96 protein-coding genes, 1 pseudogene, 2 riboswitches and 1 other annotated feature are annotated in these 115343 nt (G+C 32.8%); of the genes and pseudogenes, 7 read left to right on the forward strand and 90 right to left on the reverse strand.

The window, feature by feature from the left end; all coding sequences use genetic code 11:
* Window positions 1-173: 173 nt before the first annotated feature.
* The 15 genes and pseudogenes from N4A68_09630 to rlmD form a co-directional block, all read right to left on the reverse strand.
* Window positions 174-932 (reverse strand): ATP-binding cassette domain-containing protein, encoded by a 759-nt coding sequence (locus N4A68_09630; protein ID MCT4564550.1) that lies wholly within the window; start codon window positions 930-932, stop codon window positions 174-176.
* Complete coding sequence (locus N4A68_09635; protein ID MCT4564551.1) at window positions 898-1743, reverse strand: ABC transporter ATP-binding protein; 846 nt, start codon at window positions 1741-1743, stop codon at window positions 898-900. Before N4A68_09635 ends, N4A68_09630 begins: the two co-directional genes overlap by 35 nt.
* Window positions 1743-2558, reverse strand: a complete 816-nt coding sequence (locus N4A68_09640) for an ABC transporter permease (GenBank protein ID MCT4564552.1) — start codon at window positions 2556-2558, stop codon at window positions 1743-1745. The genes N4A68_09635 and N4A68_09640 overlap by 1 nt, the downstream gene beginning before the upstream one ends.
* Complete coding sequence (locus N4A68_09645) at window positions 2555-3487, reverse strand: ABC transporter permease (GenBank protein ID MCT4564553.1); 933 nt, start codon at window positions 3485-3487, stop codon at window positions 2555-2557. The genes N4A68_09640 and N4A68_09645 overlap by 4 nt, the downstream gene beginning before the upstream one ends.
* Before the next feature lie 4 nt (window positions 3488-3491).
* On the reverse strand, window positions 3492-5033 hold the full coding sequence (locus N4A68_09650; protein ID MCT4564554.1) for an ABC transporter substrate-binding protein: 1542 nt from the start codon (window positions 5031-5033) through the stop codon (window positions 3492-3494).
* 97 nt (window positions 5034-5130) lie between these two features.
* The gene (locus N4A68_09655; GenBank protein MCT4564555.1) at window positions 5131-6063 is read right to left on the reverse strand and encodes an AraC family transcriptional regulator; all 933 of its coding nucleotides are present in this window, start codon (window positions 6061-6063) and stop codon (window positions 5131-5133) included.
* A 127-nt stretch (window positions 6064-6190) separates the two neighbouring features.
* On the reverse strand, window positions 6191-8434 hold the full coding sequence (locus N4A68_09660) for a U32 family peptidase (protein ID MCT4564556.1): 2244 nt from the start codon (window positions 8432-8434) through the stop codon (window positions 6191-6193).
* A gap of 404 nt (window positions 8435-8838) precedes the next feature.
* Window positions 8839-10044: a glycosyltransferase family 4 protein gene (locus N4A68_09665; GenBank protein MCT4564557.1), complete on the reverse strand. Its 1206-nt coding sequence runs from the start codon at window positions 10042-10044 to the stop codon at window positions 8839-8841.
* Window positions 10045-10782: 738 nt separating this feature from the next.
* Window positions 10783-11058: pseudogene (locus tag N4A68_09670) on the reverse strand (DUF6075 family protein).
* 764 nt (window positions 11059-11822) lie between these two features.
* A complete protein-coding gene (locus N4A68_09675; protein MCT4564558.1) occupies window positions 11823-13247 on the reverse strand; it encodes a putative DNA binding domain-containing protein in 1425 nt (474 codons plus the stop codon).
* 17 nt (window positions 13248-13264) lie between these two features.
* Window positions 13265-15331: an AAA family ATPase gene (locus tag N4A68_09680; GenBank protein ID MCT4564559.1), complete on the reverse strand. Its 2067-nt coding sequence runs from the start codon at window positions 15329-15331 to the stop codon at window positions 13265-13267.
* Window positions 15316-17322: an ATP-dependent endonuclease gene (locus N4A68_09685; GenBank protein ID MCT4564560.1), complete on the reverse strand. Its 2007-nt coding sequence runs from the start codon at window positions 17320-17322 to the stop codon at window positions 15316-15318. The genes N4A68_09680 and N4A68_09685 overlap by 16 nt, the downstream gene beginning before the upstream one ends.
* 284 nt (window positions 17323-17606) lie before the next feature.
* Window positions 17607-17975 carry a TnpV protein gene (locus N4A68_09690; protein MCT4564561.1) on the reverse strand — a complete coding sequence of 123 codons (369 nt, stop codon included), beginning with the start codon at window positions 17973-17975 and terminating at the stop codon, window positions 17607-17609.
* Window positions 17962-18237, reverse strand: coding sequence for a hypothetical protein (locus N4A68_09695; GenBank protein MCT4564562.1), 276 nt, complete (start codon window positions 18235-18237; stop codon window positions 17962-17964). The genes N4A68_09690 and N4A68_09695 overlap by 14 nt, the downstream gene beginning before the upstream one ends.
* Before the next feature lie 225 nt (window positions 18238-18462).
* On the reverse strand, window positions 18463-19836 hold the full coding sequence (rlmD, locus tag N4A68_09700) for a 23S rRNA (uracil(1939)-C(5))-methyltransferase RlmD (GenBank protein MCT4564563.1): 1374 nt from the start codon (window positions 19834-19836) through the stop codon (window positions 18463-18465).
* Window positions 19837-20010: 174 nt separating this feature from the next.
* On the opposite strand from rlmD, the gene N4A68_09705 reads away from it, so the two are divergent.
* Complete coding sequence (locus N4A68_09705; protein MCT4564564.1) at window positions 20011-21372, forward strand: GerMN domain-containing protein; 1362 nt, start codon at window positions 20011-20013, stop codon at window positions 21370-21372.
* Between the two features lie 280 nt (window positions 21373-21652).
* On the opposite strand, the gene N4A68_09710 is transcribed toward N4A68_09705, so the two are convergent.
* The 4 genes from N4A68_09710 to N4A68_09725 form a co-directional block, all read right to left on the reverse strand.
* Window positions 21653-22069 (reverse strand): acyl-CoA thioesterase, encoded by a 417-nt coding sequence (locus N4A68_09710; protein MCT4564565.1) that lies wholly within the window; start codon window positions 22067-22069, stop codon window positions 21653-21655.
* A 23-nt stretch (window positions 22070-22092) separates the two neighbouring features.
* Window positions 22093-23850 carry a pyruvate kinase gene (gene pyk, locus N4A68_09715; protein MCT4564566.1) on the reverse strand — a complete coding sequence of 586 codons (1758 nt, stop codon included), beginning with the start codon at window positions 23848-23850 and terminating at the stop codon, window positions 22093-22095.
* A gap of 30 nt (window positions 23851-23880) precedes the next feature.
* Window positions 23881-24840, reverse strand: a complete 960-nt coding sequence (pfkA, locus tag N4A68_09720) for a 6-phosphofructokinase (protein ID MCT4564567.1) — start codon at window positions 24838-24840, stop codon at window positions 23881-23883.
* 245 nt (window positions 24841-25085) lie between these two features.
* Window positions 25086-25271: a hypothetical protein gene (locus N4A68_09725; GenBank protein ID MCT4564568.1), complete on the reverse strand. Its 186-nt coding sequence runs from the start codon at window positions 25269-25271 to the stop codon at window positions 25086-25088.
* A gap of 408 nt (window positions 25272-25679) precedes the next feature.
* Between N4A68_09725 and N4A68_09730 the strand changes: the two genes are divergently transcribed.
* The gene (locus N4A68_09730; protein MCT4564569.1) at window positions 25680-26144 is read left to right on the forward strand and encodes a phosphatidylglycerophosphatase A; all 465 of its coding nucleotides are present in this window, start codon (window positions 25680-25682) and stop codon (window positions 26142-26144) included.
* Window positions 26145-26162: 18 nt separating this feature from the next.
* On the opposite strand, the gene N4A68_09735 is transcribed toward N4A68_09730, so the two are convergent.
* From N4A68_09735 to whiA, 4 genes are all read right to left on the reverse strand, one after another.
* Complete coding sequence (locus N4A68_09735; protein MCT4564570.1) at window positions 26163-29672, reverse strand: DNA polymerase III subunit alpha; 3510 nt, start codon at window positions 29670-29672, stop codon at window positions 26163-26165.
* Window positions 29673-30058: 386 nt separating this feature from the next.
* A complete protein-coding gene (locus tag N4A68_09740; protein MCT4564571.1) occupies window positions 30059-31201 on the reverse strand; it encodes an HD-GYP domain-containing protein in 1143 nt (380 codons plus the stop codon).
* A gap of 169 nt (window positions 31202-31370) precedes the next feature.
* Window positions 31371-31637: an HPr family phosphocarrier protein gene (locus N4A68_09745; GenBank protein MCT4564572.1), complete on the reverse strand. Its 267-nt coding sequence runs from the start codon at window positions 31635-31637 to the stop codon at window positions 31371-31373.
* A complete protein-coding gene (gene whiA / locus N4A68_09750) occupies window positions 31630-32586 on the reverse strand; it encodes a DNA-binding protein WhiA (GenBank protein MCT4564573.1) in 957 nt (318 codons plus the stop codon). Before whiA ends, N4A68_09745 begins: the two co-directional genes overlap by 8 nt.
* A 650-nt stretch (window positions 32587-33236) precedes the next feature.
* Here whiA and N4A68_09755 point away from each other — a divergent pair.
* Window positions 33237-33416 carry a DUF1540 domain-containing protein gene (locus tag N4A68_09755; GenBank protein MCT4564574.1) on the forward strand — a complete coding sequence of 60 codons (180 nt, stop codon included), beginning with the start codon at window positions 33237-33239 and terminating at the stop codon, window positions 33414-33416.
* Window positions 33417-33428: 12 nt separating this feature from the next.
* On the opposite strand, the gene N4A68_09760 is transcribed toward N4A68_09755, so the two are convergent.
* The 12 genes from N4A68_09760 to N4A68_09815 form a co-directional block, all read right to left on the reverse strand.
* Window positions 33429-33857, reverse strand: a complete 429-nt coding sequence (locus N4A68_09760; GenBank protein ID MCT4564575.1) for an NUDIX hydrolase — start codon at window positions 33855-33857, stop codon at window positions 33429-33431.
* A gap of 449 nt (window positions 33858-34306) precedes the next feature.
* Entirely contained in the window at window positions 34307-35641 is a 1335-nt protein-coding gene (locus N4A68_09765) for a YvcK family protein (protein ID MCT4564576.1), read from the reverse strand.
* 68 nt (window positions 35642-35709) lie between these two features.
* Entirely contained in the window at window positions 35710-36564 is an 855-nt protein-coding gene (gene rapZ, locus N4A68_09770) for an RNase adapter RapZ (GenBank protein MCT4564577.1), read from the reverse strand.
* A gap of 101 nt (window positions 36565-36665) precedes the next feature.
* Entirely contained in the window at window positions 36666-37424 is a 759-nt protein-coding gene (locus N4A68_09775) for a PHP domain-containing protein (GenBank protein ID MCT4564578.1), read from the reverse strand.
* Window positions 37411-38325, reverse strand: coding sequence for a UDP-N-acetylmuramate dehydrogenase (gene murB, locus N4A68_09780; GenBank protein MCT4564579.1), 915 nt, complete (start codon window positions 38323-38325; stop codon window positions 37411-37413). The genes N4A68_09775 and murB overlap by 14 nt, the downstream gene beginning before the upstream one ends.
* A 90-nt stretch (window positions 38326-38415) precedes the next feature.
* Entirely contained in the window at window positions 38416-39768 is a 1353-nt protein-coding gene (locus tag N4A68_09785; protein MCT4564580.1) for an extracellular solute-binding protein, read from the reverse strand.
* A 66-nt stretch (window positions 39769-39834) separates the two neighbouring features.
* The gene (locus tag N4A68_09790) at window positions 39835-40515 is read right to left on the reverse strand and encodes a HesA/MoeB/ThiF family protein (GenBank protein ID MCT4564581.1); all 681 of its coding nucleotides are present in this window, start codon (window positions 40513-40515) and stop codon (window positions 39835-39837) included.
* Entirely contained in the window at window positions 40512-40958 is a 447-nt protein-coding gene (locus N4A68_09795) for an MOSC domain-containing protein (protein ID MCT4564582.1), read from the reverse strand. Before N4A68_09795 ends, N4A68_09790 begins: the two co-directional genes overlap by 4 nt.
* Window positions 40959-41441 carry a cyclic pyranopterin monophosphate synthase MoaC gene (gene moaC, locus N4A68_09800; protein MCT4564583.1) on the reverse strand — a complete coding sequence of 161 codons (483 nt, stop codon included), beginning with the start codon at window positions 41439-41441 and terminating at the stop codon, window positions 40959-40961.
* Between the two features lies 1 nt (window position 41442).
* The gene (gene moaA / locus N4A68_09805; GenBank protein MCT4564584.1) at window positions 41443-42405 is read right to left on the reverse strand and encodes a GTP 3',8-cyclase MoaA; all 963 of its coding nucleotides are present in this window, start codon (window positions 42403-42405) and stop codon (window positions 41443-41445) included.
* A 25-nt stretch (window positions 42406-42430) separates the two neighbouring features.
* Complete coding sequence (locus N4A68_09810) at window positions 42431-44350, reverse strand: molybdopterin biosynthesis protein (GenBank protein ID MCT4564585.1); 1920 nt, start codon at window positions 44348-44350, stop codon at window positions 42431-42433.
* 17 nt (window positions 44351-44367) lie between these two features.
* Complete coding sequence (locus tag N4A68_09815; protein ID MCT4564586.1) at window positions 44368-45597, reverse strand: molybdopterin molybdotransferase MoeA; 1230 nt, start codon at window positions 45595-45597, stop codon at window positions 44368-44370.
* Window positions 45598-45714: 117 nt separating this feature from the next.
* A riboswitch (molybdenum cofactor riboswitch) is annotated at window positions 45715-45833 on the reverse strand.
* Between the two features lie 163 nt (window positions 45834-45996).
* Between N4A68_09815 and N4A68_09820 the strand changes: the two genes are divergently transcribed.
* A complete protein-coding gene (locus N4A68_09820; GenBank protein ID MCT4564587.1) occupies window positions 45997-46488 on the forward strand; it encodes a MogA/MoaB family molybdenum cofactor biosynthesis protein in 492 nt (163 codons plus the stop codon).
* 117 nt (window positions 46489-46605) lie between these two features.
* Here N4A68_09820 and N4A68_09825 read toward each other — a convergent pair whose 3' ends face one another.
* From N4A68_09825 to uvrC, 11 genes are all read right to left on the reverse strand, one after another.
* Entirely contained in the window at window positions 46606-47319 is a 714-nt protein-coding gene (locus N4A68_09825; GenBank protein MCT4564588.1) for a hypothetical protein, read from the reverse strand.
* A 170-nt stretch (window positions 47320-47489) separates the two neighbouring features.
* Window positions 47490-48716, reverse strand: a complete 1227-nt coding sequence (hydF, locus tag N4A68_09830) for a [FeFe] hydrogenase H-cluster maturation GTPase HydF (GenBank protein MCT4564589.1) — start codon at window positions 48714-48716, stop codon at window positions 47490-47492.
* Window positions 48716-50026 (reverse strand): [FeFe] hydrogenase H-cluster radical SAM maturase HydE, encoded by a 1311-nt coding sequence (gene hydE / locus N4A68_09835; GenBank protein MCT4564590.1) that lies wholly within the window; start codon window positions 50024-50026, stop codon window positions 48716-48718. The genes hydF and hydE overlap by 1 nt, the downstream gene beginning before the upstream one ends.
* Window positions 50027-50084: 58 nt before the next feature.
* A complete protein-coding gene (gene hydG / locus N4A68_09840; GenBank protein MCT4564591.1) occupies window positions 50085-51458 on the reverse strand; it encodes a [FeFe] hydrogenase H-cluster radical SAM maturase HydG in 1374 nt (457 codons plus the stop codon).
* 43 nt (window positions 51459-51501) lie between these two features.
* The gene (locus N4A68_09845) at window positions 51502-51747 is read right to left on the reverse strand and encodes an iron-only hydrogenase system regulator (protein MCT4564592.1); all 246 of its coding nucleotides are present in this window, start codon (window positions 51745-51747) and stop codon (window positions 51502-51504) included.
* A 632-nt stretch (window positions 51748-52379) separates the two neighbouring features.
* Window positions 52380-54182 (reverse strand): NADH-dependent [FeFe] hydrogenase, group A6, encoded by a 1803-nt coding sequence (locus N4A68_09850; GenBank protein MCT4564593.1) that lies wholly within the window; start codon window positions 54180-54182, stop codon window positions 52380-52382.
* Window positions 54183-54218: 36 nt separating this feature from the next.
* Window positions 54219-56009 carry an NADH-quinone oxidoreductase subunit NuoF gene (nuoF, locus tag N4A68_09855; GenBank protein MCT4564594.1) on the reverse strand — a complete coding sequence of 597 codons (1791 nt, stop codon included), beginning with the start codon at window positions 56007-56009 and terminating at the stop codon, window positions 54219-54221.
* 114 nt (window positions 56010-56123) lie between these two features.
* Window positions 56124-56492, reverse strand: a complete 369-nt coding sequence (locus N4A68_09860; protein ID MCT4564595.1) for a (2Fe-2S) ferredoxin domain-containing protein — start codon at window positions 56490-56492, stop codon at window positions 56124-56126.
* A 136-nt stretch (window positions 56493-56628) separates the two neighbouring features.
* Window positions 56629-57102: an NAD(P)H-dependent oxidoreductase subunit E gene (locus N4A68_09865; GenBank protein ID MCT4564596.1), complete on the reverse strand. Its 474-nt coding sequence runs from the start codon at window positions 57100-57102 to the stop codon at window positions 56629-56631.
* Between the two features lie 258 nt (window positions 57103-57360).
* Entirely contained in the window at window positions 57361-58278 is a 918-nt protein-coding gene (gene hprK, locus N4A68_09870) for an HPr(Ser) kinase/phosphatase (GenBank protein MCT4564597.1), read from the reverse strand.
* Between the two features lie 147 nt (window positions 58279-58425).
* Complete coding sequence (gene uvrC / locus N4A68_09875) at window positions 58426-60300, reverse strand: excinuclease ABC subunit UvrC (GenBank protein ID MCT4564598.1); 1875 nt, start codon at window positions 60298-60300, stop codon at window positions 58426-58428.
* Window positions 60301-60455: 155 nt separating this feature from the next.
* On the opposite strand from uvrC, the gene N4A68_09880 reads away from it, so the two are divergent.
* Together N4A68_09880 and N4A68_09885 are read left to right on the forward strand one after the other, a co-directional pair.
* Window positions 60456-61136 carry a hypothetical protein gene (locus tag N4A68_09880; GenBank protein MCT4564599.1) on the forward strand — a complete coding sequence of 227 codons (681 nt, stop codon included), beginning with the start codon at window positions 60456-60458 and terminating at the stop codon, window positions 61134-61136.
* Window positions 61137-61700: 564 nt separating this feature from the next.
* Entirely contained in the window at window positions 61701-62249 is a 549-nt protein-coding gene (locus tag N4A68_09885) for a copper amine oxidase N-terminal domain-containing protein (GenBank protein ID MCT4564600.1), read from the forward strand.
* 27 nt (window positions 62250-62276) lie between these two features.
* Here N4A68_09885 and N4A68_09890 read toward each other — a convergent pair whose 3' ends face one another.
* From N4A68_09890 to uvrB, 11 genes are all read right to left on the reverse strand, one after another.
* Window positions 62277-63728 carry an ABC transporter substrate-binding protein gene (locus tag N4A68_09890; protein ID MCT4564601.1) on the reverse strand — a complete coding sequence of 484 codons (1452 nt, stop codon included), beginning with the start codon at window positions 63726-63728 and terminating at the stop codon, window positions 62277-62279.
* Window positions 63729-63889: 161 nt separating this feature from the next.
* Window positions 63890-64822: a sirohydrochlorin cobaltochelatase gene (locus N4A68_09895; protein MCT4564602.1), complete on the reverse strand. Its 933-nt coding sequence runs from the start codon at window positions 64820-64822 to the stop codon at window positions 63890-63892.
* A gap of 26 nt (window positions 64823-64848) precedes the next feature.
* Window positions 64849-65604, reverse strand: coding sequence for an ABC transporter ATP-binding protein (locus tag N4A68_09900; GenBank protein MCT4564603.1), 756 nt, complete (start codon window positions 65602-65604; stop codon window positions 64849-64851).
* 24 nt (window positions 65605-65628) lie between these two features.
* Complete coding sequence (locus N4A68_09905) at window positions 65629-66696, reverse strand: iron ABC transporter permease (protein ID MCT4564604.1); 1068 nt, start codon at window positions 66694-66696, stop codon at window positions 65629-65631.
* Between the two features lie 182 nt (window positions 66697-66878).
* Window positions 66879-67055, reverse strand: a riboswitch (cobalamin riboswitch).
* Between the two features lie 164 nt (window positions 67056-67219).
* Window positions 67220-68179: a 6-phosphofructokinase gene (pfkA, locus tag N4A68_09910; GenBank protein MCT4564605.1), complete on the reverse strand. Its 960-nt coding sequence runs from the start codon at window positions 68177-68179 to the stop codon at window positions 67220-67222.
* 52 nt (window positions 68180-68231) lie between these two features.
* Window positions 68232-69944, reverse strand: coding sequence for a phosphoenolpyruvate--protein phosphotransferase (gene ptsP, locus N4A68_09915; protein ID MCT4564606.1), 1713 nt, complete (start codon window positions 69942-69944; stop codon window positions 68232-68234).
* A gap of 13 nt (window positions 69945-69957) precedes the next feature.
* Entirely contained in the window at window positions 69958-70221 is a 264-nt protein-coding gene (locus tag N4A68_09920; protein MCT4564607.1) for an HPr family phosphocarrier protein, read from the reverse strand.
* A gap of 18 nt (window positions 70222-70239) precedes the next feature.
* The gene (locus tag N4A68_09925) at window positions 70240-71046 is read right to left on the reverse strand and encodes a glucose PTS transporter subunit IIA (protein MCT4564608.1); all 807 of its coding nucleotides are present in this window, start codon (window positions 71044-71046) and stop codon (window positions 70240-70242) included.
* 378 nt (window positions 71047-71424) lie between these two features.
* The gene (locus N4A68_09930) at window positions 71425-72258 is read right to left on the reverse strand and encodes a PRD domain-containing protein (protein MCT4564609.1); all 834 of its coding nucleotides are present in this window, start codon (window positions 72256-72258) and stop codon (window positions 71425-71427) included.
* Window positions 72259-72619: 361 nt separating this feature from the next.
* A complete protein-coding gene (gene uvrA / locus N4A68_09935) occupies window positions 72620-75439 on the reverse strand; it encodes an excinuclease ABC subunit UvrA (protein ID MCT4564610.1) in 2820 nt (939 codons plus the stop codon).
* A gap of 186 nt (window positions 75440-75625) precedes the next feature.
* On the reverse strand, window positions 75626-77605 hold the full coding sequence (gene uvrB / locus N4A68_09940; protein MCT4564611.1) for an excinuclease ABC subunit UvrB: 1980 nt from the start codon (window positions 77603-77605) through the stop codon (window positions 75626-75628).
* 230 nt (window positions 77606-77835) lie between these two features.
* Here uvrB and N4A68_09945 point away from each other — a divergent pair, with 230 nt between their 5' ends.
* Complete coding sequence (locus tag N4A68_09945; protein ID MCT4564612.1) at window positions 77836-79203, forward strand: aminotransferase class V-fold PLP-dependent enzyme; 1368 nt, start codon at window positions 77836-77838, stop codon at window positions 79201-79203.
* Window positions 79204-79404: 201 nt separating this feature from the next.
* Here N4A68_09945 and N4A68_09950 read toward each other — a convergent pair whose 3' ends face one another.
* The 33 genes from N4A68_09950 to N4A68_10110 form a co-directional block, all read right to left on the reverse strand.
* The gene (locus N4A68_09950) at window positions 79405-80511 is read right to left on the reverse strand and encodes an AI-2E family transporter (GenBank protein ID MCT4564613.1); all 1107 of its coding nucleotides are present in this window, start codon (window positions 80509-80511) and stop codon (window positions 79405-79407) included.
* Between the two features lie 276 nt (window positions 80512-80787).
* Complete coding sequence (locus tag N4A68_09955; protein ID MCT4564614.1) at window positions 80788-82017, reverse strand: hypothetical protein; 1230 nt, start codon at window positions 82015-82017, stop codon at window positions 80788-80790.
* Between the two features lie 60 nt (window positions 82018-82077).
* Entirely contained in the window at window positions 82078-83292 is a 1215-nt protein-coding gene (locus N4A68_09960; protein ID MCT4564615.1) for a S41 family peptidase, read from the reverse strand.
* Window positions 83293-83808: 516 nt separating this feature from the next.
* Window positions 83809-84942, reverse strand: a complete 1134-nt coding sequence (locus N4A68_09965; protein MCT4564616.1) for a peptidoglycan DD-metalloendopeptidase family protein — start codon at window positions 84940-84942, stop codon at window positions 83809-83811.
* 31 nt (window positions 84943-84973) lie between these two features.
* Window positions 84974-85870: a permease-like cell division protein FtsX gene (gene ftsX, locus N4A68_09970; GenBank protein MCT4564617.1), complete on the reverse strand. Its 897-nt coding sequence runs from the start codon at window positions 85868-85870 to the stop codon at window positions 84974-84976.
* Entirely contained in the window at window positions 85860-86546 is a 687-nt protein-coding gene (gene ftsE, locus N4A68_09975) for a cell division ATP-binding protein FtsE (GenBank protein ID MCT4564618.1), read from the reverse strand. The genes ftsX and ftsE overlap by 11 nt, the downstream gene beginning before the upstream one ends.
* 218 nt (window positions 86547-86764) lie before the next feature.
* Entirely contained in the window at window positions 86765-89182 is a 2418-nt protein-coding gene (locus tag N4A68_09980) for an AAA family ATPase (protein MCT4564619.1), read from the reverse strand.
* A 579-nt stretch (window positions 89183-89761) separates the two neighbouring features.
* A complete protein-coding gene (gene phoU / locus N4A68_09985; protein MCT4564620.1) occupies window positions 89762-90415 on the reverse strand; it encodes a phosphate signaling complex protein PhoU in 654 nt (217 codons plus the stop codon).
* A gap of 63 nt (window positions 90416-90478) precedes the next feature.
* Window positions 90479-91261: a phosphate ABC transporter ATP-binding protein PstB gene (pstB, locus tag N4A68_09990; GenBank protein ID MCT4564621.1), complete on the reverse strand. Its 783-nt coding sequence runs from the start codon at window positions 91259-91261 to the stop codon at window positions 90479-90481.
* 21 nt (window positions 91262-91282) lie between these two features.
* The gene (pstA, locus tag N4A68_09995; GenBank protein ID MCT4564622.1) at window positions 91283-92131 is read right to left on the reverse strand and encodes a phosphate ABC transporter permease PstA; all 849 of its coding nucleotides are present in this window, start codon (window positions 92129-92131) and stop codon (window positions 91283-91285) included.
* 104 nt (window positions 92132-92235) lie between these two features.
* A complete protein-coding gene (gene pstC, locus N4A68_10000) occupies window positions 92236-93159 on the reverse strand; it encodes a phosphate ABC transporter permease subunit PstC (GenBank protein ID MCT4564623.1) in 924 nt (307 codons plus the stop codon).
* Window positions 93160-93281: 122 nt separating this feature from the next.
* The gene (locus N4A68_10005; protein MCT4564624.1) at window positions 93282-94301 is read right to left on the reverse strand and encodes a PstS family phosphate ABC transporter substrate-binding protein; all 1020 of its coding nucleotides are present in this window, start codon (window positions 94299-94301) and stop codon (window positions 93282-93284) included.
* A gap of 539 nt (window positions 94302-94840) precedes the next feature.
* On the reverse strand, window positions 94841-96502 hold the full coding sequence (ilvB, locus tag N4A68_10010) for a biosynthetic-type acetolactate synthase large subunit (protein MCT4564625.1): 1662 nt from the start codon (window positions 96500-96502) through the stop codon (window positions 94841-94843).
* Between the two features lie 74 nt (window positions 96503-96576).
* On the reverse strand, window positions 96577-97569 hold the full coding sequence (ilvC, locus tag N4A68_10015) for a ketol-acid reductoisomerase (GenBank protein ID MCT4564626.1): 993 nt from the start codon (window positions 97567-97569) through the stop codon (window positions 96577-96579).
* A 17-nt stretch (window positions 97570-97586) separates the two neighbouring features.
* A complete protein-coding gene (locus N4A68_10020; protein MCT4564627.1) occupies window positions 97587-97823 on the reverse strand; it encodes an ACT domain-containing protein in 237 nt (78 codons plus the stop codon).
* A gap of 145 nt (window positions 97824-97968) precedes the next feature.
* Window positions 97969-98226: a binding site (T-box leader), on the reverse strand.
* 212 nt (window positions 98227-98438) lie between these two features.
* Window positions 98439-99614: a LysM peptidoglycan-binding domain-containing protein gene (locus tag N4A68_10025; GenBank protein MCT4564628.1), complete on the reverse strand. Its 1176-nt coding sequence runs from the start codon at window positions 99612-99614 to the stop codon at window positions 98439-98441.
* A gap of 200 nt (window positions 99615-99814) precedes the next feature.
* The gene (locus N4A68_10030) at window positions 99815-100303 is read right to left on the reverse strand and encodes a protease complex subunit PrcB family protein (GenBank protein MCT4564629.1); all 489 of its coding nucleotides are present in this window, start codon (window positions 100301-100303) and stop codon (window positions 99815-99817) included.
* Window positions 100304-100657: 354 nt separating this feature from the next.
* Window positions 100658-101596: a transketolase family protein gene (locus N4A68_10035; protein ID MCT4564630.1), complete on the reverse strand. Its 939-nt coding sequence runs from the start codon at window positions 101594-101596 to the stop codon at window positions 100658-100660.
* Window positions 101596-102420, reverse strand: a complete 825-nt coding sequence (locus N4A68_10040; protein ID MCT4564631.1) for a transketolase — start codon at window positions 102418-102420, stop codon at window positions 101596-101598. The genes N4A68_10035 and N4A68_10040 overlap by 1 nt, the downstream gene beginning before the upstream one ends.
* 248 nt (window positions 102421-102668) lie before the next feature.
* Window positions 102669-103535, reverse strand: a complete 867-nt coding sequence (locus tag N4A68_10045; GenBank protein ID MCT4564632.1) for a YitT family protein — start codon at window positions 103533-103535, stop codon at window positions 102669-102671.
* 230 nt (window positions 103536-103765) lie between these two features.
* Entirely contained in the window at window positions 103766-104500 is a 735-nt protein-coding gene (locus N4A68_10050) for a WecB/TagA/CpsF family glycosyltransferase (GenBank protein ID MCT4564633.1), read from the reverse strand.
* A gap of 13 nt (window positions 104501-104513) precedes the next feature.
* Window positions 104514-105596: a polysaccharide pyruvyl transferase CsaB gene (csaB, locus tag N4A68_10055; GenBank protein ID MCT4564634.1), complete on the reverse strand. Its 1083-nt coding sequence runs from the start codon at window positions 105594-105596 to the stop codon at window positions 104514-104516.
* Between the two features lie 162 nt (window positions 105597-105758).
* Window positions 105759-106256: a DUF4330 domain-containing protein gene (locus N4A68_10060; GenBank protein MCT4564635.1), complete on the reverse strand. Its 498-nt coding sequence runs from the start codon at window positions 106254-106256 to the stop codon at window positions 105759-105761.
* A gap of 4 nt (window positions 106257-106260) precedes the next feature.
* Window positions 106261-107385, reverse strand: a complete 1125-nt coding sequence (locus tag N4A68_10065) for a glycosyltransferase (GenBank protein ID MCT4564636.1) — start codon at window positions 107383-107385, stop codon at window positions 106261-106263.
* Window positions 107386-107610: 225 nt separating this feature from the next.
* Complete coding sequence (locus tag N4A68_10070; GenBank protein ID MCT4564637.1) at window positions 107611-108936, reverse strand: O-antigen ligase family protein; 1326 nt, start codon at window positions 108934-108936, stop codon at window positions 107611-107613.
* 80 nt (window positions 108937-109016) lie between these two features.
* The gene (locus N4A68_10075; protein MCT4564638.1) at window positions 109017-109544 is read right to left on the reverse strand and encodes a hypothetical protein; all 528 of its coding nucleotides are present in this window, start codon (window positions 109542-109544) and stop codon (window positions 109017-109019) included.
* 51 nt (window positions 109545-109595) lie between these two features.
* Window positions 109596-110078 (reverse strand): DUF4330 domain-containing protein, encoded by a 483-nt coding sequence (locus N4A68_10080; GenBank protein ID MCT4564639.1) that lies wholly within the window; start codon window positions 110076-110078, stop codon window positions 109596-109598.
* 54 nt (window positions 110079-110132) lie between these two features.
* Window positions 110133-110678 carry a hypothetical protein gene (locus N4A68_10085; GenBank protein MCT4564640.1) on the reverse strand — a complete coding sequence of 182 codons (546 nt, stop codon included), beginning with the start codon at window positions 110676-110678 and terminating at the stop codon, window positions 110133-110135.
* Window positions 110679-110864: 186 nt separating this feature from the next.
* Complete coding sequence (locus N4A68_10090) at window positions 110865-111215, reverse strand: type II toxin-antitoxin system PemK/MazF family toxin (protein MCT4564641.1); 351 nt, start codon at window positions 111213-111215, stop codon at window positions 110865-110867.
* A 1-nt stretch (window position 111216) separates the two neighbouring features.
* Complete coding sequence (locus N4A68_10095; protein ID MCT4564642.1) at window positions 111217-111495, reverse strand: ribbon-helix-helix domain-containing protein; 279 nt, start codon at window positions 111493-111495, stop codon at window positions 111217-111219.
* Window positions 111496-111689: 194 nt separating this feature from the next.
* On the reverse strand, window positions 111690-112865 hold the full coding sequence (gene alr, locus N4A68_10100) for an alanine racemase (GenBank protein MCT4564643.1): 1176 nt from the start codon (window positions 112863-112865) through the stop codon (window positions 111690-111692).
* A gap of 25 nt (window positions 112866-112890) precedes the next feature.
* Entirely contained in the window at window positions 112891-113508 is a 618-nt protein-coding gene (locus N4A68_10105; protein ID MCT4564644.1) for a hypothetical protein, read from the reverse strand.
* A gap of 231 nt (window positions 113509-113739) precedes the next feature.
* Window positions 113740-115308 carry an NAD(P)H-hydrate dehydratase gene (locus N4A68_10110; GenBank protein MCT4564645.1) on the reverse strand — a complete coding sequence of 523 codons (1569 nt, stop codon included), beginning with the start codon at window positions 115306-115308 and terminating at the stop codon, window positions 113740-113742.
* Between the last annotated feature and the right edge of the window lie 35 nt (window positions 115309-115343).

Genomic DNA, 115343 nt, shown 5'->3' on the forward strand with positions numbered 1-115343 from the left:
ATATTGAATTTTGGTATCTGTGAGTACAATAATAACCTTAAATAGCATAAAATAAATAAGAGTACCAAAAATGGAGCCAATTACACTAAGTACAATGCTCCCAATTAGCAATCTTTTTTTATCTCCCGCCAATTTAAGTAAAAAGAAAATATTACTTAATTTATCCGTCATTTTTAAACCTCCATCATAATGTTATCTCTTAGCTCCTTTATATACGGATTATTAGAAGAACGAAGTAGATTAATTGGTCCATAATCCACCTGCCTTCCAGAAGAAAGAATTAATATCTTATCTACAAGTCTTGGTAGAACTCTAATATCATGGGTAATATAAATATAACCAAAAGAATACTTCTCTCTTAAATTGTTTAAGGTATTAAATAACTGTATTTTAGTAATAGTATCAAGCATAGATTCTACTTCATCTAATATAATAATTTCTGGGCTTATAAGCAGAGCCCTAGCAATACTTAGTCTTTGTAATTCTCCACCACTAAAGCATTGAGGTCTTTTATCTAAATCTATATTACCAAGTCCAACGTCTTTTAATATGGGATAAAGCAACGTATTTATTGGATTCCCAGATTTTATCATCCTATGAATCTTGAGTACTTCTAAAAAGCTTTTTAAAACTGTAATGTCATAATCAAAACTATTTTCTGGATTCTGTGTAACTAACTGTACTTTTTTGGCACGCTCCATATTGTTAAAATCAGATAGCAACTTCCCATCTATCAAGATGTCTCCTGACGTGTGTTTTGTAAGCCCTAAAACAGCATTGCCAATGGTTGTTTTTCCGCTACCGCTTTTTCCTATAATGCCTAATGCTTCTTTATCCCCTAGGGTAAAACTGATATCCTCAATAATTATTTTTTTCTTTTTTTTTAATAATCCGTTACTAACATGAACGGTAACATTTTTTAATTCCAGCATAAATACCTCCGTTGATTCCATAAAAAAAGTCCGACATCATTGTCTCGGCATTTATTAAGTCCGCTAATGTCTTATCCCTTGTAGTTTTAAATAGCTTTTTTGTTTTTCCATGTGTAGTAACCCTACCTTTATTCATAACGTAACAATAATCAGAAATCCTATATGCTAATTCTAGGTCATGGGTAATTAGTAAAATACTCACATTCGTTTCTTTATGTAACTCATAAATCATTTTTGCCATCTGATTTCTTAAAATAACATCCATTCCCTTTGTAGGTTCATCCATTATTAGTAATTCCGGTGATCCGCTAATACCTATAGCAGTTAACAAACGTTGCTTCATCCCACCACTTAACTGGTATGGATATTGCTCCATAACTAAGTTAGGTTTTTCTAGCTTAACGAGGTGTAAGAGTGTCTCTGCTTTTTTTCTTATGTTTTCATGTTTTGAAACATGCTGTCTAAGTACTAAAGACAATTGTTTACCGTTTTTCATAAGAGGATTCAATGAACCAGAACAGTTTTGCATAACAATCCCAATATCCTTCCCTCTTACTTTATTTAATTGTTTTTCAGACAATAAAAGAAGGTTATTATTTTTATAGAGTATCTCTCCATCTATATATAGATTATCTGCCAATACTCCAACAATTGAAGATGCAAGCAAACTTTTCCCACTACCACTTTTCCCTACTAAAGAACAAATTGTATTTTCCTTCACACTTAAATCTACACCATTAATAAGCAAGGCTTCTTTACATGTTTTGGTTGATACTTTTAATCCATTGATTTCTAATATATTACGTCTCATTAGCTTACCTCACGATCTAATAATAATGTCTTATAATTCTCCGACAGCTTCAGTAATAAAAGAATAGAAAAGAATTGGAATAATCCTGGAAAAATCATTAATTCTGGAGAACGATTAATGAAACGCAAGGATTCCTTTAGCATATTTCCTATTTCTGGCTGGGGTGGTTGAACACCAAATCCAATAAATGAATAGGAAGAAATCGCAATAATTACATGTCCTATAAATAAAGCAAAGGTGGGTAGCAGCATCCTCAAACATTTTCTCACTAAATGATTTTTAATTATCACAAAATCACTTGCTCCAAGCACACGTAGAACTTTAATATAATCTTCATTTTTTATAATTTTCATCTCGCTTCTAACTATTTTGGAGTTAGAAACTACTGTATATACAATCATTAGAGAAATAAGACATCTCATATTTGCCCCCGTTAGTGAAGACATTAAGATAGCAAGAATAATCATAGGAAAGCTTAATAGTAAATTTGAAATTTGGTAGAATATTTCATCGATAATTCCACCGTAATAACCCAAAATAATTCCAAGAATAATACCTATAGCAAAGGATATTATCTGTACGAATAGAGCGATAGTAAATGTATATCTGAATCCAATCACAGTCCTTATAAAGACATCTCTTCCAAATTGATCTGTTCCAAACAAATGCTGTAAGGAAGGAGATGCAAAGGAATCTTTTGAGTTAACTAAATTAGCTTCAGGGAATATAATCCATGAAGTGAATATAAATAAAAAGAATATAGTAATCAAAGTAGTGGATATTATTATTTTTCTCTTTTTATATTTCAATTTCACCCTGTTCCCCTCCTATCAAGGTAGCTATATAATATATCTGCAATCATATTTGCAACAGATACCAGTAAACCAAGTACTAAAGTTGCACTAGCAACGACCATATAATCCTTAAGATTTACTGCCTTCATAAGAAGTGTTCCGAAACCCGAAATTGAAAAAATACTTTCCATAAGAACACTTGAACCTAGAAAACTTGAAAAAGCAAGGGTAGAAGCTGCAACAATTGGGGCTAATACGTTTTTGAGTACATGGTGAAGCAAAATCCTATTTTGCTTCACCCCTAGGGCCCGTGTACTCAATACATATTGTTCCTCTAAAACAAGTAACGTTTTATGTTTTACTATGGTGATCAAATTACCGGTGTAAATAACACCCATTAGAACTCCAGGTAATATTAAACAACTATTACTTCTTTTCCCCACGATTTTAAGAATTCCAAACCTTACACTTAATAGCCAAACAATAAATAAGCTTATCCAAAATACTGGAATTGACATTGACAATACAGACCACCACCTAGCCAATTTATCCAGTATTCCATTCTTATAAATAGCAGAAAGTATCCCCATACTAGTACCTAATAAAAAATATACTACTAAAGAAACGAGTACCATTATTAGTGTCTTCTTAATAGGCTCAGAGATTTTATTGTTTATACTTTGCCCATCTAAATATGATTTTCCTAGATCTCCTTTTATAACATTGCTTAACCAATCTAGGTACATTTCAACAAAATTCCTATTCAATCCTTTACTTTCAATAAACTCTTGCGTATACTCATCAGATATAACCATAGTATGACTTTTCTCTCTTAAAATACGAGTAGCAGTATCGCCAGGCGCATAATAAAGAAATGCAAAGGACAACAGCGAAATGAGAATAATGGTTGGGATTATAAAAACAATACGTTTAATAATATTTCTCATCATAGTTTCATTGTGCCCTAACTTCTGAAAGATCTATTTTAAAATAGTTGTAATCAAAATCAAATCCTGTAAATTTCCCATTATGAATTGCATACTTATATCCAGTATAAATTGGTATGGATGAACACGCTTCATAACTAGATTTCCATAGTCTATCTATTGCTTCTTTGAACTCCTTGTCGCTAGTTGCACTGATTACTTTTTGTCCAGCAGTTTTTACATCTTCGTTAATAGCTAATCCCAGTCCAAACATAGAATAATTGTCCTCCAAGCCATAAAAAGATATAGTAGCTAACGTGGGTTCAAACCAAGGAGTAGCAATTGTTAAGTCATATTCTCCATTTTTAATTTGTTGATAAGCTTGTTCAGCCTCTAAAGCAACAATATTCACAGCAATTCCGATCTTTTTAAATTCAGATTGAACAAATACAGCAATATCTTTATCTTCAGGTAATGAATTACATACATAATCTAATTCAATTGCCTTACCATCTTTTTTAAGTATTTCTTTGTCATATTCATATCCAGATTCTATAAGTATTTTCTTAGCTAAATCAATATTATATTCAAATTCTTTTTCCTTTGTAGAACCATCAAAAAACTTAGGATTCATTATGTGACCACAAGGATTAGGGATTCCGAAAAACACAGTCTCCATTAATTGTTCTTTATCAATTACATGCTCTAAAGCTCTCCGTAAATTAATATCAGTTAGGGGTCCTTTTTTCCAATTCATTCCTATTGCTTTAACGGAAGTATAATTATCTTTATCTTCCATTACACAATGATACTTATCATTGCTTTTTAATGAATCAATACTTGAATAAGGTATTGAAGAATGATGCTCTGTGTATCCAATCAAATCAACTTGATTACTTTCCAAAGCCATTACTCTGGCATCAGGATCGGGGATTACAATCCACTTCACTTTTTCTAAGGATACCTTTTTATTTTTATTCCAATAATCTTCATTTTTCACTAAAATGGCTTCAACATCCTTATTATATTCCTTAAGCTTAAAAGGCCCTGTTCCATTAAAATTAATAATATTACCATCACTATCCACAGAATCAATAGGAAGAGCTACAATCTTCATTAACTCCTTTGTAAAGCCTAGATTTGAAGATTTAAATTTGACTTTTAATATGTAATCATCAACTATTTCTGCACTATCCATTGTATTCACATAGTAGCACATAAATTGTTTGCCTAATGTTTCTAAATCATATTTACATGCTCTTGCATCAAATAAAGAACCATCATGAAACTTAATATTTTTCTGAAGGTGCAATACATACTCCGTTGCATCCTCATTAACATCCCACTTCTTTATCAAACCAGGAATTGCATTAAACTTTTCATCCATTTCTATAAAAGAATCACTAATCAATGTGAGTCCTTCTCTTGATGACTTAAAATCTTCTATGGCGCCCACCTTCAACATTGTTTCTTTGACAGGTTCTTTTGTATTAACTGTATTTTTCGAACCACAACCAGTTACCCCAACTAGAACTAAAATAATTAAAAGTATAGCTGTATATTTTTTCATACTTTTCCTCCTAAATGTAAAATATGGGTAGTCAGCCAAGGCTAACCACCCATATTGTAATTGATTATCATTATCACTTTCTACCCCATTTCTATTTTCAATGCTCCATTCCGTTTTTTTGTTTTCGGAATGTACTAGGTAATACCCCAAAAATAGATTTAAAAGCATTAGAAAATTTGCTGGGATTGTTGTACCCTACAGATACAGCTATCTCTAGTATACTAGATTTTGTTTCATGGAGCATATTAGCAGCCAAATTTATTCGTAATTTCTTTAAATATTGATAGGGAGATTGTCCATAAATATTTTTGAATATTGTATTAAATGAAGAATAACCTATTCCATTTTCACGAACAATTTTTTCAATAGATATTGTCTTATTATAGTTTTTAGTTATTATCCCATGTAAAGATTTTACCTTATTGACTTGCTCCCTAGAAAAATATTTACTATCCTTATTAGTTAGAATGTCATTAAATTTATTTTTAGAAATACATATTAGTATCTCTAAAATCCTCAGCCAAATTATATCTGGATTAGATACTATATGGGCATTATAAATATCGTTAAAAAGATCTATAAGTTGGGTTGACCCAACATATTTGTACCATCTCTTATTTAAATTAATAATTGAAATCAATTCTATAATACTAATATTAAATTTATCTAGAAAAAAATTATCCTCATCACTTAATTTATCCAGTTCTATTATGATTGCACAACCAATATATACACCAACAGGATAATTAGACTCTAGTATCCATTCTTCACTCTCTAGAGTGGACATAACTGTAATTTCATTTTCTCCTCTGTAGGAAAAAGTGTGATCAGAAAATTCACATTCAAATCGTCCAACTTTAGTAAAATCAATGCGAAATATATTTATTCCTTTATGTTTTCCACCTACACCATCTTCTGAGTGCAGATTATATAATTCAAAGGAAAGTGCTGGAGTAAAAGTATATTTTTCAAAATTACAAATGTTATTATTATAGCAAACAGAAAATGTTTGACTTTTCTTCTCTTCCATATACTTCACCAAACCCCTTCAGTACCTACAAGCATAATGAATGGTATTCCCAATCAAGAAAAGAGTCCCTCCGTTACTGATGCAGAAACTGCTCCTCCAGATAAGCTTCTCTTGTTCATAACCGTCACTACAAAATTTCTTTATTAAAATGTCCTCTTGTATCTGTTTCCTGATTAAAGACAGATTTATTCATTGATCCATTTAATTTGCTTAAGGCTTGATCAATGGTTTTCACAACCTGCTCTTTTGATTCAACTGTAAAGTTTAATCTGAATGCCTCGATTCCTTTTATGCTTTGTATCTCATCTAGAAGATTAAGCGTCTTCCCATTAAGGATAGTAGTTGTACAATCATCATGGGAAATGATAGGGAAGGTTCCATGCTCATCTTTTAACTCATAGCTCCTTGTTTTGCAAATACCGCATTGATTCATTTTTTGCAGCGGACAATATTTTGTAAACAGTAAAGGAGCTTTACCATATACAATCATTTCTAGTGCAGGATACCCATGGTTATCTTCATAATAGGCATTAATTAAATCTATAATTTGTCTATTATTCAATTCATAGGATAAAGTTACTCGTTTCGCACCTAATCTATATAGTTCATGGCAGCTAGTAGAATTAACAACATTTAGAGAATAGTCCGTAACAAAGGGATTAGTTTTTCTGTAGTGATAAATTCCGCCATATCCTCCTATTAGTAACTGTCCTTCTTTTTCCTTATAATCATTCTGGTTTCTTCTAACAACATTTTCAAAATATATCTCCTTAATTCCACAGCTCACGCAAGCATCATACTGTTCTTTAGTGGTTACAGACGCCGTAAGGTATGGTTTTTGTGGGATAAAGCTTATTTTTTCTTTTGCTTTAGGAGCCTTTGTTCTTTTCTTTTGGCTGTTAAGCTTTAAGTCATATAAGCCCTGTACAATATCTCTTCTTGCTGCATTTAACAGTTTAGCTGGAATAAATGCATTATATTCCTCAAAATCTACATGATTAAGCTTAAATATAGTATCATTTAATCTTGTGAATTGCTTTATTACCTGATCCTTTGTTGTTGGATTATTAATTGCTTCACCTAGTATTTCATCGCTTTCATATAAATAATTAAAGCCTAAGCCCTCCGCATCTATGATAAGCTTTGTATCTGGATATGCATACACTCTAATATCTAGGTTAAAACGCTTAAATTCCTTTTCCAGTGACGATTCCAACTCTTTATAATAGAAATAATCCTTCGTTATATATACTAAATCACCCTTAGACAACTTTTCTTTGATTTTGATATAGCAGATATCATCTGCTTTGTTGATCAAATTGCCATCTTTATCGTACAGTTTTACAACAGTTAAATTAACATCTTCATTGTTATGACTTATTCTAATTATATCGTTTTGATTTAAAGTACGTGTAAGTGTTATTTCATACATGTCTTTAACAATCCTGCTAATTCTACCAATTTCATATCCAAAGTTATTAGGTCTTAAGATGTTTGTAATATCTTTCTTATTTTCGTGAAACAAAAATCCTTTAGTATATGTTCTATTGAATGTTTTGTTCAGATTTTCTTTACCCTCTTCGGTTATTTTATTATCTAAGGCCATGCGATATTTTGATACAACATTAGCAACATACGCAGGCTCTTTCATTCGACCTTCTATTTTTAAAGAATCAATTCCTTTTAAATCATTGATATGATCAATTGTATTTAAGTCCTTAGTAGATATAATATAGTTTTTCCCTAGAGTTGTATCTGTGGTCTTATCAATTAGTTCATACTTCTTACGACATGAACCAACACATCTTCCGCGATTTCCGCTTCGATAGCCAATCAATCCGGACATCAGACAGTTTCCAGAATAAGATATACATAAGGCCCCGTGGACAAAAATTTCTAAAGGTATTTTAGCTATTCTTTTTATCTCTTTTACTTTTTCAATCTCAACCTCACGGGACAGAACAACTCTTTTAGCCCCAAGTTCTTTAAATAGTAAAGTTCCGTCTAAATCATCTATTCCCATTTGAGTTGAACAATGTGCTTCCATATCAAGAAAGTTATTAACTATATACTTGAAAGCAACCAGGTCTTGGACGATAATTCCGTCAACACCAATTTCATTTAATCCGCGGATTTGCACTTTCATCTCTTCAACTTCGTTCTCAAAAACGATGGTATTCATTGTAACATAGATTTTAACATTTCTCAGGTGGGCATACTTAACAGCCTCTTTTAATGATTCTAAATCAAAATTAGATGAGTATGCACGTGCCCCAAATTTTTGCATTCCTAGATATATTGCATCACACCCATTAGAAATTGCAGCTTTTAAAGCTTCCATATTTCCTGCTGGGGCTAATAATTCAGTCATTTTTTCCCCTCCATAATATTTGTTATTGTGATCTTAGTATTTTTAACTGGTTACAAGGTTTTTCTACAGTTATTAGCTTTTTTAAGTTCAAAGTAATATTGGATTGTAATTCTTGTTTTTTCTTGTCTATTTGTATATCTTTTTAATCGAAATATTTTTCATATACCATTTTATGGAAAAAAAGTGTACACAAAAGGTTCTACTTAAATCAGATTCTATTTTTTCTTAACTATCTGCGACACACACTCCACATGTGGTGAAACGATAAAAGGAATATAGTTTTATACAAATATGCATTATTTCTGGGCATTTTGAAGGTGTATAGATTAACAGTGTTTTTTTGTTTGCTTGCTTCAATCTCTTCATCTGTCCCTATGATCTTGAATAATCCTTTGTCTACATTCTTAGTTGATAATATTATTGATATTATCAACTAAGCCTTCCCAAGAAAAAGATCTTATTTTGTCCTTAATCTCTTTATTGAATTTTTGCCTCTCTTCTACCTTTTTGATTTGAAGTAATATGGCTTTTTTAAGATTTTTCTTAAACTCTGGTAAATCTTCTTTAACTGGTTTATCTGTATCATATATTCGAGGAAGTGGAACATATTGAATTATATCCGAATCTTTTACATCTTCTCCTAGTAGTGTCATTAGAGCTTCTATCTCTGTAGTTACCACATATAGTCCACAAGCTAAACTCTCTATAGCCATAAGTCCTAAACCTTCATAGTAAGAAGGCATAAGATATATATCCTTTTTTCTCAATTCTTCACCTAAAGCTGCTTGGTTTTCTACATTATATACTCTTATACTGCTATCATCTTTAATATATTCTTCTATTTTCTTTCTATTTTCATCATTAGGGCTTCCTATAATATCTAAAGTTATATTCTCTTTATCTAAAGACTTATACACTTCTATAAGTTCATAAATTCCTTTAGATGGGTCTATTTTTGCACAAAATACAAGCCTAATTTTATCAGCATATTTCTTTTCTTTTGGAGGATAAAAAATATTTTGATTGAAACCGCCTCCTACTGCTATTATCTTATTTCTATCTACATCATATATCTCTATTATTTCATCTTTTTGATGGTCAGAAGCTGAAAATATATAATCTAAATCAGATATCCTCCCTACATATTTTTCTTTGAGGTGGGGATTCATTTTAGCTTGTCTTAAATCTGTATTATGGCAGATTCCAATGATTTTTGTATCTGGAAACACTTCTCTAACTAAAGAAGTCACTATCCATAGATGATGTGCAAATATAATGTCAGGTTTGAAATTTTCTTTTACTGTTTCTAATTTTTTTCTAAAGACCTCTCTATAGATGTTCAGCATTTCTTCAGTCATAGATGAGTATAAAGTGTTTTCATAGGGCATAACATCACTCATTCCAACTATAGGAAAGTATAGTTCTTGACTTTTAAAGGCTACAGGATATTGATTCTTACTATGTAAAATATCCCATATATAATCATCCTGATATCCAAAGATAGCTTTTTGTTCATATTTATATTTTTTAAAACCCTGTATAAGATTGGAATAATATACTCCTGATCCTGTCTTCGCTGGCAATTGTGCCAAAACATGTAATATCTTCATATTTGCTCCTCTTTCGTTTTTGTTTTTTATCCTGATGTTTGTCTTTACCTCTTTAATAGGTATCTGATATAATTATTATATCACGTTCCTATATGAAAATATCATTTTAAAATCTCTTATCTACCATAGTTTAGCTTATCCACCGCTTCTATATCACGTACCGCAAAAGGTTGAATAAGGATGGTTCTAAATCCTTAGATAGGTTCTTACTCGTTAGTCCTTTTAACTTTTCTATTAATTTCAATCTATGAATTCTTCTTATCCCTTCTTGCGAAACCCTTAGAACCGTGAAATTGTATCACCCCTTGACAAAAAAATGCCTCATACGGTAGTATGAGGAAACATATTTCATGATTATTAATTTGATAGAAATCCCAAAGCCCATTGATTTAAGGCTATTTACGCTCTATTAAACATACCGTCTCCACATGTGTCGCTCGGCTGCTTCTAATGCTTCTTGTACTGTTGCTAGGAACTCTTCTAGTATGTCTTTGCTATTCTCACACATTTCATTGAAGCATTTAACAAAGGCATGTTCTATGATTTTTTCATGGATTTCCTTGCTGTGTGGACAGTTTTTCTTGCCATACTGCTCGATAGTATGCAGTACTATACTACTTTACTATTTTTGGTACCTACGTTCCATGCTCTTCTTCCTACTCCACCTTGGCAGAATTCATCTGTTTTTGGTACAAACAGGAATCTTGCCAGCAACTTAGGTTGCTGTTACTACTCTCGCTATACCAAACCATTTGTATAGCCATTGTAGAGATTAAATCCTAGTCTTATTAATGATTTTGAACTTGTACTAAAGTCTATATCATTTGCTGTTAGACATTCAGGGCTAATCATATGATTGTTAAAATCATAAATTTGGTGTTGCTTTTAGTATAGGTCATTGTTACCTAATAGGATATAGAACAGGGATTTTCTTTCTATATCCTTTGGTTGTGTACTATCTTCCATTAGCAATTGTATAAACTTTTGTTGATGCTTCTCATTTTTAAATATCAATATTTACAACTCCTCTCTAGGTTTATTTTGAAAATAATTATTTTTCCCTCCACTTTATAGGACAGTTCAGAAGGGTTTGTAAACCCTTGCCCACTTCACAATATGCAAAAAAGCTAAGATACCCTATGCTATCATAGAGTCCCTTAGCTTGGTGTGGAGTTTTTTCAGCCTTTTTGTAATTGCCATCCTTGATACCTGGAATATATACCCTATCTGCCTATGGGTATATTCTTCATAGTACTTATATCTGATAAGCCTTTTTTCAACGATATCAAGGGTAGCAATAGCACTTCACAGGTTTTGCAAGGTCAGGTTTCTTAATGCACTTTCTTCGGTGTTATAGAAGTCAGTTACATATCTGTCTAACATCGGTTCAAGCTCACCTTTACTAAGATGTCTACGACCAGAACGTCCCTGTGCTTCTACTCTCCGCCTATCTGCTTCAAGAAATTCTGCGACCTTCTTTGGCACTGAAATGTCTCGCTTTTCGTATATAATTTTACGTTAATTCTCTTCCCTTCCACTTATCGCAGAAAGGTACACACAATATATATCACCAGCTACTGTAGACAATTTTACAGTGGAATAGCATACCATTTCTTTGAGTTGGGTAAATAGTATGCTATCAAGGTTACATATTATATGTGATGCCTCTGGCTAAAGATTTTTTTATTTTTTTGAAGATTAGTGCTATGTCCTCAGTTTTATTTTATCACAATTTGGTTATTGATGGAAATGATTCCATTTTAATTTGCGGTTCATTTTCATTTCTTTACTATTTTCCAATATCCACCTTTGTTTGAACCTATTCGCTTAATTAATCCTCTTTTCTTTAAAGAGTCAATAGTTCTTTTTACTGTCGCTTCAGAAATACTATATTCTTTACTTATTTTAGGTTTACTTATCTTTGGATTTCTTATAATTGCATTCATTATAGTTTGCTCTACATCTGATAAATTTATCGGCTCATTTATCGGCTCATTTATCGGCTCATTTATCAGCTCATTTATCGGTTCATAGTTTTCAGCACTATTTTTAACAGTAACTTTTGTCATAAAGGCAACTTTTTCATATTTAGGTGCAGGCAACCCCATTGCTTCCATTTCAATAAACATCCTGTCTATACCTTCACCAAATTCTTTTACATAGGTATGATCTTTTAAAAAGCCTGCTATCTTTGGATTTCTTGAAAAATGAATATTTCTCATATTATCAAGTCTTACAAGTCCAGGTAATGTTCCTGGGCTTTCTACTACTAGCCTGTCATCAAACATTTTTATTTGTATATCTGTACCTTTAATACTGTAATCACGATGACACACTGCATTGACGATTATTTCCTTCCAAACAAATTCAGGGTATTCTGGCTTCGTTTGGAATTTACCGTCTTTTCCTAGCTTGGTGAACTCCTTAATTTGTGTACCTACAAAATCCAAGGATTTTTGAAGCATTTCCAATATTGTGCCTTCAAATATGGTGTCTTTAATAACATTCATTTGAGTACCTGTTTTTTCCACTATGCCTTGATATTTTATAAATCTTACTCTTGCTCTTGGAAAATAGTGCTGTGGATACTTGCCAAATAAAAGTATTGCTCCACCACTTATTTCATATCCGTTATCTGTTTTTGTTATAAATTTTTTACCTACACTCAATAGTTCTAATGGACTTTTGGAATAACCTATAAGGTCAGCATAATCCTTTACTTTATCCATATCTATATCATCTAGGGTTGCTGTTTTTACTGGTGCATCTTCATAGAATCTATCGCCTTTATCATACATTAATTGTAGGCGTTCTTCAAAGGTTAGCTTCTTAGATTTATCTCCAACTCTATAATATACGTCATCCGCTTGATTAGTATGGACATTTTGGCTTTGGTGAACTTTAATGAGTAAAATTTGATTGTCATTACCTTGGCTGTCAATGCAGTCTACGGTTTCAAACTCAACTTTTATCGTAGGCTTGCAAAAATCATAGCCCACTCTTAGAATTTCGTTTATCTTTCCTTCATGACCTTTTATGCCTTCTATTTCTCCATTATCTTTTATGCCAATGGCAAGAGTACCACCATCGGCATTGGCAAAGGCTACGAATGGTGTTGCTAGGGCTTTTGGTTCGATACGGATGCTTTTTCTGTCGAAGGTTTGATTTTCTTTCATTGTTTGGAGTTGTTTTATTGTGTACATTTGTTCACCTGCCTTTATTAACAAATATTTTTTTCATAATGCACTAAATCTTCTTTCTCATTTCCCAATAAATCCACTTTTTCTGCCCGAGGAAAATATTGAAGGAAAGCCTCTTCTTCTAAACTTTTTATAATACGAACACAACATAAGTCAGTTTTTGCTCTTGAACAAGCAACATATATGAGCTTTTGAGATTTAACTTTTTTTGGCATCTGCTCATCATGACTTAAATATATTAAACTGAAATCATACTCACTGTTCCAAAAATATTCATCCATAACTACAATTACTGAATTTATGCTAGATCCTTTCGTTTTATGCATTGTAATATAGTCTGTCTTTTCATTAATATAATAATAATATTGATATGCTTCTTTAAATTTAAGAGTATTTGAAAACAGTTGACAATAAAATTGTTCTTTTTTATGTTTTCTCTCAAGTTCTTTAAACTCTTTCTCCGTAATTTGTGATATAGAATGTTTAATTCTTGTATATGTATTTAATCCTTGTTGATAGTTTTCTTTAAATTCTTGATATCTCTCGTCATACTCTATATCATTTATAAACGCTTCTTTTTTAATTAAAAAATTTGTATATGTCTCTGATTTTTTTATTAGTTTAAATTTAAATGCCATGTCCAGTGCCTCTGTAATTGAATACTCTCCAGATAATATACCGTCAATTTTTTTTCTTAATTCTTCTTTATCAGAAACACTATTTAATATAAAACCATTTTTCTTTATTTGATTAATTACTTTATTGTACTGCTTCTCTGAGTAATAATAGCATAATTCGCATAAATCTGTTATTTGAAGATAATTTAGATGTTCATCTATTTTATCTCCTATTTCAACATACCTATCATCAAAAATCTTATACAATATCGGAAAGCCAACTTTTTTTGCTATGGCTTTATTAGTTAACAATAACAATTTGCTTTTATCAACTTTTGTTTTAGCATAACTAATTAATTTATCTAAATCCTTTATATAAGTTTCTTTATCTTGGAGACTACTTCTCGAGCTAGGTTTATTATCACATACAGCATAAAGGACATTGAAACTACCTTGCCTATCTTCCATAGTCTCGAAACTACCATCCTCTTTCTTCTTTAGTGCCACTTTCTGCTCTATATTATCAAAACGTAAAGTATTAATTATATCAATTACCTGCTGGGAACATCTATAGTTATCTGATTTAGGAATATATTTTATAACTCCTTTTGCAACAAATTCATCCACTTTCCCAATACCATCAGGGTATATTGCCTGCATGGAATCACCAAATAGACATATCCCAAAATTAGAATTTTTTTCAGCAATAGAAAGGAAATTTGAAATTATATCTTGCCTTGTATCTTGGTATTCATCAATAAATATATAATCGTATTTGTCACATATTATTTTTTTTAATAGAGAGTATTTTTTAAATAACAAATCAGTAATATCCAATAAACCGTCATGACCATATGTAGTATCTTTGAAACTATTAAACTTTGTATCATTATATTTTATATCTGTATAGTCTCTTTCCTCTATCATACTACATATGTCTTTATTAAGATTTTCAATATCTTCATTAAGCTTTGAGTTGTATAATTCTGGATTCTTATCATACTCTCGTTTACCAATAGCTTTTTTGTAGTTTTCTTTTTTTATTTGATATAACTTATTAGCAAATTTGTCATGAATTTTCTTATATCTATTATGTTCACTTTTATTATAGGAATTTTCTGTCTCATCTTCTCTTTTACTTACCCTAATCATTTTGGGAAGTATAAATAACTCCTTAATCACTGTTTTTATATTTTTTTTATAATCTTTAATAAGACTATGCAAAAAAGAGTGGATGGTACTTATTGTATATTGATCCCCAACCCTATTTATAATTTCTTCAACTGCTAAGTTAGTATGCGTAATACATACAATTTTCTTCTCTGGTTTATTTTCAGCCATATATTCCAATAGCTTCTTTAAGGTCTCTGTCTTACCACTACCGGCACCACCTTGAATAACAAAGCTTTTATTATTATCTAGATATGATTTAGCACAGTAAAGAGTATTTACTTCTACTTTTGAATCCATTCTAATCCCTCCTCAATATATGAAGGCATTTTCCAGTCAACACTCTCATCTGTATGTGCTAAAAAAAGAAGTGATGCAGCAAAATCTGATTTTTTATCAATAACAGATTTAGTCAACTCATAAATATCAGTTTCTGAATTAAATTCATCTTTACACTTAAGTCCTCTAATATCATCAACTTTTGATTTTATCAACTCATAATTTTTCTTTATAAAGGCATCTTCAAAACTCCTAGCATGATAGCCATCTTCTTTCTTTTGGTAAAATACTTTGACATTATCAGATATTCCTTTAATTTTCATATTAAGCATTTCTAGGAGCCATCTGCTGTATCTATCATTTTCCTCTGTGAAACTTGGTGCATTATAATAATATTTAATCGTCTCATTACTCGTAGACACTGGAGAATCATTTACAGCACATGCTGTATAACTTATCTTTTTATTAGTACCGACTTTACGTTTAGTAGTATCTATATCAGTAATAACAAGAGTTTTAATACCAAGAAAATCTATAAAATGCCTAAATACTTTAGCATTAGCACCTACTTGTAAAATGGATATATTTTGAGATGTTAATGGCTTATATTCAAATTCTTCTTTCTCTTTATTCTCTATTTTTTTTAGTTCATTTTTAATATTTTTTTCATCAAATTTAGATATAAAATATGGAATTAACATGTTTTCTGTCGTACCTTCTATAAATATTAATTTATTAGCAAAGAATAATTCGGCAGCCTCAATAGATAAATATTGTTTAATGAATTTAAATTCTAATTCATCAGTATATTTTTCGCTTAATTCGTCATGGAAATTTTTTATAATAATATTTTTACTTCCATCTTTTTCATCAATGCATAACAAGTATCTGATATTCTCAAAATTACAATTTGATACAATATGCGGAGAATGTGTTGTTATTATAGTTTGGAGTCCTTTAATGTTTTTTAGCAATTCATCAATTTTTCTAGCAAAAATGTACTGTAATTGTGGATGAGTATGTGCCTCGGGCTCTTCTATAAACAAAAGCTTTATATCTTTATTGTTATTATCAAAAATAGATTTTTTTATTTCAATTGTCAATAATAAATATAAAATATTCATGTAACCTAGTCCATTAAGATATTCAGGTAAATGCTCTTTACTATCACCATAAATTACTTCTGAAGAATCATTTACAATTTCTGATGCTTTAAGATTTGATACTATTTTCAGTTCATTAAGATTTAAAAACTTTCTTGAATTTTTAAGGAAGTTTTTAAAAAAAGTTTTGTATGTTTCATTTAATTTATTGTCCATGTCAGAGATGATACTATTAATCTCTTCAAATTTTTCTGGACTATTTATATTATTATCATTGAAATATTTGGTTGTTAAAGATGAAAGCACTTTTTTACTAGTCTTTTCTTCAGAACTTGAAACACTTCTCTTAGCATGAACAATCTCAAAATCAATAAGTTTTTTTACCGAATCAAAGTCTTTCTTTATTAGTCTGGCTCTATTCTCAGGCTTTAAATCTTCCTCACTCTCATATATATAAATCTTTTTTTCCAAAAATGAAGAAAGATATTTCTTTATAAACTTTTCCTTTGGTATTTTTTTATTTATACTAATAGCTTCAAGAAGTTTTCTTTTATTTATGCAACATTCAAACAGAATATTCACTCTTCTACACTGTGGGTCTAAATCTAATATAAATTCAGATAAATTACATAAATTATCACTAGATTCATAAACAATTTCTAATGCTAATTGAATAGATAATTGTGTCACATCGCTCTTGTCATCTATAGAATTTATCTGCTCTCTAAGTGACATTGAATAATCATTATAGTCAAAGCTAATACCTTTATAAAACTTCTCAAATAAAACTAGAAATGATGTTTTACCACTATTATTTCTACCAATCATCATACAAATATCATCTTTGAAATTCAAAGTGGAATTTTTCAGAAGCCTAAAGTTTCTTATTGATATTTTATCAATATACATAATTACATCTCCCTTTTCCCAAACACCTTCATTTTATATGTGTAGTTTAATAATTAAAGCACACTAAAATATTTTATTATGCAAATTATACCACATTTATCCATATATCTGGAAGATATTTTCACCCACTTGCTTACCAATGCCTTTTATATAGTTCACCTTTCCTTCTATGCCTATACGTATAGAAAAGACATTTATCAAAACTTAATAATTTAAAGTTTTTAATAAATGTCTTTTTTATAACACTTGCATACAAGATTTCAGTTTAAATCCATAATCATAAACTAACCATAAATTATCTCATTTGATACAACTTCCTCAGCCACACCCCTAGCAATATTAAAATACCCAACCCTATCCATAAACCCACAATCCTCTGGGATAGGATTCCTCTTAATATACTGCTCCTCAATCAACATAGCCATTTCATTAGCTTCATCATTAACCCTATGACAATGCTCCATCAACTCACCGCTCACAAGCAGTTCTCTATACATAATAGCCTTATGCTCTTTAAGATACCTAAGTCTCATCCACCCATATTTCCCTAGCGGTCTCTCATCATCCTTCACATCATTAGAAATCTGAATCTTAGGATATAATATCCCATCAACCTCTTCATATTCCAATTCTACAGGCTTAAACTTGCTCATCTGAAAGCACCTCCATCATTATCCTAGCACCAATTTTAAAGCCTTCAATAAAGGTTTCAAGATCATAATAGGAGTCTCTTTCATTGCGTGTCGTTAGTAACTCATCATAAAGTTTAAACTCAATTTCATCTAGTCTACTTATAAAGTCATCTTCTAGCTTACCCATTCTTTCATCAACTTGTTTAAGCTCTTTACTTCTTGGTAGAACATCTTCATTTTTATAGATTTCATCATAATACAACTTCTCTAATATACGCTTCATTCAAATTCACCTTTCTTATTTTTATTTAAAAGGCAATCCAAACAAAAACATCCTTATATCCACTCACGCCCTACCTTAGTTCAGTACTGATTGGACATATCTACTCAGTACCTATTTTGATAGCAATACGCACCGTAATTTCTCTATTAAAGTTCTTATTTCTGAAATTTGCTATGTCAGTACTAAAGGTACAATAATCGCAGAAGTGTGTAAATTCCTTGATTATTAAGAGTCTTGACGATAGAGTACTGTCACCGTCTCAACATGGGTAGTATGGGAAAACATATCTACCGGCTGTATCTCTAAGGTCTTATATCCCAGTTCATCTAATATCCCTAAATCCCTAGCCAATGTACTTGGTTTACATGATACATATACTACTCTTTTAGGCTTCATCATAGCTATAGTTTCTAATACTACTCTATCACAGCCCTTTCTTGGTGGATCAACGACTACTACATCGGCCCTGAGTCCTTCTTTGTATAGCTTTGGTATTACTTCCTCGGCTTTCCCAACAAAAAACTCAGTATTATTAAGTTTATTGAGGCTTGCATTTCTTTTAGCATCATTTATGGCGGCTTCAATAACTTCTATACCATATACTTTCTTTGCTTTTTGAGCTAAAGACAGGGATATGGTACCTATTCCACAATATATATCAAATACAGTTTCATTTCCTGTAAGGTTAGCGTATTCCAATGTTTTATCATATAATACCTTTGTTTGGAAGGGGTTTACTTGAAAAAAGGATAGCGGTGAGATTTCAAATTTAAGATCCCCTATATAATCTAAAATCTTATCCTGACCATATAGTGTATGGCATTGTCGTCCCAATATTACATTGGTTTTCTTTGTATTTATATTCTGAACTATACTTTTTATTTGAGGAATATTTTTTATTAATTCATTTATTATTTCATCTTTAAATGGCATTTGATTGCCATTTGTGACGATAACCACCATCAAATCTCCCGTTCCATAGGATACCCTTGTCAGTATATGTCTCATCAATCCTTTGCCCGATTTACTATCATATATAGATAGCTTCTTATCATCAATAAATTTCTTGAAAACATTTAATATTTCATTATTTACTTCATGTTGTATTGGACATCCTTCAATATCCACAATTTCATGGGTTCCTTTCTTATAAAAACCTATAATAGCTCTTCCATTTTCCCTACCAATAGGAAACTGAGCTTTATTTCTATAGTTATAGGGCTTATCCATACCAAGAACATCATGAATTAGAACATCTTCAAGCTTTCCTATTCTTTCTATACTAGATGTAACCTTATTCTTTTTGATTTCAAGCTGTTGAGCATAATCTATATGCTGTGTTTGGCATCCTCCACACTCCTTAGCTACGGGACAAACCGGCTTAATCCTATACTGAGAAGGCTTAATTATCTCGATAATTCTCCCTAATGCATATTTTTTCTTCACTTTAGTAATTTCAACTAAAACTTTGTCATATGGTATTCCACCTTCTATAAAAATGGTAAAACCATCTACTTTCCCTATTCCTTCTCCACCTTCACCAAGGTCTTGTATTATAAGCTTATATCTACTTTTCTCTTCTACAGGTATATTAGTCATACTGTTCCTCCTAATATAGATAAACAACACTAGTATTTGAAATTTATTGAACCTTAAAGCTGTTTATCCTTGGATATTTCAAAAATATTTTATGTAATAATTGTTTAAAATTAGAAAAATTTCATAAAATGCTTTATACTATATATATAAAGCTTGTATAAGGAGTGTTCTAATATGCTTAAAACTTTTTTTAATCTCTTTTTAATTGTTATTATCTGTTTTTCAGCCTCCATTATGCCCCTAAATACTTCCTTATTTAATCTACCTAACAACTTATTTAAAAGTATAACCTTAAGCAAACCATCCAATGAAGTAGAGACTTTAAGCAGCAGTTATGAAACAAATATTGCTAAGACTTCTCTACATGATCCAACTAATATAGAGTTTATCATGATTGGTCAGCTAGATAAAGGGGCTTTTGTTCTAGGCGATAACCATGATATGATTCTAGAAGTTTTTAGCAATAATAATTTAGTAAAAAAATACATCAATACTGAATTTGTAACTGGTTTAGGTAGTCTAGATAATGATGGCCTTAAAATTAAATACTCATTTGACATTTCTCAGGAAAATTTAGGACTAGATAGCGGCTCCTATAGCTTTAGAATATATTCCACTGGAGAAATGTTTTCTGATGTAGACCCCTACGAAATATTTGTTACTTATCTAAGTAATTCTAAATACGTCTCATCAAAAAATGTAGTAGAAGAAGGTAATATGTATTTAACTTTATATTACCCAGATAAAAATTATGACTATCTAGTTCCCGTTTCCCGAAAAATACCTTATACCAATAAAACTATTAGGACAAGCATCGATAATCTACTTTTAGGTCCAGACCCTTCACTGGGTCTATGCAGTGATGCCCCTATACCCCATGTCCCTAGAATACGAGTTAAAAATAAAACAGCATATCTCTATCTTCCCAAGGATATTGGGAAATTTGATAAAGACTCACCCCTTAGTAAATTTGCATTAAACTCCTTTGTCAATACTTTGACGGGAATAGATGGAGTGGATGCTGTAAAATTCCTAAAAGGTAGCAGAGAAACAAATACATTTTTTAATGGAACCAACACTAAGGAAGCATTTAAAAAAATAGACTCCCCAAGAATATTTTTGGGTCTTGAAACGGATACTGATAAATTTTTACTAACCCCCATTAAACTGGAGGAAAAAAATATGGATATAGATAACCTAGTCCCTATAGTCTTTAATTCCTTAAAAACTTGTACTGTAAATGCTACTCATCATAATAAATTATTAGGTACTATCCCTGAGAATGTAGAGCTTTTAAATTATAAATACAATAACGAAGAGTTAACTTTAAATTTTAATAGTAATTTTCTACTTGCCTATAGCAAAAGAATGGATATCCAAAGTATGATGGTAGATAGCATAATATATTCCTTTACTAGTATACCTGAAATCAGTAAAGTATCTATCCTAGTAGATGGTGACATTGTTGATTCTATTAATGGCATAGACATCTCCCATCCTTTAGTGGCTCCTCAATTTATAAATGTTGAAAATTAGAACAATATAGATTTCAGTCAAAAAATAAACTGGTCATCTTACTTATCCCTTTGATTATTTTTAAATATGCCTTAAGCAAAAAAATTTGGCGCCCTTGGGCGCCATTAATATATTAGAATCAGTTACACATCGTAAATCGTAAACAATAACCAACTATGAAGTATATAATACTTTAGTTGATTATGTACAGAATACGAATTAAGATTACTCTTCTTTAAATTATAATACATATTTATATTCTTTATACATTAATTTTTAAATTTTTTACATAAATTTAATTTTATTTTGTGCATTGCTCTAAAATATCCCATACTTCTTTATTAACTTTTTTTATTTTTACTGGTTTCAGATCTTTATTTACAAAACCATGGATTGTTTTCCCACTGGCTAGAAGAACATCGTCTTCTTTTCTTATAACTTCATAACTAAAGGTAATTCTAATACCCTTTAAAGTATCAATTTTAGTTCTAATGATAATTTCATCATAATATTTTGCTGGTTTTATATACCTACATGAACTCTCAGTTACAGGTAGTATTATACCTTCTTCCTCAAGTCTTCTATATGTATACCCTAGAGAACTGAAAAACTCAGATCTTCCTACCTCAAACCATGTATAGTAGTTGCCATGATAAACTATACCCATTTGATCTGTTTCTCCATATCGAACTCTAATCAAAGCATCATTTGTATACATATAATTCCTCCTTCAGATATCTGCTAAAGCACCCTTGCTTTCCCACTATATACTAAACCTCTTATTGAATCAACAGTTATTATTTGATCATCTTCTAAAAGTCTTGTTGCAGTTTCAGCCCCAACTATAACTGGTTTTCCTAAACTCAACCCAGCTATGGCAGCATGAGAAGAAAGTCCGGCTTCCTCTACAATGATAGCTGACGCCTTCTCCATATATTTTATCATATCTTTATCCGTAGCAATAGTAACTAAAATATCCCCTTCTTCAAACTTGGATTCAAGTTCTGAAGAAGTCATTACATTACAAACTTTACCTGCCGCCGCACTTTTTCCTACTCCCATTCCCTTGATCAATATCTCTCCAACGATATGCACCTTAATTAGATTAGTTGCTCCTGCTACTCCAACAGGTACTCCAGCTGTTATAACCACAAGATCTCCATTTTCTATATATCCATATTCCTTAGCCTTGCTAATAGATAGATCAAATATCTCATCAGTTGAATCTACATCCTTAATTAAAACAGGCTGAACACCCCATACAAGTATCATTCTTCTTAATATTTCTGGTGAAGTAGTGGCTGCAATGATTGGTGCCTTAGGTCTAAACTTAGAAACCATTCTGGCAGTAAAGCCTGAAGAAGTAGCACTTATGATTGCTGACGCTCCTAAATCATGGGCTGTTGTACATGTTGCATGGCTAACCGCATAAGTTACACTAGTCTCTTTATGGGCAGCTCTTTTTTGTAATATTCCTTCATAGTCTAATGACTGCTCAGTTCGCTCTGCAATATTTGCCATGGTTTTAACTGACTCTATAGGATATTTCCCAGCTGCTGTTTCTCCAGAAAGCATGATGGCATCTGTTCCATCGAAAATTGCATTTGCCACATCGGTTACTTCTGCTCTAGTTGGCCTCGGGTTTCTCATCATTGAATCAAGCATTTGAGTTGCAGTAATAACGGGTTTACCTGCCTTATTACATTTAGATATCATCTCTTTTTGTGCCAATGGTACCATTTCAGTCGGGATCTCAACCCCTAGGTCTCCTCTAGCTACCATAATTCCATCGGATACCTCGATAATCTCGTCAATATTATCAAGGCCCTCCTGATTCTCAATTTTTGATATTATTTGTATTTGATGAGCATTATTTCTTTCTAAAATCCTTCTTATCTCATGAACATCCTCTGCCTTACGTATAAACGAAGCAGCTATAAAATCAATTCCATTATTTATTCCGAACTCTATATCACTTATATCCTTTTCAGTTATTGCGGGAAGATTTATCTTTACCCCCGGTACATTTACACCTTTCTTATTCTTAACTATCCCACCATTTTTTATTTTACATTTAATATCCTTATCATCAAGTACATCTATTACCTCAAGCTCTATCAATCCATCATCAATTAGAATCCTATCTCCAGCTTTTACATCCTTTGGTAATTTGTCATATGTAATACTACATTTTGTTTCATCTCCCGATATCTCTTCAGTAGTTAATATAAATTCTTGTCCTTCGATTAATTCAACTATACCCTTTTCAAAATTCCCTGTTCTTATTTCTGGCCCCTTAGTATCAAGTAAAATAGCTACAGGAATATTTAACTCGCCTCTAACCTCTTTAATCATATCAATTCTTTCAAGATGCTCTTCATGATTTCCATGGGAAAAGTTTAGCCTTGCCACATTAAGTCCATTCTCTACCAATGTCCCAAATATTTCTTTTGATTCACTAGCTGGGCCTATTGTACAAACAATCTTCGTTTTTCTCATATCTTCACCCCTCGTATTATTATTTACTTTTTATATTGATAATATTTTAGTAAGCTCATACATCTCTTTATCAATTTCTTTATCCTTTTCAAGTGCTTCATTTATATCTAAATCAATAATTTTATTTTCCTTTATTCCAATGGCTCTACCCTTCTTACCTTCTAAGAGAAGCTCGATACTTTTTGAGCCAAACCTACTTGCAAGCACCCTGTCGCGGGCGGTAGGTGTCCCTCCTCTTTGCAGGTGTCCCATGATAGTTACGCGAGTTTCTATATCTGTTCTTTTATTTATTTCCTCAGCTATTTCATAGGGCTTACCAATCCCTTCAGCAACCATAATAATACTGTGAAGTTTACCACGGTTCCTACCACTAATAAGCTTCTTACAAATTGCGTCCATATTAAAATCAATTTCTGGTATCATTATACTTTCTGCTCCACCTGCAAGTCCAGCATATAAGGCAATATCTCCACAATGCCTTCCCATTACTTCAACTATATTGGCTCTTCCATGGGATGATGATGTGTCTCTTAAGTTTCCAATAGCATTTACAACGGTATTAACGGCAGTATCAAATCCAATGGTGTAATCTGTGTATCCTAAATCATTATCTATAGTTCCAGGTATTCCTATAGTGGGAAAACCACTTTCACTCAAATCCTTTGCTCCTCTAAAGGAACCATCCCCTCCAATTATAACTAAACCATCGATACCAAATATTCTTAGAACATCTAGGGCTTTTTGAAATCCTCTTTCTGTCATAAATTCCTTACTTCGGGCAGACCTAAGTATTGTCCCACCTCGATGTATTATATCCCCTACAGAGGAAAGGTTCATATCTTCAATGTCTCCCTCTAAAAGCCCCTGATATCCCCTTTTAATACCTACAATCTTTAAGTCCTTAAAAATAGCTGTTCTTATAATAGACCTAATCGCGGCATTCATACCTGGGGCATCTCCTCCACTTGTTAAAACACCTACTTTTCTCACAAAATCACTCCTTATATGCAATTCATATAGGGTTATGAAGAAAGCAAATACTAGATATCAAGATGTCTAAATTAGTTTTATATTACTAAAAAACATACAATCCAATATCATAAATAATTTTTATAACCCTTAATATATTTAAGGGAAGTAATATTACTTCCCTATAAATTTTCTATCTGCAAACATCAAAGTTGTATCTAAATAAAGGCCATTAAGTCTTAGCTATCTCAAAATATATTTTTAAATTAATACTCATCACTTAAAACATTATGTGCTTCATCTGCTTCAGCCTCTGGTACTAATAATTCAAACATACCATCTTCTTTTTTACCAATTGTTCTTATTTTCACTAAAAATCCCTCTAAACTTAGTTTATCTTTTATTCTTTCAGCATCCTTTTCTTGGTGCGTTACATATATTACAGTCCACATACGGGTCTTCCCTTCCAAAACCTAATTTTGTTTTAATTTTAAATCATTTTGAGTAAAATTTCAATAGAACAAAGTATGTAATTATTTTTACAAAGCCTATACATGATGATATTTATTGGCCTATAGCAAGCTATATTCATAAAAGTGCCTATAGTTTAAATTTTCTATAATTATTTTTGTCTATTAAGTAGTATTCTTCTATTTTCTTCATATAATTAATATAACACTATTTTTGATATACAAATAAATAAGGAAATTGCATAATTGTAACTTGGCTGGGTTGCATAATACATTGAGTACGGCTTTTGAGATTTCAAAACTATATATAGTAGACAATTTTCACAGAAGGTAATTATGCAATTTGCTCAAACAATAATTTATATTGAATTAATTTAAGGAGGCCTATTTTTGAAAAATATTGTCGTAAAAATGATGCTGGATAGAGGCGTAAACATTGAAGATATAGCAAATTTAGTTTATTTTCTTCAATCAAAATATTGTAAATTAACTATTGAAGAATGTATAAGCTGTGTAGATAGAGTTTTAGAAAAACGAGAGGTTCAACATGCAATATTAACCGGTATTGCCCTAGATATTTTAGCAGAACAGGATAAATTAGAAGAACCTCTACTGAGCATACTAAAAAAAGATGAATCATTATACGGCATTGATGAAATATTAGCCCTTAGTATAACCAATATATATGGATCAATTGGACTAACAAACTTTGGCTATTTAGATAAAGAAAAAATAGGAATACTAAAGGAGCTTAACATTAAGGGCCCTAGGGTTCATACTTTTTTAGACGATCTAGTTGCAGGAATTGCAGCAGCCGCTTCAGCAAGAATTGCACATTCTAAAGCCGACAGTTAACACTATATAATATTGAATCTAGCAAATTTTTATAGAGTCCTTACCTAAAATATCCTTTAATTCTTTTATAATGCTTTCATCAACCTTAATCCATAAATCTTTATCAGCCAATAACTTTCTTTTTTCCGATTCTATATATATATATACAGGTGTATTCCCCCTTTTTTTCTTTAAAATTTCTTTGATTTTGTTCATCATTGTCATATCTCTATCCCTCAATTTTAAATACAACTTCTTTTCTTTCTTAGACATTGATCTAAGAGTATTTGTTGTAATCATATTAACATTTTCTTCAGTTAAAGGAAGAATATTTTCAGCTATTATTTTAGGTTCTTCGTCTTCCTTTAAATTTATTTTCCCAACCACTGTTATTATACTGTCTTCAAACAAATATGAACTACATCTATCGTAAACTCCTGGAAAAACTATAACTTCAATGGTTCCAAACAAATCCTCCAGAGTCAAAAAAGCCATAAGATTATTATTTTTAGTTGTCTTGTTCAATTTTTTCATTATTATGCCAGGAATAACAATTCTATGGCCATCTCGCAACCCCTGTTTTGTCTCATCTTCACTAAGTTCCTTTAGATCATTAGAATTCACGCTTGAAACTTTATTTATTAGGTGTTCATATTCTGAGAGGGGATGTCCACTTAAATAAATTCCCAACATTTCCTTTTCAAAATTTAATAAATACTTATGAGAAAATTCTTTAACATCGGGTAAAATATCGTTCTTAACGGCATTAGGTAAGGTATCTTGATATGAATTGAATAGGGATACCTGCCCTTCTATATTTCTTCTTCTATCCTGCTGTACCCCCTCAATCACTCTTTCATAAACAGCAAGTAGTCCAGCTCTAGTTACCCTAAGACCATCAAAGGCCCCAGCCTTTATCATACTTTCTACAGCTCTTTTATTTAATTCCCTTGTTTCTATCCTTTCACAAAAGTCAACAAAACTACTATACTTTGTATTTTTTCTTGCCTTTACTATTGATTTAATAATACCAATTCCAACATTTTTTATAGCTAATAGTCCAAATCTAATTTTATCATTTGAAACTGTAAATTTAGCAAAGCTCTCATTTATACTAGGCTGTAAGATACCTATATTCATTCTCTTACAATCACCTATGTATTGTGCAATCTTTGAAGAATTCCCCATTACGCTTGTCATAAGTGCTGCCATAAATTCAACTGGATAATGACACTTTAAATATGCCGTCTGATAAGCCAAAACCGCATAGCTTGCAGCATGGCTTTTATTAAATGCATATTTTGCAAAATCAATCATATCATCAAAGATAATATTTGCTTTTTTCTCACTAACACCATTTCTTATACATCCGGCTATTTCAACATTACCGTCCACATCTAATTTACCGTTTATAAAGTACTCTCTTTCTTTCTCCATTACATCCATTTTCTTTTTTCCCATTGCCCTTCTCACAAGGTCACTTCGTCCATAACTATAACCGCCTAATTCCCTAACTACTTGCATAACTTGTTCTTGATACACTAGACAGCCATAGGTAACCTTTAATATGGGCTCTAATTTTGGATGAATATAAGTCACTTTATGGGGATTTTTTTTATTTTCTATATATTTAGGAATTGAATCCATTGGCCCTGGTCTAAAAAGAGAGATTCCTGCGATAATATCTTCAAGACACTCCGGGGCCAATTCCTTCATAAATTGCCTCATACCGGAGCTTTCTAACTGAAAGATTCCTAGGGTTTCACCACTGCTTATTAATTTATAGGTCTCTGGATCATCATAGGGAATCTCTTCAAAATCAATATCAATATTTTTATTATACTTTATAAGTTTAATGGCATCCTTTATTACCGTTAAATTTCTCAATCCAAGGAAATCCATCTTTAAAAGACCTAATTCCTCCAATAATGTCATATTGTATTGAGTAGTTATATTATTGTCATGTAGATACAGGGGAACATATTCATTAACAGCTTTTTTGGATATTACTACTCCCGCAGCATGGGTTGAAGCATGGCGAGGTAACCCTTCTACTGCCATTGCAACATCTATTAAGTATTTCGCATTATCATCATTAACATATATCTCCTTGAGCTTGGGATTAAGCTCCATGGCCTTCTCTATAGTCATTCCCCCAGGCTGATGGGGTATCGCCTTAGCTATTTTATCTACATCACCATAGGACATATTTATTACTCTTCCAACATCCCTTATGGCTCCTCTAGCTGCCATTGTACCGAAGGTAATTATTTGAGCAACCTTTTCCTTGCCATACTTATCTATAACATAATCAATTACTTCTTGACGTCTTTCATCCTCAAAATCAATATCTATATCTGGCATAGTTATTCTTTCAGGATTTAGAAATCTTTCAAATATCAAATTGTATTTAATAGGATCAATATCCGTTATATTAAGTGTATATGCAACAATACTTCCACCACAGCTTCCTCTACCAGGCCCTACTACAATTCCATTGTCCTTTGCATACTTTATGAAATCCCATACAATTAGAAAATAGTCCACATAGCCCATATCTTCTATTGTCTTAAGTTCATATTCCAATCTTTTCTTGATTTCATCAGTTATAATACTATATCGTCTTTTAAGTCCCTGACCACAAAGCTTCCTTAAGTATTCACTGGGATCATACTCCCGGGGCACATCAAATCCTGGTAAATGCATTTGATTAAAGTCAAATGTAACATTACACATCTGTGCTATCCTTAAGGTGTTTTCTATAGCTTCCTCAGCATATGAAAATAAGTTGGTCATCTCCTCAGGAGACTTCAAATAAAATTCGCTACTAGGAAACTTCATTCTATCTTCATCATCTAGGGTCTTTCCCGTTTGAATGCACAATAGTATATCATGGGCACTATGATCTTCTTTATTTAAATAATGTACATCATTAGTAGCTACTATAGGTATTCCCGTTTCTTTACTAAGCTTTATAACCCCTTCATTAACTGCCCTTTGCTCCTCTATCCTATGATCCTGCATTTCCAAATAGAAATTATCTTGTCCAAAAATGTTATTTAACTTTAATGCCAATTCTTTAGCACCCTTATAATTACCTTCTAAAATTTTTCTATTTATATCTCCCGCGAGACAGGCACTAAGACAAATTATATCATCACTATATTCTTCTAATATCTCAAAATCTATTCTAGGTTTATAGTAAAACCCTTCGGTATAGCCCTTTGATACTATCTTAATCAAATTATTATATCCATTATTATTTTTAGCAAGTAAAACTAGGTGACCCATATGCTTATCCCTTACAGGGTCTTTTTGGAAACGAGTTCTCGGTGCTGTATAAACTTCACAGCCTATTATAGGTTTTATACCGTGTTTCTTAGCTTGTTTATAAAAATCTATTACACCAAACATAGCTCCATGGTCAGTAATGGCAACAGAATCCATTCCTAGTTCTTTGACCCTGCTAAATAATTTTGATATTCTTGTATATCCATCTAATAAACTGTATTCAGTATGAAGATGAAGATGCGCAAATCCATTTGTCATATGCCTTCATCCTTTCTAACACTATATAAAACACTTACTCTTATTAGTATTGTTATATGCTTTAATTATACTATGTATATAGGGTTTTCATAGTATAACTTAACTTATGCATGGACAAATATGCGATGGTTCTGGGCATTTTGGACTTGTATAAGTTAAAGTCTATACTAAAATCCCTATATTGTAAATAATCTAATAATTTTAATACAAATTGAACTTGCATTTAAACCCAAAGTTCCAAAGGTCATTCCGTTATTTTGATTAAGTAGGATTTTGCTATTCCACATATTTTGCAATAAAATAACTGCCCTAACTAGGCAGCTATCACTGATTTTTATATAGGATTTTAATTCAATAAATGAATATCTAAAATCAGAACAAATAAATTAGGAAATTTCATGATTATCATCAAATTTAGTATAATTCAAATTGCCATCAAATTTTGGAAATACATTTTGAATCCTTATATCTGGGTTTCTATTTGTATCCACTTCAAAATACTCCTTAACCCTTTTACCATTTTCATCTAAAAGTATTCTAACAATGGGTTTTGAAGAATCCATTCTATTTAAATCTACAACTAAACCTACTTCATTAGTATTTAGCTTTACTAAACTACCAACAGGATAGATTCCCATGCAATTTAAAAAAACCTTAACTATTTCATTGTCAAACTGGGTATGTACCATTTTACATATGTACTCCAAAGCTTTGTGAGATTCTATTTTTTTCTTATATGATCGATCGGATGTTAGGGCATCGTAAACATCGCATATGGCAACAATCCTTGAATAGGTACTAATTCGATTTACCTTCTTACCCAAGGGATAGCCATTTCCATCAACTCTCTCATGATGGCTTAATGCTACCTCAGCCGCTACTTCACTTATTTTGTTGCTTTGCTTTAAAAGCTCATATCCATATATAGTATGCTTCTTAATTATTTCATATTCTTGGGCACTTAATTTCCCAGGCTTATTTAAAATTTCCTTTGGAATTAACATTTTCCCAATATCATGTAATATTGCTCCTACACCTAAATCCATTAATCCATCGTAATCAATTTCCATATTAATACCGATAATCAAAGATAATACACAAACATTTACAGAATGTTCTAGGGTGTAATCGTCAAGTTTTCTCAATTTCCCTAAGCTAATTATTATCTCTTCATTGTTAATTAATTCATCAATTAAATTTCTTACAATAACTAAAGCTTTATCAGCTAACTTTCCATCAAAGTAAAGTTTTTCCATAGCCTCATATACAAATCTCTTTGCTTCCACTCTAGTTTCAATTAAATAAGGATCTTTATAATTTTTCCTGTTATCTAAGGCATATATATCAGGAGATTTTTCTCTTATATATACTTGTGAGATGTTGAGCGCTTTAATTTTAACTATATAGGATTGTTTTAAAACAATTCCATCTCCTAAAAGTACATTACCAAAGGAATCACATAAATTTTCCCCTAATAACATACCTTCCCTTAATTCTTTTACATTAGTTTTTACTAAGTTATAGCTCATTATGAACTCCTCCAATAGATGAGAGTCGTTATTAAATAAAATAAGTAACTTTATCTATTTTCGACATTTATTACCTAATACCTTTAAACATATAAATTTTTTTATAGGGATTGAGTCCTAAATTCAAGAAAATTATCTACAATAAAAAAAAGCTACGATAATGTAGCCCTTATAATTGTATTAACTTATTATTTATTAGATTTGATAATTCTTCTATGGCTTCTTCTTCATCTATGCCATTGACAATGATTGTAATTTTAGAATTTTGTGAGATTCCTAAAGCCATTATTCCCATAATGCTTTTGGCATTTACTCTTTCATCTTCTTTTTCAACTAAGATATCCGAGGCAAATTTGTTTGTTGTCTGAACAAATAAAGCTGCAGCCCTAGCATGCAAACCCATTTGATTCTTTATTTCAAAATCTCTTTTAATCATTATTGACTTCTCCCTTCATTTTCAATTGTTCTGCTATCCTTTCGATTTTCCTTAATCTATGATTTACTCCTGATTTACCTACCGGAGGTGTTAGCATCTGTCCCAGTTCCTTTAAACTTGCATTTTTATATTTTAGTCGTAGCTCCGCTATCTCTCTTAAATTGTTTGGCAATATTTTAAATCCAGTTGTGTTCTCAATATATTGGATATTATTTATCTGTCTTATTGATGCTTCAACAATCTTACTCAAATTAGCTGTCTCACAATTTACTATCCTATTGACATTGTTTCTCATTTGTTTAATTATACGAATGTTCTCTAAATGCAGTAAAGCATTATGAGCCCCAATAATATTCAGTAAATCAACGATCTGATCTCCTTCTTTTAAGTACACAATATAATTATTCTTTCTTAGGATAACCTTTGCATTTAATCCATAGCTATTAATTAATTTGGATAGTTCCTCACTAAACTCTTCATTATGGGTTACAAACTCAAGGTGATAGGTCTTTTCCGGATCACTAACAGAGCCTCCACCTAAAAAAGCTCCTCTTAAATAGGCCCTTCTACAGCATTCTTTTTGCAATAAATTTTGGGGTAATTTATAATTTATACCAAAGCTATTATTATCAAAACTAATTATTTCTAGTTCTTGCAATACTTCAGTTGCATCAGTAATTAAAATTACATAGCTATTTCCCTTTTTCAAAACCTTGTTCTTTTTTACTAAGACTTCCGTTTGGGCTCCAAAATTATTCTTGAAAAGCTTAAAAATCAATCGAGCAATAGCAGGGTTTTCAGTTGTAACACTTATATTCACTTTATTTAGTCCTGCTAATTGTATAGTTCCACTCATTCTAAGTAAGGATGATGCTTCGGCAAACTGACAACATTTATTCTCAAACATTTTTCTTACAAGTTCATTTTTTGTTTTAGATGAAAACGACATAAAATCACCAACTTTGCTAATTACAGCCCTATATATAATAATATGTTTAAATAGATGAGGAAATTACATAATAAATTAAAGTTTTGACCAGGAGCTTTATATGTAAGTTTCTCAGATAATTATATTATATATAATGCATTTCAAAATCAATATTATAAAGGGTCTTCATAGTATAACTTAGCTTATACATCGACAAATATGCGATGTTTCTGGGCATTTTGGACGTGTATAAGTTAAGATTTTGACTAAAATTCCCATATATAGATATTCCAGTCAAAAATTTATTTGGAACCCTCTATATTTAATAGTTTGCTAAAATTCAAATAATATTATGATAGCAGTATGAAAACTATTCTATTATATTTTGATTTATTTTTTATATTATATCACAATTTTTTAAATAATCATTAAGAATTTGTCAAACTCAACAAATTGCATAATTACTACTTAAACCAACTAAAATTTGTATGTTTAGCTTAAATATATCACTTAGTTGTTTTGAGAATAAAGTAATACGAATAAGTAAATACTATTTTTGAAACATTAAAGTTATTTAGGGATATAGGGATTTTAATATAGACTTTAAGCTATACTATAAAAACCCTATATTAATAATTAAAATATATTCCACTAATACTGGAGGTATAACTATGAACAGTCCTCAAATGGAGGTTAAATGTTCTGTTACAAATTGTAAATATAATAAACAAAACCATTGCTATGCAAAGAATCTAGAAGTAAACGCCATGGGTGATGGTTATGCTAAAACCAGTGATGGTACTGCATGTACAACCTTCGTATCAAAATCAGACAATAATGAAACCTTTTAATTTTAAAAGACCTCATTTACAATGAGGTCTTTTATTTTTTATTTCCTTTATAGCTTTTTCAATGATATTTCTTTCGTCATTATATTTTGCCATATCCTTGACTCTATCTATATGAATAAATCTAGCATCTACAAAGCCCTCTTCTTTTTGAGGATTACATGACATATTTCTTGCTTTCATTAGATACCAATGAACAGTTTTATTTATTATTTCGTTATCTTTCCAGCTATTTTTAAAGGAATATTGAATCTTTCCAACATATTTTATAGCATCAGCCTTAACTCCACTTTCTTCAAAAACTTCCCTTATAGAAGTATCCTTTGTATTTTCATTTTCTTCTATTTTACCCTTTGGTAATACCCAGTCACCATTATATTTTTTCAGAAGCAAAATAGCATTACCAAAATATACAACTCCACCTGCACTTATTTCTTCTCTCAATTGTTCCACTCCTTATGCTAAGGCAGATTTAAAAAATAAACTAGTAATCTTACTCGTCCTTTTGATTCTTTTTACCGTGACCGATGACCTAGAAAATAATCAAAATAACTTCATAACCTGACTTGTTTATCTTTTTCCTATGCCTAAAAAACTTCTATAAGCCCAAATCTGTATTTCTTATAACATTGTTAATACTTATATTATAATATATTAGAAAATACTATCATTCGGAACAATTTATTAATAGTATACCATAATAAAGTTAACATAGTATGGTAATAATTTCAATAATATTATTACAGATTATATATTTGATGGTATGGCTTTGAGGATTTTAAAACTATATGTAGTAGATGTTTCTTATATAAAGTAATTATGCAATTTGCTCACATAAAAATTAAGGTGACAAAATTTCTGCCACCCCATTCTAATCTATTTCTTATTATTTGTCATTTTTTAATTTTATGGTTTCTTACCTTTTTCATTATTGAATTCAATTCAAAAAATCTCATTTTATCATCACTATATCCTTTATTAATAGCCATTTCTAATATAGCTTCAGATAATTTGAAGGCATCGTGTCTAAGATACCTCTTTTTCACCTCTATAAAATTATCCTGAACTAACTTTATTCCCCGCCTTTTGAATAACTCTTTATCTCTATCATGTATTTGAACGGGCCTTGCACCCTCATACTTATATTTTATAAAGATATCCTCGGGTATTTTTTTATTATTTACATAAACATAGTCAATTATATCTTCATTGGTATGCTTATATATAGCTTTAACATGATCACCAACTGAATAATCATCGGTTTCTCCAGGTTGAGTCATTACGTTTGACACATATACCTTCATTGCCGATGATTTAGTTATCATCTTCGTCATATCTTCAACCAAAAGATTTGGTAAAATACTTGTATATAAGCTTCCAGGCCCAAGTATTATGACATCTGCATCAATTATAGCTTCTTTAGCTTCTAATAGGGGTTTGACTTTCTTAGGTTTGAGGAACACACTATCAACAGGACTTTCTAACTCCTTACTCTTTATAGGAATCTGGGACTCTCCCTTTATTATCTTGCCATTTGTTAATTTTGCATATAAAGTAACATCTTCGCTTGTTACAGGAATTACTTTTCCTACAACGGCAAAAATATCATTTATTCTTTTTATAGCATCTTCAAAGTTATCTGATATTCCCACCATTGCTGCTATTAAAAGATTTCCAAAGTTTTGACCTTTATATGTCCCTTCTTTAAATCTATATTGTAGAAGCTTTTCCATAATGGGCTCAGTATCAGCTAAAGCTAAAATACAGTTTCTTATATCGCCAGGAGGCAGCATTCCCAAGTCTTCCCTAAGCTTTCCTGACCCTCCACCATCATCAGCAACTGTAACAATTGCCGTGATATTAGATGTAAACCTTTTTAGTCCCCTCAATAAAACGGATAACCCCGTTCCTCCACCTATAACCACTACTTTTAATCCTCGATTTAAAATACCTTTATCATATAAATAATTAATGTTCTTTGAGGTATTAAAAGCTCCGTTAGAGGCCAGCATCTTAGTTAAACTTTTCACCCCACAATAAATAGCTATTAGAAAAATAATAACCCCTAGTATAATAAATGCCAGCATATATTCCGCTTCTATAGTTGGTTCATCTATATTATTAAGTAAATTATAAATACCTATATTGATGAGTATTAGCCCTATCAGCCCCAACACTATCCATCTTTTTATTTTAATACCAGGTTTAAGCCAGAAAAAAATTTTCATTGCCCCCTTATACTTTTTATTTTAAGTTAAAGTCTATACTAAAATCCCTATAGTAAATTTATTTTTGACTATCCCCTTGGTGTATCTCTATGACTTACTTTTACTCTTTGACCCTTTTCCTTTAAATAATTATATAGAATATTAGCTACCGTTACAGACCTATGCTTTCCTCCTGTACAGCCGATAGCTATGACAAGCTGAAATTTACCTTCCCTTTCATAGTAGGGTATTAGAAAATCTATAAGATCATTGAGTCTTTTAACAAACTCTATACTCTCAGGCCATTTCATAACATAATCCCTCACACTTTTATCATTACCAGTAAATTCTCTGAGTTCAGGTATATAATGTGGATTAGGTAGGAATCTTACATCGAATACTAAATCAGCATCTAAGGGAATGCCCTTTTTAAATCCAAAGGATAGAATTGAAATGATAATATTATTAGCAGTCCCCTCAATATATACTTTTTTTATTTCTTCTTTCAACTGCCCAGGAGTCATATTGGAAGTATCGATTATTTTATTGGCTTTATGCTTTAAATCTTCTAGTTTTTCTCTTTCTGCATTTATTCCATCAATAATTCTTCCTTCAGTACTCAAGGGATGAACTCTTCTTGTCTCTTTAAATCTTTTTATTAGACTCTCATCCGATGCATCAAGGAATAATATCTCATACTTGTATCCACTATTTTCAAGCTCATCAAGACTTTTAAAAAGATCGTTAAAGAATGTACGTCCCCTAATATCTATTACTAAAGCTATTTTCTGAATCTCACCTCTATTGATAAAACATAATTCTGCAAATTTGGGTATTAATACAGGAGGTAAGTTATCCACACAATAAAATCCTAAATCCTCCATACATCTCATGGCCTGGCTTTTCCCCGCACCTGATAAACCAGTTATTATAACAAATTTCATAAACCCACCTCATCCTCTGTAAAGTTGAAAGTTACAAGCTTTTGGCTCTAGCTTTGAAGTTCCTAGAAAACCTAAAGTTACGTCCACATGTTATTAACAAGTTATTCTTCTGCATTTATTATTCTATCTACACTTAAACCCGCTTGTATGGCACGATTTATACCTTTCTCAACGTTGCCTATATCTTCTGGAGTATGGGCATCACTACTAATTACAAATTTTGCTCCTTCCTTCATTGCAACCTTGATATACTCTACGGTTAGATGTCCATGACTGCTATTAATCTCTAAAGCTGTATCATTTTGGACTGCCGATATAGCCACTTCCTTTGTATCAATTGATGCCTTTGCTCCTGGATGGGTCAAAATATCTATATCATATTTACTTAAAGCTTCTATCACAGCTTTCGTATTAATAACCCTGGATTTTCTTTCAATAGACGGTAATAATGGACTTAGAACATTATAGATTTGAACCTTTGCACCCTCTATAAGCTTATCGGGTATACTTCCGAAATGAAAGCCTGCCAATAAAATATCTAATTCCTTCATTATTTCTTCATCTACATCGATTTTTCCATCTGTCCCAATTATATTTGCTTCTAATCCAAATTTCACTTTGATATCAGTGTTTACTCTATTGATATCATCGATCTCTTTTCTAATTTTTTTTATATTTTTCCTTTTCACTCCATAACCTATATGCTTTGGCCCATGATCGGTAATGCCCAACTCTCTAAGACCTTTTTTCTTTGCAGCTTCTACATTTTCAATGATAGTTCCCTTAGCATCCCCACTATATATAGAATGGGTATGATAATCAGCAAATATTTTCATTTTATCACCACTATTCTTCTCCAATTATTTTTACTTCTGTTTCCAACTCAATATCGAATTTATCCTTCACTACTTTTTGTACAAGTTTTATAAGATTATATACATCCTCATAGGTAGCATTGCCTAAATTAACTACAAAGCCACAATGCATATCAGATACTTGTGCATTTCCTACTCTCACTCCCTTTAAGCCTGAATCCTCAATTAACTTCCCGGCATATTGCCCAACAGGTCTCTTAAAGGTGCTTCCTGCACTAGGTAGATGTAAAGGTTGTTTAGATGTCCGCCTTTTAGTTAAATCATGGGTTATACCTTTTATTTTTTCATAGTCCCCTTTATTTAATTCCATATCTACTTCCAGCACTATATAATTCTTTTCTTGAATAATACTTTTTCTATATCCTAATTTTAATTGTTCTTTATTTAGATAAATTATTTTACCCTCATTATCTAAAACAGATGCTCCTATAACCACATCCTTCATTTCTCCTCCATAGGCTCCAGCATTCATTGCAACAGCACCGCCTAAGGTTCCGGGTATACCACTGGCAAATTCAAATCCTTCAAGGCTCTCCTCCATAATTAACTTAGATAGTCGGGAAAGCAATACCCCGGACTTTGCCTTTATCTTTGTACCCCTTACTACTACATCATTAAAATTATCTGCTATCTTTATTACAACTCCTCTAATCCCTTTATGTCTCACCAATATATTACTACCATTACCTATTATATAATAGGTAATATTATTATCTTTGCAGTACTTTAGTATAGATGTTATTTCCTCTATTGTTCTAGGCAATATCATTATATCGGCAGGTCCACCGATTTTAAATGAGGTATGCTTTTTCATTATTTCATTTACTAATATATTTTTAGGATTAATAATATTAAAAATATCTTCATATTTTTTATTTATATCCATAAATCCATCTCCCAACACAAATGATTATAATTATTATTTAAAGTCAAGATAAGTATACCTTTTTGAATCTATAAACACAAGGAGAAATAGCTATTGGCTATTTGCTAATGTCTGATCAATCTTTTCCTTTGCAGATTTTATTGCTTCCTCCGATGTTTTTTTCCCTAATATAGCCATCCTAATTTGACTTTGCAATGCATCATCTATTAATCCCCAATTGGAATGCACACCTATCACTTCAGATTTTTCCAGATTTTTTTCTATATGAGACATAAGCTTATCATTTTTATACATATTGTTTAAATCCTTTTTAACAGGAAAAGCCCCTTGCTTATATATTTCTTTTTGACCTTCATCATTTGCCAAGTATTCTATGAACTTTATACACATTTTAAGCTTTTTTTCATCCTCCTGTTTAAAAATTCCATAGGCAGTAATGGTATTCCCTGATGATATAGGTTTTCCAACCTTCCCGGTAGGATAATTTGCAACCCCGAAATTAAAGCCCTTTCCTCTATTATTTAATACTCTTAAAACATTTATTAAGGATGTTTTACCTGGGTAAACCGCCACCTTCTTATCTATGGCAAAGCTCTTCCATGCTTCTACAGAACTATTTGAGCCGAAGTTTTTGGGAGTAACACCATGAACTAATTTTAAATCTGTTAATTTCTTTAATCCGGATATTGCTTTTTCATCATGGAACTCATATTTACCGTTTTTAGTGTTTATTATTTTTCCTCCATCGCTTAGGAGAATTCCAAATGTACTATATGAATTAGGTTTTATATATGAATTAAACCCAAAAACATCAGCATCCCCATCCCCGTTTTTATCACAGGTCAATTTTTTTAATACTTCAACAAACTCGTCATAGGTCCAATTTCCATCCTTGGGGGGTTTAACCCCCGCCTCATTAAATAAATCCATATTCAAAAAAAGACAGTGGTCTTCCATCATATAGGGAAGACCCCATATTTTATTGTCATATGTTACAGCGGAAATTACATTAGTTTTATATTTATCTATTTCATCGTTGTCTATGTGCCTATCCAATGGCTCCAAAACACCCCTACATATGATTTCATAATTTGCACCAACAGGTGCTATATCAGGGCAGGCATTGGCTTTAATTGCTGTTTCCAGCTCTATATGCCCAAATTCAGAGTTCAATGGCTTAAAATCTATAATAACCCCTGGATTATTTCTTTCGAAAGCTTTTATTTTTCCCATAATCCATGAATACTTATATCCTGTTTCTACATCTAGCCTAGGATAATCTCTAACTGTTATAATGCCCTTCCATTCAATATTCTTCTTGAAGACCTTATCAAATAATTCATCGATTTGAGGTTTCATTAAAAAATGAGGGGCAAAAAGAATAAACACTATTAATGCTAGACAAAGAAAAAGGGTAAAAGGTCTGTACTTTATACGCTTCATATGTACACCTCCTACCCTATATTTATTAATATATCTCTTGGTCTATTCCTTAATTTTGTCTACCTATTAGTTTAATTCCATTACCATATAATCATGGTCAAGTAAATCGATATACAATAATTTATTTCTTAATAAATCTCCTTTATTAAGCAAAACCTTTAAAGCCTCTGAAACTTGTATAGAAGCAATTAGTGCCGGTGTGAAGGATGGATTGCCTAATTCATTCTCTAATCCTTTCCCTCCCCTTGTTGGATATATTTTATCTAATGTGTTATCTCCAGGAAATATCGTTGATACTTGTCCATACCATCCTGCAATAGCACCATGAATGAAGGGAATATTTAAATTGGAAGCTGTGTTTTGTAATAAAAATCTAGTTTCTATTTTATCAACTGCATCCACAATCAAATCATGACCTGCTAATATGGCTTCATCATTTTCTTTAGTAATCTTTTCAGTAATAGCTGTTATTTTAACTAACGGATTCACAAGCTCCATTCTTCTTTTTGCAGTTAAAGCCTTTGCCTTCCCCAATGTTTTGATATCACAAAATATCTGTCTATTTAAATTAGTTGCATCAAAGGTATCCCCATCTATGGCGGTAATATTTCCAATTCCTAATCTACCAAGCATTTCTATTATATATCCACCCAGTCCACCACAGCCAACAACACAAACTTTAAATTCTCCAAGTCTTTCATTTTCTTCCTTGCTAAGCATTTTCATATTTCTAATGTATCTTTTCATAGAAAATCCTTCTCAACAACCTTTATTTCATCTCCAACCTTTATCTTCCCACCCCTTAATACCTTTGTGAAAATCCCTTCCTTTGGCATGATACATTGTCCAATCTGCTGAAAAATAGCACAACCAGCATGACATTCCTTTCCAATTTGAGTCACTTCCTGGGAGGTCTCTCCAATTTCCAGTTTAGTTCCAACAGGCAGCTCATAAAGATTAATTCCCTCTGTAGTAATATTTTCTGCAAATTTACCACTACATAGTCCCTTTATCCCTATTTCCTTCATTTTATCTATACTCTCTACCCCTAGAAGACTAACCTGCCTATGCCACTTACCCCCATGGGCATCTCCTTCTAATCCAAAATCCTCTATAAAGTTCCCCTGTGGAATGTTTTCTTTAGGTACTCCTTTTTTGTGACTGATACTTATTGCAACTACCTTTGGCATTCAAAATTCCCCCTGTCTCATATATCCACCGGATTTACCACCAGTTTTCCTAACAAGCCTTATATCCTTAATAACCATATCCTTATCCACTGCTTTACACATATCATAGATGGTTAAAGCTGCAATAGCTACACCATTTAAGGCTTCCATTTCAACACCAGTTTTACCAATTGTCTTAACCTTTGCCTCAATATGTACAGCATTATTTTCTTCATCAATTTCAAATTTTATATCCCCACCTGTAATAAATATATTGTGGCACATAGGTATTATATCACTGGTCTTTTTTGCTCCCATTATTCCTGCTATCTGAGCCACCGATAGCACATCTCCCTTTTTCATTTCTCCCTGGGTTATCATCTTTAATGTCTTGCTATTCATCTCTATTGATCCCCTAGCAACAGCAACCCTTTTTGTATCCTCTTTATGCCCCACTTCAACCATCTTAGCTTTACCATTTTCATTAAAATGCGTAAATTCCATATTACCCTCCTATTTGATACATGTTTCTAATGACGGGTTGATATTCATAATCATTTATCATATGTTCCTTAGGCTTGGACTCTATAGCTAATTTTAAAATATCCTTTAGCTCGATATTTTCCTTCAATAGAGTTCTTATATTAATCTCATCATTTGAATGTAAACAAGGCTTTATTTTTCCATCAGAAGTAATCCTAATCCTATTACAGCTTGAGCAAAAATGATTACTTATGGGGTTAATAAGTCCAACCCGTCCTTTTCCATTAGGTAATCTATAATACCTAGCCGGACTGGATTTGTCTTCCTTCAATATGGGCATCAACTCAGGAAACCTATCCAATATTATTGTATTGGGTATAAAGTGACTCCTAGACCATGTACTAGCTTCACCTAAAGGCATCAATTCAATAAATCTTACATCAATTTCTTCATCTAAAGTTAGTTTTATAAAATCCTTAATTTCATCATCATTAAAGCCTCCTATCAAAACAGTGTTTAGCTTTATAGGAGTTAAGCCTACTTTCTTTGCTGCTGCTATTCCCCCTAATACATCCCCAATATTTCCACCCCTAGTTATCTCCTTATATTTATTTTTATCAAGACTATCTATACTTATATTCACTCTGCTAAGTCCTGCATTTTTAAGCTCTTTTGCATACTTTTTAAGGAGTATTCCATTTGTAGTTATGGCTAAATCCTTAATTCCATCCATTCCCGATATTCTCTCTATAAGCTTTATAATTCCTCTTCTTACTAAGGGCTCTCCTCCGGTAATTCTTACCTTATCAATCCCTATCTTGACTCCTTGATTTACTATAGCTTCCAGCTCTTCGATTCTCAAAATATCATCATGGGATTTTTTGCAAAGCCCCCTTTGTGGCATACAATACTTGCACCTCAAATTACATAGGTCTGTAACAGAAATTCGTAGATAGTTTATTTTTCTCCCTATATTGTCAAGCACATAGGCACCTCCTTCTTGAGGTAGATCAATCAATTATCCTTCCTGCCTCTTCTATTTTGTACCCTCCAAGGGCTTCTAGCTTCTGTACAAATTCCTTTGCTTTTAATACTTCGATAAACCTTTTAGTTTTTTGATCCTTCAAAAACTCTGAGGGAATGGCAAAATCATATTCTTCCTCTCCTATTGGTATAAAATCAAGCCCCATAGCCCGTGCCGAAGATAGTATACCAAGTCCTACATCCGCAGTTCCCGATAATACTGCTGAAGCAACGGTCATGTGGGTAGTCATCTCCCTACCATATCCCCTTATTTTACTACTATCAATATTTAATTCCTTGAGTTTATAATCCAAGAGTATCCTTGTCCCGGAACCTTTTTGTCTGTTTACAAAAACTATATCTTCCCTTATTAGATCTTCAATGCAGTTAATATCCTTTGGATTATTCTTTTTAACCATAAGTCCTTGTATTCTTTTTACTCCTTTTATAAGACACACTTTTCTACCCTTTAAATACTTTTTTATATACTCCCTATTATATGTGCCAGTTACTTCGTCTAGGAGATGTATAGGAGAAATATGGGCTTCTCCTCTTTTAATTGCCATAATACCTCCTAAACTCCCTACATGGGCTGAAGATAAATTAACATCCGGATATCTTTCATGTATCATATTTGCTATGATATCCATTATCAAGTCATGACTTCCTATGGAAACTATGGTATTGTTTATACTTTCCAAATCCTTTAGAAGCTCTATTTCAATAATTTCTCCGGCCTCGATACCCTCAACATTTTTAGGAATTTTAGCTATTCCATCGGCTTTAACTAGGGACATCATGATTCCAGCCCCTCTATTTAAAGGTGTGGCTATTAGATTACCAGATACATTACCTAGCTTCATCCTAACATATTCTAAATGCTTTAAGGATGACATGATTCTTTTAGATAATATCCCTTCCGCCCTTTGCTTCCTAACTTCTTTAATAGTTTGATATTCATAGACCAAGGGTTTAACAAAGGCCTCAAAAACTATGTATGCTGAGACGGGATAACCTGGTATTCCTACTATAGGTTTTCCTTCAATACATCCAAGTATTGCAGGTTTCCCTGGCTTTATGGCTACACCATGTACTATTAACTTTCCAATATCATTAATTATCATAGAAGTATAATCTTCACTCCCAGCCGATGACCCAGCATTAACTATTACCATATCATTTTCCTTAATTGCCTCTAATATCTTAGACTTAATCAAGTCATATTCATCTGAAACAGGCTTATATCTCTGTGGTATCCCCCCATAGTTCTTTATCATGGCTTCAAACATTCTTGAGTTTGAATCAATTATTTTACCTGGAGCTATTTCCTCTTCTGGATCAATGATTTCGGTACCAGTTGGTATTATTCCTATTCTAGGTCTTTTGATTACTTGGATTTCTAGAATCCCCCCACAAAGCATTGCTCCCATATCAACAGGTCTTATTTTGTGATAGGCAGGTACAATCATTTCACTGGCAACTATGTCTTCCCCTGTGGGTCTTACGTGCTGCCAAGGAGAAGCAGCCTTTATTATTTCTATGGTTTCTTCATCTATAGGTATAACATCCTCGATCATAATTACTGCATCATAGGGATGTTCTATAATATCCCCTGTATCAATATATATAAAGTCTTCATTTTTTTTAAGTGTCTTTGGACTTCTTTCATGGGCCCCGTGGGTATTTTTAGAAACTACAGCTATTCCATCCATTGCCGATGCATTGAAATAAGGAGATGATATCTTAGCAAATACTGGCCTAGCAGTAATCCTATCTAAAACATCATAAACCCTTACTATTTCTGTTTTTCTATTATTAATAGACTCTTTTATTTCATGAAAAAATAGTTCCTTTGCTTCATCAAGCTCAACATTTGAAAGATATATATTTCTCTCAAACTTCTTCATTTAAACAGCTCCCCCCATTATATTGGTACCACTCTTACTATTTCTCCCTTTTTCACTCCTTCTTTATTGGCTTCAATCTTTATATAACCTCTGGCTTTAGACATAAGGCTTATCATTCCCGATTTACCATATACGGGTTTAACAAGCCATTTCCCACCCTCCCTTTCAAGGGTTACCATTTGATAGGTTTCCCTTCCATGGGCTGAATGTATATTTGAATCAAATATCCCTTCAATAAAATATTCGATTTCGGTATCCCTATCCTGTATATATCCCACAAGATATTCTACAAAAATCTTAAATACTATCATTGCCGATACTGGTTGACCTGGCAGACCAAAAACTGCTTTGTTTTTCACCTTAGCAAGTATAGTTGGCTTACCGGGCTTTATAGCGACTCCATGTACAAATACCCCTGGCTCTCCAATTGAATTTATCACTTTCCCAGTAATATCCTTTGTTCCAACGGAGCTTCCACCGGATATAATCACAATATCGTTGTTATTTATACACTCCTCAAGGGTATCCTTTAATACTTGAAATTCATCCTCTACAACAACCTTTTTAGTTACTAAACATCCTGCCTCTTCAGCCATTGCCCATAGGGTATAGGTGTTTATATCCCTTATTTGTCCAAGCCCAGCATCCTTATTTGGCTCTACAATTTCATCACCAGTTGATATAATTGCAATAGATGGCAATTTGAAAACCTGTACCCTATCCACACCAATGGAAGATAAGACCCCTATATCCTGTGGCCTAAGCTTTAATCCTTTATGTAAAACCTTTTCCTTCTCCTTGATATCATCTCCAATATCAACCATATTTTCCTTTATGGATACGGGTTTATTGATCCCTATACTATGTTCATCAAGCTTTTCTGTATATTCCACCATCACAACGGAATCGGCTCCATGGGGTATCATCCCACCAGTTGGTACATATGCCGTCTTATCAGTATCTATAACAATTTTAGGTTCCCTTCCCATATCAACCTCCCCAATCACCTCAAGAAAAGCGGGTAGCCCTTCACTTGCCCCATGGGTATCCTTTGAAATAACTGCATATCCATCTACCGTTGATCTTCTAAAATGAGGGACGTTTACATTTGAAAATACATCCTCAGCTAAGATTCTTCCTACTGCCTTAGATATATCAATTACCTCTATACCTAATCTATAATCAGTAAAGTTATCTCTTAGCTTCATCTTTGCTTCTTTCACAGTATGTGCTTTAAACATTTTCATAGGTTATAACACCTCTTATAAGTTTTGAGATTTTGGTCCGTTCTATTTTGACTACAAAAAACTTTGATTATATTTGATACAAAAAATAATAAAACACTCCTTGAGAAAGGAATGCTCGATCGCTGTTACCATTTTCCTTTCCAATCACGGGAGGCATAAGGATTTCTCTTTATACCCATGGGTCTATAGATCATAGTCAATTCCTTAGATTTATAGACTCGGAAAAATGTGACAAAATATTCTTAATTTTACCTATTAATTATATCATATTGTGTACAAGCTTTACAATATTCATTACATGGAGCAAATTAATTGTTTATGTGAAAAATTAGTGTTAATATTTTATTAGGAATAACTAAGGGTATTGATGATATTTAAATTAAAAGGATGGTGGAGATAATGTTCAAAGTGGGGATAATCACAGCCAGTGATAAAGGCTTTAAAGGGGAGCGTGAAGACGAAAGCGGTGAATTGATTAAAGAAATAATGTCTTCAAATGGTTACAAAGTTGAAACGTGGAACATACTTCCCGATGAAAGATATGAAATCTCTAAAGAAATTATAAATATGTGTGACAATCTCAAGCTAGATTTAATTTTTACAACGGGTGGTACAGGCTTTTCACCAAGGGATTGGACACCGGAAGCTACTTTAGATGTCATCGATAGACAGGCACAAGGAATTTCAGAGGCAATGAGATATTATAGTCTCCAAATCACTCCAAGAGCCATGCTGAGCAGAGGAGTTTCAGGTATAAGAGGAGAAACTTTGATCATAAACCTTCCTGGAAGCCCAAAGGCGGTTAAAGAAAATCTAGAATTTATTCTTACTGCTTTACAGCACGGGTTGGAGATACTTAAGGGGATTGCAGGGGAATGTGCTAGAAAGTAGATGGTTTCTTGGAATGACGAATACCTTAGTTATTTGGAATTCCAAGACCTAAGGCTTCATTCATTCTTAATTCTCTGGGGCTGAATAAAGGGATTTGTCCTTTAACACAGTCCCGTTTTATAACTCATCTCTCCCTATAAACATTACTTCTTCATCTTCATTAAATAATATAAAATCAAAATTTCCTATAGTCCTAGTAGAATATGAATTTTTATTATATGTGCTATTTCTACATGTGGCCATAGCTTCAACTCTAACACCAGTTCGTTCTCTTTTATTCATATATATTTTATCATTTGTACTTCGGTGTATCTCCATGAAGATTATCTCTTCTTCATCAATATAGTCCTTCCATTCTCTTGGAATCTTAATCTTCATATAGAATTCTTGATCTTTAAACCCACAATTTTCAAGATTAATGATAGTAGTTAGCCTAACTTGATTTTCATTGATCTCCTCGGCATGGAGCCATATATTATCTCTATCACAATAAATAGAATTTAATCCACCGGCTAGACCCTTATAAGCTTTCAACCCATAATCCCAACAATTAGAGAATATAATCAATAGAACAATCATTGTAATTATTCTTTTGGTTCGTGTATCCAGCATTTGTATTTTCCTATGATCATAGATTCCCTTTAATCCTTTACATATAATAATCATTGGAATAAGTGCGGCATAAAAGATGGCTACCCCATCACCAAACCTAATTGGCTTAAATATTCTTTGAATAAATGTATCAGGATTATTATTGGTATTGCCCAAAATTAAAAGGCCAAATATAATAAATAGTATGTATCTGGTAATATTGTTTTTATTTTCAGTCATGTTTTCCCTCTTTCATTATGGTATTTGTGCTAATCTATAATAGTTCTACTCCCATTATGTATTTCCTTTATATTTTATCTTAATAATTTATTAATAATAGGGAACCTTCTTTTCATATTAAAAAAGGACTTATATGAAAATATTTTTGACATATAAGTCCTCTTAATAACTCAATATATCAACGATTTAATTTCGGGGAATGGATCAAGGGCTCTTTCTAAAACTCCAGTTACATATCCTATTAGTACCCCGTAGTTAACTATTGGCATACCATTTTCCTTTGCTTGATTTATTCTAAACTCCATTTCCTTTGGATTCAACATGCATCCACCACAATGGATAATTAGATTGTATTTTTTCATTTCTTTCGGCTCAGGGTATGCTGTTCCCGAAGTCCATTCAAAGTTTAGATTTCCACCCACTATATTTTCAAGCCATCTTGGAATTTTATCCCTTCCAATATCACCATCCTGTCTATGATGGGTACATCCTTCACAGATCAGAACCTTGTCTCCATGTTTAAGCTCCTTGATTTTACTTACTCCCTCCACTAGTGTTTTTAGATCTCCCTTATATCTTGCAAATAATATAGAGAATGAAGTTAGTGTAATATCCCTTGGGGTATCTTTATCTACTATTGCAAATGCCTGTGAGTCTGTTACTACTAATTTAGGCTTTTTGACCAAGCTTTTAAGGGCATCCTTCAATTCCGTTTCTCTAGTTACTAATGCTACTCCACCGTGGTCAATAACATCCCTTATTGTTTGCTGCTGTGGAAGTATGAGTCTTCCCTTTGGAGCCGCCTTATCAATTGGGGTAACAAGTACAACTACATCATGGGGACTAATTAAATCCCCAATTATCACCTTTTCATGCTTCTTTAGATTTGCAACTTTTATTATGGTTTCTTTAAGCTCATCAATACCCCTCTTCGTTGCTGCACTCACTTTAATAAAAGGGATATCATACTCTTTATTCCATATCTTTAAAACTTCGTCGTCAATATCCTTAATATCTATCTTATTAACTACTCCAATTAGTGGTATTTTCTTTTCCCTTATTCTTGATATTATTTCCTTATCATAATCCGTAACTCCATCTTCACTATTTATTAAAACTAGGGCAAGCTCAGTCTTATTTAATACTTGATAGGTCTTCCTAACCCTTAATTCTCCCAACTCCCCCACATCATCTAAGCCCGCAGTATCAATTAAAACTACCGGTCCAATAGGTAATATTTCCATGGCTTTGTATACGGGATCGGTTGTTGTCCCCGCCACATTTGAAACCAAAGCTATATCTTGATTCGTTATTGCATTAATCAAACTTGATTTCCCAGCATTTCTTTTACCAAAAATAGCTATATGAAGTCTATTGCTTCTAGGTGTATCCTGCACTATAACTCCTCCTTTTTAACTTTAAGGTATGGTGGCATTTTTCTCCTAGCTTCCTCCACGGCCTTAAAGGCAGACTGTAGATCCACCATATTTTTATCACTATATATCTGGTAGTTATGTCTATATTCCTTAGGTGTATTTATAAGCATAATTGTATTTGCTCCAGCCTTTAGCGCCTTTGTCTGACCATCTGAATCTAATGATGCAAGGGCTGTTGTCGCCGGTATGAATACCCTTTTACATACTATTCTTGTAACAGCCACTGCTTTTAAGGTCATATCTATACTCCCCTGGGGATATCCCTCTAGGGGTGTTCCTTTAGATGGCACAAAGGGACCAATACCAATCATATTTATTCCCATTTCCTTAAAGAATAAGATATCCTTAGCTATATCTTCTATTGTTTGTCCCGGAAGTCCTATAATATTTCCTGATCCATTCAGATATCCTAATTCACGAAGCCATGTAGAACACTTTACCCTATGATCAAAGTCATCATCTGGATGGATAAATTCAAATAATTTTTTATTAGTTGTTTCTATTTTTAAGAGAAAATTGTTAACCCCAAGCTCTTTATATAGCTCATATTCTTCCCTCGGTCTTTCTCCTATACTAAGGGTAATATTCATTTTAGTTTCTTTTTTCACCCTTTTTACAAGGTATGAAATTTTATCAGGTGTCCACCATAAATCCTCTCCAGATTGTAAAATTACTGTTTTAAGTCCAATTCTATGGAGATGGTGGACAATCTCCATAATCTCATCCTCACCCATCCTATATCTACTTAAATCATCTATACTTCTTCTGATTCCACAATACCTACAGTCTTTACGACAATAATTAGAAAATTCCACTGCTCCCCTTATATCGACCACATCTCCAACAATTTCTCTTCTCATTCTATCGGCTGCATGGAAAAGAGCATCTTTTTCAGCCTTTCTTTCGGTACTAAGGAGTATTACAATATCTTGAAATTTTAATTCTTCACCCTCCTCTATTTTTTTTAAAGTAGCCATAAATTCTTCTGATATAACAGAATCCATTAATTTTTCTACTAGGCCCACAAGTTTTCTAGGTTTATCTGGATATACTCCTTCAATAGAAATACCATTACTTCTTAATAGCTTTTCTGATTTTTCCTTATCTTTGTTTCTTATTCTTATAGCTGTTCCACATACTGTACCGTATTCCGATGGAGCAGGTACAAGGGATGTCTCTATATCCTTATCCTTTAATAATTTATCTCCTCTAAGCATATGACTTGTTGAGCCTGCCATTATGAGGTAATGATTAATTACTTCTTTAGTCATAGTAACCTCCAATAGTGATCTCTATAGTATTCGTTAATCGTTGAACTTGAGTTTATGCTTAAAAGTAAAGATCTCTTTCTCCCTTTTCAATCTTATTAAGTCTTTTAATGGTTTCATCCTTTATCCTTTTATCCAATATTTTATTTAACTCTCTTTCTAAAAGCTTTTCTCCGCCCCCTTTAATTTCATCAGAACCATAGTCCAATAAATATTCCTTAAAGGTCAAAATCGCATTGGGATGGCAAAATTCATGGATATGGGCATCCTTAGCTAGTTCCATAAAAGCTTCACCGGTTCTTTTTGCACGATAACAGGCAGTACAAAAGCTTGGAAGATGACCTTGTTTAGTTACTACCTGAAGCATTTGATCTACACTTCTTTCATCACTAGTTTCAAATTGGGTTGCTTCTCTATCATCTTCTTCATATCCACCGGGATTTGTTTTAGAACCCGCCGATATTTGAGATACCCCTAGTTCAAGTAGCTTATCTCTAAGCTCAGCACTTTCCCTAGTAGATAAAATAATCCCCGTATAGGGTACGGCTAATCTATAAACCGCAACGATTTTCCTTAAATCCTTCTCAGAAACAGGGTATGGTACCTCCTCAAGCCCTGAATTATGTGCAGGTCTCAATCTAGGTATCGAAATAGTATGGGGTCCTACATTATATTTATTATCCAGATAGTTTGAATGAACTAATGTGGCCAGCACATCAAATTTATAATCATAAAGTCCCAAAAGCACACCAATTCCCAAATCATCTATACCGGCTTCAAAGGCCCTATCAAGTGCAGTTAACCTCCAATCATAATTTGATTTTGACCCAGTTGGATGCATAACCCTATAGGTTCCTCTGTGATATGTTTCTTGAAATATTTGATAGGTTCCTATGCCAACATCCTTAAGCTTCTTAAAGTCCTCTACCTTCATTGGAGCAGCATTTACATTTATTCTTCGGATATCTGTGTCATCGTATATTGCCCTAACGGAATCTACAATATGATCAACATCCGTCTTTCTTTCATCTTCTCCACATACTAAAAGGATTCTTTTATGTCCTTGGTCTTCAATTGACTTTGCTTCATTCACCACCTCAGAAACATTTAAGGTTCTTCTGTGCAACTCTTTGTTTTCAGCTCTAAACCCACAATATAGACAATTATTAGTACACTCATTACTTGTATAAAGTGGGGCAAAAACCACTATTCTATTGCCATAAATTTTTTCTTTGATATACTTAGCTGTTTGGAACATAGAGTCTAATAATCCCTCATCCTCAATTTGTAAAAGAACTGCTGCTTCTTTAAATGTTAATCCAAAACATTCCTTGGATTTATCTATTATTTTAATTACGTCGTCTTTAGAAGCATTCTTAGCGTTTTCTAATAATTCGTTAATATGGCTTTCATTAATGATATTTTGAGTATTCATTTGCATTACCTCCTGTAGTTTTTGTATTTGTTGTTTTGGAATACTATTTTTTCGTAAGCGCACTCTTCACCGTTACCCCATCTAATCTTCCAAGTTTTCCAGTCATGGCTCCAATATCATCTGTGGTTCCATCTACAATTATTGATATTACCTTCACATTTTTTTCTTTATAGGGCACACCCATTCTTCCAACAACCAATTCAGAGTAGCTCGAAAGAATTGAATTCACCCTATTTATACTATGGGAATCTTCTACTATTATGGCTACCACACCTATTCTCTTATCCATTATTAACACCCCTTTAGCCAACCTTAAATATCAATAGAGCAAATTGCATAATTACCTTCTACAAAAACTATCTACCATATGCAGTTCTAAAATCCCAATAGCTATACCATCAAATATGCTTATATCTTAAGCAATTAAATATAGGATGATATTCGCATATCAGGTTCTGCCAAGTAAGAGTTATGCAATTTCCTCAATATACAAGAAAGCAAAATGCAAAAAAACTCCCTAAAAGATAAAAAATGTTTACCTCTTAGAAAGTTTTAGATAAAATGCTATACTTAACCTTCCACATTTTCTACCTTTTGCTCAGAATATATCCTTGCAATTAGTTCCAATTTTTTTCCTCCTAATGAATCAAATCCATTAGTCAGAATATATTTATATATACCCAAAATCTATCATCATATAACTAACAAAAGCGTAGATGAAAACTATCTACGCTTTAGGCTACCTAAAAACCCGAATTTCTTCGTTGTTGCTGAAATCAAGAACCCTTACGTATGTCTATATACGCTGCGGCCTCTTAGTTTCAGCACGCATCGAACTTCAGATTTTTCAGCAGCCTACCATCTTGTTGACTTTGTCAACAATCTGAAGCGTAGATGAGAACCATCTACGCTTTTATTTTTTTATTTATCACATCCGCATGCGGCTTCGTCAACCGAGGAACAATTACACTTTTCCTCAGTTGGATATATTTCTCTCCTATGATAGTGAGTGTGTAAAAGATCATGGGCTTTATGACTATTTGGTTTACCCAAGTACTCATTATAAAGCTTCTGAATCATAGGATTCTTATGGGATTTTCTTTCTTCCATTATCGTATCTTCTTCATATAACGCCTTGGCTCTTTCTACTCTTACATCTACATCCATTAGTACCTTAGCAGGAACCTGGGGCTGTCCACCACCGGTTACACAACCACCGCTACATCCCATAATTTCGATGAAGTGATAGTCCTTTTCACCGGCTTTAACCATATCTAAAATCTTAGATGCCATGGCTGTTCCATGGGCAACAGCTATTCTGATTTTATTTCCAGCTATTTCTAATTCAGCTTCCTTAATTCCCTCTTCAACGCCTCTAACAACATTATATTCTATATCCTCTAAATCTTCACCTGTTAACACATCAGCTACAGTTCTAAGCGCTGCTTCCATAACCCCACCAGTAGCACCAAATATAACCCCTGCTCCAGTGTATTCACCGAATACCTCATCAAATTTTTCATCGGGTAATTCTAAGAACTTGATTCTAGCTTGCTTAATCATTTTTCCAAGTTCTCTAGTGGTAAGAACAGCATCTACATCCCTCAAGCCATTTACTTCCATTTCTTCCCTTGCAGACTCTGTCTTCTTAGAAGTACAAGGCATTATTGAAACTACAAATATCTTCTTAGGATCAATATTATTCATTTCAGCATAGTATGATTTTAGTACTGCGCCCATCATTTGATGTGGTGATTTACAGCTTGATAGGTTATCTAAAAACTCTGGATAGTAGAATTCACAATATCTTATCCATCCCGGAGAACATGAAGTAATCATAGGTAAAGTTCCACCATTTTGGATTCTATCTAATAATTCATGGCCTTCCTCCATTATTGTAAGGTCAGCCGCAAAGTTAGTATCAAACACTTTATTAAATCCAAGTCTTCTTAATGACGCAGCCATTTTACCCGTTACTCTAGTTCCTATTGGCAATCCAAATTCCTCACCAAGGGCAGCTCTAACTGCAGGTGCAGTTTGAACCAATACATGGGTATCAGGGTCTTCTATTGCATCCCATATTCTTTCAATATCAGACTTTTCTCTTAATGCTGCAACTGGACATGCAACTATACATTGTCCACAGTAAATACATGGTGAATCAGCCATACTCTTATCAAAAGCAGGGGCAACTTCGGTCTTGAAGCCTCTATTTGTAAAGTCAAGCACTCCAATTTCTTGAACTTTTCTACATACATTAACACATCTTCCACAAAGGATACATTTACTTGCATCCCTTACTATAGAATGGGATAAATCATCAACAGTGCTAACTCTCTTTTCACCTTCAAAGGGTACTTCTTGTATTCCCAATTCCTCTGCTAATGTCTGTAATTCACAGTTTCTATTTCTAAAGCATGTTAAACATTCTCTGTTGTGATTTGCTAATATTAATTCAACAGTAGTTTTTACAGTCTCCCTTACGTGCTTAGTATTAGTTTTAACTACCATTCCGTCTCTTACAGGAAGAACACAAGATGCTTGTAAGCTTCTAGCTCCTTCCACCTCTACTAAACATACTCTACAGGCCCCTACTTCATTAATATCCTTAAGATAGCAAAGTGTAGGTATATCTATTCCAGCTTCTTTCGCAGCTTCAAGTACAGTATAAGTGCTTGGTACTTCAATCTGCCTACCATTTATGGTTAAAGTAACTTTTTCCATTTTTCACCTCTCCTTATCCAAATAGATTAACCGATTCTACTTCTTAACAATAGCGTTAAATGGACATTTTTCCATACAAGCTCCGCACTTGATACACTTACTTTGATCTATTTCATGTATTTTCTTAACTTCTCCGCTTATACAATTTACTGGGCATGCCTTAGCACATAATGTACATCCTTTACACGCATCTGTGATTGTGTACTGTAATAATGATTTGCATGCTCCCGCTGGACATTTTTTATCATAAATATGAGCCTCATATTCATGTCTAAAGTATTTCAATGTAGAAAGTACTGGGTTAGGTGCTGTTTGTCCAAGACCACATAATGATGCGGATTTGATTGTCTTCGCTAAGTTCTCTAATTTATCTATATCCTCTGGCTCACCCCGGCCTTCAGTTATCTTCTCAAGAATCTCTAGCATTCTCTTTGTACCTTCCCTACATGGCGTACATTTTCCACATGACTCATCCACAGTAAAGTCTAAGAAGAATCTCGCTATATCTACCATACAGTTATCTTCATCCATTACGATCATACCACCTGAACCCATCATTGATCCAAGCTCTATTAGGTTATCATAATCGATTGGTGTATCTAAATAATCAGCAGTAATACATCCTCCAGATGGTCCACCGGTTTGTACCGCTTTAAATTTCTTACCCTTTGGTATTCCCCCACCTATTTCATATATTACTTCTCTTAATGTTGTTCCCATGGGTATTTCAACTAATCCTGTATTATTTATCTTTCCACCTAAAGCGAATACCTTTGTTCCTTTAGATTTTTCTGTTCCAATTGATGCAAACCACTCCGAACCATTTAACATGATTTGTGGTATATTTGAATATGTCTCAACATTGTTTAATAATGTTGGCTTATTCCACAATCCTTTTACAGCAGGGAACGGTGGCCTTGGTTTTGGCATACCACGTTTTCCTTCGATAGATTGAAGTAATGCAGTTTCTTCTCCACATACGAAAGCCCCTGCTCCTAGTCTTACTTCTAAATCGAAGTTAAAACCTGTTCCAAATATATCCTTACCAAGTAATCCGTATTCCTTTGCTTGTGCAATAGCTATTTCAAGTCTATTCACAGCTATTGGATACTCAGCCCTTACATAAACATACCCTTGATCTGCTCCTATGGCATATCCAGCTATAGCCATTGCTTCTATTACAGCATGGGGATCACCCTCAAGTACACTTCTATCCATAAATGCCCCTGGATCTCCTTCATCGGCGTTACACGCTACATACTTTTGATCATCCTTTGAGCCATAGGCAAATTGCCACTTAAGTCCAGTTGGAAATCCTCCACCGCCACGGCCCCTAAGTCCAGATGCCTTTACTTCTTCTATTACCTGCTCCGGTGTCATTTCCGTAAGCACTTTTCCTAATGCCTTATATCCATCCATTGCTATATATTCATCAATTACTTCCGGATTTATAATTCCACAGTTTCTAAGTGCTACCCTCTTTTGCTTCTGATAAAAGCCCACTTCGTTAATTGATTTTATAGTATCTTCTTCTACTGACTCTTGATGTAATAAATCCTTAACTATTCTGCCCTTTAATAAATGCTCTTCAACTATTCTTTCTACATCTTCAACCTTTATATGACTATAAAATGATCCTTCTGGGTATACTATTACTATAGGTCCTGCTTCACAAAGTCCAAAACATCCTGTTTTTACTAGTTTAACTTCATTTGTAAGCTCGTGTTTTGCTAATTCTGACACGAATTTCTCTTCTATATTCGTAGATCCTGATGATGTACATCCTGTTCCTCCACAGATCAGTACGTGTGATCTATATAATTCCATTTTTTTACCTCCCTTTAATCTTTCTAGCATTACATCTAGGACTAGGTTATCGATTTCCTATATACAATAACTGATATTATTAGGCCCTTTCCTATATACGCAACCTAATTCCTTCTATTTCTCATACGCTCCTATGGTACACTCTGAAACCACTTTTCCATTTACTATGTGTTCAGCTATTACTCTTCTCGCTTTCTCTGGGCTCATATCCACGTATGTTACCTTATCTTCGCCTTCTTTATAAACTTCCACGATTGGCTCTAGCTTACAGACACCTATACATCCCGTTTGCGTTACTTCTACGTCTGTTAAATTTCTTTTCTTAACTTCCTCCAATAATGCCGTAAGTACAGGTCTTGCCCCCGCTGATATTCCACACGTTGCCATACCAACTACTATTCTTGTACCCTTTCTTTCTTTTCTAATATCCACCTTTTTTAGGGCTTCTTCCCTTATCTTAGCTAATTCTGCTAATGATTTCATTCTTTAACCTCCCTAAATAGTTTCATTTTTATAAATTTCCCCAGTATCTATTAGGGTATTTGCTCTATAATTACTAAATTATTTCAAATTTGGTGTTAAATTACTTTATTTTTATATTAGTTTGTTAAATATCAAATTAATATTTCTTCAAAATACCAGGAACATCTGATTCAACTAATTTCCCGTATACATCTTCATTAACCGTTAATACTGGTGCAAGTCCACATGCTCCGATACATCTTGTAGCTTCTAAAGTATATTTGCCGTCTGCTGATGTTCCTCCTACTTCTACATTTAAATCTCTGCTTATTCTGTCAATAATAGCTTGTGCGCCCTTTACATAGCATGCTGTACCTAAACATACTCCTATTACATATTGTCCCTTTGGTTCAAGTGAAAATTGTGAATAAAATGTTACTACCCCATAAATTTCTGCCACAGGTATGTCTAAACCCTTTGATATAACCTTTTGTACTTCAAGTGGTACAGCTCCAAATATATTTTGAGCTTCATTAAGTACCGGCATTAATGCACCTTTTCTTTCCTTGTTAGCTTCAATCACTTCACTTAGTTTGTTAAAATTTTCTTTTGTCAAGATATCCTTAGCCATGTCACATCTCCTTTCATTCTTACTTAAGTAAAAATAACTCTCTCCATCGTATACATTTTACTATATACTTATATGAAAAATCAATTATAGTTATAAAATATTTTTGTATCCTTGTATACTTATTACAAAAATTGTATTCTAATGATATTCCATGTCATATTTTGTAATATTTTATCTTTTTTAACCATCTTTTGTTAAGATTATAACACTTTATTTTTTCTATTACAATGGATTTTTCCTACTAAAATTTGTATACTATTATACTTCATTATTCTGATTTATTAATCTAATATTTAATTCCTCTGCTGCATTGTAGCCCATTTCTTTTTGTCTATGATTTCTAGCTGCGGCTTCAAGAATCACAGCAAGATTTCTTCCCGGTCTAACTGGAATAGTTATTTTTGAAACATTTACTTCTAAAATTTCAATATATTCTTCATCAATGCCTAAACGCTCATAGGTATTTGCATCATCCGTATCTAGCTGCACTACTAAATCAATAACCTTTTTATCTCTCACTGCTCCCATACCATAAAGCTTTGCAACATCTAATATTCCTATTCCTCTTATTTCTAAAAAATATTTTATTATTTCCGGTGCAGTCCCTAAAAGATTGTATTCATCAACCTTTCTAATCTGCACAGCGTCATCGGCTATAAGCCTATGTCCCCTTTTTACTAACTCTAAGGCAGTTTCTGATTTGCCGACACCACTTTCACCTAAAATAAGTATTCCTATACCATTTACTTCAACTAAAACACCATGTAATGTAGTGGTTGGTGCCAATTCGTGTTCAAGGTAAGATATTGTTCTACTGGCAAACTTTGAAGTGGCCATACAGGTTTTTAAAATCGGTATATTATTTTTTTCCGCTTCTTCAATTAATTCATAGTGTGGATCTAATCCCCTTGTTACAACCAAGCATGGTATGTTTCGTTTCATCAGCTCCCTTGCTCTTACCCTTCTAAACTTATCACATAACTTAGAAAAATAGGTCCATTCAGCCTTTCCAATTATTTGAACTCTATCAAATCCATAGTTCTCAAAATAACCAGCTAATGGAAGTCCCACCCTATTAACCTCACTTGTCAAAATTTCCCTAGAATCATCAGTCCATTTATTTACAATCTCTAATTTTAAATCCTTAATGAGTTTTCTAATCGGCAATTTCTTCAAAGTATACACCACCTATATTATTTTCCATATGGTCATTCTTTAAGACCCAGGTTTCAATTAATATCATCTAATTCTATAAACATCATATTATAATTGATTAATAATTTTGTAAAGTAATTGTTGAAAAATACATAAAATTAATTCATTTTAAACTTTACCGCCTTGTGTTCTTCTAAAAAAGTCATAGACATTTTTTGCAGCTTTTTCATTCATACCATCAACCTCTAATAATTCATCGATAGAAGCTTTCTTAACATTTGCTACGGAACCAAAATGCCTTAATAATTCGCTTTTTCTTTTTTTACCTATTCCCGATATTTCATCTAGCACAGATTGGATTAAAGCCTTGTCCCTTATTGTTTTATGATAGGTTATAGCAAACCTATGAACTTCTTCTTGCACTCTTGCAACAAGCCTAAATACATCGCTGTGTTTATCAAGATATGTTTCTGTTTTTTCAAATATTATTCCCTTTGTTCTGTGTTTATCATCCTTTACCATACCTGCTACTGGAATACTGACCCCTAAAGCATAAAGTACATCCTTCACCGCTTTTACTTGCCCTTTTCCTCCATCAGCTAAAATTAAATCGGGAAAAAATGAAAATTTCCCCTCAATATATGATAGCCCTTGCTCCTTAAGCATTTGTTTTTCTTCAATTCCCCTTTTAAATCTTCTATATAATACCTCCTGCATACTTCCGTAGTCATTGGGGCCTTCGATAGTCTTTATTTTAAATCTTCTGTAACCACTATTTAGTGGTTTTCCATTTTCAAAAACTACCATGGAACCTACGGAAAAGACCCCATAGATATTTGAAATATCATAGGCTTCTATGCGTTTAGGAGGATTTTCTAAGTTTAGTAAATCCATTAGTTCACTTAAAGCTGTTTGAGTATACTTCTTTTCATTATTAATTTTTTCTTCAAACTTTGTTAGGTATTCTAGTGCATTCCTATGAACCAACTCAACAAGTTTCCTTTTTTCTCCCTTCAACGGCTGTTTTAATTGAACTTTACTTCCTTTTTTTTGTGACAACCAGCTCTCAATTAAATCACTATCATATATATTTTCATCTACCATTATTTCCTTTGGAACAAAAGCCGCTCCTGAATAAAATTGCTTTATAAATGTGCTTAGTATTTCTGCTCTTTCCACTTCTTCTGTTCCCTCTAGGACATGCTGTTCTCTACCGATTAACTTACCATCTCGTACAAAGAAAATCATGACACATGTTCTATCTAAACTTCTAGCCATTGAAACATAATCCTGATTGGCGTCAGACGCTGAAATCACTTTTTGTCGTTCTAATAAATTATTAAGGGCCTTTATTCTATCCCTGTATTTTGCTGCTGTCTCAAAGTCTAATTGCTTTGATGCCCTCATCATTCTTTCTTCTAGCTCGTGGATTAATATATCATGCTTGCCTCCAAGAAGAAGCAATACTTGCTCTACGATTTCCATATATTCTTCATGGCTTGTTCCTCCATTACAGGGCCCTAAGCATTTTTTTATATGGTAGTTAAGGCAAGGTCTTTCTTTATTAGTCTCAAGATTTCTATTACATTTTCTTAAGGGAAACAATTCCGCTATGGTTTCTAAGGTTTTATTTACTGAATCTACGCTTATATAGGGTCCAAAATATCTTGCATTATCTTTAATTATCTTTCTTGTTTTTATTACCCTTGGATATTTATCCTTTACTGTAACCTTAATATATGGGTAGTTTTTATCATCCTTTAGTAGAATGTTATACCTAGGTTTATGTTTCTTAATTAGATTTGCTTCTAATATCAATGCTTCTACCTCTGTATCGGTAATAATATATTCAAAATCTTTGACGCATTTTACCATTGCTACAACCTTAGGGGGATGACTTTTTCGAGATCTAAAATATTGACTCACCCTATTTTTCAAGGATTTAGATTTCCCTATATAAATAATTTCCCCCATATCATCCTTCATAATATATACCCCAGGCTTCTCAGGAAGCCTTTTTAATTGTTCTTTTATATCAAACATATATTTATGCACCTCTTGTTGAGTTTTATATTTTTTCAAAATTGATTAATAATTTAAAATCTAATATAATTATACAGTATAGGGTTTTCATAGTATAAGTTAAAGTCTATACTGAAATCCCTATAGATATATAAATAAATTAGGAGCTGATTTAATTGAATAACACAAAACGAAGTATTAACTTTGTAGTAGCCTTTATGTCTGTTATATCTATTCTTACTTTTATTATACCAAATATTAACCTAGAAGCCCTAGGAGAGAATATGGAAATAATATTTCCTAATGTATTATTTTTCTTATTTGTAATTGTTTTTTCCTTTGTTCAATTTGTATTTAGAAACCTTATAACTTCTAAACACTATATTAAGGATAAGATTTTCTTTTCTATAACCCTAAAGCCATCAAGACTTTATAGTAGAATGATTTCATATTTTGTGGTCATTACACTATTTTTATGGCCTGTAATAGCATCAAAAAAGTTTTCTAATGTAACCCTTGAAAGCATGCTTAATCTTTTGATTTGGGCATTGGTGGTAGAAATTCTTCTTTACATTAGCTATAAATATACAAAAATATACTTTATGACCGATGGTATATTAGTTAGGGGATTGGATTTTAGAATCGATATACCATTAAACGATGGAATATCTAATCATTCTGGATTTTATTCTTATTATGATATACAGAAATATACAGTTGATAACAATTCCTTGAAGTTAATATTGTATAATAGTAGAGGCATAATTGAAGGCCATATAAACGATGAAAGAATAAAACCTGTGGCTGCTTTTTTAGAATCCAAAGAGATTAAATATGTGAACAGGGACAACCTCTAAAGGCCCTTGGTCTTTTTAAAAAACTATCTACTATAATATGGTTTAAGAATTCCCCCAAATTTCATATACATTATATAATTTTGCCGAGAAAGGGTTATATAATTTCCTCATATTAATAATGTGGGTTTAAATCCTTGATAAAATATGGTAAAATCATATTAACAAAAACAATATTTATTTTATATTGGAGATTAAATTATTAAAGATGATTATATTAAGGAGTGTGGTTTTTAGTTATGTCTAGTGACAAGCCTGCCGTCGTCTCGCCTAGAGTCAAAGGATTTTTAGCTTGTATTGTTGTTTTGATAACTATTTATTTTTTACAATCAATTTTTTCTTCAATTTTTACTGTAAGTTGTGGGTTTCTTAATCACCTAGGGTAATTGAGACTTTTAAAAAATTTATATATAGTGGTTCAAAGGGATTGTCTAAAGAGACAATCCCTTTAGTTTTTTCAAAAAGCTTTAACTAAAGATGCAGGACTTAACATTACAGTTTTTTAGTATACTTTTTCAAAGTTTTGTTTATACTCCTTAAAAATATGATTAGGGGGTAATACTTATCATGCTTAGAAAAAGAAAAATTTTTATGCTTGTGGTTTTGATTTTCTTTATATCTACTTTAACTGTACTGGCAGTTCAAAATAGTAAAGAAATAAAAGTATTCTATCGGGATATAAAAATATTTGTAAACAATAATGAAATAGCCCTGGAAAATGAACCTTTTCTATATAATGACAGGGTATATATACCTATAGGCTTTGTATCAAAGGCACTTAATTTCCCCATATCATGGGATAGTGAAAAAAATACCGTCTCACTCTTGACCCTTAAGGATTTTAAAGAATCCGGTCCATCAGAAGATGAAAGATTTGTATACGGAGAGATTTTATCCCTAGATAGGGACAAAAGAACTGTTTTTATTTATCAGCATATCGATGATAATACAATTTATGAAGAAGCAGATATAAAGATAGCTAAGGATGTCATAATAGTACTTCAAAGAAATAATAAAAAAATAAATTTGAGTTTTGAAGATTTGAAGATTGGTGATATAGTCGGTATGGTTATTAATAAGGACAATGAAGTCAGAGGAATGATTGTAGATAGTTAAAAAAGCGACTGTATATATGTCGCTTTTTTAATTTCCTATTCTATTTAATACATCTATAGCTTCACTACATGTAATTTCTTGAGTAGGATTAAAATATCCATCGTTACATTGTAAAATATCGTTATCTACCAAAATCTGAATTATTTTCTTATTTTCAGCTTCATCTAAATCGAGAATGTTTTTCTTATTATCTTTTCCCTTATAATCTCCAATTAGATATACTATCTTCGCAAATTCATCCTTTGTCATGGTTCTGTCTGGATAGAAATATTCTTTATCATCCTCTTTAATACCATCAATATAGCCTGCCATTGCAGCAGTCTCAACATAATCATAATACTCATCAGTAAATTTTACATCTTCAAAAAATCCATAGGTATGACCCTTATGATCTGTTCTATAATATTTGGAACTAGGTACATATATGCCTTTGTGGGTATGTTTAACTATTATTTCGGCCATTTCTCTCCTGGTGATTTTATTCTCTGACTTATGTGCATTTATATCATCAAAAATTTCAGGATACATCATCCTTGCAATTTCTCTTACGCCCTTATGGTATCTAAATGTGGGACTAGAAATTATCTTCTGGTTAATTATATAGACCCTATCATCTTGTACAGCCTTTATCGTATCAAATCCTGGTCTAATAACAATAGAATGATAATTGCCTCCAGCATTCATAACTCCCCTTTGAGATACAAAAACATCTATCTTTTCTGCATTTTCTAGTATCCTTTCTATGCCATAGGGAGCTATAGAACTACCTTCTTTAATTGGTTTTACATCACTGGCTATATTTATGCCCCCTGCATATTCTATTGCCTTTGCAGGCATGGAATCAACCGTTACTGTTTTATAATCGTTTTCTGAGGACTCAAAATAAACAGTCATTTTAGCTTCTATATCTTTAGTGATCCCTTCTATATCCTTTATACCCTTATAAAACTCTTCAAGTAATTCCTGGGCTCTTTTATCTTTTCCCGTTAATTCACCCAAAATCATAATATACTTATCAAATTTCTCAAATTTATCTGGATATAAAGATACAACAGGAATTCCGGCTTTTTTGATGGTAGCAACAAAATCTGGAGACTTCCTATTTATAAATGGTCTTATAAGTACCAAATCCGGCTGAGCCGCAATAATTTTTTCTGGATCTGATTTATAATCATAAACATCTTTTTTTAGAGCATTCACAGGATATATGTCAGATGTACCAACTCCAATAATCTCCTCATCTAAGCCCAGTAAAAAAAGATTCTCTGTATGGGCTGAGTATAATGAAATGATCCTATTACAAGACTTTTCAAGCTTTATTTCTTCTCCCATATCATCTATAAAACTTATGGCATATTCTTCACTTACAGTCTCCTTAGCATTCTGTGGTGGTGTTCCCCGATTGTTATTGGTACATGCCGCCAAGGAAACAACCAGCATAAGAATAAGTATAAAGCCTACTATTTTTCTATAAAACACTTTATTTCTCCTCCTCATATGATATAGTTAGGAACATGAAAAAATTCATTCTGAAATACCCCTAGTCCAAATTAAAGGGATTGTCTTTTTAGACAGCCCCTTTAATTTAATTTCATAATTCAATTTTATAGTACCTCATCCTAAAAATCTAGTACTATCTATTAATGTGTTTCACCTTCGATAGCTGCTTTTAAATGTTCAATATATAAGTCTTGAATCTTTGAAAATTCACCTAAGCCACGAAGAACGGTATCAACTTCATATCCCTTTCCTTTAAGGATAATCTTCCAAGAATCCTCTTCGTCCCCAGCCATATCATTTTGTGCATGATCACCTGCAACAAGCATTAATGGCATTAATGTTACCTTTTCAATATTATTCTTCTCTAATTTTTTGATAACTGTATCTAATTCTGGGAAACCTTCCACAGTACCAATAAATACATTTTTTTGATCTTCATCATCAAATACATAATCTAGGCAAGCATAAGCTGCATTAGCATCATGGTGAGTTCCATGTCCCATAAATACAACCGCTTCGCCATCAGCTCTTTCTGGCATTTCTTCGGCTAAGGCTTCAACAACTGTTCTATAATCTTCCATGCTAGTTAATAAAGGTCTTCCTATTACAAGCTTATCAAATGCTTCCTTAAATTCACCAGCTTCACCAACTAAGTCATCATACTCAGCCCCATTTATAACATGTAAAGGCTGAACATATACCTCAGAAAATCCTTCGTCTTTTAGTTTTGTGAAAGCTTCTGTAGGATTATCCACTATTATATTGTCTCTTTTGTTAAGTTTATCAATGATAATTTGTGAAGTAAAAGCTCTTCTTACATCATATTCTGGAAATGCCTTAGTTATCTTTTCCTCACATGCTTCAATAGTAACTTTTCTGGTGTCAGCATAGCTTGTTCCAAAGCTCACCACTAATATAGCCTTCTTATTCGGATCTTTTTCCACCTTGTTATCACCTACCTCTTTATTTTCTTCAGCCTTAGGTGCTTCAGTTGAGTCAACCTTAGCTGAACATGCACTAAAGCCTCCAATTACTAATACAGCAGCTAATAATACTAATAATATTTTTTTCATTTGTATTCCTCCTCAAAATCATATTATCAAACTTTAACAAAAAAACCCTTGTCTCCAACCTTCTCAACTTCAATATTAAATACATCATAAATGAAGTTTTCACAAATAAAACCTTTAGGAGCTCCAAAGCCTTGGAGTCTACCTTCCTTTAAAACACAAACCTCATCGCTAAAATTATAAGCAATGTTGATGTCATGCATGACTGAAATTACTGTTAATCCTTCTTTTTCCACAAGTTTCTTAATTAGTTTTATAGCATTTATTTTATAGGATATATCCATGGCAGAAAATGCTTCATCCAAGAAAAGAACCCTTGGATTTTGTGCCAAAGCCCTGGCTAAAATAATTCTTTGTAATTCTCCACCACTTATTTCTGTAATTAATGAGTTTGCAAACTTGAAAGTATCTGTTTTTTTCATGACGTCGACAACTAGTTTTAAATCTTTTTCACCTAAGGAATTTAATCTATTTTTATATGGATTTCTACCCATCATCACTATTTCTATACATGTAAATGGAAAATCCACTCTACCTTGCTGGCTAATGATCGAGAAGTTTTTAGCCCTTTCCTCTACACTGTACTCAATTAAATCTTTATTAAAATATTTTATATTACCTGAATAGGTCATATTCATACCATTTATCAAGTTGATTAATGTGGTTTTCCCCGATCCATTGGGGCCAATAATAGATACGAAAGTACCTTCTTTTAATTTTAATTCTATATTATGGAGTATTTTCTTTTTGCCATAGCTAAAATTTAGATTATCTATATTAAACATAAAGGACTCCTTTAATATTAATCCCTACTGTATATACTTATTTTTCTTTATAAAGATATAAATAAAAAATGGTCCACCTAATAAAGTAGTCAAAACACCTACTGGAATCTCTGTAGTAAATAATATTCTAGAAATATTATCTGCTAACACCAATATAACTCCTCCCAGTAACCCAGACAAGGGAATCAATGCCCTGTTATCTGAAGTAACAGAAAACCTTAGTAAATGTGGAATAATCAGTCCTATAAATCCTATAATACCACTTACTGAGACACATACAGCTGTTATTATCGCCCCTATTATTAAGAATATCCTTCTCATCTTATCGGTATTTACACCTAGACTCCTTGCATCCTTTTCTCCTAAACAAAGTAAATTCAAATCATCTGAATAGTATGTACATATAATGACAGCGGTGAAAATAATCGGAGCTGAAACTATTACATGTATCCATGTTCTTGATGCAAGACTACCCATAAGCCAAAATATAATGGCTGAAACCTGTTCTCCAGCGGCATTCTTTAAAAAGCTTATGCCCGCCGATAATATAGAACTCACAATAATACCTGCTATAATTAGATTACTGGAATTTATAATTCCTCCTCTATTTGCTATCTTTAAAACTAATAGTAGAGTTATAAATGCTCCTAAGAATGCAAAGGGGGTTATTGGAATCTGTATACTAGATAGAAAAAGATTGATGTATATAACCAAGGATGCTCCAAATGCGGCTCCTGTTGACACTCCAATGGTGTAGGGATCAGCTAAAGGATTCATAAGGAGAGATTGAAATACCGTGCCTGCCACTGCAAGCCCTGTCCCAACTATTACTCCAATTAGTATTCTTGGTAATCTTATGTCCCACACTATAGCAACTTTGTATGGCTTTATATGGCTATAGATACCAGGATTTATTGTAACTTTACCTACTATTATGCTTACTATATCCTTTATAGAAATCTGTGCCCTTCCTAAACTTATAGATATAAGAGCTATGACTATCATAGTAAAAAAAAGAAATATTCCCATGTTAAAATATTTTTTTCTTTTAGTTTTTACTTGCCTAATTACAGAAACAGTTCCTTGATCCATATTTCCTCCTAGGAGCAAAAGTGTGGGACTATGCATTCGTAGTTTAAAATTTTAAGCTTTAAGTGCTAAGTCTAGAAGGGCGATGATTTTATAGCAACAAAAACAAAAAAATCTACCCCCATCGGCTAGATTTCAAGTAATGTACTAATCATCAACATACATGAATAACTTCCCACCGAAGCATCAATTACAAATACATAGGCAGGTCTCCTGACTCATACATCATCCCAATAGATCGCCTTCCCAAAAGGTGGCATATTGATTATCAGTCGTACTTACAGTAGCGGGGGCTGTGTTGGATTTTCACCAATCTTCCCTATTATCCCTAAATATAGGGCACCTATACACTTCTAAAAATTATATAATTTTCATACTTTACTCGAGTATTATTGTAACACAATATGTATACTTAAACAATAGGATATTTATGCAAAAACATTATGGAATAAAGGGCTTATACCCATTATAAACGCCCAGTTTCTATGTGGATATTGAAATTGGGCGTTTATAATAGTTTATTATCTTAAATCGATAGGATATTTGTCAATTCATACATTTCTTTATCAAATTCCTTTTTCTTTGAAAGGGCTTCATCTATATCTAAATCTATAAGCTTATTATTTTTTATTCCTATAACTCTACTTGATTTACCATCCATAAGTAATTTAACAGCCTTATCACCCATTCTGCTTGCCAATATCCTATCAAATGCTGTTGGTGTACCACCTCTTTGAATATGTCCTAGTACCGTAACCCTTGTCTCTATGCCCGTTTTATCTTCTATTTCCTTCCCCAGCTCAAAGGCATTGCCTATTCCTTCCGCCAGCATAATAATACTGTGCATTTTACCCCTATTTCTTCCATTTATAAGTTTTCTACATATATCTTCAATTTTAAACTCTTGCTCTGGTAATATAATGCTTTCCGCTCCTCCAGCAAGCCCAGAATATAAAGCAATATCCCCACAATGTCGTCCCATGACTTCTATAATATTAGCTCTACCATGGGATGTAGAAGTATCCCTTATGTTACTTACCGAGTCTAAAACTGTATTTATGGCTGTATCAAAGCCTATGGTATAATCTGTATAAGCTAAGTCATTATCTATAGTTCCTGGTAAACCTATTGCTTTTATTCCTCCATGACTAAGCTTTTGAGCCCCTTTAAATGAACCATCTCCACCTATCACGACAAGCCCTTCTATACCAAATATTCTAAGAACATCCAATGCCTTTTTAAAGCCCTCTTGAGTCTTAAATTCCTCACATCTTGCTGTCTTTAGAACTGTTCCACCTCTATGAATTATATCTCCAACAGAAGACAGATTCATTTCTATTATATTACCATTTATTAATCCATTATAACCTTTTTCTATTCCCATTACTTTAATATCGTTATATATTGCCGACCTCACAACAGCTCTTATTGCTGAATTCATTCCTGGGGCATCTCCACCACTCGTCAAAACTCCAATTTTTTTCAATCAATATCACCTCCCACTCCTTATATTTTGACCAATAAACACAATTCTTATTTTATCCCTTATTTAATTTTTCTTCAATATATTTTTCTATGTCCTCAGCTTTATCCATATTCATTACTTTATTTGCAAAGGCTTTCATATCCTCATACTTTAAGCCTCTAATTTGTTTTCTTGCGGGCAATATTGATATTGGGCTCATACTAAATTCATCTAATCCAAGGCCCAACAATATTGGTATCATCCTCTTATCTCCTGCCATTTCTCCACACATACCGACCCATATACCTTCTTTATGTCCATTATCTATTGTCATCTTAATAAGCCTTAATACCCCCGGATTGAAAGGATTGTAAAGATGATGAATTTTTTCATTCATTCTATCTACTGCCGTTGTATATTGAATCAAATCATTGGTTCCTATACTGAAAAAATCAACATGTTTAGCCAAAACATCACTTATTATTGCAGCAGCCGGAACCTCTATCATCATTCCTACCTGTATATTTTGTGAATATTGTATTGTGGCTTTATCCAAATCAGCTTTTACTTCTTCAAGAATTTTCTTTGCCTCTAAAAGTTCCTCTAAACTGGAAATCATAGGGAACATTATTTTTAAGTTTCCATAAACACTAGCTCTTAGAAGTGCCCTTAGCTGTGTTCTAAATATGTCCTTTTTGTCTAGGCAAAGTCTAATAGCTCTATACCCTAAGAAAGGATTCATCTCTTCGTCAAACTTTAAGTATGAAAGCTCTTTATCTCCGCCTATATCCAATGTCCTAATTACAATTGGTTTTGGATTCATAGACTCTAATACTTCTTTATATGCATTATATTGCTCTTCTTCTGTTGGAAGTGAAGCTCTATCCATATAAATGAATTCTGTTCTGTATAGGCCTACACCCTCAGCATCATTACTTAAAAGTCCTTTTACATCATTGGGAGTACCGATATTTCCTGCAAGTTCAACTTTTCTTCCATCTATTGTTATACTTACTTGACCCCTTAAGGCATTCAATTCCTTTTTTTCATCTTCATATTTATTTTTTAGTTCTTTATAATGCTTAATTTCTTCATCGGTAGGATTAATTATAACCTCTCCAGCCTCCCCATTAAATATAACGAAGTCTCCATCCTTTAATTGCTCAGTAATATCTTTAAGCCCTACTACGGCGGGTATTTCTAAAGACCTAGCCATTATAGCTGTATGGGATGTTCTTCCCCCAATATTAGTTAAAAATCCTAAGACCTTCTCCTTGTCCATTGTTGCAGTTTCAGATGGGGTTAAATCATTTGAAACCAATATTATCTCTTCATCGAGCATTGATAAATCAACTACGTTTATTCCCATAAGATTTCGTATAACTCTTCCAGAAACATCCTTAATATCAGCTGCCCTTTCTCTCATGTAATCATTATCCATGGCTTCAAAAATTGCTATATATTGCTCGGCTATTTCCTTAAAGGCATATTCAACATTTATTTTTTCAGCTTCTATCTTATTTAGAGTACTTGAAATTAGTTCAGGGTCATCTAATATCATTAAGTGGGCATCAAAAATCGCAGATTTTTCCTCGCCAAACTCCCTTAATGCTTTATCTCTGATCCCAGCTAGCTCTTTTTTTGATTTATCTATAGCTTCTTGAAATTTATTTTTTTCATTTTCTATATCTATAAATTCTTTTCTTTCAACAACTATTTCTTCATTCTTGATTAATAGAACCTTACCTAATCCTATTCCTGGCGATGCTCCAGTACCCTTTTTCATATATTATTCCTCCTTATTTTTCGTCGAATTTTGATTCTATTAAGCCAACCAATTCCTCTAGGGCTTCCTTTTCATCTGGGCCATCGGTAATAATTCTTATTGTATCCCCTTGTTTTGCCCCCATACTCAAAATATTCATGATAGATTTCGCATTTAACTCTACACCCTTTGACTCAATTGTTATTTCTGATTTGAATTTAGATGCTGTTTTTACAAAAACTGCAGCCGGTCTTGCATGTAACCCACTTTCATTTAATATTTTCACTGTTTTTTCCATAATCGTCCTCCCTTTTTATTAAATTATTTTTATAATTTCCTTTTGCCCAAGCTTTACATCTCTACCCACCTCAAATATTACCTTCTCTCCTTTAGAAAGATTTGTAAATATCACTGGGGTGATTATTGATTTAGCCAATGTCCCTACTTTATTTAAGTCTATACGAAGTATAGGCTGGCCAAGCTTAACTTTATCCCCCTGTTTGACAAGGGCTTCAAATCCTTCACCCTTAAGATGTACAGTATCAATTCCAAAATGGATTAGAATTTCGCGACCATTATTGGCTACGATCCCAATCCCATGCTTTGTTGGAAAAAAGATTTCTATTTCTCCATTTACAGGGGATACTACTTCTCCCTCTATAGGATGAATTGCAAACCCATCACCTAGCATTTTGTTTCTAAAAACCTCATCTGGTACATCCTGTAAGGATATCAGCTTCCCACTTAGGGGTGAAACAAATGAGGTTTGGGTATCATCTTCTTCAGTTGATTCCTTTTTTAGATCTGGTAGTGAGGTCTTTTTAATTATATTTTGAATTATATTTTGAATTTCTTGTTTTAATTGATTTGATGTAGATCCAAATACAGCTTGAATATCATTTCCTTTTTCAAATACGCCCTTGGCACCCAAAATCATTATGAGTTCTGTATCTACTTTATTTAAGTCATTAACACTGACTCTCAGTCGAGTGATACAAGCATCTAAATTAACAATATTTTCTTTATCTCCCAGGGCTAATAACATCTTTGCAGCTAAATCCTGCATCTTTGATGCTTGTATAGAAGCTTTTTTATTGAGTTCTGATGATATTCCTTTATGCATTTGCACCACTCCCATTTTATTGGATGAAAACAAAAAAGGCATAAGCAAAAGGATAAAATAGAGTAATTATTTTATCAAAATCTTTTACTCATGCCTGATCGAATCAGTTACATGTAAAAATATGTAGTTTGTATAAATAAACTTGCAGAACTTAAGACACAGATATTTCAGTTAAAACTTTAATTTATATATATCAAACTCCCCCATAAACATAGAATATTTTGCTATATATAAATTAAGATTTACTTTGAACTCCATATGTAAATTTTAACATAAAACGTTTTCTTAATCAATATCTATATAGAAACCATAATAATTTAAGAATATGAAAAAATCAAAAAGAGGACTAAAATAACCAGTGTATTTTTTGAATGTGCCTTAAACGTCATTGCGCATCTTATAAAGATGTATGGCTATATAGCCTATCTCTCCTTCTGATATACTAACCTTCAAGGTTTTCTCCATAATCTTAACTATATAATATGCTATATTAAACTCGTAGCTAAGATCATCCTGAAGTTTATTTAAAAATTTATTTTCATCAAATCTTTTACTATACGCCCTATCTATTATACCCATTAAATGCATAACAAATCTTCTATATAGGAATGAGTTCTTCTCTAATGTAATTTGTAATTTACTTTCTACTAATTCTACAATTTGACTTATCATTTTGGAGTTTTCTAATGCTTCATTTCTATTTTTGTCCTTTCTTGCTCCATAGATGTGTAGAGTTAGGAATCCGATCTCAGCCTCTGGTATATAGATTTTTAAGTCCTGTTCTAATATGTCCACTGATTTTTTTGCTAAGCTATATTCATCAGGATACATAAGTTTTATTTCAAATAAAAAAGGATTCACTATACTAATTCCTTCTGTAAGCCTTTTTATTGCAAAATTTATATGGTCAATCAATGCAATGTAACCATGGGAATCCAGATTTTCTTTTATTCCGCCCTTAAGCATCTCAATTATTTTCTGAGTTGTTTCTATTATTTTAGGATCTACTGTTGTAAAAAAGGTTTCATAATCATCTAGGTCTAATCCATTTAATGATATGAATTTTTCCTCTATCTTATCCAAGTTTTTTAGTAAAGCACCCTTTTTTCTACCAAAACCGATCCCCTTACCAATTAGAATATAATTTTGATAATTTTGCTGTACCAAAATAACATTATTATTTAAAACTTTCTTTATTAGATATCCTTCCATAGAATTCCCCCAAATTTGCTTATGATAGTCTTAGCCCAGATTATCTATATAAATATTTTATGAACAATCTGAGCTAATACATATGGTTATTATGCAATTAACATAACTATTTGTCAAGAATAAAGAATATGATTTAACCATAGAAGGTTTAAGGCAAATGTTAATTTATACATATGTGAATATCCCATGCCTTTAGGAATTATTGACATGTACAAATTACGATTTTAATTGGAATTCCTATATCAGCTTTATGTTACCCAATTCACTAAAATTAAAAAAGCATCCCAGAATCACGAATTTCTTCGTTATCCTAAGATACTCCTTTCTAAGTTCAAAAGCCATCAGTTATTACAGACCTTTATCACTCTAATACTTTCTTTAAAAAGCCACCTGTATAGGAACCACTTACAGCTGCTACCTGTTCCGGTGTTCCCTTTGCTACTATTCTTCCTCCTCGGTCTCCACCTTCGGGCCCTAAATCAATTATATAATCACTGGATTTAATAACATCTAAATTGTGTTCTATAACAATAACTGTATTTCCTCCCTCTACTAGACGTTTCAGAAGCTCTATCAATCTATCTACATCTGCCATATGAAGCCCAGTAGTTGGCTCATCCAGTATATAAAGTGTTTTCCCCGTACTTCTTTTGCTTAGTTCAGTAGCTAATTTAATTCTTTGTGCCTCCCCACCAGATAGTTGTGTCGAGGGTTGTCCTAACCTAATATATCCTAATCCAACATCATTAAGAGTTTCTAGCTTTCTTTTTATTTTTGGAATGCTTTCAAAAAACTTAAGTCCTTCCTCCACTGTCATATTAAGCACATCGGAAATGGTCTTGCCCTTATACTTTACCTCTAGAGTTTCTCTATTATATCTCTTCCCCTTACAAACATCACATTGAACATAGACATCGGGCAAGAAGTGCATCTCTATCTTAATTATTCCATCACCTTTACATGCTTCACATCTTCCACCCTTTACATTAAAACTAAATCTACCTTTTTGGTATCCACGTACCTTAGCCTCTGGTACTTGAGCAAATAGATCCCTTATGTGATCAAAAACCCCTGTATAGGTGGCTGGATTTGATCTAGGCGTTCTTCCTATTGGAGATTGATCTATGTCTATAACCTTGTCAATATGTTCAATTCCCTTTACTTCTTTATGACTGCCTGGTTTCTTTTTAGCCCTATGAAGCTCCATAGCTATTCTTTTATAAAGTATTTCGTTGACTAAAGTACTTTTTCCAGAACCAGATACCCCTGTTACGCAGGTAAACAGCCCTAGAGGAAATTCTATATTTACTTTTTTCAAGTTATTTTCCTTTGCCCCAATAACCTTAATAGACTTACCATTGGGCTTAATTCTTTCATTAGGTATGTCTATTTTCTTTCTACCACTTAAATACTGACCGGTTATAGAATTTTCATTATCTTTAATCTCATCAACGGTACCTTCTGCAATCACATAGCCTCCATGCTCCCCAGCACCCGGTCCAATATCTATGACATGATCCGCAGCATATATGGTATCTTCGTCATGTTCAACTACAATCAATGTATTACCTATATCAGTAAGATTTCTTAATGTCTTTAATAATCTTTCATTGTCCTTCTGATGAAGACCAATACTAGGCTCATCTAATATATAAAGTACTCCAACAAGTCCTGAGCCTATCTGGGTCGCAAGTCTTATCCTCTGAGATTCTCCACCGGAAAGGGTTCCAGCTGAACGAGATAATGTCAAATAGTCAAGCCCAACATCGGCTAAAAAATTAAGTCTTCCTTTTATCTCCTTGAGTATTTGTTCAGCTATAATTTCCCTTTTTTTATCAAGCTTTAGATTTTTAAAGAAATCCAATGACTTTCTAACAGACAAATCTGATATCTCTGCAATGTTTTTATCCCCCACAGTTACAGCTAAGGATTCATTGCTGAGCCTTGCCCCTTTACACTTTTCACAAGCATTAAGACTCATAAATTCCTCTATTTTACTCCTCATATAATCAGAATTAGTCTCTTTATATCTTCTTTCAAGGTTCTTGATTATACCTTCAAAGGGTGCTTTATATTGCCTACTTCCGTATTTACTTTCATAGTTAAATTGAATAGTTCTTTCATTTGTACCATATAATAGCTCGTCTATAAAATCCTGAGGCAATTCCATAACGGGTTTATCTAAATCGATATTATGGTCCTTTGCTAAAGCTTCAACCATTTGCTGATAATACGTACCCTCTCCACTGTTGGCAATGGGTGCTATCGCTCCTTGTCTAATAGATAGTACCTTATTGGGAATAACCAGCTCCGGGTCAACCTTCAAAAGGTATCCTAAGCCCTTACAAGACGAACACGCTCCAAAGGGGCTATTGAAGGAAAACATTCTGGGCTCTAATTCTCCAATACCTATCCCGTGTTCTGGACACGAAAATTTCGTATTGAATAGCATATCCTCTCCTTCAATTATGTTTACAATTACAAGCCCCTCCGATAGTTTAAGTGCCGTTTCTATGGAATCACTTAGTCTCTTTTGTATACCTTCCTTGGTTATCAATCTATCGATTACAACCTCAATGGTATGCTTTTTATTTTTTTCAAGTTTAATTTCTTCAAATACTTCCCTAAGTTCACCGTCTATCCTAACCCTTACATATCCATCCTTTTTTATTCTCTCTAGTTCTCTTTTATGCTCACCCTTTTTTCCCCTAACTATAGGCGAAAGAATTTGTATCCTAGTTCCATCTTCTAGTTCTAAAACCTTATCTACTATTTGATCCACTGTTTGCTGAGAAATTTCTACTCCACATACAGGACAATGGGGGATACCGGTTCTGGCATAAAGCAGCCTTAAATAATCATATATCTCAGTAACGGTTCCAACTGTAGAACGTGGATTTCTACTAGTGGTCTTTTGGTCTATGGATATTGCCGGAGAAAGTCCTTCAATATACTCTACATTTGGTTTTTCCATCTGACCCAAAAACTGTCTAGCATACGCCGATAAACTCTCAACATATCTTCTCTGCCCTTCAGCATATATAGTATCAAATGCAAGGGATGATTTTCCCGATCCACTAAGCCCAGTTACTACTACAAGCTTGTCCCTCGGTATCTTAATATCTATATTTTTAAGGTTATGCTCCTTCGCTCCCCTAACATATATATAATTTTTAGACATTGTTTCACACCTCTCAAGTTTACTATCAATGTTAAATGTTTTAATGTTGTATGGAGTGGGTCTCTTTGGTAAAGGAGATAAAAGATAAATTATAGGATATAGGCACTCTAGGTCAAAACTTCTAGGTATTTCAGCCCTTTCGCCTTTAACATTTTAACATTTCTCATTCTAGCATTTTACAAATAATTAAGCATCAACTTGTTCCTTAAGCTCACTGATTTTATCCCTAAGCTCTGCTGCCCTTTCAAATTGTAAATCCGCCGCGGCTTGTGCCATGTCGCATTCAAGCTTATTAATAAGCTCAAGGGTTTCTTCCTTGCTTAGCTTTTCATCCTTCTTAGTACCGTATTTAACCTCTTCTTCTGCAACCATGGTTGCTTCTATAACATTCCTTATTTGCTTTTTAATCGTAGTTGGAGTAATTCCATGTTCTCTATTATAATCCTCTTGAATGCTTCTTCTTCTGTTAGTCTCATCAATTGCGCGCTTCATAGATTTAGTAATGGTATCAGCATACATTATTACCCTACCTTCGGCATTTCTTGCCGCTCTACCAATTGTCTGTATTAATGATGTTTCAGACCGCAAAAAGCCCTCCTTATCTGCATCCAATATGGCAACTAAAGAGACCTCCGGTAAGTCAAGCCCTTCTCTGAGTAGATTTATACCCACAAGCACATCAAATTTACCAAGTCTTAAATCTCTTATAATCTCCATTCTTTGCATTGTATCTATATCGGAATGCATATATTTAACTTTTATACCTATTTCTTTTAAATAGTCAGATAAATCCTCAGACATTTTTTTAGTCAATGTGGTAACTAAAACCCTTTGATTTCTTTCCGTTATCCTATTTATTTCTCCAATCAAATCATCTATCTGCCCTTTTACTGGCTTCACATCTATATGAGGGTCAATTAGGCCCGTAGGTCTTATTATCTGTTCAACTACTTTTTTGCTGTGCTTATTTTCGTAAGGTCCCGGTGTAGCACTAACATATATCCCTTGATTAATCAAGGTCTCGAATTCTTCAAAGTTAAGGGGTCTATTATCATAGGCAGAGGGTAATCTAAACCCATACTCTATTAAATTTTCCTTTCTTGAACGGTCTCCACCATACATGGCCCTTACTTGTGGCAGTGTAACATGTGATTCATCTATTACTAGTAAAAAATCATCGGGGAAGTAGTCTATAAGCGTATATGGCCTACTTCCACTCTTTCTATCGGAAATGTGCCTTGAATAGTTTTCTATTCCCTGACAAAACCCAACTTCCCTAAGCATCTCTATATCATATTTTGTTCTTTGATATATTCTTTGGGCTTCAATAAGCTTACCTTGATCCTTAAATTCCTCTACTCTTTCCTTTAATTCCTTTTCTATATGTTTAATTGCCCTTTCCAGCTTATCTTTTTTGGTTACATAGTGGGATGCGGGAAAAATTGCAATATGCTTTCTAAGTCCAACAATCTCTCCTGTTAGGGCATTTACTTCTGTAATTCTATCTATTTCATCACCAAACAATTCTACCCTTATGGCATTTTCTGAAGATGAAACAGGAAATATCTCAATAATATCTCCCCTTACTCTAAATGTACCCCTTGTAAAGTTTATATCATTTCTCATATATTGTATATCCACAAGTTTTTCCAATATCTCATCCCTACCCTTTATCATTCCGGGTCTAAGGGAAAGAACTAGATTTTTGTAATCTATGGGATCGCCCAGACCATATATACAGGATACACTTGCTACTATAATTACATCTCTTCTTTCAAACAAAGACATGGTGGCGGAGTGCCTTAGTTTATCTATTTCATCATTTATAGATGCATCCTTTTCTATAAATGTATCACTATGAACTACGTAGGCTTCTGGCTGATAATAATCATAATAACTCACAAAAAACTCAACGGCATTATCGGGGAAAAATTCTTTGAATTCACTACATAATTGAGCAGCCAAAGTTTTATTATGAGCAATTATTAAAGTTGGCTTTTGTACTTTTTCAATGATATTCGCTATGGTGAAGGTTTTACCGGAGCCAGTAACTCCAAGCAAAGTCTGATGCTCTAAGCCTTCACTAATCCCCTGAGCCAAGTCCTTTATTGCATCTGGTTGATCTCCAGTAGGTTTAAATTCTGAAACTATCTTAAACTCACCCATAAAAACACCTCATATGTTAAGTAGTAAAATGCTTAAAAATATCTTCAACAAATCAAACATTAGTTCGCTTCTTCGACTAAATTATATAATTCTTTTATTATCAAGTCAATGAAATTATATAAATTCTCTCACAATTATTTCACTCATGAATAAAATATTATTATGATGAATTTTTACAGCTTAATTTTGTATAATATTATTCAATACTTTTTATGCGGACGGTGAATTATATGCTTTATAATAATGAAAATCTCTATTTCAGATCATATGTTCACGGAGTAAATATTAAAATTCCCATTGCCAGCAATAAATATGTGCCTGAAATAAATTTCGATAATGCTGCCACAACCCCACCATTAAAAACTGTTTTAACTGAGGTACTTTCCTTTTCCTCAATGTATTCCTCTATACACAGAGGCACTGGATATAAATCTAAATATTCTTCATATTTATATGAAAAATGTAGGGAAACTATTGCTAAATTTGTGGGAACGGACTTAAATACGGACACAATTATCTTTGTAAACAACACTACGGAGGCTATAAATAAATTGTCATATAGGTTGGATCAAAGGGATGGAAGGGATGTAATTCTATCAACTAATATGGAACATCATTCCAATGATTTGCCTTGGCGGAAAAGATTTAAAGTAGATTATGTAGCCGTGGATAAAGATGGACGGTTATCCATAAGCGACCTAGAAAACAAGCTAAAAAAGTATTCAAATAGGGTTAGACTAGTAGCAGTTACAGGTACTTCAAATGTTATGGGCTATATCAATCCGATTCATACTATAGCTGAATTATGTCATAAATACAATTCAGAAATACTAGTGGATGGGGCACAATTAGTGGCCCACACTCCAATAAATATGAAACCCAAAGATTCAAATAAACATATTGATTATTTCGTTTTTTCTGCCCATAAGATGTATGCTCCCTTTGGTATAGGAGTTTTAATAGGTCCAAAGTCTTCCTTTGAGGAAGGTGACCCAGACCATGTTGGCGGTGGCACCGTAGAAATTGTTACCCATGATTATGTTAAATGGGCTAAGCCTCCCCATAAAGATGAAGCTGGATCGCCAAATATAATAGGTGTAGTAGCTCTTTCGTCTGCGATAAAAACCTTAACTATGCTTGGACTAGATAAAATCCATAGATATGAGAAAAGCCTAACTAAGTATGCCATGAAAAAACTAAAATTAATTCCTGAATTAGATTTATATGGAGACACAGAAAATATTAATGATAGAATAGCTATTATACCCTTTAACGTAAAAGGTATACCCCATGATATTTTGGCAAATATACTTTCATCTGAAGCAGGTATAGCCGTTAGAAATGGATGTTTTTGCGCCCATCCCTATCTTCATGAAATCCTAAATGTAAGTAACAAAGAAATAGAAAGACGTATTAATAATCCAACCTTACCCCATCCAGGTATGGTACGTATAAGCTTCGGTATGTATAATTCAAGTCAAGAAATAGATACACTTATTAAAGCCCTAAGTAATATTGTAAAGAATAAGGAATATTACTTAGCTAAATATACTAAACAAGTAAGATGCGCCCATCCAGATTATTTATGGAAGGTTTAAAATTATAAAAAAAAGCGACATAGGTCGCTTCAGGCCACCTAAAAACCCGAATTTCTTCGTTGTTGCTGAAACCAAGAACCCTTACGTATGTCTATATACGCTACGGTCTCTCGGTTTCAGCACGCCTCGAACTTCGGATTGTTAGGCCGCCTGCCATCTTGTTGACTTTGTCAACAATCTGAAGCTACATAGGTCGCTTTTTTATAATTCACTCTCCTGGGCTTCAAGCCTTTTATCAACATATTTTTCAAAAAACGTTTTTATAACCGCCATTATAGGCACCGCTAAAAACATTCCTACTACTCCAAACATGCCCCCACCAATTATGATGGCTACAATTATCCAGAATGGAGATAATCCAACCTTCTCCCCTAATATCAAAGGGCCTAAGAAAAGACCGTCAAATTGCTGCAGTGCTATGACAAATACTAAAACCCAAATAGCCTTAATAGGATTATCAAAGAGGGTAATGGCTACTGCGGGTACAGCACCTATAAATGGTCCAAAATAAGGTATCATATTTGTAAGCCCTATTATTAGGCTCAAAAGCAAAGCATAGGGAGCCTTGATGATAATAAAACCTACAAAGCATATGCCACCAATTATACACGAATCTATAAATTTACCGATTATAAACTGTGAGAATACTTTGTCAATCTCAACTCCAAATTCTATTATCCCTCTGGCCTTTTCTTTATTAAAAAAAGCAATAATAATTTTTTTAAAGCCAATACTAAATCTTTCTTTATCCTTTAAAAAATACACTGATATTATCATGGATAGTATTATCTTAAAAAATGTAGAGGTCAAGTTGATTGCCTGTGAAACAATAGTAGTTAATATATCATTTAAATAAACAGAAATTTGATCGATGATTTTATTTAAGTTCCCCTCTATACGAGGTGTTATCCCATATTTATCTAATAACTGTAAACTTGCAATCTTCTCAGTCATCCATTCATCGGTGATCTCAAAATATTGAGGTAAATCCTTTAGCAGATTAGCTATACTATTGAAAATCTTTGGAGAAACTATAGTAACAAATATTGTGGTTATTCCTATTACAAACATATATATAACCAGTATACTCCATCCTCTTTTTATCTTAAGATGCTTTTCAATATATTTCATCAAAGGATTAAGTAAGTATGCTATAGCAAATGCCCATATAACAGGACTAAAAATTGACAACAGATCAATGTTCATAAATAGGAAAAAGTCTATTTTGTTTATTACTTTGTACAATACAAAGGCTATTATAAGCAATGGTATTATATCTAAATACGGTATCTTTTTCTTTTCTGCCATTTATGTCCTCCCTATCTACATATTTATTTAAATTATAACACATAATTGAAGAAATTACATAACTCTTACTTGGCTAAGCCTAATATTGGGATATCATCCTTGATTTAATTGCTTAAGATATAAGTGGATTTCGTGGATATCTCTACTACATTTCCCACTTTTTAAGTTTTCTATGTATTACTCAACCCCCTCATCTATGCACTTCTATGGATACAAAAACCTGCTGGCAAATTAGCCAACAGGTTTCTATTAGATACATAACTTTATAGTTACATGTTAATGTTTTCTACCTTTAAATAACCTTTTAAATACGCTCTTAATTATACTTAGATTTTCTCCAGAAGAAACAACAAAACTTGAAGTTTTTGGAATAATAATTGTTCCTAAGGAATTAATTCCATTTGTATAATCTTTATATTCTAATATTCTTTTCTTACCCTCTTCAGTTATCACTTCAATCCAAAGATATGTTGGAAATTGATTTAAAATATACAATAAATCTGTCTTTTCATTAACCGAGTAATTATTAGCCTTGAGTATAATATATCCGGGCTTTATACCCATTTTTTCTCCAATGCTATTCTTTTTAATATCTAACACTGTTAATCCTCTATGATGTTTTTTATAAATAGGCATCTCCCTTTTTTCTTCCCTCTGGCTATATATAATCAATGCTTCATGGGCAACGGGTGCAAAAAAGGCCGCTATAAATTTAAAGGGATAGATATATGAAGATATTCCTGCAAGTATGAGAAGCACTATACTATATGCGGCAAGTCTTAATGAAGATTTCTTACTTTTTTCCTTTGGAGAAGAAGTAATTGCTATATCCCCATATCCAAGGGCAGCTATAACAACTACCGGATATATTGAAATATTATCTAAATTTACTGAATGAAATAGGGGCCACCAGTTCCAGTGGGGAAAATTGATGTTAGATCCCCCAGCTAACCCCACCAATAAAACTGCAAATGGAATAGGCCAAAATCGTTGGAGCGTAAACCCCCCAACAGTCCCATATTTATCATGCTCTATAAAAATTGGAGTTGGAGCCCTGTGTCCATCTATCCATATCAATATACTTTCAATAAGATGTAATACCGCAACTAAAGCAATAATACTCGAAACATTGACCTTTGGAAAACCAAATATTAAACTTGAAAGAGAGATAATTCCACCAGCATAGGAAAAACAAAGATATCTCACATTGATGAGCATCAAAATTATTGCAAGGGGTAGTATAAATTTAAAATCTTCAAGCTGTATTGCAACTCCCAGAATTGATATTACTATAGTTCCTAAAATCCCACCGAGCATACCCACTCCCAATGATACAAAAACCCTTTGCTTTGCCGTATTCTTTTCCTTGCCTAAAAGTTTTCTTTCCATCTTAGCCACTTTATTATATTGTAAATATATTAAAAATAATACTACCCAAAACAACGGACTAATTATTATAGTTAAAATCGATCGCAGTGATAGTATTATAAGCTCTAACCACTCCATAAAACTTTTCACCTACCATAAAAGGATATATAAGCCCGGGACTTTTCCCGGGCAATCACATTATATCTTCCCTCTTAGAACCTCCAGTGCCTTTTGTAGTTGAGTGTCTTCTTCATCGGTTATTTCTACCTTTTCTTTTAATTCTTCAGGTAAATCTACAACTATATTAGGTTCTATTCCCTTTCCATGTATATACTCACCATTTGGTGTATAATACTGAGAAATAGTCAATTTGAATCCAGTTCCATCGGTTAATTCCCTAACGGCTTGAACAAGGCCTTTGCCAAAGGTTGTTGTTCCAATAATAACCCCGGACTTTGTATCCTTAACGGCACCAGTTAAAATTTCCGATGCACTTGCACTTCCTTTATTAACTAATATGACAAATGGATAATCAACTTTATTTGCATCAGAATCCATATATTCCTTTTTACCTGCTCTATCCTTTGTATATACTATATTTTGTTTTCCTAATAACTCATCAGCTATTTCAACACATTCTCTTAATGAGCCTCCAGGATTATTTCTCAAATCTATGATTAGACCCTTTATATTTTTTGATTCTAAATCCTTTAAATGCTTTTTAAAATCTTCAGCAGTTTTATCATCAAACATAGTTAACCTTAAATATCCTATATTGTCTTCTATCACCCTTGATTTTACTGTTTTAAGTCTTATTTCTTCCCTCTTAATTGTAATAGCTAGGGGTTCCTTCTTATTTGGTCTTAAAATAGTTATGTCTACTTCCGTTCCCGGTTTTCCCTTCATTATAGCAATAGCATCATCAAGTTCATCTGCCGTAACTTCTTTATCGTTAACCTTTACAATCTTATCCCCACTAATGATTCCAGCTCTTTCACCGGGTGTATCTTCTATAGGAGACACCACCGTTATATAACCATCATCCCCTGGTGTAACTATGATACCTATTCCCCCATAAGTCCCATGAGTGTGGGTCATAAAGCTATCAAATTCCTTTTTGGACATGTATTGTGAGTAGGGATCATTCAATGAACTAAATAATCCTTTTAATATACCATCCTCAAATACATCCTCATCCACTGGTTCATAATAATTTTCTTCAATGTATTTCTTTAAGTAAAGGGTTTTTTTAAACTTGTCTTCTAATCCAACCAATCTTTCATATTCACTTTTAGGAAGGGATACTTTCCCATTAAATCCTATGGCTGCAACATTTGTTATTACCGTCGTCAATAAACCTGTGACTATAATTAATACAATGGCCCCTATAAAGGCGGTTCTCTTTTTAATCATGAATTTCACCTCTAAGTCATTTTATTTAAGCAATAATAATTATTATATCTATATTATATAAATTGAGAAAATTGCATAACTCTTACTTGACCAGGTTGCATAATATGTATGGTATAGCTTTAAGGATTCCCAAACTATACATAGCAGATAATTTTTATAGAAGGCAATTATGCAATTTGCTCAAATTATAAAAAATGAAATAAATCTTACTATTTTATTCTATTATATTTTATTATTCATTATACCACCTTTACTTGGTTTACACAAAAATTTGGAAATAAAAAGCCTCCTATCCTGTAGACTTTGAAAACTCCCACTAGAAAAGTGGGAGTTTCAGGCTGTTGAAAAACCCGAATTTCTTCGTTGTTGCTTCAACCAAGAACCCTTACGTATGTTTGTATACGCTACGGTCTCTCGGTTTCAGCACGCCTCGAACTTCGAATTTCTCAATAGCCTGCCAGATTGTTGACTTTGTCAACAATCTGAAACTCCCACTAGAAAAGTGGGAGTTTGATATTAAGGCTGTTTAATGTATTTTAGCGGATCTACAAATTTACCATTTTCACGGACTTCAAAGTGTAGATGGGGTCCAGTTGACATACCTGTACTTCCACATTTTGAAATAGCTTGTCCCCTTTTTACCTGTTGACCTTCTTTAACTAGTATACTGGAGTTATGAGCATATAGGGTTACTATTCCACCCCCATGATCTATCATTACTACTTTCCCATAACCACCTTTCCAACCTGAATAGATAACTTTACCACTTTGGGCTGCAACTATATTCTTACCAATAGGTATTCCTATATCTATACCCGTATGTAGCTTTTTCTTTCTCAAAATAGGATGGTTTCTATATCCAAAGGGTGAAGTGATCCTACTATACCCAGGAGCTGGCCATGCCATGCTTCCACCAACATATTTTGCATTAGATTGCTTTCTCTTTATTAGATCACCAATACGATTAGCCAAATCTGTTAATTCATCTTCTTTACTTTCTAAAGCTTTATAGTCTTTTTCAAGTTCTTTTTTGAATCTTTGCATCTTCCCCCTTGAGACCTTTAGATTATTTTGCTTAACCTTTGTATTATTTTTTAAGGTGATTAATTGGGAATTTTGGTTTTCAAGGGTTTTCTTTTTTTGCTCAATTAAATCTCTCTGGGCCTTCAAATATTTTACAAGCTCTATATCATGGTTTAATATCTTTTTAACCATATCTAGTCTAGTCAATAAATCTTCAAAGCTTGTGGAATCAAGCAACACTTCAACGTATCCTACCTCTGCATTCTTATACATTACTTCTAATCTAGCATTTAAAGTCTCATTTTTCTTTGAAATATTATCCTTTGCTTGCACTAATTCCTGTTGTGTTATCTCTATTTGCTTTTTAGTTCCAATGATATTTTTATTGAGTTCTTCCACTTCGGCTTCAAGTTTTCGGATAGTTCCTTCTAATTGTTCTATTTTATCAGAAACATTCTTTTGCTGTTTTTCATTCTCCTTTTTATCTTGTCCAACTTGATTTATCTTACTATTCACACTATTCAATTTCTTTTTATCATCATTAATATCGAAAGCAAAGGCTTCTAAAACCATTATAAACATCAATGACATAGATATTAAAAAAATAAAAATTCTCTTTTTATTCATCCTTTATTTTATCCCCCTTTTCATATTTATTCTACACCCTTAAGTATTTCTTCATAGAGGTAATACTCCCTAATGCTCCTATGCCTGAACCTAAAACTATGAACATAATAAACAAATTATCTACTACCTTTGCTATAGGTACTAAATAAGCTGTTAACATTACATATAAACTCGTTGCAGCTAAGTTATACAGATATCTATAGCTCAAATAAATTATTAGGAGTGCAATTACTGAGCCCAGTAGACCTAGGAATGTTCCCTCAATAAAGAATGGCCACCTTATGAACCAGTTTGTAGCTCCAACATATTTCATTATATTTATCTCTCTTCTTCGTGCTGCAACAGTAAGCTTTATAGTATTTCCAATAATAAAAACAGAAATAGCTATTAAGATCACTATGATAATCATTCCAATAATTCTAACAAAATCTGTTATTTTAATTATCTTATCTACAATATCCTTATGAAATTTTACATTTTCTATATTGTCAATCAATCCTATCTGACTTACGACAGCTTCACTGTCTTCTATATCATTTAAATACACTACATAGGAGTTTGGAAGCGGATTTCCTTCTAAGCCTTCTAAGAGATATCCCTGTTCTCCAAAAAGCTCCTTCATATATCCAAGAGCCTCTGCTCTAGATTTAAATTTTATCTCCTTTATTCCTTCTATCTGTGCTATTTCTTTCCCTATTTGTTCTATACGATCATTCTCAGTATCCTTATCTATATACACTTGGATAGAATCAAATTGATCTTGTGCCCCTTCTGCTAGGCTATTTATATTAAATATTAGAATAAATATTATCCCCAAAATAATCAAAGTGGCTGAAACGGAACCTATAGAAGCTAAACTCATCATTCTGTTTCGCCAAAGGTTCTTAAAGCCTTCCTTTACCATGTATCCTAAGCTTCTAATCTTCATACCCATAGCCCCCCCTTTCCTCATCTCTTACAACATTTCCCTGTTCCAATGCTATAACTCTCTGCTGCATCATGTTTACTATTTCTCTAGCATGGGTAGCCATCACTATAGTTGTTCCCCTTCTACTAATTTGTCTTAAAAGTCTCATGATTTCCCATGATGTCTCAGGATCTAAATTACCAGTAGGTTCATCAGCTATAAGTATTGGTGGATTATTTATTATAGCCCTAGCAATTGACACTCTTTGCTGTTCACCCCCGGAAAGCTGCTCTGGATACATCTTAGCTTTACTGCTTAGTCCAACAAGACTAAGCATAGTTGGAACACCTCTTCTTATTTCCTTTGGTGTGGCCTCAATTATTTCCATTGCAAAGGCTACATTTTCGTACACCGTTTTATTGGGAAGCAGTCTGAAGTCCTGAAAAACTACACCAATCTTTCTCCTTAGCAAAGGAACCTTTCGCCTATGAATATTAGTTATATTTTGATTATCAATTAAAATTCTCCCTTGTGTAGGCTCAACTTCCTTTAAAAGCATTTTTACTAAGGTAGATTTTCCTGCTCCACTGGGGCCTACTAGAAAAACAAAATCTCCCTTATCTATTTTAATATTTATATTTGCAAGGGCCATCGTCCCATTCTTATATCTTTTCGATACATTTTTTAATACGATCATTACATCAACTCCTAACATTATTTCTATTTCGATAAATAACCTTTATTTCCTTCATTTTTTTTTCGGTAAATAGTAGTATTTTTAGACTATTTTTATAAAATTCGAGATTATTTATAGATGGGATCATATATATTATAAATGTTAATCCCCATAAAAAAATCTTAAAGACGATATTGTCTTTAAGATTTAATATTAGATTTAAAATTGTGTAATATTTTTTATTTTTCTACTTTATTATCCTTCAATCTTTCTTTTTCCGCGGCTTTAGCTAATTCCTTAAGGGTTTTTGTAACCTTATAGTGTATTGACCCTTTAGGATATTCACCATTTTCATTCATCTGTCCAGCGGGTACTCCAGTTAATATCTCCAGTCCTTCATCGATTGTCTTAACAGCATATATATGAAACTTTCCTTCTTCAACTGCCCTAATAACCTCATCCTTCAACATCAAATTTTTTACATTTTGATGGGGTATCATGACTCCCTGTTCACCTGTCAATCCCTTCAATTTACACACCTTAAAGAAACCTTCTATTTTTTCATTAGCCCCACCTATAGGTTGAATTTGTCCACGTTGATTTACAGACCCTGTTACTGCTATATCTTGTCTAATTGGGGCCTTTGATATGCTTGAAAGTATTGCATAAAGTTCTGTACTCGAAGCACTATCTCCATCAACCCCAGAATAGAGCTGTTCAAAAACAATACTTGCCGATAGGGCTAATGGTTTTTCTTGAGCATATTTATGTCCTAAATATCCACTAATTATCATAACTCCCTTATCATGTATCTTTCCACTGGTTTTTGCTTCCCTTTCAATATTAATTATCCCAGCTTTTCCCCTATAGGTTGAAACAGTAATTTTACTTGGTTTTCCAAATCTATATTCTCCTGTACCTGTAACGGCTAACCCATTTATTTCCCCAATCTTTTCTCCATCCACATCTAATAAATAGTCGCCTTCATCAAACATCTCAAGAACCTTTTCTTCATATTTATTATTTCTAAATATTTTCTCTGATATTGCTTTTTCAATATGCTTAAGGCCTACTATATTGCTGCCATCTACTTCAGCCCAACCATCAGCTTCATAAAGTAGCTCGACAATTTGATTAAACCTTGAACTAAGCTTATTTTGATTTGAAGCTAATCTAGAGCTATATTCTATAACTTCCCCAACTGCTTCCTTATCAAAATGTCTCAGATCCTCTTTTTCACAATGGGTTGCAATAAATCTAGCCATTTTAAGGATATTTTCTTCATCTCTAGACATTTCTATATCAAAATCAGACATTATTTTAAATAATTTTTTAAATTGCTCATCGTAATTATACAACATATAATATGTATATGGATCTCCTATGAGTATAATCTTAAGATTAACAGGTATTGGTTGAGGCTTTAAGGATGTTGTTACTACATATCCTAATTGTTTACCCAGACCTTCAATATTAATTTCTCCCGTAGTAAGTACCCTTTTAAGTCCATTCCATGCAAATGTATTTACAAGTACATCCTTGGCCTGTAATATCAGATATCCACCATTGGCTTCATGTAAAGCCCCTGGTTTAATTTGGGTAAAATCAGTTTTCATAACACCCATTTCATTTCTATATTCCACACTACCCACTAAATTGTAATAGGTTGGATTAGCCTCTATAATAACAGGGGCACATTTTTTTTCACTGTTATCTATAAAAAGGTTCACATTATACCTATCGAAAAAGGCTTCACTTGACTTTAACTGAAACATAGCAAAGGGATTATTTTCATCGGAGTCTTTATCCTTTTTAAATTTATCAATATTTTCCACAATATCCTTTACAAGCATATTGAAATACTCAATTATATTGTCATTATAATTAAATCTCATTTTTAATTTTTCTATATGAAAATCTACGACTTTGCTTGCTGTCTCAATATCTAATTCTTTGAGCTTTTCTCTGAAATTTTCTTCAAGCTCTCTAAGCTTGTTAAATACATCAACGGAATCTAAACTCAATTTATTGCTTCTTTCCCTTAATTCCCCAAATTCTTCTGGAGACAGATTGCTATAATCTACTTCGCTCATAGGTTTGCCTTCCTTAAGAGGCATATTGACTAATCCCTTTTCCGTATGGGCGAATCTAAAATCATGCTGCTCCGCAACCTTATTTAATTCATTAATAATATCCTGGGAAATACTTTGATATTGCTGTAAAAGGGCATTTTTCATATTTTCGTACTCTTTACTTGTAAAAGCATTTTCAATTTCCTTCTTAAGCTTTGTGATTGCATCCTCCATGGCCTTTACAAGTTTTTTTCCTTGTCCAGGTTTAAGGTTTAATGCCAAAGGGCTGTGGGGATTTTTAAAATTATATACATATACCCAATCATCGGGAACCTTCTTTTTTGATGCTTTTTCATCGGCTATTAGTTTCACATAGCTATTTCTTCCCGTCCCGCTTTGTCCGGAAACAAAGATATTGTAGCCCTTCTTTTTTATTGATAGTCCAAAGTCTAATGCATTTGATGCCCTTTCCTGGCCTATAATACCTTGAAGTGGAGTTAAATCGGCAGTACTATCAAATTTAAAACATTCTATGCCACATTTATTTTTCAATTTTTCCAAAGGAACTTTGACTCTTTCCGGCATATTGATACTCCCCTTTCTAATTTACAGTTTTTTTCGAATATTTTATTTATTTATACCCTTATTTATTTCCATGTATTCAACGTATTCTGACATTTGAGCAAATTGCATAATTACTTTCTATAAAAACCATCTACTATAGATAAACAACATTAAGACTTAAAATATATTTCAGAGAAAATAATGAACGCTCCTACATTTTTTCTTTGAAATATATTAAACCTTGAAGTTGTTTATATTTACATGCAGTTTAAAAATCTTCAAAGCCATATCACCAAATATGCTATATCTTAAATATTCAAATTAAGGATGATATTCCCATATTAGTCCCAGCCAAGTAAGAGTTATGCAATTTCCTCATTTATAAATTTAATATTTGTCATACAGCTCAAAAAAATTATTATATATAAAAAAAAGCCATTCCAATTTTTTCAAATGACTTTCCATTAATAATTTTTTGATATTTAGGTATGGCTTGAGAGTTTAGTCCAATACCTTATAATTAAATAAAAGCTACTATGGATTACATAGTAGCCTATTTCATCTTTAATTTTTGTTAATATTTAACTCCCCTAGAATAATCTAATTTATCTCTACACTTTCTCCATCGACAATATAAATGATTCTTTCACATATATTTGTTATATGATCTGCCATTCTCTCTAGGTATCTTCCCACAAATAGTAGCTTTGCCCCTTGATTTATATTTTTAGAATCTGAATGTATCATCATTAGTATTTCCGTGTATATATCTTTATATAGGTTATCTATTAACTCATCCTCTTTACCAATTCTATAGGCTAACTTAGAATCTTCATTAATAAAGCTAATCTTTGAATTTCTAAGCATACCTAATATAATACCCCTCATTTTAGGAATATCAATTAAAGGTTTTATATGGGGTTCGTCACCGATTTTTATTACTTCCTTGGAAATATTTACACAAAAATCTCCTACTCTCTCTAAATCAGTAATAATTTTTGAAATAGAAAATATGATCCTTAAATCCTTAGCCATTGGCTGTTGAAGAGCAATAAGCTCTATTGTCTTTTCTTCTATACTTTCTAGAAATTCATCCACATTATCATCTAATTTTATAACCTCACGGGCTAATTCGACATCCTTATTTATAAGAGCATCAACAGACTTTATAACCAATTTTTCTACACTTTCCATCATGCTTACTACTTCATCTTTTAGTGAAGTTATTGATGCTTCAAAACCATCTCTAACCAATTGATAAACCTCCCTTTCTTAGCTTGAATTCATTAGACCTCCTGAGAGTTTAATACATACCTTTTACCCAAATCTACCAGTAATATAGTCCTCAGTTCTTTTATCCTCTGGAGTTGTAAATATCTTACTGGTATCGCCAAATTCAATTATTTCTCCCATTAGAAAAAATGCTGTTTTATCAGAAATCCTTGCGGCTTGCTGCATAGAGTGGGTAACAATAACTATGGTATAGTCATTTTTCAGTTCATTAATTAATTCCTCAATTCTATGTGTAGCAATAGGATCAAGTGCAGAAGTTGGTTCATCCATCAATAAAACATCTGGTTGAACCGCAAGACTTCTAGCAATACAAAGTCTTTGCTGTTGCCCACCGGAAAGTCCATAGGCACTATCATATAATCGATCCTTTACTTCATCCCATAAAGCAGCACTTTTCAAACTTACTTCAGCAATTTCTAGCAATTGCTTTTTGTCACGAATCCCATGTATTTTGGGCCCATATACAACATTCTCAAAAATAGACTTTGGGAATGGATTGGGTTTTTGAAATACCATTCCAACCGTAGTTCTTAGTTCCTCTAACCTAACAGATTTATCAAAAATATCTGTTCCGTGATAAAGAATGTTTCCCCAAGTTCTTACAATTGGTATATTATCCACCATACGGTTTAATGTTTTTATAAAAGTCGATTTACCGCAACCTGAAGGCCCTATAATTGCGGTAACTTCGTTTTCTTGTATTTTAATATTTATATCTCTTAATGCTTGGTCATCACCATACCAAAGATCTAAATTTTTCACATCATATACGACGTTATTATGATTGCTACCTGCATTGTTTAACATTTTGAAAGTATTCCCCCCTATTTAGTATCGTCTTTGGAACTTGCTTCTTATAAAGATTGCTACTGAATTCATTAATAGTAATACCACTAATAACACTACAATAGTGGCAGCAGCTAAATTTGCATATTCCGGTGTTAGAACAGTATCAAGTGTCCAATAATAAATCTGAATTGGCAAAGCAGTAAAATCCGACATTATGCCATCGGGTATTCTAAGAATAAGTGTAGGTATCCCAAGTACAACTAAAGGAGCTGTTTCTCCAATAGCCCTTGATATAGCTAAAATACACCCCGTCAAAATTCCTGGTAGGGATGCTGGTAAAACAACTGTTCTTATGGTCGTACATTTCGTCGCTCCCATAGCATATGCTCCATCTCTTAAGAAACCAGGCACCCCTCGTATTGCTTCTTGACTTGCTACAACAATAATAGGCAAAACTAATAAAGACAATGTTAATCCTCCAGCAAGTATACTGGACCCAAGGCCAAATATTCTTCTAAAAACTGTTAATCCAAGCAATCCAAAAATAACCGACGGTACACCGGCCAAATTGGAAATATTAGTTTTGATAAAAGCCTGGAATTTCCCTTGATTTACATATTCTTCTAAATATATAGCCGTTGATACTCCCAATAATAACGTTACGGGTATAACAACTGCCATTAGCCAAACTGATCCAATTATAACCCCATATATTCCAGCTTTTTCTGGAAAGATTGATAAATTACTAGTTAAAAATTTTAAATCTAGCCATCCAATACTTTGTACGACAATTCTATAAAACAGTATTCCTAATACCATCAAAGCAAATACAGTAGATAGAGAAAAAAGTTTCCTTGCCACTGTATCTATAAAAATACGTCTTTCCATTCTTTTTTTGGTAATTTCCTTATTTAAGAAGGCCTTTGTACTTTTTTTATTATTTAACCCATTATTTGTTTCATTTTTTATTAATTCACTTTGATAATCCATGTTTAGTATTCCTCCCTGTATTTATGAGAGATATATTGTGCTATCAAATTCATTAAAAGGGTGAAGACAAAAAGTATCAACCCTACTGCATATAAACTATAATAACCCGTTGTTCCCATTCCAGCATCACCACTTGTAAACTCAACAATATAGGCTGTCATTGTTTGCATTGATTGAGTAATGTCAAAGGTGAAATTCTTTGAACTGCCACTAGCAATTGTGACAATCATGGTTTCTCCAATTGCTCTGGAAATAGCTAGTACAAAAGAAGCAATAATACCCGAAATAGCAGCAGGAACAACAACTTTTAATGTAACTTCCAATTTTGTTGATCCAAGTGCCAAAGCTCCTTCTCTCATTGAGTTAGGAACAGAACTCATTGCATCCTCTGATAGTGATGCAACAAGGGGAATAATCATTATACCCATAACGATACCTGGGCTAAGGGCGTTTTTAGCACCTAAGCTTGGTATCAATTTCATTAATAAAGGTGTAACAAAGGAGTAGGCAAAAAAACCATAAACGATTGTAGGTATCCCAGCTAAAACTTCCATGATTGGTTTTAAAGCCTTTCTACGTTTCTCAGAAGCAAATTCACTTAAATACATTGCGGCAGTTAATCCTACTGGAACTGCAACACACATTGCAATTAAAGCAGTCATGATTGTACCACTAATTAATGGTAAGATACCAAAAGTAGGATTTGCACTTAAAGGAGCTAACTTTGTACTAAAAACTTCACCCAAAGGTACTTTTGCAAAAAATTTATAAGAATCAAATAATAAAGTCATAACAATTCCAATAGTTGTTAGTATTGAAATTGAAGCTGATAGCAAAAAAAAGTTAGGCATAATTTTTTCAGTTCTATTTTTTTTCTTTTTCAAGTTGTTCTTGATTACATCTCTAACACTAACAGCCTTGTTCATTAAACCCCCTCCGTTCTATATGCTTAATTCAGTAGTCATCATAAACAGCACTAAGATGAGAATCATAGTATCTTCTCATCTTAATGTTAAACTATCTAATACTTTAGACTACCTTCATAATCTTACTTTATTGCTTCTACTTGCTTCAGATATTCATTGTAAACTTCTGAAGGCAATGGAGCAAATCCGTTATCACCTGCTAATCTTGCAGCACCTTTATGGGATACAACATACTTAGCAAAATCAAGCACTTCTGGTTTTCCCTTAGCATGATTTACATTTAAGTATGTGAACACAGGACGAGTAAACCCAGAGTATGGTAGATCTTCTCCTATTGTTTCTAAAGTTGGTTCAACCCCACCATTTCCAAAATCAACTGAAACTGCTTGAAGTTTATCTTGGTTATTAACATAATATCCAAAGCCAAAGAATGCAATAGCATTTTTATCATTTGCAACTAAGTCAACTAATGTAGAATACTCTTGTTGTAAATTAGCTGTTTTAACCATATCTTTCTTATCTAATATCTTCTCAAAGAAGAACTCAAAAGTTCCATGGTTCTCATTTGGTCCATAGAATTTAATTTCTTCCTTAGGCCATTCTGCTCTTATATCTGACCAAAGAACTTTGTCATTTGCCTTATATGCACCTGAAATATACATACTAACGATTTCTTCCCTTGTCATTTCTTTTGCCCAATTATTATCCTTGTTAATAACCATTGTTAATCCGTCAAGAGCTAATTTGAATTCTAAAACATCCTCACCAAGCTTCAATCCTTTTTCTTCAAGAGCAGCTACTTCCTTATCCTTTATTTTTCTGGAAGCATCAGAAAAATCAGTTTCTCCTGGTATGAATTTTTTGAAACCTGCACTTGATCCGGCACGACCTACTTGGACACTTACTTTGTTTTGTTCATTTACCATATATTCTTCTGCGATATGTGCCATTAAAGGGTACACCGTTCCCGATCCATCAACAATTACTGTGCCATTAAACTCTCCTTTCTTTGGTTCTTCTATATTTTTATTTTCTTCTGCTTTTTTAGTTTCCTCCGGCTGTCCACTAGTTTCACCACTACATCCCACCACAGAAATCATTAAGATTGTCATTAGCACTGCTAATAATATTTTTTTAAACATGAATAAGCTCCCCCTAATCCATTGATATTTTTTTATGTTCATTACATATACTAATATACTTAAAAATGCCATTTACTTTGTTATGGTGATGTAAACTATTTGTTAAGAACTTGTTAATTTGCAAAAAAAATAATGCATATGGGGAGTATGCCCTATATGCATTATTTTTAGATGTAGGATATTATAAGGATTTAAGGGATATTTAATTTTGCATCCCCTCCAAAATTTCTAGAAATATCGAATATTGAAATATATATATTAAGTTTTGCCATATGAATTCTATTCAAGTTAATAAAACAAATTTATTTACAATGATAACCATATCTAATCTTAATCGAGGAAATTGCATAATTCTAACTTGGTTAAGTTGTATAATAAATATGACATGCCTCTAGGGCATTTAAGACTACCTGTAGTAGTAAATTTTTGAGGATTATAATTATGCAATTTGCTCAATCAATTATTTGTTAAATTCATGCTAATCCTTTCATAATTGAACAAAAAAAGAATCCTTTTTATAAGGATTCTTTTTATAAGGATTATTCTTTTCCCTCAATTAAATTATCAATTGGTTTTCCCGGTGGCACTATTGGATATACGCATTCATCTTTATCTATTTTGCAATCAATAATAGCTGCTCTTCCACTCTTTGATACTTTTTCTAATATATCAGCTAAACTCGATATATCTTCTACTTTATAACCGTCAAGGCCATAGGCACCAGCCAGTTTTACATGATCAACATCTTGACTAATATCAGTTTCTGAATATCTGCCGTTTTTAAAAAGCTTTTGCCACTGTCTTACCATTCCAAGGGTACTGTTGTTTAATAGTAAGGTTATGGTGGGCAGCTTGTATTTCGATACAGTTGCAAGCTCGTTACAATTCATTCTAAAGCTCCCATCACCAGTTATGTGCAATACCCTTCTTTCTGGATATGCAATTTGCGCTCCTATAGCAGCTCCCAGTCCATATCCCATTGTTCCTAATCCTCCCGAGGTTAGAAAGCTTCTTGGCTTACTAAATTGCCAGTATTGAGCTGTCCACATCTGATGCTGTCCCACATCTGTGACAACTATAGTATCCTCACCTAGTATCCTGTTAGCTGTTTCAATGATGTTTTTAGGAGTAAATTCTTTATTCTTCAATACATTGTTCTGCTTCCATGACTCAATTTCCTCAAACCATTCAAATCTATCCTTATAACTAATATCATCAATTAACTTACCCAAAATTTCCTTTACATCCCCAATAATAGATAGATTAGCTTTTTTATTTTTACTTATCTCCGTTCTATCGATATCTATATGGATTACCTTAGCCTGTGGAGCAAATTTATTTACATTTCCCACAACTCGATCACTAAATCTAGCTCCAACAGCAATTACTAAATCACTATTTGTTACTGCTAAATTTGCTTCTCTAAAACCATGCATTCCTACTAACCCCAAGGATAAGGAGTCTTCCCTTGGATAATTCCCAAGCCCCATTAATGTATTGACTACTGGGATGTTCGCTTGCTGTGAAAATTTATATAATTCTTCAGCTGCATCTGATATAACAACTCCACCTCCAGCATATATAACTGGTTTTAAAGAATTATTTATTATATCCGCGGCCTTTTCTAAAAGCTGTTCCTCTGCCACACTTGCATCACCATATTTGTCATCGTTATAATTACTATCATAATAAGTTGTTTCCAAGAATATATCCTTTGGAATATCTATTAGTACTGGTCCAGGTCTTCCACTTTTAGCTGTATGGAAGGCCTCCCTAATAATATTAGCCAAATCATTTACATCTTCTACTAAATAATTATGTTTAGTAATGGGTAGTGAAATCCCTGTAATATCTACTTCTTGAAATGAATCCTTCCCAAGTAGGGATCTGGGAACCTGACCAGTAAAAACTACTAATGGAACTGAATCTAAAAAAGCCGTAGCTATACCAGTAATAGTGTTGGTTGCCCCTGGCCCGGATGTGGCAAAGCATACTCCTACTTTTCCAGTTGAACGTGAGTATCCATCGGCACTATGAACTGCTCCCTGCTCGTGGGCGGTAATGATATGAGTAAATCTATCAAAGTTGTCATATAAAGCATCATATAATGGAATAACTGCTCCACCGGGATATCCAAAAATTGTATCAACAGCTTGTTCCTTTAAGCATTCTAATACAATTTGCGCTCCACTTAGCTTCATCATTTCACCTTCTTTCTATTTATATCAATTTCTAAGCATATCACCTTCATGCCATGATTTTAAGCTTAATTTTACTATTCTTTAATCCATTCCATCATACTTCTTAAGTTTTTGCCTACTTCAACAATAGGATGCTCCAGCTCTTTTTTCTTTATGGAATTAAATACTGGTCTATTTAACATATTTTCAGATAACCAATTTTTTGCAAATACACCCGTTTGAATCTCATGAAGTACATTTTTCATTTCTTTACGGGTTTCTTCATTGATAATTCTTCTACCAACCATATAATCCCCATATTCTGCAGTATCGCTTACACTATACCTCATTTTTTCAAAGCCGCCTTCATAAAGCAAATCTACAATAAGCTTGAGTTCATGCAGACATTCAAAATATGCTATTTCCGGCTGATAACCAGCTTCTACCAAGGTGTCAAATCCAGCTTTAATAAGTTCTGTTGCTCCTCCACATAAGACACTTTGTTCACCGAATAAGTCGGTTTCAGTTTCTTCCTTAAAGGTTGTCTCTAGAACCCCTGCCCTCGCTGCTCCTATACCCTTAGCATAGGCTAAAGCTACATCCTTTGCCCTGCCAGTATAGTCTTGGTACACAGCCAACAATGCAGGCACTCCTTTACCATCTTCATATACTCTTCTAACCAAATGTCCTGGTCCCTTTGGTGCAACCATAAATACATCTACATATTTAGGTGGTACTATCTGGCTAAAATGAATATTGAATCCATGGGCAAATACTAATGCATTTCCTTCCTCTAAATTTTCCATTATATGGTCAGTATATACCTTCCTCTGATGTTCATCGGGTACTAGAATCATAACAATATCACTATTTTTAGCCGCATCGGCTACTTCTAAAACCTCTAGTCCTTGTGCTTCTGCTTTGCTCCATGATTTACTCCCCTTGTACAAGCCCACTACTACATCTACTCCACTTTCCTTTAAATTTAATGCATGGGCATGACCTTGACTACCAAAGCCTATAACTGCTACCTTTTTATCCTTTAATAAATCCAAATTTGCATCATCATTATAGTACATCTTTGCCATTTTAAATTCCCCCTATTTTAATTGATTTCCCTTATCTCATGTACATTTACAAGTTTTTCCATTTGATTTATTGCTTGATTTACACCAAGATTCAATCCATCCCTTATTGTTATCTCCAAATTAGAATACTGTGAGTTTTCTATTCCTTCCATATTTACACTTCTTATGTCAAACCTCTTTCTTTTTAAGAGGCCTACAACTCTGATTAGGGTTTCCAAACCATTATCGACTCGACATGAAAGTTTTTTTTCCAATCCCATCTCACTCCTTAAATTTAATATTATTTTCATGAACAATAAAAGCTCGGGGACATCGAGTCCCTTCCCTTTTGGTCGAATTTCTCTTGGAGAAATGACCTACAATAAAAAATCTCCCGCCCCTAAGATAATAAAACTTTATCTTAGGGACGAGAGATTATACTCGCGGTACCACCCTAGTTTCAATTATAGATTAATTGACACTCTATTCAGGTCGAAGAACTATTACTTGAACCCTAGCTATATAACGGTAGCACCCGACCTAATCTATTGGGACACGTCCTTTCAATCAGGCAGTTCAAGAGTGATCATTACATACCTACTTTAACACCAACTTCCAGCAACCGTTGGCTCTCTGTAGTAAAAGTATAGATATCTTTCTCTCTATCAGCACTTTTTCATATTTTATTGAATATTTATGAAAATTATACTACCCTTATGCACAGAAGTCAATATTATTTTTGAATTTTCTAAATAATTTTTATTCATACAATTTTTTTATATAAATATAGATGTGTGATAAAGAAAATTACACTTCAATAACAAGTTAAGCCATAAAGAGAAAAAAGCTTATAAAATTATAAATTTTCTAAGCTTCTGATGATAATATCCTTATTTCAACCCTGCTGATATTTTTATATTGTCTTGATGGTTATAGTCTATGGCCCCATCCTTATGTCTTGTACTATTTGCAAAGTGTATGTCCATATGTCCCGTTACGCCATTGTTATTGATGTATTGTATGTCATGGGGCATCGATGATGCTGAAGCTGCTATTTTTCTATCGTTAACCTGGACTATAACAGGCCTAGTTTTCCAGCTATAACTTCCCCCCCATACCTCTTTCATAATACCAGAATCATATGTTGTTAATGGCTCACAATCTGCATGATTAGCTCCTATAGTTCTTTTCATTGTCCATTCCTTACCACTATAAAAATCTCTAACTTTAAATACCTTTCCTATAGGTGCCACATATTGTGCCTCTGTCCACCAATCTAGATACTCACCATATTTTTCTCCTAGAGTATTTTTAACTGGTACATTATGAACTGGAATTTTCAATACATCTCCAATATCTAGCATAGTATTTTCATTCATATTATTGGCTTTAATTAACTCGTACTGTGGAATCCCAAATTTAATTGATATATTCCAAAAATTATCGCCTTTTTGAACTGTATAGTAGCTATATGTTATAGAAACTTCACTATTATTATTCTCAATTAAAGATTCATTGCTAATGGATTCTTCATTGGGAATAAGTATCTTTTGCCCTATGGAAAGGTGACTATATTGATTTGCATTATTTACCTTCAATAATTCATTTATATCTACACAGTATTTTTGACTTATTTTCCAATAGGTGTCTCCAGCTTCCACCACATGCCCTTTGTAGTTATTTGATTTAGGAATGATTATTACATCATTTACATTCATATTAGTTTGTGAATTATCCTTGTTAACTTCTATTAACTCATTGATATCCACATTAAATTTCTGACTTATCCTCCAGTATGTATCTCCCCAAACTACTTTATATAACAACTTTTCATCGGAATTGAAAGGAAGCTTTATAGTTTGTCCAACATTTAGATAAGGATTAGTATATGCTGAGTTCTCATCAAGAAGTTCATCTAAATCAATACCATATCTTTGACTTATTTTCCAATAGGTATCCCCACTCTTTGCCTGATAAGAAATTGAGTCTGCAAAAACATTAATACCACTTTGAGACAGCAAAGCCAATCCAATTATGCCTCCAATAACAACTTTTTTAAAATTCATTTTTGACCCCCTTGTGAATTTAACTTTCCCTGTTATTTATTCGACATATTTCGACATTGACCTTTATGTAAGATTTCCCAAATAAAAGCTTAAGAACATCAAGTCATTGAGTTCTTAGTCATATTTCACTTTTAGAACTACCCCACAATACCACAATAAAAATAAGCGACCATTTTTCTATTTATGGTCGCTTATTTTTACTATTCCTCAGATCGGGTTTTTAACTCAATTCTATATGGTAAGTCATCTAAATCAGTTTTCGCAACTATATATGGATATGTAATTGCCTCTGTTACAACATCTCCCGGTTTTGGGTCTGTGAATTTAGCATATACTACTAGTTTGTATTTATCCTCTTCGTCTTTAACCTTTTCGATTTTATCTATATCAACCGAATACCCACCAGTAGGCTTTTCTCCCCTTGTAACAACCACAAAAATTTCTCCATTAACCTTACAAGCTAATGCTCTTTCTAAAGTTTGGTATCTAGGTAATATTTCCTTTATTTTTCCCGGTATCTCTTTTTGGCTAAGAACCTTAAATTCAACTTTATCATCATCATTAGTGAAGTGTTTTATTGCCATGGTCCCACTTATTAGAACTAGAATAACTACTAATAGAATCATAAGAGATTTCAAATTTAAAAATCTCTTCATACTGGTATTTGATTTTTTCATATTGGATTCCATTTCTACGATTCCCTCCCCTTTACTTGTCATCATTCAATCTATTAAATACTATTCAAAAAAAGGTACAAATATTCCATACTGGGAAAATTGGGTTGATTCCTTTTTCAAATTTTTTATCACAATAAATGGGAAATATTTTTAGTGTAGGTTCAATATTACCTACATATTATTAGAAACTAGTAGTCTGGGAGAGCTTCAATATATATTTACATATCTACTTTAATAGAACCCCAAAAACAAAATTAGCCACTGGGGTTTCCTTTTAGCTCCCTCTACAAACCTGTTTGCAAAGGAGCTTAAAGGAATTCTCAGTGGCTATTACATGTTATAAGCATATATAGATATGCTAACTTATTACTTTGCTAAAATTTCTTTTACCTTTGATATAATATTTTGTGAAGTTAAACCATATTTTTGCATTAATTCATCTGGCTTACCTGATTCACCGAATGTATCATTAATTCCCACTCTTTTTAAAATTGCAGGGTGATTTTCCACAAGAACCTCTGCAACTGCACTTCCTAATCCGCCAATTATGTTGTGTTCTTCAGCAGTTACTATGCCCTTAGTTTCTTTCGCAGCCTTAACAATAATATCCTTATCTATAGGCTTTATAGTATGTATATCAATAACTCTAGCAGAAATGCCTTCCTTTGAAAGCTCTTCACTGGCCTTTAAAGCCACTTCTACCATTATTCCAGTAGCAATAATTGTTATATCACTACCTTCCTTTAACTCAATACCCTTCCCAATTTCAAACTTTTCATCACTTTCATTATACAATACGGATACTTTGGCACGACCTAATCTCACATATACTGGCCCATTATATTTAGCAGCTTCATTCAAAAGAGCTTCTGCCGACACAGCATCTGCTGGATTTATAACTGTCATATTAGGTAAAGATCTCATTAGTGCTAAGTCCTCAATAGCCTGGTGAGATGCTCCGTCTTCACCTACTGTGATTCCTGCATGGGTGGCACATACTTTAACATTTAGCTTAGGATAACAAATAGAATTTCTTATGATCTCAAAGGCTCTACCAGCCGCAAACACTGCAAAGGTACTTGCAAATGGTACTTTACCACATGCCGCTAATCCAGCTGCGGTACCCATTAGATTTTGTTCAGCTATACCCATGTTGAAAAATCTATTTGGAAACTCCTTTGAGAATCCATGGGTTTTAGTGGATTTTGATAAATCAGCGTCAAGAACAACTATATTTTCGTCATTTTTTCCAAGCTTAACAAGGAATTCACCATAGGTTTCACGAGTAGCTATCTTTTTAGTCATTATCTTTCACCTCCAAGCTCTTTTAATGCTTTTTCCTTATCTTCATCCTTTGGAGCGGTACCATGCCAAGAAGCTTCATTTTCCATAAAGGAAACGCCTTTACCCTTTATAGTCTTTGCAATAATCATTGTTGGCTTTTCAACATTTTTCTCGGCTTCATCAAAAGCATTAATTATTTCTTCAAAATTATGCCCATCTATCTCAATTACATTCCATCCAAAGCTTCTCCATTTTTCATCTATAGGCTTTGTACCCATTACATCTTCATTTTTCCCATCTATTTGTAGTCCATTATAATCTAAAATAGCAGTAAGATTATTTAGTTTATAATGGGCAGAAGCCATGGCAGCCTCCCAAACCAATCCTTCATTTATTTCTCCATCACCAAGCAAAGCATATATTCTATTATCCTTTTTATCTAGTTTAGAAGCCAAAGCCATACCGACTGAAGTTGAAAATCCTTGTCCAAGAGATCCTGTAGACATCTCTACACCAGGAATCCCCTTCATATCTGGATGTCCTTGAAGCATACTTCCCATTTTTCTTAAGTTTAGTAATTCATCAGTAGAAAAGTATCCTCTTCTAGCAAGAGTAGAGTATAGTACCGGTGCAGCATGACCCTTTGAAAGTATAAATTTATCCCTATTTTCAAGTTTAGGATTTTTAGGATCTATATTCATCTTTTCAAAATACAAAACAGCTAATATGTCAGCAGCTGACAGGGAACCACCAGGATGGCCTGACCCTGCTGCATTGGTCATTTCAACTATGTCTTTTCTAATCTGTGTAGCAATTTTTTCTAGTTCTTGGTATTGAACCTTCATAAACTTACCTCCTACTAATTATTATTAAATCCAAATTATTTATAGAATATTTGAAAAAGTGCAAGTAGTTTTGATTTCTAAGGTGTTTATCAAATTTGAAGCCATATAGGGACGGTAGGTCAAAAATTTGATGAATGACTTAGAAACAAAAGGACATAGCAAAGTTTTAAATTTTCTATGAATAATCTGGGTTAAAGGGTATAGTGAGAAATCCCATTAAAAATAAGGGATACTCTATCCCTAATTTTTTATTTATCCATTGAAGTAAAGCCTTCTCCTAATACTTCATGTATATTTGATACCATTATAAATGCTTTGTGGTCTATGGCATAAACTATTTTTTTTAATTTAGCTACTTGGGCCCTATTAACAACACATAGTAACACATCTCTGTCACTTCCCGTGTACATACCTCTGCCCTTTAGTGCTGTGGCTCCTCTATCTAATTCCTTAAATATTTCTTTGCTAATTTCCTCTGAGTAATCTGTTATAATATAAAATGCCTTTGAATAATTAAGTCCTTCTACAATTAGATCTGCAACCTTAACTATAATATATAAAGAAATTACTGAGTATAGGGATGTCTCAATATTTTTATTAACTATACCAGCCGTAGCAACAATCAAAAGGTCAATCATCATCATCAATTTGGCTGTGCTTAAACCTGGAAAATATTTATTTAACATGGCACCAGCCAAATCTGTACCTCCAGTAGTTCCTCCAGCTGTAAATACCATCCCTATTCCTATTCCTAAAATGACTCCCCCAAATATAGAAGCTAATAAAAGATCATTTGTAGCATTAATATTATCTCCAAAAACAATAATTAGAATCCTAATAAACAGTGAAAGCATTGCTGTCCCATATGCCGTTTTAGCTCCAAAGGCCTTTCCTAATATGAGAATTCCCAATATAAATAAAGGAATGTTTATCGCTAGGTTAGTTACATCCATAGGAATTCCAGTAACTTTCTGAATGATAATAGCAAGCCCTGTTACTCCTCCAGGAGCAATGGTATTGGGTTCTAAAAATAATAATAATCCCGCGGCCATTAACAATGTTCCTATTGTAATTCCAGAATAATTTAAAACTAATTTATACCATTTATCCTTCATAAATACCACCTTGTTCATATTATACGGTTTAAAAACAGTACCTTAATTACACAACAGTCATTATAACATAGTTAAGTTAGATTTTAAATAAAATATTTTACATGGTTATTGTGGAAGTTGAAATAGAACTATATTATCTATTAGATACACTCCATATAGTTAATTTAAACAAAAAACTAAAATATATTTAAAAAGATACAAGAATTTTTCTTGTACCTTTACTGTTAAACTCAATTACTAATATCTTTACTAATAAGCACTTGAATCATAAATTTAGGAAGTACTAACATTCTCTTAAATCTCCAGGGCTCCTTTATGAGTCTGTATAACCATTCTAGCCCAAGTGTTATAAATATTTTGGGGGCTCTTTTTGCCGTTCCAGCCCAAATATCAACACTTCCCCCAACTCCTAGAGCGACCTTGACCTTTAATTCTTTTCGATATTTATATATCCATTTTTCCTGCTTCGGTGCGCCAAGTGCAACAAATAATATATCTGGAGATAGCTTGTTAATATCTTCTATAATATCCTTTTCTTCATCTCCGTTAAAATATCCATGCCTATAGCCCTTTATATCAATATTAGGAAACTTTTCTTTAATATTATAAACTGCCATTTCTGAGGTTCCTGGCTTTCCACCAAAAATATATATGGATTTTCTAGAATAATTACAGAATTCAAGGATTTCTTCCATCAAATCTACACCTGTTACTCTTTTAATCAACCCTAATTTATGTATTTTAGAAGCAATAATTAGTCCAATTCCATCGGGTATATTCATATCTGAAGATTTTAGAACTTCCATAAGTTCTTCATCTTTTCGAGCAACCATGACAATTTCCGTATTCGGAGTACATATAAAAGAAAAAGCTGATCGATCTAATAATTGTTTAAATCTTTCAAAGGCACTTTCAATAGTTACAATATCTAATGGAGAACCAAATATTTTTGTCGTTTTTCTCATTATCCCACCTGCTTTACTTTAACATTTTTCCTAAAATATCACTGTTTAATTGTGAAGCTTCCTTAAGATTTTTCACTATGCCATGAAGTTTCTCAGCAGCATCTTGTCTTTCTTTAAACAGGTTGTCAAATTCTATACACAAATTTAAGAAATCCAGCTCCTCTACTTTACCTGCATTGTTTTGATCCACCATTTTTAAGAAAGCCTGAACCTTAGGATCGTATTCCAAACCTATCATAGGAATTTCCTTAATAGCGGCAAATATCAGTGCATGTAACCTCATGGCAACTAAAATATCCAGTGTTCCTATTATACCTAATATTTCTTCTGGTGTATAGCTACTTTTTAATATATGTGCTTTTTTCTCCATCCGTTTTATTATTTCTTTAGATATCTCTTCATCCTTAGAAGCTTGCATAGGTATAAATAAAACTTCTAGGCCTCTATTGGCAGCGTAATCTCCAAACTTCGCCATAATATCAATAAAATCTTCGCCCACGTTCCATGGCCTAACGGATATACCTATTAAAGATTTATCCCTTGGTATACCTTCCTTTTCATATATCTCTTTAACCCTGGATTCCTTAACACTATCCAAGGAAAAGGTGGCATCTGTAGTTACTTCTATTGACCTTGTAACTCCTATTTCTTCCATCAACTTCTTTGACCGTGGATCCCTTAAGACTATTTTATCTACTTTATTGATTATTTTCCTTGCTAAATATTTATTTAATCCCTTGCGAATAGGTCCAAATCCATTACAAAAAAACAACACAGGCTTTTTAAATAATTTAGCTATACTTATAAGTGCCAAATAATATATAAGAGAACGACTACTGGTAACATCCTGTAGTAATGACCCCCCACCACTAATAACTAAATCTGAGTTTCTTATAGCATTGCAAATATCCCTCATGCTATTTCTACTCACTCCATTTATTCTATGAGTTTGTTCTGTATATTTTACATTATATGAAAGAGCAAATATCTCTACTCCGGAATTCTTTTCTTTGATCATTTTAACAATAGAAGATAAAATAGCTTCGTCGCCCAGGTTTTCAAAACCATAGTATCCAAAAATAAATACACTTTTCATAAAGTTCTTCCTTTCAAGGAATTATTTAGGATTAAGACGTCTGACGACGCTTTTAAAATTGTATTTTAGTCTTTTTGTTAGGTGAAGAATCTTCATGACTCAGGCATTATATATAACCCTAACTCGACTATACTGTATATGATATATATTCATTTGGAATAATTACTCTATTCCATAAATTACTCCCATATACCGAATTTGTTTACTTTCAATTAGCATGGATAAACCTATCTTAATATTTACATTTGATAATTTTATATCACTATCTGTTTCAATGACATTTCCCATACTTTTTAGGGTAATCATTAGATCATACCTATCTGGTACTGTACTATATATAACTTTTCCATCTCCGTCCGTAGTTTGTATTTGAGAATTAACTACTTCCTTTTTAACAACCTGTCCCAAAACAGTTTTGGTAGCTACGTCTCTAAATACATCCCCTTCCTTTACACTATCAATAGAAACTTCTTTAACTCCTTTAATATTATAGGTCAGTAAAATCTCTTTATTTGATTGAGCGTTTAGTAATTCCCTGGAATTTTCGTCATTATCCAAAATGAAGAATTTTCCTACTAGTAACGCTACAATTATAAGCACCATTAAATCCAAATAATTTATTAGCCCAAAAATTCTTCCTTTGTTATCTATTATTTTCACTTTACTACACTCCCTTTAACAGCTTATTATATATTTCTACAGTTTTTTCTGTCATCGTTTTAATTGAAAACTTATCCATAACTACATTCCTACCAAGCTGTCCTAAATTCAGTCTTTTTTCCCTACTATCTGTATTCAAAATAGACAAAATCTCTTTTTTTAGCTTTTCAACAGTTATATCTTCACTAAAGGTTCTACCAGTAAAATTATTTGAAATGGCAGCTTCCATATTTTCTTCAGTTAATAATCCCATATAGCCTTCTCCACCTGCTAAAATCACAGGTTTTTCACAGGCCATTGCCTCAAGGGCCGTCCTTGCCACACAAATCGTTATATCTGCCATTGACAAAACCCTAGGTATGTCAGTGCGTTTTCCAATAACATGAATAAAATTCCTATTACACTTCCCATTTATCTTATCAACATACTCAGAGATTTTTTTCAAATCATCGCCATCACCAGCAATGATAAATTCTATATTATCCATATCACCATATAAGTCTCTTCCAGTTTCAGCAACTAGTTTAACCAGCTTAGATAAAGGTCCAGAAATTCTACTTATATAGACAATCTTCATAGTATCATCTCTTAAGTTTAATTCCCTTTTTAAATTCTCACCATCCAAATTTGGAACAAACCTAGTAGTGTCTATTCCATTTGGTATTATGGTTATAATATCTGACTTAACATTAAATTTATTTATTAGATGTTCCTTAATATCTTCACTTATAGATATAACTTCGCTTCCCCAAAATGAGGTGTACTTGTAAAGTAAAGAAACTTTAAACTTTGCATGGGCTGTAGTCATAAAAGGAATACCATCAAGCATAGAAACTATCTTGCAATTCAAAGCAGGAATTCTACCATGGGCATGTATAATATCAATTTTTTCCCTATGGTTAATTTCTCTTAAAACCTTTATTGATTTAGTTATACTTGTAATATCTTTCCTATTTAAAGGAGCATAGTAATGGGTAATATCTACTTTCTTTAATTCCTCTACGTAAACGCCCCCAGCAGATACTATTATCGGTTTATGTCCTATTCTTTTTAATTCCTTAGCTAAACTAACAACATGTGTTTCAGCTCCTCCAATATCTAGAGCCATGCAAGCTAATAAAATATTCATTCATATCATCCTCTTTAGTTATTTCATTTCTTGATTATATCAACAAATATTAGCTTTCTTAACCCATATTGTTCATAGAAAGTTTGAAAATATGCAAGTAGTTTTGATTTCTAAGGCGTTTATCAAATTTGAAGGCATACCAAGACGGTACGTCAAGAATTTGATGAATGTCTTAGAAACAAAAGGACGCAGCAGAGTTTTGAATTTTCTATGGACAATCTGGGTTTAATTTTCTATTTCCTTAAAAGCTGTATAAATACATAAATTCATTCCAACAATTAGCCAAAATACTAAAATGATTTTTGGATTAAAAAATACATGTTCAGCCATCCCATGTACTAATATAGCACATAAAGAAGCTATATAGGAAGCTGTAAAAATCTTGGTAAACTTATCCTTGCTATTTATGATTGAATTGACACCCATCTTAAATAAAGCAAGTATCAATAGTGAAAATACTATAATACCTACAACCCCAAGTTCTATTGCTATCTGTAGGTAAGTATTATGAGTATGGTATGGAGCCATGGTCTTTATATAAAAAGGAGATATTTTTCTAAATGCAATGTAACCAATCCCAATTCCTGAAAACCAATAGTCCCTTAAAATATCAATTGCCATGTTCCATAAATTAAAACGATAAAAATTTGAACTATCCTGGAGACTACCAATCGTACTTATCCTCTGGAGTATTGAGTTAGGCATTAAAAATATCGCCCCTATACCTGCTGGAATAAAAAATGCAAGCTTTCTAAAGTCAATTAATACAATAAATACAAGAATACTAAATGCCAGTCCTATCCAACTTCCCCTAGAATATGTTAATCCTATACAAATTAGTATAATACCAGAGGCCAATCCAAAGCATATTTTTTTCATAACATTATTATATGTGAAAAATAGTGCCATAGATATAGGAAATACCATTATTAAATATTCAGCTAATAGATTTGGATTTTCAAAGGTTGAATATACCCTTGTCTTAATATTAGGATTTTGGGAAACATCAAGCCACCCACTTCCCATAGGTACCCCATGAAAAAATTGATATAATCCATATAAAGAAACTATAGCCGCAGTCAAAGTAAAAAATACACTTACTAAATGTATATCCTTCTTACTTTTTTTACTATTTACCAGCATAAACACTATCCCAATTGATGTTAAGTGAATAGTAAAGTCTCTAAAGCTCCCTTTAGGTGTAACAGACAAAAACGTATTTGCAACTATAATAATCGCAAATAAAAGTATTAGAAAATTTGCAGGTGTAAATCTAAATTTAAATTTGCCTTCTCTTATTAAATTAATAGAATAAGAGATAATCACAACTATTCCTATTAGTAATGCACCCATATCAGAAACAAAAGGAATACTTAACACATATATAATCATGCCGTATAAAGGCTTTAAAGTTATAGCCCTTAACACAATCAAAGCCATAATAAGCTTTGTAGTTTCTAAGGCTCCAAAGTAATATGATACAATCCCTATAAGCAAGCCTACAGCAAGTCCACTCCATCTATATTTTGAAGAAATCTTCTCCTCATTCACAAACATCACTCCTTGGTTATTTCAAAACAAAAGCGCCTTTGACGCATTGGCAATATGAGCTTCAAGACGTTACCTCTAAGCTACATTTTTATTAAGCTATCCACTATCTTCTTTAAAAAGCTATTTTGGTATACTTTATTGATGTCCATAAAATATACATTAATTGTTATAAAGAGAATTATTCCGCTAACATATAGTTGTAAAACATATATGCTTTTATTAATAAAGCCCATCAAATTATAGGCTGAAATTACGCCAATAATTGCAAATGATATAAATTGGATTTTAGTTTTCTGAGGACTGTTTTTAATAATATCCTCAATTTTTAATACACCACTTCCAGTTATGCCTTTTTTGTATACTAGGTGTAACATTGCCACTATCTTGTGTAATATTCTTTCAATCTTCCCCATTATTGAATTTTCAAGTTTTTCAGAGAAACTACGATTCCCATTTGAAAATTTTTTATATATAAAGCTGTGTATAAAAATATTCTTTATAGCTGAAGAGATTCCATTTATCGTTTTTCCAGCAATACTAAATTTGTAATATTTCTTAGTAAGATTAAAGATTTTATCAAATAATTTTATAATTATACTATGTTGCACCATATCAACTCCTTATATATAAACAATATTAAGCTTTGAAATTGTTTATATTTATTGCTGGATATTTATAACCTTACAACTAAAAACATATATGTTTGATTTTAGCCTTATTTCTGAACCAATGTATAATGGCTTTGATGCCACTAAATATCCGTCACTATTCACAAGTGCCATTGAGTCTAATTTTATTTCCCCATCAAAGGTTCCCGGTATCTCTTTATAATCCACTTTACCATCCTTACCTATGACCTGCTCTTTATGGGAGCTTACATCTTTGTTTACAATCTTACCAAACTCAGTACCTCTTACGGAATCAAATAGAATATCGCCTTCCTTTATTGCGTCCACAAGGCCTTTATTCTCACCTTCAAATTTTATAGTAACACTTATTCGTTTTTGGTCTTCCATAGATATATTTCTTAATTTACTAAATTTATATGCCCCTCCTGCTATTAAAGCAACAATCAACAGTACTAAAGTTAAATCTATTATATTAATAATACCGAACAATTTCCCCTTTGAGTCAATAATCATTAAACTCAGTCCTCCTTATAAATTCCTTTTTCTATGTATACTTTTAGTCCCACTTTATTGAATTGTATATACACCCTTTATCATGACATATGATTTAACTGTTACTGCTGCTCCTCTACCATCATTTCTAGGAATGATCAATAAATGATTAAGTGGTATTTCTTCCCCAGTTGGAAGATCTACTCCACCAGTCACATCTGAAAGTCCTCCGTTTTCACTAGCTATAGCAGTGGCTTTACCAGAACGCCAAATGACTTCAGCACTTTCCCCAAATACTATGGTGTTTCCAGCCTCAGCGACAACAACTTGAAATTTTTCTGATGTTACTTCTCCAGATGTATTTATATTGTTTGAGCCAGAACTTAATTGGTCAACCTTGGCTTTAAGATCCTTAGAGTCATTGTTTATAGTTTCAAAGTTTTGATCTATGTAAGATTTTATTTGTTCTATTCTCTTTTCAACATAACTAAGGGTTATTAGGGGATCTTCCTCAGAACCAGGGTTCATAAATCCAGCTCCACTAATTATAGAAAAACTAACTATTAAAATAATTGCAGCAACTGATATAAATATTTTTTTATTAATTCCTTTCTTGATCATGTTCTTCCTCCTAAGTATACTATTTATAATTCTTATGTCCATTTACATTTTAACATAAATATCTTCAATAAAGATATTACAATTTTATTTTTTGAATGTCCTTAAATCCATATCATGGATTTAGGGTTAAAGCCCTTAATTATGGCAAATGAAAAAGGGGCTGTCTCAAAAGACAATCCCTTTTGTTTATATTTCCACAAGCCCTAGACTTACCATCAAGCTTTCATTAACTTTATACATCATCTCATCATCAAGTTTACAGATTTTTTCAATAAATCTTCTTTTGTCTATAGTCCTAATCTGTTCTAAAAGTATTACTGAATCCTTAGGCAATCCATACTTTTTCCCATTAATTTCAATATGGGTAGGTAGTTTAGCTTTATTAATCTGCGAAGTTATTGCTGCAATAATCACTGTAGGACTATATTTATTTCCTATATCATTTTGTATTACAAGAACTGGGCGAACTCCTCCCTGTTCTGAACCAACAACAGGACTAAGATCTGCGTAAAATATATCTCCTCTTCGAATTATCAATCTACTCACACTCCGCGGCAAGCTCATCTTCATATTTTTCAAGACAACATAAATCCACATCCATACCCATCTCAGCATAAATTAAATTTATAGTTGCCATATCTTTGTATCCATTTTTCATAAATTCCCTCATTTCCATTCTCTCTCTCTCCCTTAAATAGGCTTTCATGGCCTCTCTGATGAATTCACTTCTATTTCTTTTTTCTAATTTTACTATGTAGTCAACTTCTTCAAGTAGAGAGTCTGGCACACATACCATAATCCTCTTTGTTTCGGCCATAATACTGCACCTCCAAGGAAACTTCACACAAAGTTTATTTGTATTTTGAAAATGAATGGAAATAACAATCTTTATATTGTCAAAGATACCAACATTATATACTATTTAGTATAAGTGTGTCAATCTCGCCAATATTTTATGCATTTGATTAATTCATATTATTTAATAAGTGTTTTGACATAGGATTTAAAAAATCACAATTCCATAATATAATCTGAAAAATCAACTATTTCATTGTCTTTAATATAAATTCTAGGAACCCTTTTACTTATCATACAAACTATTTCATAGTTAATTGTACCTATATTTTTAGCTATATCATCTATCGTTATGTAATTATTACCGTCTCCACCAAATAATATAACTTCATCTCCACAATTAACATCTAGTCCCGTAACTTCAATCATACATTGATCCATACATATACTTCCAACAACAGGGACTTTTTTCCCCTTAACTACTGCCTGAGCCTTTCCACTTAACAATCTAGTATATCCGTCCGCATATCCTATGGGTAATGTGGCTATTTTAGTGGTTTGATCTGCTTTGTATAATAATCCATAGCTAACTCCCGTACCTTTTTCTATGTATTTCACATGGGAAATCATCGCCTTTAAAGACATCACTTCCTTTAGCTTTACATTGCTTTTATCTACCTCATCGGAAGGGTATAGTCCATAAAGCATTATGCCCGCCCTAACCATATTATAATTCATTTCAGGTAAATCAATTATGGCTGCACTATTTGATACGTGCTTTATTGGAATATTTATATCCTGTTTTTCAAGAGTATCACAAATGAAATTAAACTTTTCCCATTGATTATAGGTAAATTCTTTTTGTTTTTCATCGGCAACAGCAAAATGTGTAAAAATCCCTTCAATCATTAAATTAGGAAGTTTGCTTATTTCTTTAATTACCTCTATTGTTTGCTGGTCTGCTTTCATCCCTAATCTACTCATTCCCGTATCAACTTTAATATGCACCTTGACTTCATTATTTAACTCCTGAGCTTTTTTTGAATAGGCCAAGGCTTGTTCATATGTATAAATAGTTTGAATGATATTGTGTCTTATAACCAAATCAGCATTTTCGTTGGGAGTATAACCTAATATAAGGATAGGAACATTATCATAATTTTTTCTAAGTTGAATAGCCTCCGACAGAGTTGCTACAGCGAATCTGTCTGCTCCGTTTTCCAGTAAAGTTTTACCTATCTGTACAGCACCATGACCATATGCATCGGCCTTTATTACTGCCGTTATCATCGTCCCAGGCTTAACAATTCTCTTAACCTCTTTGATATTGTGAGCCAAATTATTTAGGTTGATTTCTACCCACACAGGTCTTAGTTCATTCATCCTTTGCATATTATCCCTCCACATGTCAAAAATATCATTCTATTGTAAATATTCTATTATCTACCTTCTCATTATATCTGAAATTTTTATATTTTACATCAATTCTTACATTTTCATCTACATCTAAAACCTGAAGTCTATAGGGATAATATTTTTCTATATCGAACCAAAGCTTTTCTTTACTGAAATACGGGTGATTCCCCGGTATCTCTGTTTGTAATAATATATATTCATTTTCATCCATAACCTCTTTAGTCAACTTTACATTTTCCGTATTTACAAAGTTATTTATAAAATATCCTAAAAACATTTTTTGCTCAGGAGAAGCTGTAAAATTCTCCATAAGCCATTCTTGGCCTATCCTCGGATGACATGTCCATGCCCTTTTCCCATTGTATATGGTTACCTTGCCCTTCAGATTTTCTGGGGCTTCTACCTCTATTCTGTATTTGTCAGGAGCTGCAAACCAGTGTTTAGCGGTATAATTTTGTGGACTCTTGTTCCCATATACAGTAATCTGGGCGGTACACATATATGTATCTAAATTTACAATCTTCTTCTGGGCATCATAAAATACTTCTTCATTGGTTCTTTCACTACATCCAGCCAGCAATAAAGCAACAATAACGATTAACATAAGCCTATATTTCAAGAGTATCCCCCCTCAAGAACAAAAGCATCATTTATCCATAAGCTTAAATCATAAAGGATGCTTCTATAGCTCTAAGTTGCTATCTTACTATGGAGCCCTAAGTATTAGGACTTAAAAACATCTTATTTCTAATTCTACGTTTTATCTTAATAAATATTCCTTAAAATATCTGCTTCTATAGGAATTTTAGTATAGGATTTAATTTATACATTTCTATTTACAAATGGCACTTTATTTATTCTTTCTTTCCTTCATCCGTTGTACAATGTTCTTTATGGTATAGGGAAGGTATTCCACCAAATCCCCTGCTAATAAACCATATTCACCCTTATCCCCAGCTACACTATCTCCAGTTACTCCATGGAGATATACTGAGGTTACTGTGGCTTTCAGAGGCTCTAAGCCCTGGGCAATTAGTCCCGTTATAATACCTGTAAGTACATCTCCACTTCCAGCCGTGGCCATACCAGGATTTCCACATATATTTATAAAAACTTCTCCCCCAGGTGCTACTACTATAGTGCTTGCCCCCTTTAAAACCACTATAACACCTAGGTTTTGGGAAAACTCTTTTGCCACTGCAATCAAATTATTTTTTATTTCTTCTATGGATATACCTGTTAATCTCGACATTTCCCCTATATGTGGAGTGATGATTATCTTCGATTTTTTTTCTAAAAGCCACTGAGTATTTTTAGATAAAGCATTTAATCCATCTGCGTCTATTACTATAGGAACTTTAACTTTATTTAATACTTGCTTTGTTATTTCTGAAAGCTCCGCTGTATTTCCGCATCCAGGCCCAATAGTTAATACATTTGCATTTTCTGTATCTGCGATTATTTTCTCTATATGATTAATCCCTATTACTCCTTTTCGCATCTCTTGAAGTGGAACCGTAATAGCTTCAGGAACACTAGTTTTAACTATATGATTTAAGCTTTCCCCAATATATAGCTTGAGTAGTCCGAGCCCTGTCCGCAGTGCAGACTTACATGTTAATATGGCTGCTCCAGTCATACCGGCAGAGCCAGCAATTATATTTGCTTTACCATAACTTCCTTTATGAGTATTCTTTTTTCTCGATGGCAAATTATCTTTTATGAGTTCAAAATCTATTAGATTGTGGTTTAGGTCCATACTTTTTATAACCTGCTTAGGTATTCCTATATCTGCAATTACAAGTTCTCCATTGTATTCGGCTCCTGGATAAATTAAATTACCGCACTTTGGAAGAGAGAAGGCAATAGTTTTATCCGCCCTTATGGCTGCTTTATATACTTTCCCATCATTTCCACCTATTCCCGAGGGTATATCAATGGATATAGTATGCTTGCTATGCTTATTAATTATATTAATTACCTTTTCAGAAACACCTCCAATATCTTTATTTAATCCTGTTCCAAACAATGCATCAACAACATGGGGAAAATGTATTAGATTTTCCTTAAATTTTATAAGATCCTCGTCATATCCTATAGTATGTATATCAATCCCAAGCTTTGTAATTATATTAAGATTTATTAAGGCATCTCCCTTAATACCATCTTTGTCTCCCACTATAAATACATTTAGTTCAAATCCCTTATCATATAGATGTCTTGCCACAACAAAACCATCCCCGCCATTATTACCTCTACCACAAACTATAGTGAATTTTGACTGTGTACTAAACTCCTTTATTATCTCCTTAACTACGGAAACACCTGCATTTTCCATAAGTACAACACCTGGTATTCCATACTTTTCTATTGTGATTTTATCAATTGATCTCATTTCATCACTTAAGGCTACTTTCAAATAATCACCACCTGAATTTAGACATCCCACGATCC

It is taken from the genome of Maledivibacter sp., from assembly GCA_025210375.1.
In the GTDB taxonomy this organism is placed as follows: Bacteria; Bacillota; Clostridia; order Peptostreptococcales; family Caminicellaceae; genus JAOASB01.

Coding starts and splice junctions, on each gene's coding strand:
- N4A68_09630 (MCT4564550.1), bottom strand. CDS start 932: ATGCTGGAATTAAAAAATGTTACCGTTCATGTTAGTAACGGATTATTA.
- N4A68_09635 (MCT4564551.1), bottom strand. CDS start 1,743: ATGAGACGTAATATATTAGAAATCAATGGATTAAAAGTATCAACCAAA.
- N4A68_09645 (MCT4564553.1), bottom strand. CDS start 3,487: ATGATGAGAAATATTATTAAACGTATTGTTTTTATAATCCCAACCATT.
- N4A68_09650 (MCT4564554.1), bottom strand. CDS start 5,033: ATGAAAAAATATACAGCTATACTTTTAATTATTTTAGTTCTAGTTGGG.
- N4A68_09655 (MCT4564555.1), bottom strand. CDS start 6,063: ATGGAAGAGAAGAAAAGTCAAACATTTTCTGTTTGCTATAATAATAAC.
- N4A68_09660 (MCT4564556.1), bottom strand. CDS start 8,434: ATGACTGAATTATTAGCCCCAGCAGGAAATATGGAAGCTTTAAAAGCT.
- N4A68_09665 (MCT4564557.1), bottom strand. CDS start 10,044: ATGAAGATATTACATGTTTTGGCACAATTGCCAGCGAAGACAGGATCA.
- N4A68_09675 (MCT4564558.1), bottom strand. CDS start 13,247: ATGTACACAATAAAACAACTCCAAACAATGAAAGAAAATCAAACCTTC.
- N4A68_09680 (MCT4564559.1), bottom strand. CDS start 15,331: ATGGATTCAAAAGTAGAAGTAAATACTCTTTACTGTGCTAAATCATAT.
- N4A68_09685 (MCT4564560.1), bottom strand. CDS start 17,322: ATGTATATTGATAAAATATCAATAAGAAACTTTAGGCTTCTGAAAAAT.
- N4A68_09690 (MCT4564561.1), bottom strand. CDS start 17,975: ATGAGCAAGTTTAAGCCTGTAGAATTGGAATATGAAGAGGTTGATGGG.
- N4A68_09695 (MCT4564562.1), bottom strand. CDS start 18,237: ATGAAGCGTATATTAGAGAAGTTGTATTATGATGAAATCTATAAAAAT.
- rlmD (MCT4564563.1), bottom strand. CDS start 19,836: ATGACTAATATACCTGTAGAAGAGAAAAGTAGATATAAGCTTATAATA.
- N4A68_09705 (MCT4564564.1), top strand. CDS start 20,011: ATGCTTAAAACTTTTTTTAATCTCTTTTTAATTGTTATTATCTGTTTT.
- N4A68_09710 (MCT4564565.1), bottom strand. CDS start 22,069: ATGTATACAAATGATGCTTTGATTAGAGTTCGATATGGAGAAACAGAT.
- pyk (MCT4564566.1), bottom strand. CDS start 23,850: ATGAGAAAAACGAAGATTGTTTGTACAATAGGCCCAGCTAGTGAATCA.
- N4A68_09725 (MCT4564568.1), bottom strand. CDS start 25,271: ATGTGGACTGTAATATATGTAACGCACCAAGAAAAGGATGCTGAAAGA.
- N4A68_09735 (MCT4564570.1), bottom strand. CDS start 29,672: ATGACAAATGGATTTGCGCATCTTCATCTTCATACTGAATACAGTTTA.
- N4A68_09740 (MCT4564571.1), bottom strand. CDS start 31,201: ATGAGCTATAACTTAGTAAAAACTAATGTAAAAGAATTAAGGGAAGGT.
- N4A68_09745 (MCT4564572.1), bottom strand. CDS start 31,637: ATGATTAAAAGAGATTTTGAAATAAAGAATCAAATGGGTTTGCATGCT.
- whiA (MCT4564573.1), bottom strand. CDS start 32,586: ATGTCGTTTTCATCTAAAACAAAAAATGAACTTGTAAGAAAAATGTTT.
- N4A68_09755 (MCT4564574.1), top strand. CDS start 33,237: ATGAACAGTCCTCAAATGGAGGTTAAATGTTCTGTTACAAATTGTAAA.
- N4A68_09765 (MCT4564576.1), bottom strand. CDS start 35,641: ATGAAAATTTTTTTCTGGCTTAAACCTGGTATTAAAATAAAAAGATGG.
- rapZ (MCT4564577.1), bottom strand. CDS start 36,564: ATGAAATTTGTTATAATAACTGGTTTATCAGGTGCGGGGAAAAGCCAG.
- murB (MCT4564579.1), bottom strand. CDS start 38,325: ATGGATATAAATAAAAAATATGAAGATATTTTTAATATTATTAATCCT.
- N4A68_09785 (MCT4564580.1), bottom strand. CDS start 39,768: ATGAAGCGTATAAAGTACAGACCTTTTACCCTTTTTCTTTGTCTAGCA.
- N4A68_09790 (MCT4564581.1), bottom strand. CDS start 40,515: ATGAAAAGATACATTAGAAATATGAAAATGCTTAGCAAGGAAGAAAAT.
- N4A68_09795 (MCT4564582.1), bottom strand. CDS start 40,958: ATGCCAAAGGTAGTTGCAATAAGTATCAGTCACAAAAAAGGAGTACCT.
- moaC (MCT4564583.1), bottom strand. CDS start 41,441: ATGGAATTTACGCATTTTAATGAAAATGGTAAAGCTAAGATGGTTGAA.
- N4A68_09810 (MCT4564585.1), bottom strand. CDS start 44,350: ATGAAGAAGTTTGAGAGAAATATATATCTTTCAAATGTTGAGCTTGAT.
- N4A68_09815 (MCT4564586.1), bottom strand. CDS start 45,597: ATGAAAATGTTTAAAGCACATACTGTGAAAGAAGCAAAGATGAAGCTA.
- N4A68_09820 (MCT4564587.1), top strand. CDS start 45,997: ATGTTCAAAGTGGGGATAATCACAGCCAGTGATAAAGGCTTTAAAGGG.
- N4A68_09825 (MCT4564588.1), bottom strand. CDS start 47,319: ATGACTGAAAATAAAAACAATATTACCAGATACATACTATTTATTATA.
- hydE (MCT4564590.1), bottom strand. CDS start 50,026: ATGACTAAAGAAGTAATTAATCATTACCTCATAATGGCAGGCTCAACA.
- hydG (MCT4564591.1), bottom strand. CDS start 51,458: ATGAATACTCAAAATATCATTAATGAAAGCCATATTAACGAATTATTA.
- N4A68_09845 (MCT4564592.1), bottom strand. CDS start 51,747: ATGGATAAGAGAATAGGTGTGGTAGCCATAATAGTAGAAGATTCCCAT.
- N4A68_09850 (MCT4564593.1), bottom strand. CDS start 54,182: ATGGAAAAAGTTACTTTAACCATAAATGGTAGGCAGATTGAAGTACCA.
- nuoF (MCT4564594.1), bottom strand. CDS start 56,009: ATGGAATTATATAGATCACACGTACTGATCTGTGGAGGAACAGGATGT.
- N4A68_09860 (MCT4564595.1), bottom strand. CDS start 56,492: ATGAAATCATTAGCAGAATTAGCTAAGATAAGGGAAGAAGCCCTAAAA.
- N4A68_09865 (MCT4564596.1), bottom strand. CDS start 57,102: ATGGCTAAGGATATCTTGACAAAAGAAAATTTTAACAAACTAAGTGAA.
- uvrC (MCT4564598.1), bottom strand. CDS start 60,300: ATGTTTGATATAAAAGAACAATTAAAAAGGCTTCCTGAGAAGCCTGGG.
- N4A68_09885 (MCT4564600.1), top strand. CDS start 61,701: ATGCTTAGAAAAAGAAAAATTTTTATGCTTGTGGTTTTGATTTTCTTT.
- N4A68_09895 (MCT4564602.1), bottom strand. CDS start 64,822: ATGAAAAAAATATTATTAGTATTATTAGCTGCTGTATTAGTAATTGGA.
- N4A68_09900 (MCT4564603.1), bottom strand. CDS start 65,604: ATGTTTAATATAGATAATCTAAATTTTAGCTATGGCAAAAAGAAAATA.
- N4A68_09905 (MCT4564604.1), bottom strand. CDS start 66,696: ATGGATCAAGGAACTGTTTCTGTAATTAGGCAAGTAAAAACTAAAAGA.
- ptsP (MCT4564606.1), bottom strand. CDS start 69,944: ATGAAAAAGGGTACTGGAGCATCGCCAGGAATAGGATTAGGTAAGGTT.
- N4A68_09920 (MCT4564607.1), bottom strand. CDS start 70,221: ATGGAAAAAACAGTGAAAATATTAAATGAAAGTGGGTTACATGCAAGA.
- N4A68_09925 (MCT4564608.1), bottom strand. CDS start 71,046: ATGCATAAAGGAATATCATCAGAACTCAATAAAAAAGCTTCTATACAA.
- N4A68_09930 (MCT4564609.1), bottom strand. CDS start 72,258: ATGGAAGGATATCTAATAAAGAAAGTTTTAAATAATAATGTTATTTTG.
- uvrA (MCT4564610.1), bottom strand. CDS start 75,439: ATGTCTAAAAATTATATATATGTTAGGGGAGCGAAGGAGCATAACCTT.
- uvrB (MCT4564611.1), bottom strand. CDS start 77,605: ATGGGTGAGTTTAAGATAGTTTCAGAATTTAAACCTACTGGAGATCAA.
- N4A68_09945 (MCT4564612.1), top strand. CDS start 77,836: ATGCTTTATAATAATGAAAATCTCTATTTCAGATCATATGTTCACGGA.
- N4A68_09950 (MCT4564613.1), bottom strand. CDS start 80,511: ATGGCAGAAAAGAAAAAGATACCGTATTTAGATATAATACCATTGCTT.
- N4A68_09955 (MCT4564614.1), bottom strand. CDS start 82,017: ATGGAGTGGTTAGAGCTTATAATACTATCACTGCGATCGATTTTAACT.
- N4A68_09960 (MCT4564615.1), bottom strand. CDS start 83,292: ATGATTAAAAAGAGAACCGCCTTTATAGGGGCCATTGTATTAATTATA.
- N4A68_09965 (MCT4564616.1), bottom strand. CDS start 84,942: ATGAATAAAAAGAGAATTTTTATTTTTTTAATATCTATGTCATTGATG.
- ftsX (MCT4564617.1), bottom strand. CDS start 85,870: ATGAAGATTAGAAGCTTAGGATACATGGTAAAGGAAGGCTTTAAGAAC.
- ftsE (MCT4564618.1), bottom strand. CDS start 86,546: ATGATCGTATTAAAAAATGTATCGAAAAGATATAAGAATGGGACGATG.
- N4A68_09980 (MCT4564619.1), bottom strand. CDS start 89,182: ATGCCGGAAAGAGTCAAAGTTCCTTTGGAAAAATTGAAAAATAAATGT.
- pstB (MCT4564621.1), bottom strand. CDS start 91,261: ATGTTAAACAATGCAGGTAGCAATCATAATAACGTCGTATATGATGTG.
- pstA (MCT4564622.1), bottom strand. CDS start 92,131: ATGGAAAGACGTATTTTTATAGATACAGTGGCAAGGAAACTTTTTTCT.
- pstC (MCT4564623.1), bottom strand. CDS start 93,159: ATGAACAAGGCTGTTAGTGTTAGAGATGTAATCAAGAACAACTTGAAA.
- N4A68_10005 (MCT4564624.1), bottom strand. CDS start 94,301: ATGTTTAAAAAAATATTATTAGCAGTGCTAATGACAATCTTAATGATT.
- ilvB (MCT4564625.1), bottom strand. CDS start 96,502: ATGAAGCTAAGTGGAGCGCAAATTGTATTAGAATGCTTAAAGGAACAA.
- ilvC (MCT4564626.1), bottom strand. CDS start 97,569: ATGGCAAAGATGTACTATAATGATGATGCAAATTTGGATTTATTAAAG.
- N4A68_10025 (MCT4564628.1), bottom strand. CDS start 99,614: ATGAATTTTAAAAAAGTTGTTATTGGAGGCATAATTGGATTGGCTTTG.
- N4A68_10030 (MCT4564629.1), bottom strand. CDS start 100,303: ATGGAATCCAATATGAAAAAATCAAATACCAGTATGAAGAGATTTTTA.
- N4A68_10035 (MCT4564630.1), bottom strand. CDS start 101,596: ATGACTAAAAAGATAGCTACTCGTGAAACCTATGGTGAATTCCTTGTT.
- N4A68_10040 (MCT4564631.1), bottom strand. CDS start 102,420: ATGAAGGTTCAATACCAAGAACTAGAAAAAATTGCTACACAGATTAGA.
- N4A68_10045 (MCT4564632.1), bottom strand. CDS start 103,535: ATGAAGGATAAATGGTATAAATTAGTTTTAAATTATTCTGGAATTACA.
- N4A68_10050 (MCT4564633.1), bottom strand. CDS start 104,500: ATGAGAAAAACGACAAAAATATTTGGTTCTCCATTAGATATTGTAACT.
- csaB (MCT4564634.1), bottom strand. CDS start 105,596: ATGAAAAGTGTATTTATTTTTGGATACTATGGTTTTGAAAACCTGGGC.
- N4A68_10065 (MCT4564636.1), bottom strand. CDS start 107,385: ATGAATATTTTATTAGCTTGCATGGCTCTAGATATTGGAGGAGCTGAA.
- N4A68_10080 (MCT4564639.1), bottom strand. CDS start 110,078: ATGATTATTGACTCAAAGGGGAAATTGTTCGGTATTATTAATATAATA.
- N4A68_10085 (MCT4564640.1), bottom strand. CDS start 110,678: ATGATCAAGAAAGGAATTAATAAAAAAATATTTATATCAGTTGCTGCA.
- N4A68_10095 (MCT4564642.1), bottom strand. CDS start 111,495: ATGGCCGAAACAAAGAGGATTATGGTATGTGTGCCAGACTCTCTACTT.
- alr (MCT4564643.1), bottom strand. CDS start 112,865: ATGCAAAGGATGAATGAACTAAGACCTGTGTGGGTAGAAATCAACCTA.